We start from the raw sequence: 115,343 nt of genomic DNA on the forward strand, positions 1-115,343 counted from the left end.
GTTTTATCTATGTGGGCGACCTTGATGTAGGGGATAAGTTATACATTAACGGTCTTGTTGGAGATTCTTATGCTCGTGCATATACATATTATGACAAAGATAAAAATGTTATTGATGATAGCTATCAGTCTCTGCCAGCTAACGCCACTCAAGGGATGGTAAACGGAAGAAAAACACAAGAAACGGTTTACTTCAGAATCACCATTGTGACTACCAAAGAGTCCGATACAACGGATATGAACAATGTTGCGATAGCAGCGAAAGAATATTTAACGGAGTATGAATCATTTTTCCCTGTCATTCATGAGTTGTTTGGGGCTCGGATAAACGCATCATTTGTAAATGATGACCCGACAGAGGAAAAGGATGCTGTTAACTTCGGATTTTTGGATAAAAACTACTCTAGGCGGGATGCATTTATAGGTAGAAATGGTGATAAAAACCTGCTGTATCTTCCAGATGTGGTTAATGGGTATTTACCTGTGTTAGCACCATTTGATGGGGGACTCATTGAGTCTGAAACTTATACAGCTACTGGCTTTTTTAGTATTGATCATTTGTCTGTGGCCAGTGATAGCCTTTGGTTTCATAAATTTAAGGGTTCGTATTCACGATATATTTATTTTTATGATGAGAATTTCCAGCCAGTACTAGACCCAAATAACCCACCACACGCTTACTATAAAAAATTCAGTGTCAATGAGGATGGAACACCTGTTGAAGTCGCAAACTTAAGACCTAGTGAAGACGCGGTTTATGCAAGGGTTACGCTTAATACTGAATCACCAACTGATGATACAGACACTAACGAAGTTGTAATTAATGGCACCGGAAACTATGTCTACGTTAAAGGTGAAAAAACCATTTCCAAAATCATGGGGAGAGAAGTGGATGCGACCAAATGTACCCAAGAACCAACCAGTGATGATGGCGTTGTAAATAAAGGGTATGGCGATAGAAACTACGGGAAAGGCAGTTTTGGTAAAGTTATTTCACCAGAAAACATGCTTTATATCCCGGACGTCATTTCAGGATATTTATCTGTAGTATCGCCATATGATGGCGCCATTCAAACAGACCCTAACTACCAAACCAGTGGGTTCTTTTCCATCGAGCACTTTTCATTAAGTGATTCATTTTATGTGAAGGGTCTCAATGGTGGATATTCACGGTATATTTATTTTTATGATAAAGACTTTAACCCTGTTCTTAACCCAAGCGATCCACCTAATGCGTATCGCAAATCATTACCGCAAGACTTAGACAGAAATACATGGTCAGTGTTAGCCAATTTCCGACCATCCAATGATGCTGTGTATGCAAGGATGACATTAATAACAGGTAAGAGTAATGATGATACTGATTTAAACGATGTGATCATTTCACACGAGCAACAAAATCAGTATGTCGTTGGGTACCAGTTATTAAATAGAATTTCTGAATTTAACATCATTGCCGAAAAAGTGATGAAAGAACCGCAAGCTGACTTTGATATCGTCAATTTAAAGACACTAAAAGAGTGGCTTAATAGTAGTGGTTTTAATGGTAAGTACTTAGCCACTCTAGGAGATTCAATCACAGCGGGTGACAGTAACTGGCCAAAATTTGCCAGCAGTATTCTTGGCATGTCGCATGAAAACTTTGCTGTAGGCGGTGGGCATTGGGAAGACTTTGGGGCTATAGAAGATGATCCTCGGTGGTTTCGTATTCAGGTTGATAATCTCTTAGCGTCTAGTCAGAACCCTGATGTGATTGTAATTGCGATGGGTACAAACTCATTGTTTGCTCCTAAAGGGGATTTTCAAACACAAATGGACGCTGCCTTCGCTGATATTGATACGACGGTTGTTTATGGTGGCATGCGCAATGGATTAGAGCGAATACGAATTCAGTATCCAACAGTGCCTGTCTTTCTAACCACTCCCATTCAACGTGTTGCATCAGCTCCAAATTCAACCGAAATGATAAACATGGTTGAAGCCATTAAAAAGGTGGGTGAGTGGTATGGGTGTGAAGTATTTAACTGTCACTCTGATGTTCAAATACTCCATCAAATTGAAAAAACGACGCCTACTTTTTTACCTGACGGCCTTCATCCTAATGATGCAGGTTCAGAAATTCAGGGCTGCTATATTGCGAGCAAGATAAAGTCATCTACTGCATTTTATGGTGGTTAACATGAAAGCAATAGAAGCCGAAAGCGCCAGTGGTGAGCATTCCATTACCGCCTAACACTCGCCGCGCCATCGATGTCTGATGGCGCGTAGCGAATCGCCATGGCACTCATGATTTAGTCCATTCTTAAAACGAGATCTTTCCTATGTCTCAAGCCCTAAAGCAATACCACGCCAGTGCTGGACCTGATGACAAGCTGATCACCCTGCAATTATCCTCAACCGCTTTTGAAACTCGTTATCTGGTGGCGGCGTTTGAGGATGTTACTGCCGCCCTGGAAGATGCCACTTTGGTGACTTTCGAGGCGTATGGGTTGTCAGTGAGTCTGCCTAAGTCGGCCACGGGTGCCGAAATGGAATTGCAGTTCGGTCTCGATAACGTCACCGGTGAAGCGCGCCAGCTGATAGAGTCGGCGCGCCAATCCGGCGCGGATGTGTTTATTACCTTGCGCGAGTATATGGCCTCGGATCTGACGGCGCCCGCTTCCAAACCGATAAAATTCAAAGCCACCAAAGCGGCGACCACACGCACCAATTGCTCGGTTTCCGCTGGTATCGGCTATCTCAGCAACAGCGCCTGGCCCCGCCCCCGATTTACCGTCGAGTACGCCCCTGGTTTGGCGACCATCTCGTAATAATTGAAAAAGGTTCTCTATGAACGCAGAGGAAATTATCAGCACGGCGCTGCGCGTCTCTTATGTGCCAGGTGGTCGCGATCTGGATGGTTGGGATTGCTATGGTTCCGTGCGTTGGCTCTATCACCAACTCACAGGTGTTTTAATGCCTGAGTTTCCCGCGATCAGCCACAAAGAATCCATGAGTACCCAGCGCGCAGCGTGGGCGGTGCATGACCACGTCGAAGAGTGCGAGTTTCAGCCATTGGCCCTGGCGGCGCAATACAAAGGCCGCCGTTGGGTCCATATCGGTTTGGTTCTGCCCGATCGCCGCATTATTCACGCCTTTGACGACAGCAATAAAACCACTATCCACCGGCGCAGCATGTTTGAAATGCTCGCGCCGGTGACCAAGTATTACCAATGGAAAGACCAAGATGGCCAAATTGATTGTTTATCCTGACGCGGCCGATGTGACCGTTCGAGAAGAAAACCCTATCCATGAACCCACATTCAAAGCCTATCTTGATCGTCATGTCCCTGGTTGGGATAAAGGGCCGACGGGGCATAAGTTAAAAACGCCTCGCTTTGTGGCTACGATTAATGGTCAGGAATTTAACCCGAAAGACTGGGGCGACAGGGTGTTGATGGACAGTGACGCCATTGACGTTGTTATCCCACCTAAAGGAATTGATCCGGTCTCATGGGCGTTTATCGCCGTCGCGGCGCTTACCGCGGCGTATTCCGTTTACACCATGAACAACATGAACCAGATGGGCTCTAACTCCAGCACGGTACCCACCGGAAAAAACATCTATGACATTAACGTCCAGGTGAATAAGGCAGAACTAATGGGTGTCCGACCGGAGTGGTTTGGCCGTCATCAGTCCGTGCCGAGTTACCTTTGCAGTCCGTATAAGTATTACAACGAGAACAATGAGCAGGTTCTCGCTCTGATGCTGCATGTGGGCGAAGGGCATTACCAGATATCCTCAACCGGATTGACCATTGCTGGCACGCCCATCAGCCGCCTGAGTGATGATGCGAACTGGCAATTGTTTGGCCCTGGTGAGGATGTCACCACGCATGAGGCCCATAAGAACATCTACACCGCTGAAGAGGTCGGCGGGACGGACAGCGCCAGCGGTCTGGACTTTATCGGCCCTAGCACCTCGGTAAACGTGAGTGTTGAAGATGATAAGTCCGTCATTCTGAGTGAAAACACCGTACTGGTTCAGGATCGCTTTTCTCGTACCAGTTATTACGGCGACGGCGACCGAGAGACCACCTACTACTGGAAAAATAAAAATCTGAAATGGGACGATGGCACCACATTTACCATTACGGGCATTTCATCCACGTCAGTGCTGATTGATGACATTGTCGAGATTGTCGATAGCGGTAACGATGGCACGACCGGTGAACCCCTGCCGGATAAGATTATCGGTAAAGGGTTTAGCGTCCTTAGCGTCAATCAGGAAGTTCAGCTATCTGGCGCAGGTTCGAATGATTCCACCTATTTGGCGGTGCCTCTGTCAGACACGGAGCTGACTTTTAAAGACCTGGAAGGTAATGACGTTACTGACCTAACGCCAGCGCCAAGTGTAACGGTTAAGATCACGACAACCAGCACAGATGATGGTCTTTACCAGGTCGTTTCTACCGACGCTAATTATCAGATGACGGTGATCCGCGTCGGGGATGAAGGTTGGGCCGGCTTTGCTGGCGGAACGTATACCAGCGGGATCTCATTGGATGTAACCAGTGACACGTTGCCCGATTATCAGCTGGGTCCTTATGTGGGGTGCCCTGAAGGTTATACCACCGATTATATTGAAATCGATATGCTGCGCAGTTCTGGGTGGGGGCGATACGACAGCAAAGGCCGGTTGCAAAACCACACGGTGGACTGGGAGATCTGGGTCCGTGATGCCGATATCGGGGAGCTCGATGACTGGCAAGTGTTCCCAGTCACCTATACAGAAAAGAGTTTTGACCAGGTTGGTCAAACGCACTCGATCACGCTACCAAGCGCGATACGCCCCGAGGTAATGTTGGTCAGGAAAACCAAATCGTATGATGACTCAAAGTACCTGGATAAACTTCAGTGGATGCGTTTAAAGAGCAAGCTGCCCACGGCAAGCAGCTACGAGACCAGCACCACGCTGGCCATCTCGATTCGTTCTGATTCCAACCTTTCCTCATCGGCCACCAACAAGTTCAAGGTATTGCAAACCCGAAAACTGCCGGTACCCGATGGGGCGGGCGGTTGGACCGAAGAGCTTTACGCCACCCGAGACATTGCCCCTGCAGTGCGCTATATCGTGCATCAGTCTGGCGGATCGGATGATGACATCGATATTGATGAACTGCTGTGGATGCACGAAAACGTGTGGTCGCCAAACGAGGAATATTTCGACGGCGGCTTTGTCGATGACGGGACCGTTTACTCTGCACTGAAAACCGCTTTGCAGGCAGGCATGGCCGAGTTTTGTTTTGATATTGGCAAGATCCTGCCCAAGAGGCTATTTGAGAAAACCGACGCAGGTCATGTCTACACACCGGACATCATGAAAGGGGACGGGTTAACCATCACCACCACATTGTATGATCCCGACCAGAACGAGGGGTTAACGGTGTATTACATGGACCCGACAGACTGGACAACGAGCAGCGTTAAATGTTGGCTTGGCGATAAGAACGCGATCACCAAATGGGGAGAGCTGGAGCTAACCAAAGGCGTGACGTCAAGAACGCGCGCCTGGCGCATTGGCATGCGCATGCTGCGCCGTACTCAGGGTGAAAAAATCAATTACTCGTTCAGTACGGAAATGGACGCGCTCAATAGCACCTATTTGGACTATGCCGAGCTGTGTGATGATCTGCCAAACTTTGGCCAGTTCGGTGAAATGGTCGACTGGCAGGTGGTTCCCAAGGGCAACGATGAGTTTGTTACAAAAATCACAGTGGATCGGGACTTAGAATGGACGGTGGGGGAATCTCACTACATGACCGTTCGACGTCATGACGGCACAGGCAATGGCCCGTTTGTCGCGACAAAAGTGAGTGACAGGGTGGTGATGCTTGATGGCCTGCTGGACTTTATCCCCAACCTAACCGGACAGATTGAGCCGCCGCTTTGGTTGTTTGGGGATGCGACCCGCTATTCCGAACCCGCCGTGATCACTTCGATAACGCCCAGCGTCAAAAATGACACCACGACCTGCAGTGTTAAAGCCACCAATTACGTATCGGATATGTTTAAAGACGATAATAACCTCCCGCCCGCAGAAGGGGTTACATGGTGGGAGTAACAAATGGGGCAAATTTGGGGCATTAGTGGGGCAAATTAAGCATGCAATTTTGAAGATTTAAGGGTTTCTGTGATCATTTAAGAATTGAAGGTGAGTAATTAGATGTGATTCTATTCTATTTAAGTTCTTGATTTAAAGCAATTTATTTTGATTTCACCAATTGCGGTGCACTTTTGTGGTTGACATGATGAACTGCAGTATAGATTTGCGTGGTTTTTACATCTGAGTGCCCTAACTGCTCCTGAACTGTTCTAATATCGGCACCTGATTCGAGTAGATGAGTGGCAAAGCTATGTCTTAGCGTATGGCATGTTACTGATTTGTCAATATCAGCATCTTGAGCTGAACGCTTAACGGCTCTTTGAATTGCACTTTCATTGATATGGTGTCTGCGTAACTCTCCCGTTTCCCGATCAATACTTAGCTTTGCGGATGGAAAAAGAAAATGCCAGTTAAAGTCCAAATGCGCGTTTGGGTATTTACGTTGTAGACCCTCAGAAATATATACACCTGCGTAGCCAGGCATGTGACAATCTTTTTGATAATAACTTCTAGCGAGATCCACTTGTGCTTTTAGGGGAGAATGTAGCTCTTTTGCTAATGTCACCGTACGGTTCTTTCCGCCTTTACCTTGCCAGACACGGATTGCACCATAATCATAATCAATGTCCTGAATTCTTAATCTTAAGCACTCCATCAGTCGAAGCCCGGAACCATAGAGCAGAAGCGTATGAAGCTTGTATTTTGGGTCGATATGTTGAACAAACCGACGGATCTCATCTCGTGTTAATACGACTGGTAGTTTTCTCTCCGTAAGTGATTTTTGAAATCGCATATCTAGTGAAAGAGGTGTCTGGAAGAAATCTCGGTATAGAAATACAATGGCACTAAGAGCTAAAGCTTGGGTTTTTACAGCAACTTTATCTTTGACGGCAATGTGACTAAGAAACTCAGTTACGTGCTCTTCTGATAATTTAGATGGATGTACGAGCTGATGAAAAACAATATAGCGCTTAATCCAAAATAGATAGCTTTCGATCGTTTTATTCGAATAATGACGTAGTAGCATATATTCTTTTACACTAAGAAAAAATAGGGATTTCATAATGGCATTAGTACTGTTTACTTATACAGGATTGGTAATTTAGCACCCTACAGCTAATTAACGTGCTTTTCGCCGACTAATTGCGTGTTTACGCGCTCATATTCATACCTCATCTCTATATTTTTCATAAAGATAAGTGCTATTATGCATGAATATTCTTAACAGAAATAAGGCGTTGTTTAGTCTGAAAGGCTGCAAAAAGCCATATAGAAAGCGTTAAGTTTCTAATGGAGGTTACGTGTATAACAATATAGAAGAAGCAATGCTTGGGCTTTCTGTTTGGAAAAAGCACCTGCGAACTTCAGTTAATCCAATATCTAAAAATATTGCATATAAACCAACATTTGATGCTGATTACTATCGAGAATCCGTTCTATACAGATTCATTGAACTCACTGAATCTGCTTATCTACTCTACGAAAAAAATTTACTTGTAGGCTCAGTCGTTTCGGCTAGAGCCGCGCAAGAAACCTTAGCTGTCGCATGGTTTATAAATTCAAAGTTAGAGCATCTGACAAAAACAAAAGACCTTAATCATTTTAGTGAAATAATGAGGCGCTTAATTGTTGGGTGGTCAAATGATGAAGAGTTCCCAGAAAAAATTAATGTGTTTAAATGTATCGACTCAGTAGATAAAGTTTTGGAAGGAAAATTCCGCAGACATTACGAAATGCTATGTGAGTATGCACATCCAAATTACAGCGGCACGTTTGGCGCTTATGGTGCTCCCAATCATAAAACACTTGAAGTAACCTTTGGGGGTTACCCGAGGTCATGCGAAACACTAAAAAGTCATATTGAATCAACTCTTATTATTTGTATTTCTTTGTTGGATTCAATTCAAGAAAAGTATGAAGCTGTAATTAATTCAGCACTAGATGCCTGTCATGAACTCCACGAGAATGGAACACTCAAAGATCAGATGCAATGAAACTTAACAAACTGTTTAAGAGTGATTCGCAACGCGTGGCATTTTTACTATGCGTTGGTTTTAGTGTTTAAGGTGGTATGCAGCAGCACCGGTATTGCGTTGCTCACACCTTAACAGGGCGTTAGAAATTATCGGGTAACTATGGACGAATATCTAAAAATTGGGGCAACTATCATTGCTGCTCTTGGCGGAAGTGGTGCCATTATTCTTGGGTTGTCAAATTACTTAGGAAAAATTTGGGCAAACCGGTTAATGGTAAAAGAAAAAGCCGAACATGATCGAGAGCTGGAGAAACTAAGAACTGAGTTACATCAAGAGAGCCAGCAAAATTTAGCCAAACTCAACAGTGAGATCGAAATTTATAAGCAAACCCAACTCAGAGAGCACAATGATAAGTTGTTGATCTATCGAGCTACGATTGACTTGGTGGCTACAATGCTGGCAAAAGTAGAAATGATTGTTCTTAGAAATAAGCAGCAACTAACAGCACAAGAAGCAGAGCAATTCGAAACAGAGCGCCTAAAGATTTATGGGTATCTAGCAATGATAGCGCCGCAAGAAGTGATGGATGCCAATGATGTATTCATAGATCAGTTATTAGCTGTTGTATTTGACGGTAAGTCTGTTAGTTGGGAAGTTATTAGGTCTAAGGCTCTTAATTTGACCAACGCAATGCGCAAAGACATTGGGATCGACAAGTCTGAAGTGTCATATAACGGTGAAAGATAATTCTAACAAATTGTTCAAGAGTGATTCGGCACGCGTGGCATTTTTACTATGCGTTGGGTTTAGTGGTTAAGGTGGTATGCGGTGGCTTCAGTATTGCGTGCCTCACACCTTAACAAGGCGTTAGTACTGGATTGGCATCAACGGTAAAATTTTCGGAGTTTATCGTTTTTTTTCCTAACTTTACACCTGGTCAAATGTGCCTTTCACGTTCTTTCCGGTGGCACTATATGAGTGGTGTTCGCGTTGATTTCACCGTTTACGGTTTCTAACTTTCGGGTTATTTCTCTGGTGCGGCTTCTTTGGTGTTGAGGGATTTTCGTCAAAAAACGAGTTTCTTTGGCGCGGTTGTTTAGTTCTAAAGCTCGTCTTCTTTGCTAATTTGAACACGGAGAAAATAGGGCAGTAAAGCAAGTTTTTCTTCTATCCAACTTGCGTTTTGAGATTGAGTTCAAGTTTGGTAGTTGTCTGTTTGGCTTCAGCGTTTTAAGCCAAAGGTTTCATGCTATATTTCAATATCTTGGAGTGTGCCAAAGGATTTAGGGGCAGCGTACTAACAAACAATTCAAGAGGGATTCGTAACGCGTGGCATTTTTACTATGCGTTAATTTTAGTGATTAAGGTGGCTTGCGGTGGCATCGGTGTTGCGTTACTCACCCCTTAATTGGGCGTTATGTTTGATCGTGATTTTATGGAAAAGGAGTAATAATTGGAAAGCTTAGTGACGATAATGAATGAGGTTATAAACAAAATACCTGATAATTTTTTCCAAATCTTGGCGGGGATATTGGGAGTCTTAGCTTACCTAGCTATATTTGGCTTACTGTTGAGAAATTCCAGAACTAGAGATGCAATTCTGCAAGTTTCTAGTTTAGCCAGAGGTATTGTTTCTCTATTGTTTATCATTGACCCAATTGATAAGTCTAAGCATAAAGACTCTGATGTGGTAACTCCAAAAATGGAAAAGGAGGTTATTCGTGAGTTGTTGGATAAGGGGCTGACTAAAAAAATTATTCAGGCTGACCTAGAAAACTATTGTAATGAGAAGGTCGATGCAAAAGTTCGAGAAAGTTTATGGTCAAACAATGAGCTTTCTGAAAGCTTTAGAATGCGGCTTCAAAAACAAGAGCTTTCTTCAAACCATTTGCATAAAACGTTAATGTCGGAGCAACACAACTCAGCATCTATGAAGTCTAGGCTTACTAACCTGTTCATTTTGTTTACGTTGGTAATGTTGGGTGCTAATTTCGTTTATGGTAATGATGTATCAGATACTAATAAAATACTGGTTGGTATTACTTACATTACGTTGAGCTCTTTTCTAATATTTATTATCCGAACATCTCACCAAAGAAGCGCTATGTTGATAGCTATTCAAGAAGACCTAAAAAAACAAAGCGAATTAGTCGATTTCTTCTCTAATTATAAGAAAGGTAAAGATCTCACTGAGCATGACATTGAGTTTCTTAAAATGCTTATGGTTAGTCGTGCTGAGCGGGAAACTCGTGCCAATCACCCGTTCGAAGTCGTTTTGAAAAATGTAAGTGGCTCAAATATACAACTTGGTAAAAGCTCAATAAAGCTTGGGCAAGGTAAACCAAGTGGTAATCAAACATAACAAGCAATTTAAGAGGGATTCGCAACGCTCGGCATTTTTGCTTCTACTTCAAATTTAGTGTTTATGGCACAATGCTTTAGGTTTGGGTGGAGGCGTTGTTCACCCCTTAATTGGGCGTTAGCCGTCCCCACAACCATTAGCCAACGTTAAAGTTGCAAAATGAGTAAAAAGGGTATAGGTTTTACTCATGTTGAAATTTGAATTTGATGAAAATAAAAGCAGGTCAAACTTTGAAAAACATGGAATTGATTTCTATACAGCTCAAGGTTTGTGGAACGATTCTGATCTTATCGAGATCCCTGCAAATACGAGTGATGAACCTAGGTATTTAGTCATCGGTATGTTAAATGGCAAGCACTGGTCTGGCGTTATTACATATCGTGGGTTAAATATTAGGATCATTTCGGTCAGGCGTTCACGAAAAGCGGAGGTGAACTTATATGAAAGCGCATGAGTTTGATGCCAAGTTTGAAAGTGACGATGACATTTTAGGTGATCTAGACTTATCTAAAGTTAAGCGTCCTATGCAAAAACAGAAGCGGGTAAACGTTGATTTTCCAGCATGGATGTTAGAGTCACTAGACCGTGAAGCTAGCCGAGTAGGCGTTACACGACAGTCGATCATTAAGATTTGGCTAGCTGAAAGGCTTGAAAATGTAGCCCATCACCAAGCTTCAAACTAAACGGCTAACAAAGCATTTAAGAGTGATTCCCAACGCATGGCATTTTTCATTCCATCGTTGGGTTTCGTGTTTATGGCACAATGATGTAGTACCGTGGTAGCGTTGCTCACACCTTAATGCGGCGTTAGGTTAAAGAGAAACTTGATGGAAATAGTTAACATTTTATTAGGTGCAGGTATCGCTAGCATCGTACCAGTATTAACTCTGGTTCTAAGTAACTCAAGATGGAAAAAAGAGAAACGGATAGACCACTTGCGTCGAAAGTATGAGAAATTGGAGAAAGTTTATATAGCTGTTAATGAAGCTCTACCTAAAGCAGTTGTAGATAACAGCTATCCGAGTCATATAACTAGCCTGATCACGACACATGGTTCTGAAGAAGTTAAGAAAGTATTTTGGGATTTTATGTCGATCAAAGGTAAAACGGATGAACAGAGGAAAACTTTCATATTTTCAATGAGTTCTGCTACAAACAAACACCTTTTAGAAATAGATAAGAAAATTGAAGATATTTTAACCTAACAAAGCGTTTAAGACAGATTCGCAACGCTTGGCATTTTCGGTTTGCTTTGAATTTAGTGTTTACGGAACAATTCTTTAGGTAGGGTGGTGGCGTTGCTCACTACTTAACGCGGCGTTATAGCTCTGGTCAGCTTCTCACTCCCAAATTAAATTGCTACGTTATTCACGTATAGTTTGCTTTCCATACGTTACTTGCGTACACTTTGCTTATGAAAAGTGTATTTGTTGAATCAACCATATTTGAAAAGTACCGAAATGAATACCTCAGTGACGAGGAGTTTCGACTGTTCCAAGCTGAACTTATGTCGAACCCGAAGCAAGGTGACGTAATTCAAGGTACAGGTGGTTTGCGGAAGATTCGAGTTGCAAGCAAAGGTAAGGGCAAGCGTGGTGGTTCACGTGTTATCTATTACTTCCTCGATGAAAAGCGTCGTTTCTATTTGCTGACCATTTACGGCAAAAATGAAATGTCAGACTTAACCGCAGATCAAAAGAAACAGTTAAAGACTTTTATGGAGGCGTGGCGCAATGAGCAATCGTGACCTATTTGCAGAACTAAGTTCAGCACTTGTTGAAGCTAAGGAGCATTCAGAGGGTAAAGTAACTCTGAAAACGCACCAAATTAATGACATCAGCGAGTTAAACATCTCGCCTGATGAAATTGTTAGTATTCGTGAGCAATTTAATATGTCTCGTGGTGTATTTGCACGTTTGCTACATACATCATCACGTACATTAGAAAACTGGGAGCAGGGGCGTAGCGCACCAAATGGGCAAGCTGTTACTCTTCTAAAATTGGTACAGCGTCACCCAGAAACTCTGTCGCACATCGCAGAGCTATAACAAACAATTTAAGAGTGATTCCCCACGCTTGGCATTTTTGGTTTGGGTTCAGTCCAGTGTTTATGGCGTCCAAATTAAGTGTTGTGGTCGCGTGGCTCACACCTTAATTGGGCGTTAACTTACTGCATATAAATCAGCGTTTTAAAGCTGGTTTGAAATCTGATTTTTACATCAATCAACGTGCTTGTGTAAGTTGCTTGCGAAAGCGTCAAAAGTTGTCAAAGTTCTTCAGGGTTCAGGGTTCAGGGTTCAGGGTTCAGGGTTCAGGGTTCAGGGTTCAGGGTTTTTAGTTGGTGCTATTGGCAATGGTGAGCGGCGAAAATAGCAATTCCAATCCAAGCATCGGTGGGTGAATTTCCGTGAGACTCTCAGGACGGCATTAATGGCCTAAACTCAAGCCAGTTCAAAGTTCGGCGTGGTTCCAAGGAAAGTTTCACTTTTCAGTTGTAGAATTACTTAGTAAACAGGCTAAAGTATTGAAAGTAATAAGTTAACAAGGCGTTCAAGAGGGACAGTCAACGCGTGGCGAATTTGGTTCAAATGTTGGCATTTGTGTTTACGGTGGTAAATTGAAGTTTGGTGGTAGCGCGTTGCTGCCCCTTAACGCGGCGTTAGTACTGGATTGGCATCAACGGTAAATTTTCGGGGGTTATCGGTTTCTTTTCCTTGCTTTACACCTGAAGTAATGTGCCTTTCACGTTCTTTCCGGTGGCACTATATGAGTTGTGTTCGCGTTGATTTCACCGTTTACGGTTTCTAACTTTCGGGCTATTTCTCTGGTGTGGCTTCTTTGGAGTTGAGAGATTTTCGTCAAAAAACGAATTTCTTTGGTGAGGTTGTTTAGTTCTGAAGCCCGTCTTCTTTGCTAATTGGAAAATGGTGAAATAGGGCAATTAAGCAAGTTTTTCTTCTCGCCAACTTGCGTTTTGAGAGTGAGTTCTAGTTTGGCAGTTGTCCCTTTAGCTTCCGCGTTTTAAGCTTCAGTGTTCGTGCTATATTTCAATATCTTGGCGTGTGCCAAAGGCTTTAAGGGCAGCGTACTAACAAAGCGTTTAAGAGGGATTTGGCACGCGTGGCATTTTTGGTTTGCAGTGGGTTCAGTGTTAAAGGCACTGTGCGGTAGCTTTGGTGTTGCGTGCCGGCACCCCTTAACGCGGCGTTATATTCTCGAGAGGAATTTCATGATTAGGGAAATCACAAAGTCAGATTTTTAGTCGTTTTGGCCAACCTTTGCTGAGGTTATTCAGGCTCAAGAAACCTATGCGTTCGACCCTGATATGACGCAAGAACAGGCGTTTTCTTTATGGTGTCAGACGCCACTAAAAGCCTATGTATTCGTTGAAAATAATGAAGTTCTTGGTACTTATTACATTAAGCCGAATGCAATGGGGCCAAGCAGTCATATCTGTAATTGTGGTTATATGGTATCAAGTGAAGCGAGAGGTAAAGGTATTGCTCGCCGCTTGTGTGAACACTCGCAACAGAAAGCAATTGAGCTTGGCTTTGAAGCAATGCAATTTAACAGTGTTGTGTCCACGAATGTAGTGGCAGTTAAACTGTGGGAAAAGCTTGGATTCAGTATTGTAGGGACGATCCCCAAGGCATATAAACATACTCAATTGGGGCTCGTTGATAGCTACGTCATGTACAAATGGCTACGAATATAACAAAGCGTTTAAGGCAGATTCGCAACGCTTAGCATTTTCGGTTTGCTTTGAATTTAGTGGCTACGGCACAATGGTTTAGGTTAAGTGTTTATGTTGCTCACTACTTAACGCGGCGTTAGTTGCCAACGAGGTAAACGCAGCCAAAACAGAATGTTCAGGGTTAATGCCCGTGTGTTTTTGGTTAGGTTGACGTATTTCAATTTTAGTTCTTTGGGTTTGAAAAACTCGTAGTTCATTTTGTCGCGTTTTGGATTTACTGTTTTAAAAACCGGATTACTGGTTGAGAGTCAGCTCTGTAACATTGTTTGTCCAAAGGAGCTTTTTGGTGTTGTTAGACCGTTTTCTACGGCGTTGTAAATTCCAAGTGGTTTCAGTGACAGGCACTTTGAAACTACGCCTGATTTGAGTTTCTTAAAACACGTAAAGCTAGTGTTGGCAAAGCGGCAATCCACTTCATATCAAAGCTTTAAGTTTGGCAACTAACAAAGCATTCAAGAGGGATTCACAACGCTTGGCAGTTTTGGTTTGAATCAACTTTAGCGTTTACGGCACAATAGCTTAGGTTGGGTGGTGGCGTTGTTCACCCCTTAATGCGGCGTTATGCCGTTAGAGATATTGTGATAGAGGTAAGTGAATTGAGTTCGACAAAAGATTACTTATTCGAGATGCAAGAGCTACACGCTGATGAGTGGATCAGAGAAAGATTGAGCGATGACTCGCTTGATGAAGACTCAGAGGAATATCAGGAGTTAGCAGAAGAGTATTCGAATTACCAAGAACATTTACGTGAAGAAGCTGAATGGCAGGCGGAGTTGCGATGGTTGAAAGATAATGGGTCATCAAACATTCACAACATATTTGTTCGCGAACTTGATGCTTTGAGAATCATGTTTGATAGTAACGTCAATAACCCTCAAAAAATGGCTTTTATACTCCATACAAACATTGCTGTAAAAATGTCATATGCATATGCGGTTACACTGCTTGAGTCATACTTAGGTGACACCTTACGAGCTCTCATTTCTCAAGATGAACAGTTTTTAAAAAATGCCTTACGCAAATTCAAAGTGCTTAAAAGCGTTAAACTAACTGATGTAGTTGAAACAGATTTAGACGTTAAATCCCTAGTTTTAAGATATGTCAGTGACGTCCTATACCACAATATCCCAAATGTCGTAGAAATGTATGAGCAAGTCTTAGGTGTTAAACTTGAAATTGATATATCTAAAGTAGTTAAAATTACAAAGTTAAGACACGATATTGTTCATCGAAATGGCAGAAATGTTGATGGCAGTACGATTAGTGTAGGTGCCCAAGATTTTACCCAAGCAATTAGCGATATCAAAGAGTTTACAGGAGCACTGCAACGAGCCATCAATGACAATCAAACGGCATAACAAACTGTTTAAGAGTGATTCGCAACGCGTGGCATTTTTACTATGCGTTGGTTTAAGTGATTAAGGTGGTATGCGGTGGCGTCGGTATTGCGTTGCTCACACCTTAACAGGGCGCTGGCGGATCCCCTCATAATTCACCTAAGCCACAAGTGTGTGTGAGACGTTGATATTCCAACATAGCCCAATGATATTGGGATCCTTTTATTTGGTATCTCCGATGACAACGTACCTCTTTACCCAGTCTAGGGATGGATAGTACTCGGCGATGTTTGATGGTGTTGGCTTGGAAGTCATAATGCCATTGAGCTTGCATGGCGATTAAGCCATTCCACCACATGATGATTTCTGCCATTAGCGCCATGAGCAGCAGGATATCGATACGATTCGTACAGCGAGTTCGATTGTGGCGCAGTGCCAATCCGTAAGCGGGGCTTTTTAGATCTCGAAACGACTCTTCAATCTGCATTCTTTTGGCGTATAAGCGAGTGATTTTAACGCCATTCAATACCTGATTGGGGATGTTTGTTACTAGAAGCCAAGGCTCTTTTGCACCTTTGTGGAATACTTTTCCTGCTGAATGCTTTTGGCAGGTTCGGCTGTGTCGATGGGGTTTTCTGCCTTTAGGTTGACTCTTGTATAAGTAGGCAAAGCATGTGAGCGGCGAACGCCGTGCTAATTGGCTTTCCCCTAAAAACTGCGGCGTGTCAGTTGCCTGAGGATAGAAGGTCTTGTTCCATTGCCAAGGTGCATCACCACATTTGATCGAGACTTCGCCACGTACGCGTCCCAACCAGAACCAACCTTTATTGGCGACTTGCCGAAACCATGTATTTCTAAATCCAGCATCCGAGACAATGATAGGAGTGCAGCCTTCGGGCAGGAGCGTTTGAAGCTTATCGAGAAAGTATTGATGGCTCTTTGGAGAGTTGTAGTTTTTGTATTCAAACGCCTGCTCATAAAGCGTGACGGCTCGACCTTTAACGGCGACTGAAGCGCGCAATGTCATATAACGTAGCTGCTCACGAACATCTGACCAATCAACGAGCACCACAGGAAAAGGGTTGGCACGGGTAATAAAGGACGCATGCCACCTATAAATGGCGTCTTTTTCACGGTGTAGGTTGCGATTACCGAGCAATCGGTCGATACGTTTAATCGCATGCTTTACGGTGGTATCGGTGTCGAGTGCGCGCCCAATTTTGGTCAATGTGAGATCAGAGCCGTCGAGTACAGTTTTGGTTGCAAGCATCAGAGATCTCAGTCGTTTTTTGTGAATGTCAGGGCATTGATTCTCGAGAGTTTGCTGTAGAATTTGAATGTCGCGCATCGTTAGGGTTCCCTATTAAATCCATTTAATCAGGTGTGTTTTTGGCGAAATTCATTAGATCAGAATGAGCGATGCGCGTCTACTCATTGTTTTATATAGAAATTATGAGGGGATTCGTAAGAACAGGGCGTTATGTATTTGGAGTAAAAATGGAAGAATATAGTTCTCTTTATGAACAGTCGAAATTGAGGTCAAAAGAACTATTTGGTTCTGAGTTTCAGCCAAATGTCATGGCAATCGACAAAGAACAACCTGATTATGATTCTGAGTTAATCGTAAATTCAATAATTAGAGATTTTCAGGATTTTATACCAAGCACCAGAGCATTGGTTGGGAGTTGCTTTAAAGCAGTCAGAGAAGCATCATATGTCTTAAATGACCTCAGCATTCCACACTACTTGACCATTGGGAATGTTAAATATTGTGGTAAGAATTACTATTCAACTTCTGTAAGCAGTTTATTTCAAGAGATCAAACAAGGGTACATCCCACAATCTCCAGCAAATGCTCACGCATGGCTAACGCTAAATTCAGGTCAAGTAGTTGATTTAACGATTCTATCCTCACTGAATGCACGAGAAAACAACGATACAGAGTTAGACTGGGAGAAGGCTATCTATGTTTCTAGTTCCAATTCGAAGTCAGATTTAAAATATGCGCCAATGCTTGTTGGGTTTGGTTATCATCTGAAAGTAGCTAGTGCACCATTTGATCTTAACTTTGATAATTATTTTCAGTGGCTAAATGACTTTCCACACTTTGCACAACATACATAACAAGCAATTTAAGAGGGATTCCCAACGCTTGGCATTTTTGCTTCTATTTCAATTTCAGTGTTTATGGCACAATGCTTTAAGTTTGGTGGTAGCGTTGCTCACCCCTTAATTGGGCGTTAAGCAACAAAGGGTAAATATGAATATTCCAGGTGAAAATTTAATAATTAAGATGTGGGATTCTCTTGTTGACAAGGGTATTGGTAGTATTCTTCAACCGTGGCAAGAGCGACGAGTCGGTGAAAGCCGATTAGATCTTAAGCGACAAGAAATTCTAAAAATTGCTGAAGCAGAAAGGCTAGCGGAAGATATTAGAAACGGTAATATTCAATTTGAGAGTCCTCAGTTAGAAAATTTTCTTGAGAATAGGCAGGGAAGAATTGAGCCGACTCTTGGGGTTGAATATGCCGTGAGAAACTCTTTTGGAAAAAGTGTCAGTGAAAATATTCGTAAAGAAGCAAATGTTGCGAAATCAATACTGATCGCAGAGGATTTATTGGCTGATGACGCCACCCCCGTAAATGAATCTAAGATTGAAGATGACTGGTTGTTCAATTGGCAAGAATATGCTGGTCGTGTGTCCTCCGAGGACTTGCAGCAGCTTTGGGGCAAAATTCTAGCTGGCGAGATTAAAAGTCCAGGGTCATATTCATACAGAACATTAGATTTCTTAAAAACTCTGTCAAAGGCTGACGCTGAGGTTATTGCAATAGCTGCACAATTTGTTGTCGAAGGTGTTATTTTTCGAGAGCATGATGAAATTCTTGAAAAGGCAGGAATTAACTTTGGTATCTTGATGTATTTACAAGAGCTGGGGATATTATCAGGAGTAGAGGCTGTCGGGCTACAAACCAAATGGAAAAGTTCACAACAGACCCGTTTTATTAAAGGTTTAATTTCATATAATCATTGTCTAATTTTGGAGCACGAGAACGCTCAAAAAGTCGCTAGTAAGCCAGTTTACTTAGTTACCACAATAGGTAAAGAAGTGCTAAGTCTGGCTCAATTTGGCGCCAATAAAGACTATTTGAAAGCTGCTGGTACTCTATTTGCCAAACAAGGCTTTAAGGTAAAAGTTGCAGATTGGCTTCAACAAACGAAAGATTCTGGTAGATTTTATAATGCAGAGGAAATTGTTGCTTAACAAACGCTTCAAGACGGATTCGCAACGCTTGGCATTTTTACTATGCGGTTATTTTAGTGATTAAGGTGGCATGCGGAAGCGCTGTATTGCGTTGCTCACCACTTAAGCGGGCGTTATGTGTAATCGAGAGTTCAGGGAAAGAATGAAAGTACTTATATCAGGATCAAATGGGTATATTGGTAGCCACGTGACTAAGATGTTTGTCGAAAGTGGCTTTGAAGTTTCAACTTACAGCAGGTCTAGCGGTGTCTTACCTCTTGCTCGGAAGCTTACCAATGTGCAATCAGATTTCTCTGGTTACTTTGATATCGTTATAAATTGTGCTCGCCCACATTGGTCAGAATTTTCGCCGGAGGAAATAGCTGATATAGAGTCCAAGCTGCTAACGCAGCTGGATAGCCTAGCGGCTGTCGGTGCGACAAAAATCCACACATCGGGCGTTTGGCTATTTGGCAAGGCTTCTCACAATGACCTGAAAGAATTTAGGCTTAAGCCTCTAGAGGCGGTGAAACCGGACACAGTTACAATAGGTTGTGCTATCAAAGAGAAGTGGCATGTCGTTTACTGTCCTAGTTTGGTTTATGGTGGTGAAAACTGTCAGCTAAAGCGGATTGTAGATTCCTTATCTGACCAAACTCTCCAAGTAGCGATACCATCTCAAGGTTACAACCAATATATTCATGTTAATGACATCGCTCGATTTTATTTGGCACTGGTTCAAGGTAAACGTTCGGCTACACAACACTTTATTGCTGAGACTAAGGGGTATAGCCCCGAAGCATTCTCTCAATTGCTACTCGACTTTCAAGTCATAAAGCAGGTTCACGAGTGCAGTTGGAGTGACTTTGAGAAATGCCATGGCTCTTCGGCAGTTGAAATTGAAAAGCTAAATCTTAACCTTCCAATAAGTCCCTTGTTTGAATCGACTGAGTCATTAAGGAAGTACATAGAAAATTACACATAACAAGCAATTTAAGAGTGATTCAGCACGCTTGGCATTTTTGGTTTGGGTTAAGTTTAGTGTTTACGGTGTTCAAGCTAAGTGTCGTAGTAGCGTGCTTCACACCTTAATTGGGCGTTAGTTTGCAAGGGGAAAAACGCAGCTATATCGCAAGATCTAGTGGTAAAAGCTCAAAGTCTAAATTGTTGTATCGGCGTTCAATTTCAGTGTTAATTAGTGTGGTATAAATCCAAATTTGGCATCGTTTCAACGGTTGATTCGTTCTTTGGTGCGGCGACTTGTGGATTCACTGAGTCGAACTTTTTTGCTGAAACTCTGCTCGTTGAGTTTGTTGGTACAAAAGCCGATTTACTCGCTGAAATGGCGTTTTCTCTGGTGTGGAAAGTTCACGTGGTTTCAGTGACTTTGTTGAAAGTCCGCATTGTGAGATTGGTTTTCCAAAAGCGCTTTTTGGTGTTGTAAGTTCGTTTTCTGCGGCGTTGTTTGTTCCACGTGGTTTCATTGAGTAGCCGCTTTTAGACTACGCCTGACTTTATTGCATCAAAACACATAAAGTTTATTGTTTGCAAAGTTTAAAACAACGTAAAATCAAAGCTTTGGGTTTGCAAACTAACAAACTGTTCAAGAGGGATTCGCAACGCGTAGCATTTTCACTATGCGTTGGTTTTGGTGATTAAGGTGGTTTGCTGCGGTTTCGGTATTGCGTTGCTCACCCCTTAACAGGGCGTTATGAGTAATTTAGGGATAGTGACAGACCGATGAAACGAAAAAGGCGAGTTGAGTGGTTAAAGAATCGAAAGAAAGGCTTTTCCAGGCACTTTTTAGTATATGGTTTAGGATTTTGTATTCCATTCATTTTTGGTAGTGCATTTATTCGAAACGATTTTTATCTAGATTTATCTCCAATCGTATCGTATCGAGTTTATTTAATGACGTTATTTGGAGCTGTGTTTTATGCTGGTTGCGACTGGTGTATCAAAAGTAGAGAGTACAAAAAATACAAAGAAAAACTATCGCGTAAAAATTTCTCATAACAAATTGTTCAAGAGGGATTCGCAACGCGTGGCATTTTTACAATGCGTTTATTTTAGTGATTAAGGTGGCATGCGGCGGCATCGGTATTGCGTTGGCTCACCCCTTAACAAGGCGTTAGGTTTCTAAGAGGAAAATCATGTTTACAGTGGAAGTAGAAAAGGGACTAGAACTCGCTCTTGTTGAGCCTAAATTCGCGTCAAAATATCTCGAAATTGTCTCAAATCAGCGAGACTATTTGAGTGAATGGTTAGCTTGGCCTCCTCATGCGGAAAATGAAGACTTTTTCTTGAACTTTATCAAAAAATCATTACATGACTATGCAGACGGTAAATCATTAGTTTGTGCGATGATCTATCAAGATGAAGTGGCAGGAAATATCAGTTTCAATACGATCAACCATGACTTACAAAAAGTCGAAATTGGTTATTGGTTACGTCGTGACTTACAAGGCAAAGGTATCGTAAGCAAATCACTGACAAAGCTTATCGATTATGCTTTCACTGAATTGAATATGCAGAAAGTTCAAATATCAGCAGCGGTAAATAATCAAGCAAGCCGTAGTGTTTGTGAACGACTAGGGTTCAAATTAGAGGGCGTTATTACTCGTGCTGAAAATTTAAATGGTCGTGTGGTTGATCATGCAGTGTATGGGTTAAGTCGTTAATTTTAAAGACAAAACCTAACAAAGCATTTAAGAGTGATTCCCAACGCTTGGCATTTTTCATTCTATCGTTGGGTTTTGTGTTTACGGTGGTATGTTTAAGTTTTGTGGTAGCGTTGCTCACACCTTAATGCGGCGTTATGTTTACTTGTATTTCAATGGCTTAAAATTTCTTCGATCTGTGTTCTTTGTCCCTCTGGCAGTTCGTTCGAGTTGTCTCAGCAAATCCGCATTGTCGGCCCAAATTCGTGAATTTCTCAACCCGTAAAACATGTCAATGTTCGCGGGTTGCTTCATTTGCAGGTCGTGGCGGCTGGTTACAAATTTCACTGGCTCAAAGTCGCTTTTAGGTTTTTTGCCAAGCAGCATTTCGGCTTGGCAGTTGCCTCGGCAATTTGCCATTGTTCTACGCTTTAGTTGGAAAGAGAGGGCGTTTGTTGTACGTTTATCGGGTTGCCTCATTGGGAAGGAAAGTGGATTTACTCGCTTGGTGTTTCGTGCCTCTGGCGGCCAAGTGACAACGAGCTTGTGATTTACTTCTTGAAACGCGCTCAACAAAGCAGTTCTTTGCCAATTAAATCAGACGCTTGTGGTAAAACATAACAAACAATTTAAGAGGGATTCCCAACGCTTGGCATTTTTGGTTCTACTTCCAATTTAGTGGTTACGGTACAATGCTTTAGGTTGGGTGGTTGCGTTGCTCACCCCTTAATTGGGCGTTATGTGAATAGGAGGTTCCAGTGAACAAGGTAGTCAAAGAACGCTTCGATAAATATCCGGAAAATGCTCGTATTAGGCTAGAGGAACTACGAAATCTAGTCTTTCAAATCGCATCTGATTTGGAGCTGGGTGAAGTCGATGAAACTCTAAAGTGGGGTGAACCTAGCTATAGTGTAAAAACAGGCAGCCCGTTAAGAATGGACTGGAAGCTGAAATCTCCTAACAATTATTACCTGTTCTTTAATTGCCAAACTAAGTTAGTCGATACATTTCGAGAATTGTATGGTGAAGAACTGGTGTTTCAGGGAAACAGAGCAATAGTTCTGTCCTTATCGAAAGCGTTACCAGAAACAACAATCAAGTCCTGTTTAGAGTTAGCTTTAACCTATCAACAGCGTAAAAATTTGCCTCTTTTGGGCGCGTGAAAAAATTCACATAACAAAGCGTTTAAGAGGGATTCTCAACGCTTGGCATTTTCAGTTTGATTTAGCTTTAGTGGCTACGGCACAATGGCTTAGGTTTGGTGGTGGCGTTGCTCACCCCTTAACGCGGCGTTATGTGAATTCAGCACACTACAGATTAGTTTTTGTTTTCAACCAGATTACAGAGGTAAATATGAACCTAAGCCAAATTAAAACTTTGCTCTCAAAAGGAGAGATCAAATCTAATGAAGTGAATCCAATTATAGATTCGTTAGCTGTATCTGATTTAGATAAGTTGTCTGATGGAGAACTTATCACATTGAAAGAGCTCCTAAATAGTATGCTTCTACTCATAAACGACCCTAATTCTGGTGCATACTTGAATAATCAAAAAAAAGCAGAACTGTTGTTTTCGTCTATTAAATAGTTTGAAAGATAAATTCACATAACAAACTGTTTAAGAGTGATTCGCAACGCGTGGCATTTTTGCTATGCGTTGGTTTTAGTGTTTAAGGTGGTATGCGGGAACTTCGGTATTGCGTTGCTCACACCTTAACAGGGCGTTAGTTTGCAAGAGGAAAAACGCAGCTATATCGCAAGATTTAGTGGTAAAAGCTCAAAGTCGAAATTGTCATATCGGTGTCCAATTTCAGTGTTAACTAACGTGGTGAAAACCCAAACTTGGCATCGTTTCAACGGTTGACTTGTTCTTTGGTGCGGCGACTTTTGGGTTAATTGAGTTGAACTTTTTTCTGAAACTCTGCTCGTTGAGTTTGTTGGTATAAAAGCCTATCTACTCGCTGAAGTGACGCTTTCTTTGGTGTGGCAAGTTCCACGTGGTTTCAGTGACTTTGTTGAAAGTCCGCATTGTGAGATTAGCTTTCCTAAAGCGCTTTTTGGTGTTGTGAGTTCGTTTTCTGCGGCGTTGTTTGTTCCAAGTGGTTTCATTGAGTAGCCGCTTTGAGACTACGCCTGACTTAGGTGCATCAAAACACATAAAGTTTATTGTTTGCAAAGTTTAAAATGACGTAAAATCAACGCTTTGGGTTTGCAAACTAACAAACTGTTTAAGAGTGATTCGCAACGCGTGGCATTTTCACTATGCGTTAGGTTTTGTGGTTAAGGTGGTATGCGGCGGCATCGGTATTGCGTTGCTCACACCTTAACAGGGCGCTGGCGGATCCCCTCATAATTCACCTAAGCCACAAGTGTGTGTGAGACGTTGATATTCCAACATAGCCCAATGATATTGGGATCCTTTTATTTGGTATCTCCGATGACAACGTACCTCTTTACCCAGTCTAGGGATGGATAGTACTCGGCGATGTTTGATGGTGTTGGCTTGGAAGTCATAATGCCATTGAGCTTGCATGGCGATTAAGCCATTCCACCACATGATGATTTCTGCCATTAGCGCCATGAGCAGCAGGATATCGATACGATTCGTACAGCGAGTTCGATTGTGGCGCAGTGCCAATCCGTAAGCGGGGCTTTTTAGATCTCGAAACGACTCTTCAATCTGCATTCTTTTGGCGTATAAGCGAGTGATTTTAACGCCATTCAATACCTGATTGGGGATGTTTGTTACTAGAAGCCAAGGCTCTTTTGCACCTTTGTGGAATACTTTTCCTGCTGAATGCTTTTGGCAGGTTCGGCTGTGTCGATGGGGTTTTCTGCCTTTAGGTTGACTCTTGTATAAGTAGGCAAAGCATGTGAGCGGCGAACGCCGTGCTAATTGGCTTTCCCCTAAAAACTGCGGCGTGTCAGTTGCCTGAGGATAGAAGGTCTTGTTCCATTGCCAAGGTGCATCACCACATTTGATCGAGACTTCGCCACGTACGCGTCCCAACCAGAACCAACCTTTATTGGCGACTTGCCGAAACCATGTATTTCTAAATCCAGCATCCGAGACAATGATAGGAGTGCAGCCTTCGGGCAGGAGCGTTTGAAGCTTATCGAGAAAGTATTGATGGCTCTTTGGAGAGTTGTAGTTTTTGTATTCAAACGCCTGCTCATAAAGCGTGACGGCTCGACCTTTAACGGCGACTGAAGCGCGCAATGTCATATAACGTAGCTGCTCACGAACATCTGACCAATCAACGAGCACCACAGGAAAAGGGTTGGCACGGGTAATAAAGGACGCATGCCACCTATAAATGGCGTCTTTTTCACGGTGTAGGTTGCGATTACCGAGCAATCGGTCGATACGTTTAATCGCATGCTTTACGGTGGTATCGGTGTCGAGTGCGCGCCCAATTTTGGTCAATGTGAGATCAGAGCCGTCGAGTACAGTTTTGGTTGCAAGCATCAGAGATCTCAGTCGTTTTTTGTGAATGTCAGGGCATTGATTCTCGAGAGTTTGCTGTAGAATTTGAATGTCGCGCATCGTTAGGGTTCCCTATTAAATCCATTTAATCAGGTGTGTTTTTGGCGAAATTCATTAGATCAGAATGAGCGATGCGCGTCTACTCATTGTTTTATATAGAAATTATGAGGGGATTCGTAAGAATGCGGCGTTAGTTTGCAAGAGGAAAAACGCAGCTATATCGCAAGATCTAGTGGTAAAAGCTCAAAGTCGAAATTTTCGTATCGGCGTTCAATTTCAGTGTTAACTAGCGTGGTGAAAATCCAAAATTGGCATCGTTTCAACGGTTGATTTGTTCTTTGGTGCGGCGACTTTTGGGTTAACTGAGTTGAACTTTTTTGCTGAAACTCTGCTCGTTGAGTTTGTTGGTACAAAAGCCGATTTACTCGCTGAAATGACGTTTTCTCTGGTGTGGTGGGTTCCACGTGGTTTCAGTGACTTTGTTGAAAGTCCGCATTGTGAGATTGGTTTTCCAAAAGCGCTTTTTGGTGTTGTGAGTTCGTTTTCTGCGGCGTTGTTTGTTCCACGTGGTTTCATTGAGTAGCCGCTTTGAGACCACGCCTGACGTAAGTGCATCAAAGCACATAAAGTTTATTGTTTGCAAAGTTTAAAATAACGTAAAATCAACGCTTTGGGTCTGCAAACTAACAAACTGCTCAAGAGGGATTCGCAACGCGTGGCATTTTCACTATGCGTTGAATTTAGTGATTAAGGCGGTATGCGGCGGCTACAGTATTGCGTTGCTCACCCCTTAGCAGGGCGTTATGCGACAAGCGTACAAGGAAGTATGATGATTACATTTGAGAAACTGACTAAAGCTCATGAAACATCGATTCTAGATATTCAACTATCTGAAAATCATGTGAAATTTGCTTCCACTCCGCAAGCATTTTTGTCTGACTCAACTCCACATATTGATAAGGTGGTTGTTAGATACAAAGGTGACGTAATCGGCTTTTTTAAACTTGACCTAAATTATTCAGAATACTTCGACTTTTGTTCAAGTAATGCTCTTGGCTTTAGAACTCTTGCTTTAGATACTCGCATGCAAGGGAAAGGTTTGGGGACTGAGTGTATGAAACGATTAGCAACATATGTAGCATCAAACTACGCTATGCGTGATTACATCTATTTGACGGTAAATTGTAAAAATACTGGTGCTAAGGTTTGTTACGAAAAGGCAGGGTTTGAAGATACAGGCAAACTCTATCTCAATGGTCCAGCAGGTCCACAACACATAATGCGTAGAAAAGTCGCATAACAAAGCGTTTAAGGCAGATTCCCAACGCATGGCATTTTTCATTCTAACGTTGGGTTTTGTGTTTAAGGTGGTATGGTTAAGTTCGGTGGCGGCGTTGCTCACTACTTAACGCGGCGTTATGTTTACTTGTATTTCAGTGGCTTAAAGCTTCTTCGATCTATGTTCTTTGCCCCTTTGGCAGTTCGTCCGAGTTGCCTCAGCAAATCCGCATTGTCGGCCCAAATTGGTGAATTTCTCAACCCGTAAAATATACAATGCTCGCGGGTTGCTTCATTATCAGGTCGTGGCGGTTGGCTTCAAGTTCCACTGGCTCTAAGTCGCTTCGAGCGCATTTGCCCAGTAGCATGTCGGCTTGGTAGTTGCCTCGGCAATTTGCCATTGTTCTGCGCTTTGGTTGGAAAGAAAGGGCGTTTGTTGAACGTTTATCGGGTTGCCTCATTGGGCAGGGAACTGGATTTACTCGCTTGGTGTTTCGTGCCTCTGGCGGCCAAGGGGTTTGAGCGTGTGATTTACTTCTTGAAATGGGCTCAACAAAGCAGTTCTTTGCCAATTAAATCAGCCGTTTGTGGTAAAACATAACAAACAATTTAAGAGGGATTCCCAACGCTTGGCATTTTTGCTTCTACTTCAAATTTAGTGGTTACGGTACAATGCTTTAGGTTGGGTGGTAGCGTTGCTCACCCCTTAATTGGGCGTTAGCCGTCATGGAGCTTGCTATACTCAAAGTGATAGAATAGTATCACTTTAGTATTCCTTTGGAGCAGCTCTCATGAAAGTAGAACTAGTTACATCACTCAAACGTCAAGCAACTAAGATCCTCGCCGATCTCCACGACACCAAAGAACCAGTGTTAATTACTGAGCATGGTAAGCCATCCGCGTATTTAGTTGATGTTGATGACTACGAGTTTATGCAAAATCGTTTAGCTATTCTTGAGGGTATTGCACGAGGTGAGCGTGCACTAGCTGATGGTAAAGTGGCAAGTCATGATGAAGCCAAGGACAAAATGTCAAAATGGCTGAAGTAATCTGGACTGAGCCAGCGTTATCTGACCTCAACGATATCGCTGAATACATAGCACTGGAAAATATCGTAGCTGCAAAGCAGTTAGTGCAAACGATCTTCTCCAAAGTCGAACGCCTACAAACTTTCCCAGAGTCAGGTCGTATTCCACCTGAACTAGAACATTTAAGTTATCGTGAAGTTGTCGTTAATCCATGTCGTGTTTTCTATAAACAAGACGGTGACAAAGTGTTTATTCTGTTTGTTATGCGTGCGGAGAGAGATTTGCGTAAGTTCTTGTTGAGTAAGCAATAACCTTTGGGAATGAGCGGCTAACAAACTGTTCAAGAGGGATTCACAACGCGTGGCATTTTTACTATGCGTTGAATTTAGTGGTTAAGGTGGTATGCGGCGGCTTTGGTATTGCGTTGCTCACCCCTTAACAAGGCGTTAGTACTGGATTGGCATCAACGGTAAAATTTTCGGTGTTTATTGGTTTTTTCCTAGCTTTACACCTGGTCAAATGTGCCTTTCACGTTCTTTCCGGTGGCACTATATGAGTTGTGTTCGCGTTGATTTCACCGTTTACGGTTTCTAACTTTCGGGCTATTTCTTTGGTGTGGTTTCTTTGATGTTGGGAAATTTTCATCAAAAACTGAGTTTTTCTGGCGCTGTCGTTTAGTTCTGAAGCTCGTATCCTTTGTTAATTTGAAAACGGCGAAAATAGGGAAGTTAAGCAAGTTTTTCTTCTCGCCAACTTGCGTTTTGAGATTGAGTTCTAGTTTGGCTGTTGTCCCTTTAGCTTCTGCGTTTTAAGCCAAAAGTTTCGTGCTATATTTCAATATCTTGGCGTATGCCAAAGGTTAACGGACAGCGTACTAACAAACTGTTCAAGAGGGATTCACAACGCGTGGCATTTTTACTGTGCGTTGGTTTTAGTGATTAAGGTGTTATGCGGCGGCATCGGTATTGCGTTGCTCACCCCTTAACAGGGCGCTGGCGGATCCCCTCATAATTCACCTAAGCCACAAGTGTGTGTGAGACGTTGATATTCCAACATAGCCCAATGATATTGGGATCCTTTTATTTGGTATCTCCGATGACAACGTACCTCTTTACCCAGTCTAGGGATGGATAGTACTCGGCGATGTTTGATGGTGTTGGCTTGGAAGTCATAATGCCATTGAGCTTGCATGGCGATTAAGCCATTCCACCACATGATGATTTCTGCCATTAGCGCCATGAGCAGCAGGATATCGATACGATTCGTACAGCGAGTTCGATTGTGGCGCAGTGCCAATCCGTAAGCGGGGCTTTTTAGATCTCGAAACGACTCTTCAATCTGCATTCTTTTGGCGTATAAGCGAGTGATTTTAACGCCATTCAATACCTGATTGGGGATGTTTGTTACTAGAAGCCAAGGCTCTTTTGCACCTTTGTGGAATACTTTTCCTGCTGAATGCTTTTGGCAGGTTCGGCTGTGTCGATGGGGTTTTCTGCCTTTAGGTTGACTCTTGTATAAGTAGGCAAAGCATGTGAGCGGCGAACGCCGTGCTAATTGGCTTTCCCCTAAAAACTGCGGCGTGTCAGTTGCCTGAGGATAGAAGGTCTTGTTCCATTGCCAAGGTGCATCACCACATTTGATCGAGACTTCGCCACGTACGCGTCCCAACCAGAACCAACCTTTATTGGCGACTTGCCGAAACCATGTATTTCTAAATCCAGCATCCGAGACAATGATAGGAGTGCAGCCTTCGGGCAGGAGCGTTTGAAGCTTATCGAGAAAGTATTGATGGCTCTTTGGAGAGTTGTAGTTTTTGTATTCAAACGCCTGCTCATAAAGCGTGACGGCTCGACCTTTAACGGCGACTGAAGCGCGCAATGTCATATAACGTAGCTGCTCACGAACATCTGACCAATCAACGAGCACCACAGGAAAAGGGTTGGCACGGGTAATAAAGGACGCATGCCACCTATAAATGGCGTCTTTTTCACGGTGTAGGTTGCGATTACCGAGCAATCGGTCGATACGTTTAATCGCATGCTTTACGGTGGTATCGGTGTCGAGTGCGCGCCCAATTTTGGTCAATGTGAGATCAGAGCCGTCGAGTACAGTTTTGGTTGCAAGCATCAGAGATCTCAGTCGTTTTTTGTGAATGTCAGGGCATTGATTCTCGAGAGTTTGCTGTAGAATTTGAATGTCGCGCATCGTTAGGGTTCCCTATTAAATCCATTTAATCAGGTGTGTTTTTGGCGAAATTCATTAGATCAGAATGAGCGATGCGCGTCTACTCATTGTTTTATATAGAAATTATGAGGGGATTCGTAAGAACAGGGCGTTATGTGCCAGAAGGAGTACAAATGAAATTTGAGTTTTTCTCTGATACGGAGAACTTTGCATTCAGGATTGACGAGCCAACACAGTGCTCAGTTTGTTTTAAAGTAGGCATATGGTTTGACGCTGGAATGTACCCAGGGCAAACTGACATCGAGTGTATTTGTGATTCTTGTTTGTCTTCTGGCGCTTTGATAGAACTAGAAATTGAACCTAACGATTGCGCTGAGACTGATACAGAAGATTCAAAGACGATCACCTATAAAACTCCCTCCTTACCATGTTGGCAAGATCATGAGTGGCCATTTATTGGTGGCCAGTATCCAGTTTTTGAGCGAATAGCTTCAAAAGAGGACTTCACAGATAAACAAGAATTTATCGAAGTTTATATTCCGGAAGATACCGATGTAGACTTTGATTGGTTATGGGCAACGTTACCGAATAAAAGGCTTAAGAATTACACAGAGGCTGGTAATGTATCAGTATATTTGTTTAGTCTTGGTAAACGGAAATATTGGTTTTTCGATTGCAACTAGCACATAACAAAGCGTTTAAGACGGATTCCCAACGCTTGGCATTTTCGGTTTGATTCAGCTTTAGTGTTTACGGCACAATGGTTTAGGTGTGGTGGTCTGCGTTGCTCACCACTTAACGCGGCGTTATGTGCTACAACGTGGAGAGGTACATCAAGTGAAGGTATTTGAACGACCAATAGTCTATTTTATCCAAGGCGAGCTTACTAAAAGGATAAAAATAGGTTCAACTCAGTGGTTGATCGACGAACGTATGAGACATTTGCAGACTGGCTCTCCGGATGAGTTAGTGTTCATCGGAGCGTATTTTGGTACAGATTTTACCGAAACTGAATTGCATACACTGTTTGCCAGTACAAGAGTGCATGGAGAGTGGTTCGAACCTTCGCATGAAATTGAGCATTTTGTTTCTGAACATTGTGTTACCGATCTAGGCTCGCATTTTTATACTTTTCAGCAGATCCAAGATGGTACTTTATCTCTAGAGCAAGCTATACGTTTAGGGCCAAAGCAGTTGGCAAAAAGGTATGAGAAACATTTGGCTAATATTGCGGCGAGTATTAGTTTTTAAAATACAAAGTACGCACATAACAAGCAATTTAAGAGGGATTCACAACGCTTGGCACTTTTGCTTCTACTTCAGTTTTAGTGTTTATGGCACAATGCTTTAGGTTTGGGTGGAGGCGTTGTTCACCCCTTAATTGGGCGTTATGAAAAAGGAATTTTCAATGACATTTTCTGAGTTATTTAGCTGTAGGGAATCTGTAGAATCTAGAGTTAATCAATATTGGACTTTTTGGTCTGTGGCGGTTTTCGCAGTTTGTGGTTGGCTTTTTTCTGGAGAACAGCCCAAGTTTTCACCAGAGGAGGCTTGGTTAATTGTTCTCGGCCTTGCTGTATTTTTTGCCGCCAACCTGTCGGTAATATACAGCGCAACAAAAGTGTCCATATTGTTACATGATGAAATGTGCCGACAGGCTACTAGTGAAGACTTGTCCGACAGTTTCAAATCTCGCTTTCGTGATGGAAAGGTTAAGTTCAGATTAGAGTTCACTGTGGTAATGCATGTAATAGTGGATGTGGCCTTGTTCGCAATAATCTTGATTCAGGGAGTTAAATAGAATCTTTCATAACAAATTGTTCAAGAGTGATTCGGCACGCGTGGCACTTTTACTATGCGTTGGCATCAGTGGTTAAGGTGGTATGCAGAAGCATCGGTATTGCGTGCCTCACACCTTAACAAGGCGTTATACAGCAAACGTCACGCTGTTCATCTTGATGCATTTGGTTGCTTGTTGTAACATCTTGTTTTTATTAAATTAGTTGGTTATATAAATGACAAAGTTTACAGAATATAAAGTGGTTCATATTGTAGAGGGTGGCTGTGGCACAATCCTGCTAGGCGCAAGCGGTTTGCCTGTGCAAAAAATGGAAGCAGAGCTGAACAAATATGCACAAGATGGTTGGCAAGTTGTATTTCAAGTCGTTGAACAAAAACGCTTTATGCTGTTTTGGAATCGCGAGGCTGTGATTATTACCCTTGGCCGCTAAGTTTGCTTAAGTATATCTCTTTGAAATTGATCCATCGCTATCAAGCTAGCGGTGGTTCAAAGCAATTGTTGAATATTGAATGTAATTTTGAGCCTACTTGCTCTGAGTACACCAAGCAATGTATTGCAAAGTATGGGGTTGTAAAAGGTTGGAAACTTGGTTTGGCAAGAATTAAGCGGTGTAACCAACCTGACCTCATTGAAAAAATATATGATGAGGTGCCGTAATGCGCTTATTTGAACCGATTGAACAGTTAGAACAAAACGAAGAACTGCTGAGAAAGCAGGTAAATTCATTACCTGAAAGCCAAAAAAAAGAATTCTATGAACGTCAGTCTAAAAAGCTCAAGGACCCGGACACCTATGCAACGTTGAACTGGTTCTTCCTTGGTGGTTTTCACCACTGTTACCTAGGTAAATATGCGTTATTTGCATTGGAACTGACAATGTTAATAGTAAGTATCATTGGCCTTGTTCTAGGTCACCCTAGCGCATTTCTTATCCTCGCATTACTAGTAATCTATGAATTGCCACAACTGTTTTTTTCGCAGAAGATTGTAAGACAGTACAACTATAAGCTGTCTTGTGAAATCTTCAATGACGTACGAAGATACTAGGTGGAAATTGCTGTATAACAAAGCGTTTAAGAGGGATTTGGCACGCGTGGCATTTTTAGTATGCGTTGGGTTCAGTGTTTACGGCGCTTTGCGGTAGCTTTTGTATTGCGTGCCGGCACCCCTTAACGCGGCGTTAGCTTTCTTTTGAACTCAGTCGCAAACTACATGAAATCAGAAAACGTAGGTGTTGTTACATACGCATGTGCAACTCAATGCGTTAGTATCTAGAATCTATTAGTTTGCGGGAGATTAGGATGAATACTCGATTTTGTGACAAATGTGGCAAGGACACTGAGCATAAAGAGGTGATGAGGCAAAAGCCATCAAAATACGGAAAGTCGAAAAAAGAACAGTTCAAAGCATTTTTAGACGGTTTTTTTAGTGGTTCAGCTGCTTCTTTGCCAGCGGGTGCTTCCTTGGAGTTAACAGATAGATACGTAGTTTGTACTGTTTGTGGTAATGAAAGTTTAGAAAATCATGGTACAGAGTTTCAATAATCTGTTCATTAAGGCCTGAAAAGCTAACAAACAATTTAAGAGGGATTCCCAACGCTTGGCATTTTCGCTTCTACTTCAGTTTTAGTGGTTACGGTACAATGCTTTAGGTTGGGTGGTAGCGTTGCTCACCCCTTAATTGGGCGTTAGGCGACGGGCAGGGAAGTTCTTTGTTCTTATCTTCTTAGTTCTATTTGAGTATTCGTTTTTCTAAGTCGGCAATTCAAGATTGTCGGTTCAAATTCTTGAATCTCTCTGGCCGTAAAACATGCCAAGGTTTGCGGGTTGCCTCATTGGTTTTCATAGTCGGTTGGTTGTGAGTTTCACTGGCTCAAAGTGTGGAAAGGGCAAGTTAATCGAGGTTTTCGTTCTCGCTTTAAGTTCGTAGCTTTTCGTTTCGCCTCCTCAAAAGCAGCTTTGTTGCTGAAAGTCTGTATTTCGTGGTTGTCGAAACTTCGGCTGAAATATAGTGGCTTTTATGGTTCTTGAATCACAAAGAGTCAGTGGGTGTTTGGTTGCTTATTTTGTTTCGGGTAATCTGCTTTCAAACAACCTTAAACATTGGTGGGACACTTCGCCTAACAAGGCGTTTAAGACGGATTCACAACGCTTGGTGATTTTAGTTCAAGTCAGCTTAAGTGTTTAAGGTACAATGGTTTAAGTTTGGTGGTTGGCGTTGTTCACCACTTAACGCGGCGTTATGTTTACTTGTATTTCAATGGCTTAAAAATTCTTTGATCTCTGTTCTTTGTCCCTTTAGCAGTTCGTTCGAGTTGCCTCAGCAAATCCGCATTGTCGGTCCAAATTCTTGAATTTCTCAGCCTGTAAAACATGTCAATGTTCGTGAGTTGCTTCATTTTCAGGTCGTGGCGGTTGGTTTCAAATCTCGCTGGCTCTAAGTCGCTTTGGGCGTATTTGCCAAGTAGCATGTCGGCTTGGCAGTTGCCTCGGCAATTTGCCATTGTTCTGCGCTTTGGTTGGAAAGAGAGGGTGCTTGTTGAAGCTAAGTCGGGTTGCCTCATTGGGCAGGGAAATGGAATTACGCGCTTCGTGTTTCGTGCATCTGTCGGCCAAGTGAGTTTGGGTGTGTGACTTGCTTCTTGAAACGTGGTCAACAAAGTAGTTCTTTGCCAATTAAATCAGTTATTTGTGGTAAAACATAACAAAAAATTTAAGAGGGATTCCCAACGCTTGGCATTTTTGGTACTACTTCCAATTTAGTGGTTACGGAACAATGCGTTAGGTTGGGTGGTAGCGTTGCTCACCCCTTAATTGGGCGTTATATTCTCTCTTGCTCCGTAAACTATCCGTACAAATTGAATGTGCTTTAAGTTTGCACTATAATCTTTCAGGTTACGGAATAAATCCGTACATAGGAGGGGTTATGGCAACAGCACGTTTAGATATCCGCCTTGATGAAGAGATCAAGGCAAAAGCCGAAAAAGCATCGGCTTTACTTGGTTTAAAAAGTCTCACTGAATATGTAGTGAGGCTTATGGACGAAGATGCGACTCACGTTATTGAGGAGCATGAAAGTATTATGGTTAAAGACAGTGTCTTTGACGAGTTTATGGCTGCATGCAATAAAGCAAAAGCACCGAATCAAGCGTTGCTTGAAGCTGCCAAATTTGCAGATGAGAGTGGTATTAAGTGAGTTGGGGTAAAGAGTTCGTAGAACTTAGTAAATCAAAGCATGACCGCAACTCATTTGACTGTGGTGAGCAAGAGCTAAACACATTTATCAAAACTCAAGCTGCAAAGCACATGCAGGCAGGTATTAGTCGAACAATGGTTTTACCTAGTGCTCAACCACTGATAAATCAAAAATTCGCTATTTGTGCATTTTATAGTGTTGCCCCGAGTTCAATTAGCCGAGAAACATTACCGGCACAACTAGCAAAGAAACTTCCTAAATATCCAGTCCCTGTTTTTCTTTTGGCTCAATTAGCTGTGCACAAGGAGTTTCATGGCTCTGGCCTTGGAAAGGTTAGTCTAATTCGTGCGCTGAAGTACTTGTGGGAAGTGAATCATCACATGAGGGCATACGCAATTGTTGTGGACTGTCTGACAGATTCCGCTCAAGCGTTCTATACGAAGTTCGGCTTTGAAGTATTGTGCGAGCACAATGGGCGTATTCGTATGTTCTTGCCAATGAAAACGGTAGAACAGCTTTTTAATCAATAGGCTACGAATATAACAAAGCATTTAAGAGTGATTCCTTACGCTTGGCATTTTCGCTTCGCTCAAGTATAGCCAAGCGTGCGTCACACCTTAATGCGGCGCTGGCGGATCCCCTCATAATTCACCTAAGCCACAAGTGTGTGTGAGACGTTGATATTCCAACATAGCCCAATGATATTGGGATCCTTTTATTTGGTATCTCCGATGACAACGTACCTCTTTACCCAGTCTAGGGATGGATAGTACTCGGCGATGTTTGATGGTGTTGGCTTGGAAGTCATAATGCCATTGAGCTTGCATGGCGATTAAGCCATTCCACCACATGATGATTTCTGCCATTAGCGCCATGAGCAGCAGGATATCGATACGATTCGTACAGCGAGTTCGATTGTGGCGCAGTGCCAATCCGTAAGCGGGGCTTTTTAGATCTCGAAACGACTCTTCAATCTGCATTCTTTTGGCGTATAAGCGAGTGATTTTAACGCCATTCAATACCTGATTGGGGATGTTTGTTACTAGAAGCCAAGGCTCTTTTGCACCTTTGTGGAATACTTTTCCTGCTGAATGCTTTTGGCAGGTTCGGCTGTGTCGATGGGGTTTTCTGCCTTTAGGTTGACTCTTGTATAAGTAGGCAAAGCATGTGAGCGGCGAACGCCGTGCTAATTGGCTTTCCCCTAAAAACTGCGGCGTGTCAGTTGCCTGAGGATAGAAGGTCTTGTTCCATTGCCAAGGTGCATCACCACATTTGATCGAGACTTCGCCACGTACGCGTCCCAACCAGAACCAACCTTTATTGGCGACTTGCCGAAACCATGTATTTCTAAATCCAGCATCCGAGACAATGATAGGAGTGCAGCCTTCGGGCAGGAGCGTTTGAAGCTTATCGAGAAAGTATTGATGGCTCTTTGGAGAGTTGTAGTTTTTGTATTCAAACGCCTGCTCATAAAGCGTGACGGCTCGACCTTTAACGGCGACTGAAGCGCGCAATGTCATATAACGTAGCTGCTCACGAACATCTGACCAATCAACGAGCACCACAGGAAAAGGGTTGGCACGGGTAATAAAGGACGCATGCCACCTATAAATGGCGTCTTTTTCACGGTGTAGGTTGCGATTACCGAGCAATCGGTCGATACGTTTAATCGCATGCTTTACGGTGGTATCGGTGTCGAGTGCGCGCCCAATTTTGGTCAATGTGAGATCAGAGCCGTCGAGTACAGTTTTGGTTGCAAGCATCAGAGATCTCAGTCGTTTTTTGTGAATGTCAGGGCATTGATTCTCGAGAGTTTGCTGTAGAATTTGAATGTCGCGCATCGTTAGGGTTCCCTATTAAATCCATTTAATCAGGTGTGTTTTTGGCGAAATTCATTAGATCAGAATGAGCGATGCGCGTCTACTCATTGTTTTATATAGAAATTATGAGGGGATTCGTAAGAACAGGGCGTTATAGCTCTGGTCAGCTTCTCACTCCCAAATTAAATTGCTACGTTATTCACGTATAGTTTGCTTTCCATACGTTACTTGCGTACACTTTGCTTATGAAAAGTGTATTTGTTGAATCAACCATATTTGAAAAGTACCGAAATGAATACCTCAGTGACGAGGAGTTTCGACTGTTCCAAGCTGAACTTATGTCGAACCCGAAGCAAGGTGACGTAATTCAAGGTACAGGTGGTTTGCGGAAGATTCGAGTTGCAAGCAAAGGTAAGGGCAAGCGTGGTGGTTCACGTGTTATCTATTACTTCCTCGATGAAAAGCGTCGTTTCTATTTGCTGACCATTTACGGCAAAAATGAAATGTCAGACTTAACCGCAGATCAAAAGAAACAGTTAAAGACTTTTATGGAGGCGTGGCGCAATGAGCAATCGTGACCTATTTGCAGAACTAAGTTCAGCACTTGTTGAAGCTAAGGAGCATTCAGAGGGTAAAGTAACTCTGAAAACGCACCAAATTAATGACATCAGCGAGTTAAACATCTCGCCTGATGAAATTGTTAGTATTCGTGAGCAATTTAATATGTCTCGTGGTGTATTTGCACGTTTGCTACATACATCATCACGTACATTAGAAAACTGGGAGCAGGGGCGTAGCGCACCAAATGGGCAAGCTGTTACTCTTCTAAAATTGGTACAGCGTCACCCAGAAACTCTGTCGCACATCGCAGAGCTATAACAAACAATTTAAGAGTGATTCCCCACGCTTGGCATTTTTGGTTTGGGTTCAGTCCAGTGTTTATGGCGTCCAAATTAAGTGTTGTGGTCGCGTGGCTCACACCTTAATTGGGCGTTAGTTGCCATGAGGAAAACGCAGCCAAATTGCATAATCTAGCGGTAAAAGCTCAAAGTTAGAGTGAGTTTTTCTCGATCAAAATTAGTGTTGAATATTTCAGCTAAGATCCAAATTTGGCATTGCTGTACCGTAGATTTGTTCTTTGGTGTTGCAGGTTTTAGGTTAGACGGACGGCCATTATTTGTTGAAACACTGCTCGGTGAGTTTGCCGTCTCAAAAGCTAATCTGTTTGCTGAAAGATCGCTTTCTCTGGTGTGGTGAGTTCACGTGGTTTCAGCGATTTTGTTGAAAGTCCGCACTGTGAGATTGTCTTTCCAAAAGGTTTTATTGGTGTTGCTAGTCCGTTTTCTGCGATGTTGTAGGTTCCAAGTGGTTTCAGTGACTAGCCGCTTTGAGACTACGCCTGACTTAACGGCACTAAAGTACGTAAGTTTTTTGTTCGCAAAGTCTAAACTGTCTTAAAATCAGTAAATTGCGTTTGGCAACTAACAAACAATTTAAGAGTGATTCGGCACGCGTGGCATTTTTACTATGCGTTGGTTTTAGTGGTTAAGGTGGTATGCGGAAGCACCGTATTGCGTGCCTCACACCTTAATTGGGCGTTAAGAGTGATTCGGTACGTGTGACATTAGCGGTTTCATTGACACCGGAGTTGCGTACCTCACACCTTAACTGCGCGTTATAACGCAAATGGAGTTCGTACGTTGAAAATGGATATATTCATAGTTGATGCATTTACAGATCAACAATTTAAAGGTAACTCAGCTGCGGTCATTCCTGTGGAAAGGTGGCCTTCAGATGATCTAATGCAGAATATTGCAGCTGAAAATAACCTATCAGAAACAGCTTATATAAAAGCTGTAGGCCCTAATCAATACGAGATTCGTTGGTTCTCTCCAATGACTGAAATTGACTTCTGTGGTCATGCTACGTTGGCATCTGCTTTCGTGTTGTTTAATGAGCTTGGTGTTACACACCAAATCGAGTTTATAACTCGTGAAGTAGGTAACTTGACGGTCATTCTGAATCCAGATGGCGAAATCGAAATGACCTTTCCGAACCAAAAGCCAGAAGCTGTATCATGTGTTCCTGCACAATTATTAGGTGGTTTATCGAAACAGCCTGTTGAGGTTCTAAGAAATAGACAAGCATACTTTGCAGTCTTTGATAATGAGCATGATGTTCTTGAAGTATCTTATGTTTCAGAGCAGCTGAAACAGCTCGCACCATTGGATGTGGTTGTCACTTCTAAATCTAATGACTATGACTTTATATCTCGCTATTTTTGGCCTGCAAACGGTGGTGATGAAGATCCTGTAACAGGTTCTATCCATTCTGGGTTAGCACCTTACTGGGCTGATAAGTTAGGTAAATCAGATTTAGTTGCGTACCAAGCATCAAGAAGAGGTGGTGTTTTGAAGTGCAGTGTGTTGGATGAAACAATAGTCATTTCGGGAAAAGGTGTTTTGTATCTCAAAGGGCAAGTTTACGTGTAGTGGAAATCTGCGTTATAACAAACAATTTAAGAGTGATTCAGCACGCTTGGCATTTTTGGTTTGAGTCGAGTTCAGTGGTTACGGTGGTCAAATTGAGTGTTGTGGTTGCGTGCTTCACACCTTAATTGGGCGTTATGCATATGGAGTCTATATGGACATAGATATCGAAGTGATTGAATTAACAGACGTTGATGGATTTCGTATAGAAGCCTTACTTCCAAATGGTCATTCAGTCGGCTATATCAATATCCTTGTAAAAGGAACAGTGGCTGACCTTTGTGATCTATGCGTTAAAGATCCCTATCTGTATCTCTGGCCTAGTTTTATGCCTGTATTTCTAAGTATTCAGCGAAAGCGTAATTTCCAAAATATAGGTATCGGAAGTCGGTTGCTTACTAGTGCTATTGAACACTCAAAATCTAAAGGCTGTAGCCAAATGAAAGGTTGGATGCATGGTGACAAGCCTAGGTTAGAAAAATTTTATAGATCATTTGGCTTTCAAATCAGTGGAATTAACATCGAGCTAGACCTTGAAAATATGCATAACAAAGCGTTTAAGAGTGATTCTCAACGCTTGGCACTCTGAGTTCTAGGTTGAGTTTTGTGATTATGGCACAATGGTTTAGGTCTGGTGATTGCGTTGTTCACACCTTAACGCGGCGTTATGTTTATCTTCGGCACTTTCACCAAGTTATTGAGGTCTTTGTCCTGAGTTTGCTGTAAAGTATCAGTTAGTTAAAACGTGTAAGTGAAACTTTATGAATAAGAATGATTTCGAGAGTCTAGTTGAGATAAGACTCAAGGAAGCGAAGCTCTTATTGGATGGTGGCAGCCCACAAGGGGCGTACTATCTTTCAGGGTACGCTTTAGAAGCAGCATTGAAAGCTTCAATTTGCATGCAAGTGAAAGAAAATGACTTTCCTGATAAAAAGTTAGCGGTTGCGTGCCATACTCATAATTTAAAAGACTTGATTGGTGTCGCAGGCTTGAAGCAGAAGTTAACCGAAAAAGAAAACCAAGACGAGGAATTTAAAGTTAACTGGGCGGTGGCTAAAGACTGGTCAGAAACAACAAGGTATGAAACGGACATCGATGAGATTAAAGCAAAAGACCTCTACGATGCTATAACAGATGAAGATTCAGGTGTATTGGTATGGTTAAAGAATTATTGGTAAGCGAAACACTTTCTGACGCCATGATTAACTCTGGTGTTCAGCTAGTTAAGCAATTAGATCTTGCAGAGGCTGACGTTCAGTCAGCTTTCTGGTTTTTTATTCCTGAGGAGCATACTTGGAAATTAATTTTTGCTTCTCCAAGAGTGAGTAAAGAGGGACCTAGGAAATACTATAAGAGAATTATCGAAGCTAACAAGGCTATTTCAGATGAATCTCAGAAAATCTCTTTAAGTGACATCGGAGTTTCAACAACTGACAACTCTATGGTTCAGTTGTTGTCTACGATGATTAAGACGGACTCATCCATAAATCACATTAGATTTTCAAAAAACACAATAAATGGGCACTTCATTGATGATGTTTACATCTATAGGATGCAATAAACATAACAAAGCATTTAAGAGTGATTCCCAACGCTTGGCATTTTTCATTTAAGTTAGCTTAAGTGTTTACGTCGCAATAATTAAGGTGTGGTGGTAGCGTTGCTCACACCTTAATGCGGCGCTGGCGGATCCCCTCATAATTCACCTAAGCCACAAGTGTGTGTGAGACGTTGATATTCCAACATAGCCCAATGATATTGGGATCCTTTTATTTGGTATCTCCGATGACAACGTACCTCTTTACCCAGTCTAGGGATGGATAGTACTCGGCGATGTTTGATGGTGTTGGCTTGGAAGTCATAATGCCATTGAGCTTGCATGGCGATTAAGCCATTCCACCACATGATGATTTCTGCCATTAGCGCCATGAGCAGCAGGATATCGATACGATTCGTACAGCGAGTTCGATTGTGGCGCAGTGCCAATCCGTAAGCGGGGCTTTTTAGATCTCGAAACGACTCTTCAATCTGCATTCTTTTGGCGTATAAGCGAGTGATTTTAACGCCATTCAATACCTGATTGGGGATGTTTGTTACTAGAAGCCAAGGCTCTTTTGCACCTTTGTGGAATACTTTTCCTGCTGAATGCTTTTGGCAGGTTCGGCTGTGTCGATGGGGTTTTCTGCCTTTAGGTTGACTCTTGTATAAGTAGGCAAAGCATGTGAGCGGCGAACGCCGTGCTAATTGGCTTTCCCCTAAAAACTGCGGCGTGTCAGTTGCCTGAGGATAGAAGGTCTTGTTCCATTGCCAAGGTGCATCACCACATTTGATCGAGACTTCGCCACGTACGCGTCCCAACCAGAACCAACCTTTATTGGCGACTTGCCGAAACCATGTATTTCTAAATCCAGCATCCGAGACAATGATAGGAGTGCAGCCTTCGGGCAGGAGCGTTTGAAGCTTATCGAGAAAGTATTGATGGCTCTTTGGAGAGTTGTAGTTTTTGTATTCAAACGCCTGCTCATAAAGCGTGACGGCTCGACCTTTAACGGCGACTGAAGCGCGCAATGTCATATAACGTAGCTGCTCACGAACATCTGACCAATCAACGAGCACCACAGGAAAAGGGTTGGCACGGGTAATAAAGGACGCATGCCACCTATAAATGGCGTCTTTTTCACGGTGTAGGTTGCGATTACCGAGCAATCGGTCGATACGTTTAATCGCATGCTTTACGGTGGTATCGGTGTCGAGTGCGCGCCCAATTTTGGTCAATGTGAGATCAGAGCCGTCGAGTACAGTTTTGGTTGCAAGCATCAGAGATCTCAGTCGTTTTTTGTGAATGTCAGGGCATTGATTCTCGAGAGTTTGCTGTAGAATTTGAATGTCGCGCATCGTTAGGGTTCCCTATTAAATCCATTTAATCAGGTGTGTTTTTGGCGAAATTCATTAGATCAGAATGAGCGATGCGCGTCTACTCATTGTTTTATATAGAAATTATGAGGGGATTCGTAAGAATTGGGCGTTAGTTTGCTAAAGGCTAGCGGTTAACTAGCCTAAGCTTGCTCTCACATCTGCAATGGTGATGAAGAGTTTGTTTTCAGCGTCTTGAAAAGCTTGAAAACCATAGCGTTCATAGAAATGTTTTGCTCCGTCTTTGGCATCAACGATAACAACTGGAAATGCAACGCTATCACTAGCGGCTAATAGCTTTCTGAGTGCGTCGATAAGCAGCCACTCACCAAAGCCTTTCCCTTTGTATCGGTCATCGACAGCAAGACGGGCGATCAGACCACCAGAGGTGGATGATTGGTGCTTTTTTTGTAACTTATCAGGCAATGCCTTTAAGTCAATTGGTGTCATTGTTAGCGTGTAAAAGCCGATGACATGTGAGTTGTCGCTATCATCTTCCAAAACAAACGTTCTGGTGTTGTCCTTCTTTGCTTGCTGACTCGCCATTACTTTTAAGTAATTATTGAGAGCTTCGATGCCACAGTTGAATCGGTTTCTATCGTGTTTAGCTTTATCTAGAAGTACCGTATTCATCATTGAGTTTTGCTCTCGTATCGATCAGCAGCAGCTTTTAGTTTTGAGTTCTGTGTTGCAGGACGGTCTAAAGCTTCCATAAGCAACATCGCATCAGCTTGGCTCAGTTTTAAAGCCTGTTCACGTTCGATGACTTGTTTAGCTTTTTCGATTGCAGCGCTTAGAACAAACGAGTTGATGCTAGACATGCCAGCGATCGCGGCAGCTTTAGTAAGTAAGTCTTGTGTATCGACATCAACTCTAGCGGTGATGCGAGGCAAAGTAGTAGCCATAATGTTATCTCCTGTTGTGTCAAAATGTCACATGTGTATTATCGTCTTAAAGTGTGCAATAAGCAATCTCTGTGTCACTTTGGCATGCAAACTAACAAACAATTTAAGAGTGATTCGGCACGCTTGGCATTTTTACTATGCGTTAAGTTTAGTGAGTAAGGTGGTATGCGGGGGCATCGGTATTGCGTGCCTCACACCTTAATTGGGCGTTAGGTTTGACTCGTTGGAGGGTTTATGAGCAAGTTCATTGGAACTATTTCTTTCGCAATAATATGTACATTCTTTTTTCTCGTTAGTGTCGTTGGTGAAAATGGTCGTGCGGATACGATTATCAAGGAACTATTCTCCAAACTTAAGAATGAAGATTTTTCAAGCGAATGTATCGAGATTGTTCGTATTGATGGTCAAAGTGTGGGTTCAAACTGCGAACAAGATATGTTTGTCTTCACTATTAGCTTGCTGAAACGATTTGAACTTTTTGGTGCTAGCAACTACTTCGTGTACTTGGAAAGAGAAAATTACTGGATTCCTTTTATCAATAATCATGGAATCAGAGTCAGCTTAAGCCTCTCAGAAGCTGAGCAAAGTAGTTTTTCAATTTTATCTGATGATCTCGATTACGTGACAGATCTATTTTTTGTAAAACGAACAGGTTTTAGGTGGGATATAGATAAAATAGTTATAAGCGACCCTAAGCTGGTAGAAATTTTCAATGAAACTCGGAAGCAAATTGACTTCAATAAATATGTTGTTCAGTTAGACTCCGGCTATCGGCTAAAAGAAATAGCTATACAAAATGGAAAGTTTACCGATATTGATAGATTATTATTGAAGTTCAGCATGGAAAAGCTGCTAAATGATCTAAATCTACAAAAACCTAACAAAGCATTTAAGAGTGATTCCTAACGCTTGGCATATTTCATTCCATCTTTGAGTTTTGTGTTTATGGTGGTATGAGCAAGTTTTATGGTTGCGTTACTCACACCTTAATGCGGCGTTAGTTGGCAAGAGGGAAAACGGAGCTATATCGCAAAATTTAGGGGTAAAATCCCAAAGTTAAAATTGTGGTTTTGGCTTTCAAATTCAGTGCTAATTATTTCGGTTTAAATTAAAAATAGGCATAATTTCAATGACTTACTTGTTCTTTGGCGCTGTTGCTTTGCGGTTAGCCGAACGGGGGTTTTTGGCTGAAACTTTGCTCGGTGAGTTTGTCGCTTCAAAAGCTGGTTTACTCGCTGAAATGACGTTTTCTCTGGTGTGGTAAGTTCTACGTGGTTTCAGTGACTTCGTTGAAAGTCCGCACTGTGAAATTGGTTTTCCAAAAGCGCTTTTTGGTGTTGTGAGTCTGCTTTCTGCGGCGTTGTATGTTCTAAATGGTTTCATTAACAAGTCGCTTTGAAACTGCGCCTGACTCAAGTGTATAAAAGCACATGAATTTTGTTGTTTGCAAAGTTTAAAATAACTTAAAATCAAGCGCTTGGGTTTGCCAACTAACAAGCGCTTCAAGGCGGATTCGCAACGCGTGGCATTTTTGCTATGCGTTAATTTTAGTGATTTAGGTGGTATGCGGGAACATCGGTATTGCGTTGCTCACCACTTAAGCGGGCGTTAGTTTGCAAGAGGAAAAACGCGGCTATATCCCAAGATTTAGTGGTAAAAGCTCAAAGTCTAAATTGTCGTACCGGCTTTCAATTTCAGTGTTAATTTACGTGGTAAAAGTCAAAATTAGGCAACCCTTCAACGGTTGATATGTTCTTTGGTGCGGCGACGTTTGGGTTAACTGCGTTGAACTTTTTTGCTGAAACTCTGCCCGTTGAGTTTGTTGGTACAAAAGCCGATTTACTCGCTGAAATGGCGCTTTCTCTGGTGTGGAAAGTTCACTTGGTTTCAGTGACTTTGTTGAAAGTCCGCATTGTGAGATTGGTTTTCCAAAAGCACTTTTTGGTGTTGTTAGTTCGTTTTCTACGGCGTTGTTTGTTCCACGTGGTTTCATTGAGTAGCCGCTTTGAGACTACGCCTGACTTAAGTGCATCAAAACACATAAAGTTTATTGTTTTCAAAGTTTAAAATAACGTAAAATCAACGCTTTGCGTTTGCAAACTAACAAACTGCTCAAGAGGGATTCGCAACGCGTGGCATTTTTACTATGCGTTGGTTTAAGTGATTAAGGTGGTATGCGGCGGCTTTTGTATTGCGTTGCTCACCCCTTAGCAGGGCGTTAGCCGTTCTCACAAATATCAGTAGAGTTGTTAGTTGCAAAGTGAGTAAAAAAGGTATAAGTTTTACTCATGATTAAGTTTGAATTCGATGAAAACAAAAGCAGGTCAAATTTTGAGAAACATGGAATCGATTTCCATACGGCTCAAGGTTTGTGGAATGACTCTGATCTTATCGAGATCCCTGCAAATACAAGTGATGAACCTAGGTATTTAGTCATCGGTATGTTAAATGGCAAGCATTGGTCTGGTGTCATAACATATAGAGGGTTAAATATTAGGATCATTTCGGTCAGGCGTTCACGAAAAGCGGAGGTGAACTTATATGAAAGCGCATGAGTTTGATGCCAAGTTTGAAAGTGACGATGACATTTTAGGTGATTTAGATTTATCTAAAGTTAAGCGTCCAATGCAAAAGCAAAAGCGAGTAAACGTGGATTTCCCCGCATGGATGTTAGAGTCCTTAGACCGTGAGGCAAGTAGAGTTGGTGTTACACGTCAGTCAATTATTAAGATCTGGCTTGCTGAAAGGCTTGAGAATGTAGCTCATCATCACTCTTCAAACTAAACGGCTAACAAAGCGTTTAAGACAGATTCCCAACGCATGGCATTTTTCATTCCATCGTTGGGTTTTGTGTTTATGGTGGTACGGTTAGGTTTCGTGGTGGCGTTGCTCACTACTTAACGCGGCGTTAGTTCCCCGGAGGAAGCAATCAATCCATAGGAAATTTTTATTTCTGGTGGAGTACGCGCATGATTCGGATAATGTCGCCTTCGATCCAATAAGATACGATCATCGAAATCTCAGGAATTATAAGTAATCGCCCACGAATACCGTCTCGCTGTACACCCATAAGAGGCTGCTCTAGCAAATTTTCTACTTTTGCTTCAATGAGGTTGTCAGTTTTTTCTGCCGCATCAGGGTTAAAGTCATAGAGAAACTCAAAGATCTTTTCACGATCATTAAGTGACTCTTCTTCCCATAAAATCATTGCTTACCTCGATTACGGATTCTGGCTTTGCGTTCTTCCATTCGAGATTTAGCAGTTTGATGCTCAACGAAAACGGATTTTCCTGAGTCAAACTTCTCAAATGCTAGGTTTACTTGTTCAGTTAGCCATGCATCGTGAGATAATGTTTTTCTTTGTTGTTCAGCGAGTTGCTCAGTAAGTTCACGGCAAGCATCACTCAGTGTGCGACCTTGGCTCTCAGCCATCTGTTGAGCTAGGCGTTTTGTTTCTTCATCAACACGAAATTGAATTCTAGTGTCCATGATGTATTCCTTTGTTGGTGTGTGTACAAATGTTAGCACTAGCCTTTAAGATGGGCAACTAACAAACAATTTAAGAGTGATTCGGCACGCGTGGCATTTTTACTATGCGTCGGTTTTAGTGATTATGGTGGTATGCGGCAGCATTGGTATTGCGTGCCTCACACCTTAATTGGGCGTTAGTTTGCAAGAGGAAAAATGCGCCTATATCGCAAGATCTAGTGGTAAAAGCTTAAAGTCGAAATTGTCGTATCGGCACTCAATTTCAGGGTTAACTTGCGTGGTGTAAACTAAAAATTGGTATCGTTTCAACGGTTGATTTGTTCTTTGGTGCGGCGACTTTTGGGTTAACTGAGTTGAACTTTTTTGCTGCAACTCTGCTCGTTGAGTTTGTTGGTATAAAAGCCTATCTACTCGCTGAAGTGACGCTTTCTTTGGTGTGGCAAGTTCCACGTGGTTTCAGTGACTTTGTTGAAAGTCCGCATTGTGAGATTAGCTTTCCTAAAGCGCTTTTTGGTGTTGTGAGTTCGTTTTCTGCGGCGTTGTTTGTTCCAAGTGGTTTCATTGAGTAGCCGCTTTGAGACTACGCCTGACTTAGGTGCATCAAAACACATAAAGTTTATTGTTTGCAAAGTTTAAAATGACGTAAAATCAACGCTTTGGGTTTGCAAACTAACAAACTGCTCAAGAGGGATTTTTAATTTCCACCTAAGCTTTTGTTTCTTAACGCTTTATATTTATTTTGCTACTCGTTGGGGGACATTTAGGGGAACTGCAAAAAATAACTTTAAAATGAGATCTGAATCACGTGTTGTGTCAATAAGTTCGCTCTATTTGTTATCTGAATACAGATAAATTTTTCTTTATCATAGGTAATTTGTTAGCTCAGATAAATTACCTAATACAATTTGTTGGCCTTGAGGATTAGACTTCTGCGTGTGTATATCGATGCTATAAGCATCTAGAACATACCGTATTAATGATGCATTTGTAGCGATGCTAAGAACGCCGTCACTCATGGCATAGTCTTTTTCAATTACCTTTTTCTGTTGCTCGTTCAAACGCGGGTCAGGCACAATATCAACATTCACTTTAGTGCTCCAAAGCTTGTCAGCGTGTTTGTCGTAAGTGGCTTGATCGCTAATATCCGGTATCCCATGAATACGGCTCAGCACAAAGTCGCGAAAGCCACCAGCATGTTCACAATAAGCGCGAACATGCCAGCGTAGTGGGGTACAAACTAAGTTATGGGGGGAAATTATGCGCCCCGAGCACTCACCATCTTTTAACGATGTGTAGCAAATGTCGACACGTTGTTTCTCTCGTATCGCCTGTACCAAAGGACGTAATACTTGTGGTGAAATGTTGCGTGTGACTGGGCGTACCATGGTTGTGTTTTCAAAGCCCATATTGAGATCAGCAAATGTTACGGTCATGTCTTCATTACGAGAAAGAATGTGCAGATACTCATCCGCATGACCACTTGTTAACTTGGGAACAAAGCTATCGCTCGGCTTGTAGCCTTTAAGCTGTTTGTCGTAAATCAGGTTGCCAGGTGCTATATCAACTAAGTAAGTATTGATGTCTTTGGAGGCTTGCTGCCGACCAATGCCAAAGCTCTGTATTAAGTGGTTGGTATTTAATCTTCCTTCCCACAAAGCAACAATTTCAATCATTCGGTATCGAAACAGTAGATCCCATCGAATTGGCCATTTAGTCATTTTAGATTCCTGTCTAGTTATTCGACATGTTTATGTATTCAGTATTTACCTGTCGCTAATGACGTCATACTATGGTCTGGTTAATAAAACATCAAGGTCTGCGGGGGTAATGTTGTATGAACGTGTCGATAGAAGAGTTTACTCATTTTGATTTTCAGCTCGTTCCCGATCCATCGCCGCTTGATCTTGTCATTACTGAATCACTCGAAAATTACACTAAACTTAATGGCGCTAAATCTGGTGCTTTGCTTCCATTACCGCTTCAGACCGGAATCGGGAAAACATACACGGCATTAAACTTTTTGCTCCAGCAGATGCTCGTTCAAGTGCAAAATGAATTACAGGAAGAAAAGAGCGGTAGTAGATCCAAGCGTTTACTCTATTACGTTACAGATTCAGTAGATAACGTCGTAAGTGCGAAAGCAGAATTGTTGAAGTTAATTGAGGAACAAACAGTCAAGGGTGAGCCTCGCTTCACTTTAGAACAACAAGAGTACCTTAAAGCGCAAATAGTACACCTGCCCAACCAGTCAGAGCAGCTATTGCAATGTTCTGATGCGGTATTGAATGAAGTGTTAACCGGATTTAACTTGAACGCAGAGCGTGATGTTCAAGCAGAGTGGAGTGCCATATCAGGTCTAAGACGCCATGCGAGTAATCCTGAAGTTAAAGTCTCTTTAAATAGGCAAGCTGGTTACTTCTACCGTAATTTAGTCGACCGCTTGCAAAAGAAACAAAAAGGGACCGATAGAGTATTGTTGAGCGGTTCGTTGCTAACATCCGTTGAAACACTATTACCGGGTGAAAAAATTCGTAATGGAAGTGCGCATGTTGTTTTCTTAACGACTAGCAAGTTTCTGAAAGGCTTCCACAATACTCGTTCGCGTTATAGCCCATTGCGCGATCTAAGTGGCGCTGTACTTATCATTGATGAAATTGACAAGCAGAATCAGGTCATCCTTTCTGAGTTGTGTAAGCAACAAGCGCAGGACTTAATTTGGGCGATCAGAACTTTAAGAGCAAACTTTCGAGACCATCAACTTGAGATCTCGCCTCGCTACGACAAAATTGAAGATCTATTTGAACCGTTCCGTGAGCGACTTGAAGAGTTTGGCACAAAGTGGAATCTAGCGTTCGCATTTAATACGGAAGGAGCTAACTTGAATGAGCGGCCTGTTCGGTTGTTTTCGGATAGAAGCTTCACGCATGTAAGTAGTGCCACTCATAAGCTGTCATTAAAATCAGATTTATTAAGACAGAAAAATCTCATATTCAGCGATGAGAAAGTAGAATGGTCTCTCATTGAAAAAAATGGCCTTTTAACCCGCTTTGTCAATGAAGCCGATGTTATATATCAGTGGTTCCTTGGCACAATGCGTAAAGCCGTGTTTCAGTACTGGGAGAACGTTCGTGGCCTAGAAATCGAAGTACGCGAAAATAGAAGTCTAGAAGGAACGTTTCAAGAAGCTGTTCAATCCCTGCTTACTCACTTCAACTTACAAGAATTTGAGTCTGCAGTTTACGAGTCTTTCGATACCCGGGGGTTACGGCAATCTGCAGGTGGTAAAGCGAACAAGTTAAGTTCTAGCAAGAGTTACCATCATACCGGACTAAAACTTGTAGAGGTGGCTCATAACCAGGGGACTCGCGATACCGTAAATTGTAAAGCGTCATTCCTAAATACTTCATCATCGGGTGTCTTAGCGGATATGGTTGATGCAGGTGCCGTCATTGTCGGGATAAGTGCAACAGCGAGAGCAGACACCGTAATACATAACTTTGATTTTAAATACTTGAATGAGCGTTTGGGTAAAAAGCTTCTATCTTTGTCGAGAGAGCAAAAACAGCAGGTAAATGATTATTACCATAATAGACGCAACTATAAAGATAACGGCGTGGTTTTAAAGGTAAAATATCTCAATAGCCGAGATGCGTTTCTTGATGCTTTATTGGAGGAATATAAGCCGGAAGCTCGGTCAAGTCATTTTATCCTAAATCATTATCTCGGTATTGCGGAATCAGAGCAGGCATTTGTTCGTAGTTGGTTGTCTAAGCTCTTAGCTAGCATTAAAGCGTTTATCTCAGCCCCTGATAATCGTTATATGTTGTCGTTGTTAAACCGCACCCTAGATACAACACGTCAGAACATTAACGATTTTATTCAGTTCTGCTGTGATAAATGGGCAAAAGAATTTAATGTTCAAACCAAGACATTTTTTGGTGTGAATGCTGATTGGATGAGGTTGGTTGGCTACGATGAAATTTCCAATCACCTAAACACTGAGCCAGGGAAAGTCGTTGTATTTAGTACATATGCTTCAATGGGAGCAGGTAAAAACCCTGATTACGCAGTTAATTTAGCGTTGGAAGGTGGAAGCTTAATATCCGTTGCCGATGTCACTTATAGCACCCAGCAGCGAAGCGATATAGACAGTATTTATCTTGAAAAACCTACTCAGCTACTCCTGTCAGATGATTACTCACACACTGCTAACCAGCTTTGTCAGTTCCACCAAATTTTATCTTTGCAAGAGAACGGCGAGTTGTCACCGAAAAGCGCTGAAAGCTGGTGTCGCCAGCAACTTATGGGCATGAGCAGAGAGCGCTCTTTACAACAATATTACCAAACAAGTGATTACCAAAGCGCAGTAAGGAAATACATTGAGCAAGCGGTAGGAAGAGCAGGGAGAACATCTCTGAAACGAAAACAAATTCTCTTGTTTGCTGATTCTGGGTTGAAAGAAATTCTGGCGGAAGAGAGCAGAGACCCAAGCTTGTTTTCTCACGAATATGTTGCTTTGGTTGATAAAGCGAAATCAGCTGATAAATCTATTGTTGAAGACCGAGTTGTTCGCCGTTTATTCAATCTTGCTCAAAGAAACAATAAAGACGGAATGTTATCAATCAAAGCCCTAGTTCGTCGTCTACATAACCAACCTGCATCTGATACTGATATTCAAGAGTGGCAAGACATTAGAACTCAGTTACTTCGCTATCCTACGATCGTCTCTCAACCTGAACGATTCAATCGATTGTACTTACAGTCTATGACCAAAGGGTATTACCGTTACCAGGGTAACTTAGATGGTGATCCGAATGCCTTCGAGTTCTTTGATAGAGTGCCTACTGGCGATATGGTTTCAGAGGAAGCGTGCAGCCTCGCTACGTTAGTACAGAACCAATATGTGAGGCCGTGGTTTGAACACAGAGGCTTTGCTTGTTCGTGGCAAAAAGAAGCTTATGTGATGACGCCGGTTATGTTTACCAATATTTATAAGGGAGCGTTGGGCGAGCAAGCAGTAGAGGCAGTGCTAACAGCATTCGATTTTACCTTTGAAGAAGTTCCAAATTCTATTTACGAGCGATTTGACAACAGAGTCATATTTGCAGGGATTGAGCAACCAATCTGGCTAGACAGCAAATACTGGAAGCATGAAGATAATGAAAGCAGCGAAGACTACAGTTTGAAAATTTCATTGGTAGAAGAAGAGTTTGGGCCTTCGAAGTTTATTTATGTGAATGCGTTAGGAGATGTTTCAAAACCGATTAGATATTTGGACTCGTGCTTCGTAGAAACCTCACCACAGTTAGCTAAAGTTATTGAAATTCCAGCACTAATTGATGGTGGCAATGCTGACACTAACCTAACAGCAGTACAGGAGTTGATAAAATGGTTACACAACAGCTAGAACCTTTCTCATATGGCCCTTTATCAACCTTAATTGAACAAATATCAATTGATACTGATTGGGTTGATAGAAGCTTTTCGATTTACTGTGTCAGTTATAAAGGCATAGACTACTCAGAACGACTTAAGCGTTTAGTTACATTAGCGTCTGAAATCTATAAATCCGAATGTGTTTATTGCTTAGTGAAAGGTACCAATAAGGAAGCGTGTTATTGGGTGATGTTACCAAAGAACGCAAAATTAGACCTCAAAGACACGTCTTTGGCCATTAAACCAAGTAGCGCTGCCGAGCTACCTACATGGCAATTGGCTCGTTTACTGATCAAAGCGATACCAAAAGTTTTGACTGGTACTACACCAGAGATAAAGCGCTTTGAAAGTGAAGGTTTGTATTATCTAGTCAAAAGCAAAAAGTTACCGAAAGGTCACTCTGGCTATGAATTAACGACCGTGGAAATCGACTTAGCGCCATGTGCAGCACTTGGATTCAAACAAACACTTTCAATGGGTACTAAAACATTTTCTCCCTTGTCTTGGTTTACGCTAGAGAACGGAGAAGTACAAAAAAAGGCAAGGTTTGTTACACGTTATCAACTTGACGATGTTGGGATGCTGGTCAGCAAATCCATAAAGGGCGATTACATCAAGAAGCCTCTTTACTCTAATGCGAAGAATCGAATTCAGGCTATTGATATCACGAAAGAGTCTTATAGCGGCTTTCAACTATCTAAAGTCGGTATTCTTGAACAGTTTATGCAAGACCTTAAGCAAGCTTATGGCGATTCAGTATCCGTGAAGTTGCAGCGGATTCCTGGAGAAAAACACAGATTTGTTTCAGATACTATTGTCAAAAATCATTATGTAGGGCTATTTGATGCACTGAAAGAGCATCGTTTGGTGATCTGTGATTTAACCGACAACAAAGATACTGACGCTGCATTGACGTTGCTTCATGGTATCGAACATCTAGATATAAACGCAGAAGTTGCTGAAGTTCCTATTCGTGGTGCATTGAATATCCTAATTGTTGGCAATAAAGACACCTATAAGTCTGCTGAAGAAGACCCGTATCAGGTTTATCGTAAAAAGTACCAAAACACAGTTTTCCAGTCGTGTTACCCAGAGCGCTTATGGAACCGTCAAGGCCAGCCAAACCGACACGTGGTGGAAGTGCTGTTAAAAGAACTGCTTATCAAGCTAGAAGTCCATACAAGAAAGCATTTGATTGAGTACCCAAGCGGGCCTGAAGGATGTATATATTACATGCCTCAGCGACCGAAAAGCGAGTCTTCAGAGGTCCGAGATGGGCCGTGGCCAGTGTATGCGTCTAAGTTAGTTGGTGGTGAATGGCAATATACACAAGCGACTCAAGAGGAACTTGAAGATATTGAACTCGATTTAGGTAATGATAAATGGCAAGTATTTCAAGGATTTAAACGTCCCCCTTTTATTTATTGGCCGGAGACGGGGGACTATGCCATTTTTATTGATACTGGTATTCAAATGCTGCCGGAATTTGAAGCTGTTGCAGAGCGGTTACGTGAACTTAAAGAAGGGCGATCACAAGATGTCCCGGTTGCATTGTTGACTCAGTTCATTGAAGAAAACCCAGAGAGTAAAGTTGTAACCAAATTGGGAGCGATATTGTCAGAGTGGGATGACACAGCCCCTCTAACGTTTGATGAGTTTTCGACAATCGCATACAAAAGCAGTGATGAAAAACAATTTTATGATTGGTTGCGTGAACAAGGATTCTTTTTTAAAACATCGATGAGAGGGCAAAGTGAGGGATTCTTTAATGCATCTTTAGGTTTCTTCTATAATCGAGAGCAGGGGATGTACTTTGCTGGTGGTAAAGGCAGTCCACAGAGCAAGATCGAAACTTTTAGTCATTTATACCTGATAAAACATTCGTTTGATGTACTACCTGAAGAGGTAGAGAACTTGTTTGACGTTTATCATTTAAGACATCGTCTACCAACCGTAACGCCTTATCCATTTAAGCATTTACGTGAGCATATTGAGATGCAGTGTTTTAAATCTTGATATGTAGACCAAACCACGGAGCTAGTAGCGAGCAGAAACGCATGTTTTATTCGCTACTAGAGCCAAAAGTCAATAAAATCCTGTCCACTTATCCCTATTATTATTGTTTGAACTTCAAGCAACTATCGCTTTGGGACGAAAATTATGGACTACTCAGTACATAACAAACTCATTTCATTTATTTGGTCAATTACCGACGACTGTCTTCGTAATATTTATGTTCGTGTTTAATACTGCGGCGTTATCTTACCTATGGTGGTGCTGCGCCGTCTGGATACGCTTTTAGAGCCATCAAAAGAAGCGGTATTGGAAGAGGTTCGATTCCAAAAAGAAGAGATGAATGAAACTGAGCTTGATGATGCCCCATTGTGCGCTGCATCAGGTAATGTGTTCTACAACACTTCCAAGTGGACTCTGCAAACGCTATTCAGTACGGCGACTAACAACCAACAGATTTTGCTGGCTAACTTCGAAGATTACATCAACGGTTTAAGTGACAACGTAAAAGAGATTGTTGAGTGTTTAACCTGAAAGCTCAAATCCGTCACATGGCGGGTAAAGACGTCCTGCTAAATGTGTTTGAGAAGTTCGTTTCGCCATACATCAACTTAACGCCAACAGTGAAAGAAGATCCTGAGGGCAACAAACTACCTGCACTTGGCAATCTTAGTAAGGGCTATATATTTGAGGAATTGATCCTTGAGTTCAATGAAGAGGCGGGTGAGCACTTTACCCTACGTGAAGTTATTGAGCTAATGACACACCTTGTTTTCGATCCAATCTAAGATAACTTGCCACTTTCAATCACAGTGTATGACCCTGCATGTGGTAGTGGCGGTATGCTTTATCGGAGTCATTAATGTTCAATTGGCCATGTATTCTGAAATTGGATGCTGATGATGAACTCTTTTTGGTATCCGACATATTCTGACGCAGCTAGCGGTAAAATTTTCATAAACGATATGAGCATGATTTATATCAAAAATATCTGATATAAATCTGGCTTAAATCAGCAATGTATAGCGACTTTGTGATAGTTTTCGCTACTTGACGCACGAGATGCAGTATACAAATGAGCACAAAATGAAAAAAAAGTCATCTCTGAATGAATCTCTGAATCTGGCTCTTGAGATCCTCAAGCGCATTCCAAAGTCCAGATACATCACGGTTAAAGAGCTGCAGAGCCAGTTGGCTGAGGTGGGCATTGAGCGCGATATCCGCACCTTACAGAGGATCATGGAAACCTTATCAGAGCAGTTTAACCTTGACCGCAACGACAAAAGCAAACCTTACGGCTATAAGCTGACCCAAGTCAACGCGGTACTCAGTCTGCCGACCCTGTCGGCCCAGGAGTCTCTGCTGTTTCATCTGGCGCGGGAATACCTGGCGGGCCTTTTGCCGAGCCGGATGTTTGCTGCCATGGACGGGTTCTTTCATGAGGCGGACTACCAGCTTAATCCGACCTCACCTAACCAAAAAGAGCGCAGCTGGCTGAAGAAGGTCAGAGTCGTGAGTGAAACCCAGCCTCTGCTCGCCCCGCATCTGGACGAGGAAGTGCTCAGGACCATCAGCCAGGGTCTGTACGAAGACCGGTGGCTGAGTCTGGAATACACCAACAGCAAAGACGAACCGAAAAAAGCGACCGTCATGCCACTTGGCATCGCGCAGCAGGGCAAGCGACTTTACCTGGTCTGTCGTTTTGAAGGTTACACGAATGAGCGAACTTTAGCCATCCACCGGGTGACCAGCGCGCACTTGTCCACCTTCACCTTTGACCGGCCGGAGGATTTTGACCTGGCAAAATACGATGCGGACGGAAGGTTTGGTTTTGGCGAAGGTCAACAGTGCCGACTACAGTTCTGCATCACCAAGTCTGAAGGTTACTTTCTGCGCGAAACACCACTGTCACCGGACCAGCAAGTCGTTGAGCGTGATGATTCGCTGCATATCAGCGCGAGTGTGATTGATTCGCTCTACCTGAAAAAGTGGCTCAACAGCTTCGGCGACAATATTTGGGATATCGAGATCCAGCCGATGGCATCGGTCTCCTGATACTTAATAACAAACTAACAACCTGTTTAAGGGAACAATAATGGAAATTACGTTAGAGCTACTATTTTGGACATTGGTTGGCTGTGCTGGCTTGATCGTGCTACTGCAAGCTATCTCCATCAACAAAAAGCATCAGATGCAGCAATGGGCACTCGATGAAGCTAAGCGGGTCAATGCCCGGTTTGATCAGCACAGTACGCAAATGGACAGGCAGGCTGGTGAGCTCGGCCAACAACTCAGCGATAAAACGGACCAGTTGCTCAGAGTGATGAAAATCGCTGCGGGCGACATCATCCAGCACGTTACTGCTGAAGTTAACCAGCAGGGCGCACAAGTGGTCGCGCGCCTGTCTGCGGCGGAGAAAGAAGTGGTGAGCGAGCTGACTCAGCTCTCTTCACAGCTTGCCGCGACCGAGGCTGAGCTAAAAGGTGCAGCGCTGGCGCTGGAGCAAAAGTTGCTGGAGCAGCACACCAGCACCGGGGCCAGCTTGTCTGCGATGCAAAGCAAACAAGAGAGAACCGATGGCCTGATCGCGCAGCAGGCTGCAGAGCAGCAACGGCAGATCGAGGCTCTGCATGCATTGAGCCAGGAGCAGCATCAGGAAAGCCGTCACCTGCACTCTGAGTTGGCACGCACCCAGGCGGAAAGTGCTAGGTCACTGGCGAAAAAGCAGAGCGAAGAGTTAATCCACGTGCAGAAGCTGGTGGGCCAGTCCCACAGCAGCCTGAAAGCCTTGCTGCAAACGCTTCAGCAGTTGGACGAGAAGCGCGATTTTGCGGCCAAGCAGGCCGGTATTGCCCAGCTTGAACATTTAACCACCCAGATCCAGCAGTTACGCGCCGATAACCTGGTGAGCCTGACCAATGAACTGGCCAGGCATCAGGAGCTGACGATTGACACGGACGATTTCGTCAAGCGGCTAGGCGACTGCAAAGTGACCCAGATCGAGGACAAGCACTCCGGCCAGGTGACGCAGATTTACTATGAAAACGGCAAAAAGCGCAGCAGTGATACCTTTGCCGGTACCCAGCTCAAATACCAGATGACGTTTAATGAGGACGGAAAACCGGCACGGGGCTGTGAATTCGACCAGGCCGGAAACCTGGTGTTCGAATACCTGTATGACGATGCCGGCGAAATCAGCAAGCGTATCGAGACGGTCTATGACCCGAAAGGCAACGAAAAACAAAAACTAGAAACAGCGTATTAATTATTGGGGACAACACATGTACTTATCTGAACTGAATATTGGCGAGAAGAAGAACTTCCTGGAACTGGCGAAATACGCCATGGGGTTGAACGGTGAGCAGAAGACCGAAGAGCAGACGATTTTTCAGTCGTTTGTGCAGGAATGTGGTCTGACGGAGCATACCCTGACCAAGCAGGACAACATTGAGTCCGTGATCAAAGTGCTGGCAAAATCAAAAGGGAAAAGCAAACGCATCATACTGGTTGAACTGTTCGGGATCCTGTTGGCCGACGGTGAGGTGTGCATCGAGGAAGAGGCGTTTATGGACAAGCTCAGCGATGCACTGGCGATCGACAGCTTTGAAGTGAAGAAAATGCAGCGTTGGGTGAACGCCATGAACGATATGGTGGCGGAAGGCTATGCCATGATTGATAAGGAATAATGTATGGGCTTTGTTAGCAGATTAGGAAGTTGGTGTTCAAGCGCATATAGTGCGGCAAAAAATTTCACATCGAAAGCTACAGGTGCTGTAAAGCAGACGTGCTCTAAGGTATGGAGCGCCTTTACGGGTAAGCACTATGCCGATGAAGCGGAATCAATCATTGCCGAAACGGAAAAACGGTTTACCGATGCCAAGCAGATTTACGAGCAAGAGGTCAGGCAGATATCCGCCAGTATCGAGACTAAGATCAGCCGGATCAACCGCCAGAAGCAGGACATTTACGCGATTCACTTCGAGCGTTTTATCAAGGTATCAAAGCGGATGCACAACGTTACGGTAAAGGGTCAGCCTTTTGAAGAGCTGTTCGATGACCGCATCCTGGAGATCAAACCGCAACGTGGTGTCAGGGCGAAATCAGAGATCATGTTGATTGATTTTAATCAGATGGGCCTGTTGGATACACTGGGTATGGTGCTGACCTTGGGCTTCTTTTCGCGTAAGAAAGCCAAAGAGTCGCTCGAGCGTGCCAAGCAGGAGCGCGCGCGCGTGACTGAAGAGATCACCAAGCTGGAGGCACAGCAGAAGCAGCTTAAGGTGATCGAAGAGTCAATCGATAACGTGGTGGTGTATTTCGATGAACTGGTGGCCAACTACAGCAAGTTATTGGACCGGTTCGAATACGGAATCCAGACCCAGCGCATGCATCAGATGGCCGAAAACAGTGATGTGTTTGCCCACAAACTCGATTTTAAGCGTTTGCCGATTGTTCACCTGGAAGAGTTTCGTGCCCTGTTTAACTTGTCGATTGTCCTGAAACAGATGGCAAACCTGGGTTACTTGTCAGAATCGGGTGAGTTCATTGCCGCCGACAGCGAGAAAGCCAAAGCGGTGTACGAGATGTCTCAGTCACACTCTTTGTGCGCATGAGGAGGTAATGATGGCAAGCAAGCAAGATTTTGAAATCAAGTCATTGTCCAGTACCGAGCTAGTTGAGCGGCTTGAGGGCTGCTCGCCACTGCAGGCCAGCAAAGTGCTGCTGGATGTCGAACTGCACGATCAGCGAGACAGCCTGGAAGTGTTACAGACCATTGAGGAGCAAATGGCCGACAGTCAAGCGGGCATCGGCGAGTCACTGGTTAAGCCGATCCTGCTGAACGTGTGTGACGGGCTGGTCAGCCACCCGAAACTCAAGTTGTCAAAAAAGGGGCTTACAGCCTCCCGGTTGGTGAATGAGTTACAGAGTTTCAGTTATGATGCGTCGGCGAGTATGGTGGCCGATCATCGGCTCGATAAACAACGTCTGGACGAGCATACGCGAAAGCAGCGAGACGACAAGGGGCCATACAAAGGTAAGCGCAAGATAGTCGAAGATACCGATAAGCTCGATGACTACCTAGACAGTCGTATCAAAAACAACCGGCGCATCGAAAGTGAGCTTGAAGTCAATGAGCAGGGGCAGAAACGCTATTTATACCGGAGAAGCGATGCGATCAACCAGGCGAAAAAAGAGCAGGGGGTCAACTATTCCAAAAGTGAGATTAACGTTGATCACCAGGTTCCGCTGAAACATGCTTTTGAGGAGTATGGCCAGAGTAAAGCAATTTCGCTCGATGATCTGAAAACGGCGCTCAACCAGGACGCGAACTTTAAGAATATCTCCGGAAAGCTCAACACTTCAAAAGGAGAGAAATCCTGGAGTGAATACCAGCAGTGGGTCGAGAACAAGCGAGGCCGGCTTGAACGTAAGCAAAGAGCGGGGACCCTATCCAAGTCGGAACAGCAGGAGTTAAACGACCTGCCGACGAAAAAAACGCTGGATAATGCCCTGGAGGCCGAAAAAACATCAAAGGAGGCGATCGAAAGTGATCTGAACAAAGTGGTGGCTAACAAGCTAAAAACAGATCGTAACATGGGCAAAAAACTGGCGAAGGAAGCCTACGGCCAGGCGAAAGATGAGTTGGAAGAAAAGGGTATTGGTGAGCTCATCATCCTCATCATTAAACCCATTTTCTTTGAGCTGCGAGACACTTTCCAATATGGCGTACTCCATGGACTAGAGACCGATTCCAAGCTAGATGCGATAGGATTACGGTTCAAGAGAGCGTATCGTTACATCATGGCGAACCTGAAACATGTCGGGTTTGATGTTATCAAGGACGCACTGAAAAACTTCGTCAAGTACCTGATCAATGCGGTTATTAATCTGTTTGTTGGAATGTTAAAACGGGCGCTGAAGATCATTTCTGAAGGATTTAATGCCATAATCCAGGCGATCAAGATTCTGTTCAGTGACAGCACTCCGGCGCAGAAAGCCGATGCGATTACAAAGTTGCTTGCTACGACCGTGGTCACCTATGTGAGTTTCACCTTTGAGCAGGTGATATCACCCTATGTCGACATGATCCCTGTGGTGGGTGAGCATCTCAAAGAGGCTACCGGCATCATGGTGTCCGGGATTGGTTCAACCCTGGTGGTTTGGCTGCTTGATCAGGCCGATATTTTTTCAACCAAGGCCGAGCTGCGTACCAAGCGGGTTAAAGAAGTTTTTGAGATGAGAATTCAGCAAATCAAAGACAACACGGATGCGTTTGAACAGGCGTCGATAGCCAAACTGGCCCGGGATAAACTGCAGTTTCGCTCGCTGACTGAACATCTATCAAGAGCCATTGATGGTGACAGTAACGTCAACTCTGACGTTGAAGCGATAGCCGATTTCATGAAAGTCGATCTTAAAATCAGATCCAGCGATGATTTTATGGCCCTGCTGGAAAACAATAATACGCTGGAAATCGCATAACCCACTACGCCTCTGAATCAGAGGCGTTTTTTATTCAATCTTGTGCTTTATCTCGGTTAGTAGCTGTTTAATTTCACGATTTTCTCGCCTTAGCTCAAGCACCTCCCGCTTGAGGTCATCATTGTTGTCACTGACCAGTTCATCAACGAACACTGCATTCGCTAGAGAAACCGCAATAAAGCCGCCGCTGACCAGGACGATGATGGTAAAGGCATTGACGCTGGCGTGCAGCAGGGGATGGCTGGTTTTATCGATAGAGTCCGGCAATGCACCCCAGTTCTCAATGGTAAATATCTCAAAGACAGTGTTGAGTGATGTCAATGGAGTACTAAAATAGTCGGGAACGCTGGTGGAAAACAGGATAAATCCAATCAGTGAAAAGAAGCACAACAGGCAGAAAAGCAGGATCAACACCGCTTTGGAGCTTTTGATCGCCCGAGCTAATCCGCTCAGAACTTGTGAGCCGTTCGGGATGATCTTGAACACGCGGATAACCGAGATTAACCTGAACACGCGTAAATAGATAACACTATCGATATCGGCGATAGGCATGGCGACCAGGCTGGCAACCAGTAAAAAGAAGTCAAACTGACAGGACGGGGACTGAAAATATCTCCTCCACGACAGCACGTGTACTTTCAAGAAAAATTCCAGCGAAAAATAGATCAAAACATAAATATCGATGTACTGAAATACGTGGTTTTCGTACAGGTGCTGCGTAAAAAATATTAGCAGTGAACTGATCACGACATACGATGAGAGTCGATCTAAGCTTTTTAAAGATATCGATCCTTTTGATAATACAAACATAAAGTTGATTCCTGACTTAAGGCAGTTATTTTATCATGAATTAGCTCCAGCTAAATAGCTGTTCCTAAATGTAATCCACTGGTGTGTAGAAACAAAAAGGAACTCGGTAACGTTTGAGCAATCTGAACTGTCGCCAAACATACAAACTCGCAACCGTTACCGAGTACGCATGATTCTAACATTGCCTGACAGCGCCGAGCGACGTCATATGATCAAAAAGATGCATAAGGATGAAGATCATACAGACAGCCAATAGTTCCCCCTTGAGATTCAGATAGGTAGAGATCAAGCAGTTCCTTCTTTCCGTCGATTTTCAGTTCTAGGATGGCGTGAATAGTTTTGCTTATGTAGCGTCCGTCTTCCTTGATTTTATAGTGGATAGCGTCAAGCTAAACAAAGGGATAGAGCACGTTGAGCGGTCGCTGTTGCCACTCTTTAAGCGGACTTCGTAACAGTGACTCGGTTCCGCTTCCATAGAAGTTAATTCATATTTTACTAAATTAAAAAGATAACTCGAATTGCCCTTATTCCGTGCTGGCAACTAGGAAGGAATCCTTCGCAGTTGCTTAAATCACCTTCGGCCTTTGTTGAGTAGACGACATCTGTTACCAAGTGTCGTCCCTCTAAGATGTATGGACTCCCTCTCTTCAGGGAGCTACGGTTGAAGTTGATCAAAACCTAACCAAGAGTCCATACAATGCAGAAATATAACGTTATAGCGATTGATTTGGCAAAAAATGTCTTTCAGGCTTGTAAATTAAGCCCACAGGGAAAAGTTATATACAATCGAGAAATAAACAGAACGAAGCTCAAAGAACTTCTAATTAAACAGAAGCTTTCATTAGTGGCAATGAAATCGTGTTCTAGTGCTCATTATTGGGCGAGATATGCAAAAGCCGCTGGTCATCAAGTCAAAGTGATCAATACTCGTGCGGTTAAGGGATTTCAAACAAAAAACAGATAAGAACGATGCTCTTGCAATTGACACCGCAGCATCTCTTGAGCATATCCATAGCGTTCGAGTTCAATATGTGGATGAGCAAGCAACGCCATCAATGGAACGAGGCAGAAATTTAGCTCTCACTCACCAGATAGCTCAAAGTAATCATATTCGTGGATTACTGCCAGAATTGGGGGGTATTCTACCCCGAGGATTAACCTCGTTAAGAGAAGGGATTCCATTTATTCTTGAAGATGCGGAAAATGGATTACCCGATCAGTTCAGAGCCGTACTTCTTCGGTTGTGGGAGCATTTGCTTATTCAGACAGAACATCTGGATGATCTGACTAAACAGCTAGAGATGGCAATTAAAGATAATGATGTCTGTCAGAAGCTAATAAAATTTGAAGGAATTGGTCCTATAGGGACTTTAGGTCTTGCTCTGCGATTAGGGAAAGGCGAGAACTTCTCAGGTGGAAGAAGTGCATCAGCCAGCATAGGCTTAACACAAAAGCAGCATAGCTCTGGCGGTGAAGAACGTATTGGGCATATATCAAAGAAAAGTGCCGACATGCGAATCCGTTCAACACTTTTTCAAGGAGCGCTTTCGGTCGTTAGCCTGGTAGTGAATCGCCCAGCTAGAACAAATAAAGAACAATGGTTAAAAGCATTAATAGAGAGACGTGGGAAGAAAGTTGCTGCGATTGCGTTAGCAAATAAAACCGTACGAACAGCTTACGTTCTTTTAAAGAATGATTCAGTGTAACGGCTAGATAAATTAGCTTGATATACCGAGCATAATCAACACAGAGCTATGGTAAAACATGTAAGACCGACCAGTAGAAGCTAGTTGGATTCTAAGGCACAATAATTCCGTTCTTAAGACAACTTAGCCTATTGGTGCGACTACATTTTAGGATGAGGTAGCTCCTCAAGAAAGCCCGTATATAAGAGCGCATCTATACTTATTTTTATTTTGTTTTTTTGTTGATTTGCCGAAGGAGTCCATATAAAAACCAGCGTGAAACTTTCATCGCACTAGGCTTAATCCTTCACGAAGGCGCCGATTGGCACCCAGCAACTTATAAAGCAGCAGAATCAGGTTCATTCCAAGAGTAATGGCATTGCCCAGGGATATCGCATGAGTAGATTTTTTGTAAACGGTAAGTGTTATCTTTGTTGGATTTCCTGTCGTGGTGATATACAAGCCCTAATTCAAGCGTTCAACAAACAACTAAAGTTCAACGGAAACCGTCATCGAGAAAATATATCGTAGTTAAGGAAGTGTAAAAAGTAACATTAATTCAACTCATGCGTTCGCCCTGCACCGGTATGTGTTCCCATCCCACCTTTTTCTAGTGTTTTTAAGTTGTTCTAAAAAGTGTAAGTGTGGAAGTGCTCTCAGTCCTTGTGCTGTAAGGCTTCAGGTGCGAAAGGAAAAATATTATTTCATATAAGAAAAAGAGAAAAGGTTGTCTCACCCAAAAGAGGAGTGAATAGAAGTGTTAACTGTAAAGCAGTTAACTTTTCCTATTCTGTTTGTTCTCTTTGTCTTGAGTAACTAATCATAAATAGTTCATATTTATTTTTAATGAGTTTAGGAAATGGCTTTTATCCATTTTTAAGCACTAATTTGCCTTTAAGCCTTGTAATGTAATGATTGAGGGGCTTTGTTTGGCTTTGATGTGATGGACGCACCTCCCTTCTAGCGTCGTTGTACCAAACTTATGGTGCAACCAGTGAGAACAGTAGGGGTAAAGAGTATGTCCATTAGAGTTGTCGGCATCGATATTGCCAAAAACCTCTTCCAAATATGTATATTGGATACTAACGGCCGGATTTTGTCTAATCGTAAAGTTAAGCGAGATAAGCTTCTTGATACTATCCGCCAACTACCGGAGAAAACCGCTCTTGTTATGGAGTCATATGCGACTTCACATCATTGGGGACGAGTTTTCCAGGAGTTAGGATATACAGTGGCTCTTATCCCAGCCCAGCATGTGAAACCATTTGCTGGCAGGCAAAAGAACGATGCTAATGATGCGCGAGCTATTTGCGAAGCCTCTTCCAGACCGGACATTCATAAGGTGGTACGAGATATACTAGCCTTCGCTGCCAATTCCGAAATCAAATACATGTGAGATTTGACCCAAGTGTTATTAGTATTTGGATAGTATGAACTGTAGAGTTGTAGACTTGTTTGAATTTTTCATCAACAGTGGCAGAAATAAGGTGTGGTTAGGACTGTGGATGATTTTGAGTTACTAGTCGGTCGCTGGCAGCCAGTGTTCAATACCGGAACTTATTTATGAATAGCTAAATTAGCAAATCCCCTAAAACAGAATCGTCCAAAAGTTAGTTTCGTGCCTTGTTAATATCTGTGTGATCAGAGTTTATTGTCATTTCCACAGTGTTTTTGGTAGCAATGTACCTTAAAAATGATCAAGCTTTAGCTTTTTATAGACCACGAATCGCTTGAAAAGGCACGCTTCCGATCAAAGTTTATTTTCCTCCGACAAACGTTGTTGGTCTCTTCCTGAATGGAAGTGGTAGAAATTGCCTTGGATCACCAGAAACAATACGGATCTCGCAAGAAGTGGAAAGAGGCTGCCGATTATAGCGGCCTCATAGGCTACTGACTTCGTTGCCGAATTTAGTTTAAGAGTAATGGTATCTAAATAGCCTGTTTTTAAGCAATATACTGAGTTTCGAGCATACCTAGCCTTGTAAGCTTTTTAACACGTTAATCGTGACGTCCCCACAACTTGTGCGTTGTAACTACGAAGAGTCAGCGGTGCTTCGAGTAGTTGCTGCAAACGACACTTGGCAGTTTCAGACAGTTAATCTTAGTGGTAACGATTACAATATTCGTGGCGACTTTTGGATGCTATGTAAGTTATATTTTGTCATTTGCGTGTGATTACTGTTAAATTCTCGTGAATTAGCCAGGTTTCGCCCGATTTTTCTACAAAAAACTTAAAATGTTTCTTTTTATTTAGTGGTAACGTTTACACTAATTTGAGTTTGATCACGGAACTGAATCGGTGTTGGTTGATAGACTTTTAACCATTGAAGAATTGGGCGTATCGACTTGGTGTGAATAACGCTGGCTCAGTGAGCATCAGGTCCGGTAACGAGCAGGAAGCAGCAACAGCGGAGAAGTAAAAGTGAGAGTACTTGTCACAGGTGGTATGGGTTACATCGGCAGTCACACATGCGTTCAGATGATTGAGGCGGGCATGGAGCCCATCATTGTCGATAACTTGTGTAACGCCAAAACAGAAGTATTGAGCCGTATTGAAGCGCTAGCTGGCAAACTGCCAACGTTTTATCAAGGCGATATTCGTGATGAAGCGTTTTTGGATTCGGTATTCGCTGAGCATGATATCCAAGCGGTCATTCACTTTGCAGGTCTGAAAGCGGTAGGTGAGTCAGTCGTCAAGCCATTGGAATATTACGATAACAATGTCAATGGCTCATTGGTGTTGGCGCGTAGTATGCGTAAAGCGGGTGTGAAGAGCATCGTATTCAGTTCCTCAGCAACCGTCTACGGCGATCCAGAAATCGTTCCGATCACAGAAGACTCACCAACAGGTGCAACCACTAACCCATACGGTCGTAGTAAATACATGGTGGAAGCGTGTTTGAGTGATTTGTTCAATGCTGAAAGCGATTGGAGCATCACTTTGCTGCGCTACTTTAATCCTGTTGGTGCGCATCCATCAGGCACCATGGGCGAAGACCCGCAAGGCATTCCAAACAACTTGATGCCGTTTATTGCACAAGTCGCGGTTGGTCGTCGTGAAAAGCTCTCCGTATTTGGTAACGACTACCCAACGCCGGACGGTACAGGTGTGCGTGATTACGTCCATGTAATGGACCTGGCTGATGGCCACATTGCGGCACTGAAAGCTGTGGGGCAGAAAGCGGGCTTGCACACATACAACCTAGGGACAGGTAAAGGTTCTAGCGTACTTGAAATGGTGGAAGCTTTCGGTGCCGCCTGCGGTAAACCTGTGCCTTACGAATGGTGCCCGCGTCGTCCGGGTGATATCGCCGAATGTTGGGCGAGCACAGACAAGGCAGAGCGCGAGCTTGGTTGGAAAGCAACACGCAGCGTTGCTGAAATGACTGCCGATACTTGGAATTGGCAATCTAACAACCCACAAGGTTACTAATTTTCATCCGGTGCAGTGCGTCGGACTAGTAAGAAGAATGAGTTGAGTAAGTAAAATGTCGAACGTTGAATTTAACCCAGTGGATCACCCACACCGCCGTTACAACCCACTAACGGGTCAATGGATTTTAGTTTCACCACACCGTGCAAAACGTCCTTGGAGTGGGGCGGATGAGAAAGCTGCGATTGATGAGCTACCAAGCTACGATGAGAAGTGTTTCCTGTGTCCGACAAATGAGCGTATCTCTGGCGATGTTAACCCAGATTATCAGGGCACGTACGTGTTTAATAACGATTTCGCTGCGCTGATGGTGGATTCACCAGATGCGCCAGAATCAGACAACCCATTATTTAAAACCCAAGGTGTACGCGGTTTGAGCCGGGTGATTTGTTTCTCTCCTGACCACAGCAAAACCTTACCTGAACTACCGGTAGACAAAATTCGTGGCGTGATTGATACGTGGAACGAGCAAATTGAAGAGCTAGGTAAAGAGTATGTTTGGGTCCAAGCGTTTGAGAATAAGGGTGAAACCATGGGCTGTTCTCAGCCTCACCCACATGGTCAAATCTGGGCGAACAGTTTCTTACCAAATGAGATTGAACGCAAAGAGCAAAACCTAAAAGCGTACTACCAGAAACACGGTAGCAATCTACTGGTGGATTACGTGCAGGCAGAGCTAAAAGATGGCTCCCGTATCGTCGTTGAAACCGAGCATTGGTTGGCGGTTGTCCCATACTGGGCAGCGTGGCCATTCGAAACCATGCTACTACCCAAAACACACATCCGCCGTATGAGCGAGTTAAGTGATGAGCAGCGTGATGACTTGGCGGTAGCGATCAAAAAGCTAACCAGCCGTTATGACAATTTATTCCAATGTTCTTTCCCTTACTCAATGGGTTGGCACTACGCCCCTTTCTTTGAACAAGGCACAGATATCGACCATTGGCAGCTTCACGCATTGTTCTACCCGCCACTTTTACGTAGCGCGACGGTTCGTAAGTTTATGGTGGGTTACGAAATGCTGGCCGAAAGCCAACGCGACTTAACCGCAGAGCAAGCTGCGCAGCGTCTGCGTGATGTCAGTGACTTGCACTACAAAGAACAATAAGCCCTCAAATTTAGGCTGATAACGAACAACGGGATAGCGCGACGATATAGATAAAAAGTTAGGTTCAGCGCGTTATCCCAACATTAACTTTAAGTTTTAAGAGTACGTCCCTATGTCTGATTTAATCCAAAATGTGAAAGCGTCTTTTGAGAAAGTGCTAGGCTATGCGCCAAGCCACATTATCCAAGCGCCTGGTCGTGTAAACCTGATTGGTGAACACACCGACTACAACGATGGTTTTGTACTGCCATGTGCAATTAACTATCAGACGGTTGTTGCGGCAGCAAAGCGTGAAGACAACCTAGTACGCGTGGTATCGGTTGATTACGATAACGCGGTTGATGAATTCGATATCACTCAAGAAATCACATTCCAAGAAGACAAAATGTGGGCAAACTACATTCGCGGTGTCGTGAAGTGTCTGTTGGCTCGTGGCTACCAGTTTACCGGTGCTGATATCTCTGTCAGCGGCAATGTCCCTCAAGGTGCGGGGTTGAGCTCATCAGCGGCACTGGAAGTCGTGATTGGTCAGACGTTCAAAGTGCTCTTCAACCTGGAAATAAGCCAGGCGGAAATCGCATTAAATGGTCAGCAAGCCGAGAACGAATTTGTTGGTTGTAACTGCGGCATCATGGATCAAATGATTTCGGCAGAAGGCCGTGAAAACCACGCCATGTTATTGGACTGCCGCAGCCTGGAAACACAAGCGGTTTCTATGCCTGAGGACATGGCAGTCGTGATCATCAACTCGAATAAAAAACGTGGCTTGGTAGACAGCGAATACAACACTCGCCGTCAGCAGTGTGAAGAAGCGGCGCGAATCTTTGGCGTTAAAGCTCTGCGTGATGTCACCATTGAGCAGTTCAACGAGAAAGTCTCTGAGTTGGATGAAATGGTGGCAAAACGTGCGCGTCATGTGATCACCGAAAACGACCGCACAGTCGAAGCGGCAAAAGCGCTCCGTTCGCATGATATTAAACGCATGGGTGAACTGATGGCTCAGTCGCATACATCAATGCGTGATGATTTCGAAATTACCGTCAAAGAAATCGACACCTTAGTTGAGATGGTGAAAGAGGTGATTGGCGAAGAAGGAGGTGTGCGCATGACCGGCGGTGGCTTCGGTGGTTGTATTGTGGCGTTGGTTCCACCTGCATTAGTGGATGAAGTGAAATCGACGGTAGAAGCTAAATATGAAGCTGCGACAGGTTTAACAGCGTCGATTTATGTTTGTAAAGCCCAGGATGGCGCAGGTCTGATCGAAGCGTTGTAAGGGCAGGCGATGAAAGAATATTTTGAACAATTAGAACAAGCGATGATTCAAACGCCATCGTTTGACGGTCAAGCGGCGAATCTGCTCCAGCTTACTAATGCAAATGGTATGACGGCATCGTTTATGGATATTGGTGCGACTTGGTTGAGTTGCACGCTGCCGTTAGATGGTGAACACCGTGAAGTGCTATTGCGCTCGCCAAATATGGCAGAACACATGAAGCAAGACGCCTATTTTGGTGCCATCGTCGGTCGTTTTGCCAACCGTATTGCAAATGGTCGATTTGAGATCGATGGAGAGCATTATCAACTTGGTATTAATAACGGTGAAAACTCGCTCCACGGAGGCTTGGATGGGTTCGATAAACGCCGTTGGAAGATTGCCGAACAAAGTGATCGACAAGTTGTTTTTACGCTTCGATCGCCTGATGGTGACCAAGGTTATCCTGGCAATCTCGATGTCAAAGTCACATACACGTTAACCGATGAGAATGAACTCGTTATTGCCTATGAAGCGAATACCGATAAAACCTCTCCGGTGAATTTAACTAACCACGCTTACTTTAACTTGGCGGGCGAGGCGAGCAACGCGAAAAGTTTGGACCATACGTTGCAGCTTAGTGCAGAGCATTACTTGCCAACGGATGCGGGTTTAATTCCTACGGGTGAACAAAAACCTGTCTCTGGTACCAGTTTTGATTTCACCGAGCCAAAACTTATTGGCCAGGCATTTCTTAGCGAGCAGGATCAGAAAAACGCGGGTGGCTACGATCACGCCTTTGTGTTCAAGCCTAAAGTGACCGATTGTGTGTCTGTTGCCGCGGTTCTTATTGCACCCAAAGAAGATGTGGTGATGAAGGTCAAAACCACTAAACCAGCCATACAGTTCTATTCTGGAAACTTTTTAGCAGGTGTGCCGGGCGCAAGCAAAACTTACGCGCTTTATGACGGCCTTGCCTTGGAAACGCAATACTTTCCTGATGGACCAAATAAACCAGAATGGGGACTCAACAGTGGGGTGTTGAGCTCAGGGGATTGCTATCAGCATCGAACCGTGTATCAGTTTGAATTTTAGATAGCATTTTTGGTGGGCTCTATGCCCACCTTTTTTTGATTCCTAGTCAATCGGATACAGATAATCAACAACGCTCAACAGAATTTCTGCGCACTAATGTTGGGCTGAAAATAATAGTTTCATCTTCAACCTGTTCATCACGTGACAGTGCTAAAGCTAAGCGGGCAGCACGTTCAGCCATCATCTCGATTGGATAGCGAACTGTGGTGAGGCGAGGATGAACAAAGCGTGCAATTAAGCCATCATCAAACCCCACCATCGATATCTTACTGGGTACTTCAATGCCGTTTTGATCTAATGCTGACAACGCACCCGCTGCCATATAGTCGTTGTAGGCGACAACGCCAGTCATCTCCAAAGATTTGGTTAACAGATTCGTCATCGCAACTTCACCGCCATCACTGTTTGGCTCACCGTACTCGATATAATTTTTTGATAGCTCAATGCCATGTTCTTTTAGTGCATCCAGATAACCTTGCAGGCGTTCATCTGTATCTTCAATATCCTGAGCAGAGGTGATACAAGCTATTTTTCGATGCCCGTGACGAATCAAATATTCCGTTGCTAAGAATGCGCCTTTGCGGTTATCAAGGGAAATACAACGACTGGCTAACTCGGGAATATGCCGATTGATCAGCACCATGCCTTTTACCTCTTTGGCGTAACCAATCAGTTCTTTATCAGACAGTCCTTTGGAGTGGATGACGATTGCATCACAACGACTATTGATTAGCAATTCCAGGGCTTGGCGCTCATCTTCAGGATTGTGGTAACCGTTACCAATAAGGATATGTTTGCCATTTTCACGCGCGACGTTATCGACTGATTTGACCAGTGTGCCGAAGAATGGGTCGGACACATCACTGACTAAAACACCCATCGTCTCAGTGCTTTGGCTTACCAGTGCACGGGCTGCTGCATTGGGTCGGTAGCCTAACTTGCCCATCGCTTTGGTCACTGCATCGATTGATGATTGACTTGCTTTAGGTGACTTGTTTAACACACGTGAAACGGTTGCGACCGAAACTCGTGCTTCTTTCGCCACATCCTTAATCGTTGCCATATAGAACCTTTAGTGGTTAAAAATTTTAACTGGAAGTATGAAACCCCGTTATGTAACAACTTAAATTAACCAGTAGGTTTGGGTTGTAAGCTTTGGATTTTATCACTTATATTTTAAATAGCTAATATTGTGGTAGCGTTTACATTATAGTGTCGGTGAAAAATAAATCTTGATCACTTTTCAGGTATATGAGGTCATGTTAGGTAGAGATAAGTACGAAAAACAGTGATCAACATTGATGAAATTGCTCGGTGATATTAGCTCTCTATACAGCTTACAGAAGAGCGCTTCACTAATATTGGTATAAACAGTTTAAATTCTGTACTTTCTATGGATTCCTTGTTGATTAACTTCAGCGAAAGCTTTACAGCTTCGTTTGCCATAACCTGAATCGGGTAACGGATAGTCGTAAGGCGAGGGTATATGTAACGCGCGATGTGACCATCATCGAAACCAATTACAGACATATCTTCGGGGATGCAAATGCCATTCTCTTGTAGCAGAGTCATACAGCCTGCAGCCATGTAATCGTTGTAGGTAGCGACGGCAGTGATTGGAAGGTTCTTCGCTACTAGATTCACCATGGCTTGCTCACCACCGGTTTCATCGGGTTCGCCATATTCAATATATTCTTCACGGATTTCGAGGCCATTGTCACGCAGAGCGTCCAGATAACCTTCTCGTCTGTCGCGAGCATCTTCAATATCGTGACTGGAGCAAATGTAGCCGATATGCCTGTGACCATTACGAATCAAATGCTCGGTAGCGATGTAAGAGCCTTTACGGTTATCTAATGCAATACAGCGAGAGGCAATCTCCGGAACAATACGGTTGATTAACACCATACCCGGAATTTCCTTTGCTAACTTGCAGAGCTCTGAGTCGCTCATCCCTTTACTGTGAACGACTAAAGACTCACATTGGCTGTTAATCAGCAAGTTTATTGCGTTCCGCTCTTTGGTCGCATCGTGATAGCCACTGCCGATGAGAAGTTGTTTTTCTTGTTCACTAGCGATGGTATCGATGGCTTTAACCATCGTGCCAAAGAAAGGGGCGGAAACGTCGTTGACTAACACACCAATCGCATTCGAAGATTTACTGACCAAAGCTCGAGCATTGGCATTCGGACGATAACCCAGTTTTTCCATTGCTTCTTTCACTGCAACAATGGCAGCTTCACTGGTGTGAGGGGCGTTATTTATAACGCGTGATGCGGTAGCAATCGAAACACCGGCTTCTTTTGCGACGTCTTTAATGGTAGCCATAGGGAACTCAGAATCTTTAATTTCAGCTATTTAACTATGAAGGCAGTAGGAACTCAATTAGTGAGATAAGAATAGTGACGGTGTTTCAAGGTTTTGTACTCATTATGGGTTTATTTGAATAAAAAATCCCCAAACCGGAGTTTGGGGATTGAAATGATAAAGGGTCTAGCTCGCCTTACTAAGCGGGCTGAAACGATACTCGGTATGCATAGTGATTGTCAGTAAGCTGGAATTCCTTATGTACGCTCGGACTCCAAGAGTCATCACCACCTACACCCATATGCTGATGATCCAGACGCAGATAAACCTTTTCTTCTTTGTCTATCTCATTGGTGTGCTTCGCTTCTGCCAAAGCGTGCTGTGCATATTGGCTAACGCTAAATTGGAAATCACCAGAAATGCTCAGCTCGTTAATTTCTAAATTCCGGGTACCACAGCGCAAGCCACTGTCGGTAGGGAAGATGTAAGGTGTGTGCATTTGGTCCAATGTTTGAGTGTGCAGACCGAATCGCGCAGCAGATAAACGATCCGGATAGTTCTCAAACGGACCTAAACCCTGCCACGTTACCGTGGTATTTTGCTCTTGTAGTGGTAATTGCATTTCCAAACCAATACGTGGCATAGGCGGTAAGTTATCCGCTAGTTTAACCTCAACGTCGAGTTGCATTTTGCCATCATTGTTTAGGGTATGAACCCAGGTTGTGATAGCCTGCACGTCTCCATTGAAGTGGTAGGCATAGATAGAGGTCACTTGTACGGCCTGCTCAAGTGTCTCGCTTTGGCAGGAGACACATTCACGTTCCCACTGACCAATACCAGCCATGTCCCATCGGCATATCCAAGCGTTAGGATCGACGTTGTCAACTTCACTGACGCCAATGTCGTTATCCAGCGGAGCACGGAAGAAGTTGTCTTGCGGCGCTGCCAGCATCTGCGCTTTGCCTTCTACTTGCCAATCAACCAGTAAGCCAGTGTGGCGATCCCAGCGCCATTGATACTTCTCGTCTAAGCTAACCACCAAAATTGCGTTATCTTGTTGAATCAAAGACGGAATTAGTTTGGGTTCCAGTTTAGGTATCACCAGACCCGCGTAGTTACGCACAGAAAATTGTTCTGTCGCGCAAACATGACCCGCAGGAGCCCATGGTGTCTCTTTGATTAAGGTAATGTCCGTGTTTAAGTGATACACAGCGCCTGCTTTTGGTTTGAAGCTTAGTTCGATTTCCAACAGGGCTTGGCTATTGGCTTCGATATCAAGCTGTGCTGAGCCAGACTGAATCACTTTGCCGTCTTCCAATAGTGACCAGTTCAGCTGTTCATTATCTGTGGAGCGGAAAAGGTTTTCATTGTTGACTAGCAGATTACAACGCTCTTTTGTTTGCTCTTGGAGAGACACTGTGATCATGCGCTGGCAATATTTTGCTTCTTCTAATGTTGGATGCACGGTGCGATCAGGGAATATCAGCCCGTTAATACAAAACTGGCGGTCATTAATTTCATCGCCGAAGTCACCGCCGTATGCCCAGAAGTGCTTGCCATTTTCATCCCATTGACTCAAACCCTGGTCTACCCAATCCCAGATGAAGCCGCCTTGTAGGCGAGGAAACTCGCGGAAAGCATCCCAGTATTCGTTAAAGCTACCTAAACTGTTGCCCATCGCATGAGCGTATTCACACAAGATAAGAGGACGTGTTTCATTTGGTAATGAAATCCATTTTTTGATCGGCCACTTAGGTACCGCTTCGTCTTCGATTACCGTATTAACACGTGCATACATTGGCGCAATGATGTCGGTAGCCGTAGTATTTGAGCCGCCACCTTCGTACTGGATAGGACGTGATGGGTCGTAGTTTTTAGACCAGGCGTACATGGCGTTATGGTTGCTGCCATGACCAGATTCATTACCCAAAGACCAGATAATGATAGATGCGTGGTTCTTATCGCGCATGACCATTTGCGTGTAGCGGCTCATATAGGCGTTTGCCCACTGAGGATCGCTCGACAGGCGGTTCATCGGCTGCATGCCATGAGTCTCAATGTTTGCTTCATCACACACATATAAGCCGTATTGGTCACACAACTCGTACCAACGAGGGTGGTTCGGGTAGTGGGAAGTACGCACCGCATTAAAGTTATGCTGTTTCATTAAACAGATGTCGCGAACCATGTCTTCCTCGGTCATCACATGTCCGAGCTCTGGGTGATGTTCATGGCGGTTCACGCCGCGAATCAACAGTGGTTGACCATTTAACTTCAGTTGCCCATCGGTGATCTCAACTTTACGGAAACCAACCTGGTAGGCTTCGCTTTCCAGATGTGTGCCGTTTTCGTCCAGTAGAGAGACAACAAGGCGATATAGGTTTGGTGTTTCTGCTGTCCACTTTTGCGGATCATTAACGTGCAGGGTTTGAAACACAACGTCATTCCATGAACCGCGCTCGTCAATCCGGCGATTATTTGGCGTGTCGATACGAGGTTTCGTGACGGCTTGCTCGCCATCAAATAACTGAACCTGAACTTGGTATGTGTCTGGCGCTGAAATATGGGTCACGACAGACAAAGAACCATCGCGATAGCAGGCGTCCAGATCCGGAGTGATGAACACATCTTCAATACAGTGTTGTGGTTTAGCTAATAAAGTCACATCGCGGAAAATACCGCTTAACCACCACATATCCTGATCTTCTAAGTAACTGCCATCACTCCAGCGGATCACCATGACTGCGAGACTATTCTCTCCTGAGACCAAATGAGGTGTGAGGTCGAATTCAGCTGGAAGGCGGCTATCTTGGCTGTAGCCAACCCATTTACCGTTACACCATAAATGGAAAGCTGAGTTAACGCCGTCAAAAATGATGCGTTGTGTATTTGTCAGTTCTTCGTCAGTAAGAGAAATCGTTGTGCGGTAACATCCGGTTGGGTTGTCTGCTGGTACAAACGGAGGTTTCACCTCAAATGGATATTTGACGTTGGCGTAAATAGGCTTGTCGTAACCTTGCATCTGCCAGTTTGAAGGAACAGTAATGTCATCCCAATGGGTATCATTGAAGTGTGTTTCGATGAACTCACCGTCGACCTGCTCTGGCGCTTCGAACAGCTTAAACTTCCACTGACCATTGAGAGATTGTCGCTGAGCTTGAATATCGTCACGGGCATGGTCAATATTGCGATAGCTAGAAAGCGGACTATGTGCTTTCATGCAGTGAATGTTCACTGATTGTGGGTTTTCCCAATCGCGTCGTTGAATAATATCTGAAAATGCCATCATGTTTCCTACTTAATTTTTTATAACTAATCTTGTTTCACTACGTCCATCACGCGCGTAATGATAAATCTCTGTATTTGTCTCGCTATTTAGCTAACTGCTGCACGAGATAGTCTTTTGCTTGGGTAATGCCTTGCTCTTCGGCTTTATTTGCGATTTCTGCTGCTTGTTTTACGTTGTTCTCTTCCAGAGCTGCATCAATTTGTTCACGGTAGTGCGACCAAGCTTGTGGTGATTCTGATACTGACCCGTGTGCAACTTCCACTTGTTGTTGAGCATCAGGATTCTTGCCGAGCTCTGCCAAAAGTGTCAGTACCGCATTATTGTCCGACGCACTGGTGGTAACGTCAATTACGCCAAATGGTTGGTATTCCGCTGTGAGAGGTAATTGCTTGTTGCCAATAATATTTTGTGAATCTGCGTAGACTTGTTCGGGATGAGTGCGGGTTAACTCTTTACCAAGCAGGGCATTATTTGACGCGATAACAATGTATTTCGCGCCATTCAGTTGTGGATTGATAGTGACGACGCTTTCAATGCGTTCTAATCCGCGCATTCCGGTCGTTTGGTAGTCAAACGTTTCAGCTGAGTAGTCAGAAATTAGCTGCCAATTGCCGTCATAAACGCGAATGTTCGCAGCAAATAGTGAATTGTTATCGATATAAGAGCGAACTAACAGTGAGAAAGGCGTATCTACGGTGATTCGGTAGCCCGTTACAGGAAGTGCTTGTGATGAAGCGGTTTCTGAACCCGATAAAGCCGCGGCACTCAATGTGGGCAAATTGGCGTCCATAACGACTTGCTGGTGGAAAGGCGTCGACAATGCCGTTAGGGGCAGAGCGTTGATTGATGAGCAGCAAGCCTGAGTGTTGAAGTCAGTATTGAAAGTTTGTTCTGGTAAGCTACTACACGCACCAAGAGACAGTGCCATAAGTAGAGTTGCCAACGGTTTTAATTTCATCGGTTTTGTCCTTTTACGGGGTGAGCAAACCTCTCACCCCATTGCGTTCAAAAATAGTAGCTTTGGTGCATTACCACCATGTTTCGACGTTAAAGCCGAATGTCACTTCATCTACGTCGCTCTTGCTTATGCTTTGAGAGTCGCCATAAACGTCACCGCCTCGGTTCCATTCATCGGTTTTTTCTGAGTATGTTGCGAATAAACGCAGAGATGGACGAGCCCAAACCCCTTTGCCAGCCTGGAACATCTGCGCCAGCGTGACTTTGTACATATCGTTGGTGCCTGCGCCGTTTTGTGCTTCTACTGACTCGTAACCCACTTCTAGTGCGGTCGCCATGTATTTTGTCCAGCTGTATTGAGTTCGGGCACCCACGCTAAACCACTTTTCGCCCTCGTTGTTATCCAGGTTTTTATCTTGGTAGGCGATGGAGTACATCACTTGGAAATCTTCGTTGACGTTAAAATCACCCGAGTTAAAAATTCGCCAGCTGTAACCATCGTGTTCTACTCCGGTGCTGTATTTACGATTAGAACCGCCTTCTGCACTCATTAAACCACCGGCAAGTGCGTCAGTGCCGTATTGGAATACAAATGTGTTTGAACCATAGTTCCAGGCTTGACGATAAAGTGCAGAAAACATTGCGCCAGAAGTGGTGATGTCACTCTCGTCGTAGCTTGAATTTTGGGTGAAAACATAGTTTAGACCGACGGTAAGATCCGCGCTGTCGCTTAATTCGATGCCACTCAAGCGTGCATCCAGATTGTGTAAGCTACGTCCATCTGCACTTGAATTTGGCGCCATCCATGCAAAATGGCCTTTAGCAAAACCGAGATCCCAGTTTTCAATACCGATACCAGTACTTGAGGTATCCCAGTATTTAATGTCGATCATATGTACTTCATGACGGCGGTAGAAACGTTCACCCGCCCAGATGGAAGCATTTTCTTGGCCGTCAAACAGTCCGTAACCGGCTGACCACATTTGGATCACACTCACGTCACCCCAGCTTTCACCACTGCCAAGGTAAAGAGTGGTATCAAAGTACGCATCGCCTTGTTGCCATACGTCGGCTTTTACCCCCGCTTCCCACCAGTTCAGCTCATTACCCAAACGGTAATTACCATAACCTTGGCCTGCACGAATCACGTCGTTCCGTTCGCCTTTACCATCGTTGTGTTCGTCATTATCGGTGTAGATATTGCCCCATTTGGCGTAGCCAAAGTAGGTCACGTTTTCCACTGCAGCCATACTAGCAAGCGGTGCTAGGGCAAGGGTAATCCCAAGCGCTCTTACAAGCGTCTTTTGTTTCATGAAGTGTCTCCATTCTATTTTTATTTATGGATTTATTTTTTTATTTGAGTCCTAACTCGGCGAGCAGTGTAAATAAACTATGGAAACGTTTTCATGATCGGATTGGCATTTTTGTCTAAATGGTGATGTTATTGCTATTTAGTGTGATTTAGATCGCTTTATTGGCTTATTTTAATGGGGTTTTGACGTGTTTTATGTGGAAGCGTTTACGGGTTGATGGCGTATGTTGCTTGGGTTGTTAGGAAGGCAAGTTTTCAGGGAGGGTTTTGGTGAGTGCAATAGGATGAAAGAGAGCCCAACTGAACTCAATTGGGCATATGAGACAAGGAAGTATAAACAACAAGTCGTTCGCGGCGTAATGCACACGGCGGCGCGCTGAATTGTCAAGCTGGGATATAAAGTTAGGACCCAAGAGAGACACTTCATTATGAATCTCGAAGCATTAAGAATACGAGTGTCGCTTGATCACTGCAAGAGTTTGAAGGTTTAACTGCGTGGTCTTTAGGCTTATTTGCATATTTGTCTGTAAGTTATATAGATTTTTTTGCTTTAATTACAATTGGTTATTGTGTTTTTCTGTCAAATTTTACAACAATAAAATCTTACATTCTCTTTCTGATTTGAGTTAAATATAAGAGGGTATTAGGCCAAATGACGCTCGCCTCAGTATGAAAAACTTATTTGTAAACGTTTCCATGATTTGGGGCTGGCTCACAGATTATTTTGTTCTTTTCATTATGATGCGACGTAAATTTCAGTTTCAAGGTAAGACAAGATGACGGAAAAAACGCTGATTGAGCTAGCAGGTAAACAGACTCAACTGATCGTAGAGTTGGGTGAGTATGCGGAGATCCTACATTGGGGACAGAAGGTAAGCGGTGATCTGGAAGGTTATCGTGTCACTCTGCAACGTCCGGTACCTTATGGACGTTTAGATAAAGACGTATCCATGACTCTGAATCCTGAGCTTGGTCGCGGAGTGTTCAGTAGCCCAGGGGTGGAAGGTCATCGCGATGGGCAGGATTGGGCGCCCGTATTTGTCATTACCCGAATCGAACCGAGTACAAACTGCATTGCTATCGAGAGTGAAGACGCTATTGCTGGCCTGCGCTTAAAGACCATTTTGCAGATGGATGAGCATGATGTGGTCAAGACCCGTCACACGCTAACCAACATCAAAGCGGGGACGTATCATGTCAATCGTCTTGCTAATACACTTCCGTTGCCAGCGAGAGCAAATGAGTTGATGACGTATTACGGACGCTGGGTACATGAGTTCCAGACTGTCCGTCAACCTTTAACTCAGGGGGGTACCAACAAGAAAACCGCCGCGGTCGTACCTCTCATGAGCATTACCCTGCACTTGTTGCTGGTACGGCTCACTTTGATGAAATGAATGGTGACGTATGGGGATTCCACTTTGCCTGGAGTGGAAACCACAGATTGCGCGCGGATGTGAAAGCTGATGGACGCCGCTACATGCAGGCAGAGGTGATTTATCTACCGGGTGAAGTAGCGCTGGAAGAAGGTGAAAGCGTGACTACGCCTTGGCTGTACGCAAGCCACAGCAGTGCAGGTTTGAATGGCATGAGCCATCACTTCCATTCTCACGTTCGCGATGCGATTTTGCCAAGCAACTTTAGCGACAAGCCTCGTCCGATTCACTTGAATACATGGGAAGGTATTTACTTCGACCATGATCCGCAATACATCATGTCGATGGCCACTCAATCGGCAGAAATGGGGGTAGAGCGATTCATTATTGATGACGGCTGGTTCAAAGGTCGCAATGGCGACAAAGCAGGGTTAGGGGATTGGTTCTTATGTGAATCCAAGTACCCAAATGGTTTGCAACCGATTGTTGACCACGTAAATGTACTAGGTATGGAGTTTGGTTTGTGGTTCGAACCAGAAATGATCAACAAAGATTCTGACTTGTACCGCATGCATCCAGATTGGTTACTTGCAGTCGATGGATACGATCAGCCGACAGGTCGCAACCAGTATGTGATTAACCTGCAAAATGATGATGCCTTTAACTTCTTGTTCGAAAGATTGGATCATTTCCTGTCAACTTACAACATTGCTTATATCAAGTGGGATATGAACCGTGAAGTTGTTCAGCCTGGTCACCTTGGTCGAGCGGCAGCGCACAATCAAACTCGACGCTACTATGAGTTAGTGGATAAAGTACGTGAAAAACATCCACAAGTTGAGATCGAATCTTGTGCGGCTGGTGGCGGCCGTATTGATTATGAAGTACTAAAGCGTACCCATCGTTTCTGGGCTTCAGACAACAATGACGCGCTTGAACGTCAAAGCATTCAACGCGGTATGAGCTACTTCTTCCCACCTGAAGTGATGGGAAGCCATATCGGAGCCAGTCATTGTCACAGTACGCGTCGTCGTCACTGTATTGAATTTCGCGGGCTAACCGCTCTGTTTGGTCACATGGGTATCGAGCTCGATCCAGTGAAAGAAGAACAACAAGAAAAGCAGGGGTTTGAGCGTTACATCAGGCTACACAAAGTATTGCGTCCGTTGCTACACAGTGGCAGAACATGGCGAGTACCAACGGATGATAAAGCACATCAAATCCATGCGGTTGTTGCCGAGGATCAATCCGAGGCCGTGGTAATGATCGCTCAGCTTGCTATGCTGACCAATTCACTCAGTGGACATTTACGAGTTCCTGGGTTGGATCCTGAGGGGATATATCGCGTTTCTGTGTTAGATAAGCCTTCGAATTACGATGATATCGTTAATTATCAGCCCCTATGGACAGAGTCCGATTGCGAACTCTCCGGTGCTTGGTGTGCAGAAGTGGGATTAACCATGCCTATTTTAGATGCTGAAACGGCGATGTTGGTGAAGTTTGAACGCGTAAACGCATAACACCGCATCGCCAGATCTTAATTTATTTTATCATGCCGTACAGACGTAAAGTTTGTGCGGCTTTTTGCGTGCACTTAAAAACGTATCCATAAAATCCTTTTATTGGCTTTAATTATAAGATGTTGATAAATAACAGACAATATGATCATTCATCCAAATAAAAAGACAAAACTATTGCTCTATGTCTCATTTTGAAAACTTGTTTGTAAACGTTTCCATGAAGTGGTTATGGATCACAGTAAGGCATTATCTGTGTGAGTAACATTATCATCGAAATATAAATACAATACGTCGACGTTATGGATTCTAGTTAGGGGAATACATGGCAGTACGGCACTAAGGAACGATTATGTCTGATAAAATAACGCTACAGACCAAGGCTTCATACGGTCTTGGTGCACTTGGTAAAGACTTTGCCTGTGCTCCTATCTATATCTTCTTAATGTTTTACTTTACTGATGTGGCAGGTTTGTCTGCAGCATTTGTTGGTACCATCTTCTTGGCGGCTCGTATAGTAGATGCAGTCACCGACCCGATGATGGGCGTGATCGTTGATAACACGCGCTCTCGATTCGGTAAATTCCGCCCATGGATTGTGATCGGCACGTTATTAAACGCGGTTGTGTTGGTTGGTCTTTTCAGCACTCACATGTTTGAAGGTACGGCACTGTACATCTATGCTGCGGCGGCTTACATCTTGTGGGGTCTAACCTACACCATCATGGACATCCCTTATTGGTCAATGATTCCAGCGCTATCTAGCTCTCGCGAGGAACGCGAAAAGTTAGTCGTTTGGCCGCGTTTATTCGCTAGTCTTGCTTGGTTCATCACTGGTACTTATGGCTTACATATTGTGGGTAAGTTAGGTAACGGCAACCAAGGTGATGGTTTCTTTAACGTGGCAATGCTGATTGCGGTACTGTTTGTTATGAGTGCATTCCTGATTGCGCGTAACGTAAAAGAAAAGGCTGCACCTACAAACGCAAAAACTGCAGAAAAATTTAACTTCAAAGATGTGCTGGCCATTATTGGTAAAAACGACCAGTTAAAAGCTTTGATCGGTACGGTTCTTTCATTCCAAATCGCAAACCTTTTGGTTGGTGGCTTTGCAATTTACTACTTCTCTTACGCGTTGGGTGATGCTGAATTGTTCCCCGTGTACATGATGGTAGCAGGTGTGGCTGAAGTTGCTGGTGTATTCTTATTTCCTCGTATCGCAGCGGCTCTTCCACGTAAAAACTTATGGCTCATCGCATGTGGTTTTCCTGTTGTTTCTTGTGTACTACTGCTCGTTATGGGGTTTGTTGCTCCAGCGAATGCGCTCATGATTGGTATGGCTGGTGCTGCGATTAAGTTTGGTGTGGGCATTGCAAACGCACTGCAAACGGTAATGCTGGCTGACGTCGTTGACTATGGTGAGCACAAAACAGGCCGTCGTAGTGAAAGTGTTATTTTCTCAGTACAAACCATGCTGGTGAAATTCGCGGGTGCAGCTGGTGGTTTCATTGTTGGTGTCGGTCTATCGATTGTTGGCTATGTACCAAACGTTGAACAATCAGAAAGCACGATTATGGGGCTTGAATTTATGATGATTGGTTTGCCTGCAATCATGATGATCATCAGCGGTATTATTTATCGACGTTACTACCGCTTACACGAAGGCTTTATTAAAGAAGAGCCTCACTCAAATGGACGCGTTGAAAGTGTTTCAGTAGAAGCTTAGTCTTTTCAAAGTACTGTTGGCGAAAAGTTTATAGTTATAACGGGAGGCTATTTAGCCTTCCGTTTCTTTAGATGCGTTATGCCTTTGTTGTAATGACCCATTTTTTAAAATGGAATGAATTAGCAAATATCAAGGCCTGTAGTGGTACGGAGTAGCAATTTCATTTATATGGCCTCCATTTCTGTTGTTTAGTTTATCCTTGTCGATTAATTAAACTGATTCTAATTAACTGAACGGCAGTCTGCATATCAACCTACGAAGTCTTGGAGTTTTCCGCTAAAGAGGATTGCTGGTAATTACGGTGCAGTCTAATCGTGCTCGAACGTAATTTGACTTACATTTTCCGATGTCTGCAAAGTCATCTTAGTATTGTAAGGACTCACTAGCCTTTTGTTGGATGTGAAAGTTGGGAGCTGGTCAAGTTGATTATTTGAATTGATAATAGCTATAACAATCATGACTGACGTGGTTTGGCCCACATTCTAAAATCGCATTTTATTAAAGTCGCCAGCTTTGATTGAACTAAACTCAGGTTATCCGAAGCAGGCAAGGCGAAGACATTTTACAGAAGACATTCCACAGAAGACATTCCAACGAGCTAGCTCATTTATGCCCCAAACCGTTTCAGAACGCGTTGTTTTGGCGATAGAACTATCTAATGTGCAAAATATGCACATTGCTTGTAAATCAACTATCGAGTATTCCTCGGCAGTTGAACTGTCGCAATATTTGCAACAGTTGCCTGAGCGAAGGGATAGTTCAGTTGTTGCATTATCAGCAACAACTGCCATCGCGTCTAATTGTCCAACAGCCTGTTGGACAAACTCTAATAACTAATTGTTCAAGAGGTTCTTGCACAAACGGTACGACAGAATCGCTTGGTGATCACCGTTCTTGCACAAACGGGCTGGCGTATTTATGCCCCAAGACGTGCTACGCTCCCTTGTAATAGCTTCCCAGGGCTCGCACTAATTGGGCTAAGAGCGACTTATTGCGATTATTCTAATGTACCCTGCACAAAGTTGCTTACGCATTTACTCAAAAGTCTATTGATCTTCCATTTATGATGTGGCTCACGGGCAGAATCTGCGACCATTGAGGGGGAAAGCGCTTTAACCCCCTAATTATCAAGATCTTTTATTATCCTTCTCTGTTACTTCCTTTCGATGTCTCTTCTTTGTTTTTACTTCATTTTTGTTTCAAACATAAATCCCCGAGCAAAACAAAAAAGGTAGTGCTCAAAGTCACATTAATTCTTTGGTTCTGCGTAGGGTTATGCGTCCAATCACGTTCAATATTGACGTCGATTTATTTTATTTTGGTGTTGGATTTTAATTGAACACAACCAAAGACAAATAACCGAAAGGAAAGAAAAATGAATCGTGTATGTCGCAATATGGCGAGACTCATTGACTTGAGTGCTGTCCAAGCTCAAAACACAGAACAAGATATTCTGGCGTGTGCCGAGCTTGCAAAGCAGTACAACATTATCTCTATCCATGTGCTTCCAAACTGGACCTCTTTTCTATGTGAAGAGCTAAAGGGCTACCCAGAAGTGATGATTGGTGGCCCTGTTGGCTTCCCTTCAGGTGGTGTAGCAACGTCGACAAAAGTGGCTGAAATTCATCAGTTAATTGCTGACGGTGCGCGTGAAGTGGATATGGTTGTTAACGTTGGTCGTGTACTTTCTGGTGATTATGATTACATTGAGCAAGAGCTAAAGGCTGCGGTAAAAGCGGCGCACCCTGTGCCAATCAAAACCATCTTAGAAACTCATTATCTAAATGAAGAGCAGATTCGCAAAGTAACAGATATCGCAATTGATGCCGGCATGGCGTGGATGAAAACCGCAACAGGTTGGACACCGACAGGTGCAACCGTTGAAAACTGCGCAATGATTGCCGATCAAGCAAAAGGCCGCATCGCGCTCAAAGCATCGGGTGGCATTCGCTCACTAGAATTGGTCAAACAATTATATTCAGTGGGTGTGCGCCGTTTTGGTCTGAGCATCAAAACGACAAAAGAAGTATTAGAGCAATTAGAAGCTAACCCACAATTATTCCCTGAATTAGATCACGACTAATCACAATGCCATGAATCGTATTTTCGATACGATTCATGGCATTTGTAATAAGTGACTCTATCGCCTCCTAAATAACAAAACAATTACCCTACAGGTGCGATAAATGAAAGATTTAGTATTAGCTATAGATATTGGTACCGGTAGTGCCAGAGCAGCTCTGGTTGAAAAATCCGGTCGTATCATTGAAATAATCCAACAAGAGCACGATCAGATCACTCCCAAAACCGGTTGGTCTGAGCAAAAGCCATTATCGTGGTGGCAAGGTGCCCAAACTTGCGTGAAACAACTGCTGACTCTTCACAAAGAGAAGGTGAGCAACATTGCCGTCGTCTCCGTTTGTGGGCAAATGCATGGCACCGTTTTGCTCGATAAAAACGGTGAGCTCGCGGATGACCGTGCCATTTTGTGGAACGATAAACGCCCAGAAAGCTTGGTAGAAGATTTTACAAACCAGTTTGACGTTGCGGCGCTCGTAAGCGTTGTAAACAATCCACCAACAACGGCATGGCCAGCGTTCAAGCTGAGTTGGGTTCAGCACAATCAACCTGATGTTTGGAGCCGAGTGCACACAGTGCTGATGCCAAAGGACTTCATCAACTTCAAACTAACTGGAAATGTTGCCACGGATTACAGTGAAGCCTCATGTTTCTATCTGATGGATCAAGCAAGTCGTCAGTATGATGCGGATATGTTGAAACGATTCAACATCCCAGCATCGATTCTTCCTCCTATTTTCCTAGCTACCAATGTGATTGGTCAAGTAAGTGAGCAAGCCTCTCAAGACACCTTAATTCCGCAAGGCGTACCTGTTATCGCTGGTACATCCGATATGGCTGCGACCTTGTTAGGCTCTGGTGTGTATCGGTCTGGTCAAGCATCGGATAGTACCGGTACATCCACTCTGATTACGGTGGTGTCTGAAAAGCCAACCGCAGACCTACTACTAAACAACCTGCACTTAGCGAACCCTACTTGGGGCACGTTTAGCATTCTTGATGCAGGCGGTGACGCTATGCGCTGGGCTCGCCTTGCTTTGCAAGAGAACAACATTGGTTATGCAGACTTGGTGGCAAAAGCTAAAGCGTCACCTGTTGGTTCGAATAGCTTACTGTTCTTGCCATACCTCACTGGTGAGCGGAACTCTGAAACCAACAATTCTCGAGCGCAGTTCTTTGGCTTATCTCGTAAGCATCGACTTGGCGATATGTTCCGTTCCGTCATGGAAGGTGTGGCATTTGCTGCGAAGAAGAACCTTGATTCGATGGTGAAGCAGATTGGAAATGTTGAGCAAATGATTGCTTCTGGTGGCGGTGCCAAAGATGAATTTTGGCTACAGATCAAGGCGTCGGCCTACAACGTTCCCATCGTGAAAACTGATGTTGAAGAGAATGGTGTACTTGGCTGCGCAATGCTCGGCGGTGTTGGTGTGGGCTTGTTTGACTCGGTTGAGCAAGCGGCGAAACGCGTCGTCACTTTCGATAAAGAAATCCTGCCGATCCCAGAATGGGTCGACCATTATCAAGCCATGTTTGAGGTATATGACGATCTTTATACCTCCTCACAGCGCTTTTATAACCGCTTAGACCAGCTTGATTCGTTAGCAGAAAAATTGAATAAGGATGTACAACATGGCTAATACAGCAATTAATGATGCACCAAAAACCAATGAAGACGTTGAAGCAGTAGAACTGGATACCAGTTGCTACCTACCGGCGATTCCTTGGGGTAAATTCCTAATGGTTTGTTTGGTGTTTGTTCTGTGGGGTATCGCGGGCAGTTTGAATGATGTTTTGATTCCTCAATTCCGTAAAGGCTTTGAATTATCAGATACTCAATCCGCCCTGGTTCAGTCGGTATTCTTCTTTGGCTATTTTGCGTTTGCGATTCCTGCCGCAACGGTCGTGAAGAAATACTCGTACAAAACGGCCATCGTTGTGGGCTTGGCGCTTTACGCTTTGGGTTGTTTCTTATTCATTCCTGCTGCGAATGTGATGACTTACGGCGCGTTCCTTGGCTGTCTACTGATTGTATCCTCGGGCTTAGCGTTCCTAGAGACGTCATGTAACACCTACTCAACACTACTTGGTCCAATTGATTCATCGACACAACGCATCAACTTCTCTCAAGTGTTTAACTCTGTTGGCGTATTCGGTGGTATCTTCATTGGTCAGCAGCTGGTGTTTAGTGAGTCAGACGTATCACACGAAGAACTGCTTGCGATGGCACCTGAAGCTGCAAACGTTATTCGTCATGAAATGGTAGAGCAGGTGGTAACACCGTACCTATTTATGGGCGTGCTCCTTCTAGTGATTGCGGCTATCTTCGTCTTTACTCAGTTCCCAGCATGCCGCCCGGAAACCGTGCAAGATGAACCAAAGGTTGATATTAAAGAGTCTTTTGGTCGCCTGATGCAAATCCCACACTTCCGCAAAGGTTTGATGTCTCAGTTCTTATACGTTGGTGCTCAGGTAGGTATCTGGTCATTCACCATTCGCTTTGCTCAGATGATTTATCAGGGCATGACAGAGCATAGTGCGGCAAATTACCTAATGGGGGGCCTGGTGCTTTACGCTCTTGGTAAAGCAGTTGCGACAGCGATGATGAAGCGTCTTGAGCCTTCAAAGCTGCTTGGTATCTACGGTATCATCAACTTTGTACTGATTACGTTCGCAGCGATTAACCCATCAGAACTGTCTCTGTTTGCTCTAATCGCATGTAACTTGTTTATGTCGCCATGTTTCCCAACAAACTACGGCCTATGTGTTAAAGGCTTGGGTAAAGATACGCAGTTTGGCGGCTCACTCGTGGTAATGACCATCGGCGGCGGCGCAGTTATCCCACCTCTAATGGGTATGATCTCTGACGCGCTAAGCGGCAACATGCAGATTGCTTTCCTTCTACCTGCAGTGTGTTTTGCTTACATCGGTTACTTTGGTTTCTACTGTAACAAGCGAGGTCTGTAATGGATAATATTCAAAGTTACACCGGCCATATTGGTATCCCAGTGCAGGATGTTGAAACAAGCGTGAACTTCTATCAAAAGCTGGGTTTCGATATCTTAGAACGCCATCAACTTGATAGTGGAAATGGTGGTAAGAACCATATCGCGTTTGCCACAAAAAATGGCGTGTTATTGGAGTTTTATCAGCTGCATGGTGAAACAACGAGCAAGCGAGAAGGTGCCATCAACCATGTGGCAATCAAAGTGGAAAACTTAGGAGAGGTTCAAAATCTGTTAGGAGAACTTGATATACCATTGGTCGATGGTCCAACGTCTCTGCCTTTTGGTCAAAATGGGATGACCTATATGATGATTGAAGGCCCAGATAGAGAGCGTATCGAGTTCGATGAGTTTCACTAAGCGATAAAGATGTTGTGGCGGGGTAACCCGCCACATTTTTTGAGGAAGAGTATGTTTGCAGAAGAGCGCCAAGGGTTAATTGTTAAGCAGCTAAACCAAGTGGGAAAGGTTTCGGTCAAAGAGCTGTCTGAGCTTTACTCCGTTACCCAAGCAACAATACGTAACGACCTGAAAGCTTTGGAAGATAAAGATCTTCTTATCAAAACCTATGGCGGAGCACTAGCCAAAACCGACGCCCATCATGAGCTCGACTCAGACACTCGCCAAAGCATCAATGAACTAGCGAAACTAGCGATAGGCAAAAAGGCGACGGAGTTAATTAAAGACTATCAAACAGTGCTGTTAGATACGGGGACGACAACCTATCACATCGCCAAACACATCCAAGATCATCGTGGTCTTACCGTGGTAACCAACGATTTTGACATCGCAAAGCTGCTAGAGCTCTCCCCTCACATTCAAGTGTTTCTCTTAGGTGGCTTTGTGAAAACAGGCTATCACTGTACTTACCATAATCACTATTCCGCCATGCTTCGTGAACTCAATATTGATATTGCCTTTATGGGCACCAATAGTCTCAATGGTGAGGGAGCATTCGCTGCAGATATCCAACTTGCTCAAACTAAGCGCTTGATGGTGCAGCGCTCAAACAAAGTCGTGATGTGCTGTGATAACGATAAGTTTGAACGCAAAGCTTTTTCTCGATTCGCGACACTTGATGACATCGATATTGTGATTGCAGACAGGTTGCCTGAAAATACAGAGCACTTTGAAGATAACAGCATCGAGCTGCTTCTTGTTGATGATTTCTAAGTGCATTTCATAGGTTGGCACATCCCTGTTCATCGTGGAGCTAGCTAACCACTGGCTCACCTTTGCCCCAATCGGTGGCTGTCCAAGAATAGGCGAAATTTGTCTAGGAGATCGGTGGCGGTCCATGTCTAGCTAAAAGGTGTCTATCAAGTCGGTGGCTATTAAGTTGGTTAACATGTTGAAATCCTTAGTTTTTATCTCATCCCGCTAAGTTTGGGTTGACTGGGGAAGAGTGGATTCCATACATCATGATAGCATTACTCAATCTTCAGTTAAAAAAACAAAAAATGCAGCAAGCGTATAATTAATCTTTATTATCGCGTTGCTGCATTAAATATGTGCTTTATAGTCTAATTCCGAGTGTTGCTTTTAGCTTTGAACAAGCTGAACAGCCTCACGTGTTAAACGAGCAAGCTCTTGCCATTCACCCGCTTCAACAAGCTTCTTATCAACCATCCAAGTACCACCGCAAGCCAGCACACGAGGAACAGCAAGGTAGTCATTGATATTGCCAGGATTAATGCCACCTGTCGGCATGACATGGACGTCGCCGTAAGGAGCTAGTAGAGCTTTCACCATAATGACGCCACCTGATGCTTCCGCAGGGAAGAACTTGAGTGTCGTAATTCCCATTTCTAGTGCAGCCTCAATCGTACTCGGATTATTTACCCCCGGTACGATTTCGATGCCAATCTCTTGGCATACTTTAACGGTATTTGGGTTAAAGCCCGGAGAAACAATAAAAGTTGCGCCCGCTTCTTTTGCAGCAATCGCTTGTTCTTTGTTAAGTACAGTACCCGCACCGATGAGCATGTCTGGTTGAGACTTACGCAAAAGGCGAATCGCTTCGACGGCTGCATCCGATCGGAAGGTAATCTCAGCTGCCGGCAGACCATTTTCTGCTAGTACTTTACCGAGAGGAATGATGTCTTCTGCTTGATCGATAGCGATAACAGGAATGACTTTCAGTGCTTTTAGTTGTTCATTGATAGTAGACATGAGTAATCCTTTGTCATTAATTCTTTTGTTTGGTCACAACATCTGTGGCGGATTTAGGGATGATTGCGCCACGGTGTTGAATGACAACGCCAGCAAGAGCATTCCCGCGTTGGCATGATTGTATTAGGGTTCCGTCAGCTAGGTAACATGAGAGGAAGCCGCCGTTAAATGAGTCCCCAGCAGATGTGGTATCTACTACGTTATCAACCGGTATGGTGGGTATTGAGTAGCTGCAGTTTTTAGTATTATCACCAACCAAACAACCTTCTTCACCGAGCTTTACCACCACTTTAGTTATCCCAAGATTATGTAGTCGAGAAAGTGTATCTTGGGGTTTTTTATCGCCCCAAATGAGTTGCTCATCATCAAACGTGACTAAGGCCAAGTCAGTCGCTTGATACATGGCTTGATAGTTTGCCTTTATGCTTTGTAGTTCATCATTGGGCCATAAGGCTGGGCGGTAGTTGCTATCAAATGAGATTTCGACGCCTTGGTTGCGAAGATTTGATAACAACGCCAATAGCTTGCTTCGATCTTCTTCCGGCAAAATGGCCAGACTAATACCACTAACGAACACCATATCCATCTTAGCCAGAGATTGCTCAATTGATTACTACTTGTTCAGGTTAACGCTCGCTAGGGTGCGTCCACGCAAACTTTTGGAACGGCGCATCTGGTTCAGTGTGTGCCAATGCGTTGGTGAAGTTTGAAATAAGCTTTGCAGACAACCCAGTCAGAACTTCCAGAGCTTGGCGTTTGGTAAAGCCAGCGCCCAGAAATGCTTGCAGTTTTTCATCACCGATATGACCACGGTTATCAAGCAGCGCTTTGGTAAAGTCGTGCAGTGCTTGCAGCTTCGCATCAGGAATAGCAGTGCCTTCACGCAACGCTTCAATCACTTCATCTGGCATTTTGCCCGCTTTCATCATCCAGGTATGGCCTGGAACGCAGTAGTGGCAGTTATTTTCAAAGTTTGCTGTCATAAAGACGACTTGCTGCTCTAGTGGGCTAAACGTCGTGTTCTTCATAAATAGGTCGAAGACGGTGTTGTATGCTTCGTAGGTAGCCGGTGCTTCAGCGAGAACGGCGTGCAGGTTTGGCAGCATACCGAAGCCTTTTAAAGACTGTTCTACCAGAGCTTTAGACTCTTCCGGGGCCGTTTCTGCATTGTAGTAAGTAAATTCAGTGCTCATAATAATCTCCTTAGAAGTTGGCGTCTAGGTGGGCTTCAAAGCGAGCAAAGTCGCTCTCAATGTCCGCGTTTTTCATGACGTCATAGCAAGCAAAAGTAGGCAATGCAGACATACCAAAGAAACGGAAGTTAGCATGCATGTGGAACATCAAGTCATCAACACTACGACCTTGGAATAGGTACTCACTATCGTCATTAAAGGACTCTGCAGGTGCGTTGAATGTAAACGAGAGCATGTATTTAGTTTGAGTGCGGGTGCCGCCAGTACCGTAATTTTTCTTGGGTTCCTCTGGTGTTCTGCCATCAAATGCACACAGGGCACCGCCCATACCAGCCGTGAATACATCATCCATGTATTTCTTGAAAGACCATGGGATCGTCATCCAGTTAACAGGCGACTGAAGAATGACTCGGTCCGCCCACTCAAAATGTGCCAATTGTTCATCAACTACGATGTTATCTTGCATAGCCACCACTCGAACTTCGTGACCCTTTGACTCTAACTGGGCGCGAGCTTTCTCGACCAAAGCCGCATTGAGCTTGCCTTCAGAAAATGGAGATGGCTCGTGCGCGTTAATGATTAGAACGTTACTCATGATAATTAACCCTTCAATGATTAGACTGTTTTACAGAGCGACGAATGATTTCGTTCTCTTGCGGTTTATTATGGTTACCTACATTTCTAGTTCAATTAGTTAACTTTTGGTAACCACCGAAAATGCTAATTAAATGACATTTAAGTGATTGTTTTATAATGATTATATTTTTAGTTTGGATCGGATGAATGGGCTGGTAGATTGATTAATTAAGGTTACCAAAGTATGCCAATTAAAATTATATGGAAGGCAAGCTTCCGCATTCATAGGCCTCACTCCTAAACAGCACTGGTAGGAAAGTTGTCATGATGGGAATAGACAAATATGGTGGTGCAAAAGATTTACGCTTACTATTATACCTTTGCGCTATGGCTTACATCAGTCGGCTGTCAGAGGTGCCAGTTACGAAAAAAGATGTGTGGTTGCTCAAAGTGTTGAAAAGACTAGGCCTTAAAAAAGCCTGAATAGCACTAGCGAACCAAACCCTCAGAACTGCATGGGCGATGCTCCGTCATCAAAACAAAATATGCGCCAGTACTGATCGCAAACTAATTAACTGCAACAATTTTATACAATGATGATGCATAAAAGGGCAAGACCAACCTGCTGAGAACTTGGCCCTGTGGAAAATACTTCTTTAAGAAAGCTGTTATCCTGAGAAGGAAAGTAGGTGCGCAACCATCATAGGTTAGAGGGTTGCTCCCTCAATGAGAGACCGAATATATGCCCGCATCTTAACTCTTAGAATTTTTCCTTGTGTCAAACGTGAATTCCATATACAACACAGGGGGCTAGTCCGATTTGCTGTGGTTATAGTTTTTATCCAACATCATAGTTCAATTCTACTTGTGCTGATCCCTTCTGGTGTCTTTTGTGTTTTTAAGCTGTTCTAAAAAGTGTAAGTGTGGAAGTGCTCTCAGTCCTTGTGCTGTAAGGCTTCAGGTGCGACAGGAAAAATATTATTTCATATAGAAAAAAGAGAAAAAGTTGTCGCACCCAAAAGAGGAGTGAATAGAAGTGTTAACTGTAAAGCAGTTAACTTTTCCTATTCTGTTTGCTCTCTTTGTCTTGAGTAACTAGTCATAAATAGTTCATATTTATTTTTAATGAGTTTAGGAAATGGCTTTTATCCATTTTTAAGTTCTAATTTGCCTTTAAGCCTTGTAGTGGCTGAGGGGCTTTGATGCGTAAATCGATGGAACTAAACCAACAGCTTACGACCTGATCGGCTACATTCATTCAAGTCTGTAGTTTCATGCCAAAACCACGTTACAAAATAAGCAACTGGAAACAATACAACCAATCTCTGATCAACCGTGACCTTCTGACGTTGTGGATTGACGAAGAAGCGATAACTTCGAGGAAGCAAGAGAAACAGAACAAGTCAGTGATTTAGCCATCGCAACCGCTTTCATGGTAAAGCGTATTTTTTCAATGCCACTTCACGCTTCACAAGGATTTATTGATTCCGTTTTTCGACTTGCTCTGGTTCCACTGTGTTCCCCATACTACAGCTGTATCAGCCGCCGAGCCAAAGAGGTTGATGTGAGTTTTAAAACGAAAACCAAAGGACCGCAGCACCTCGCTATCGATGCTAAAGGTCTCAAGGTTTATGGTGAGGGCGAGTAGGAGGTCAAAAAACATGGCACCGATGGCAAACGCAGAGTGTGGCGCAAGTTACATATTGTAGTGGATACAAGTAGTCACGAAATTATTGCCGCCGAACTGAGTTTGTCAACGGTCACTGATGCAGAAGTATTGCCACGCGGCAATCCGTATTAAGCGAGTCGTTGCTCTTATCCCTCCAAGAGAGGAAGCGGCATTCTGGGAACGAGGCCATCCAAGAAACTTAGCGGTTGGTTGTCAAAAGTTATACGGTTCGAACAAGCATTGGAAAGAGCGATGGCTATCACAAACGCTCGCTCTCTGAAACAGCGATGTATCGTGTGAAGCAGTTACTTGGAGGACGATTAAGCCTACGAAATTACAACGCAAAAGTTGGTGAAACCTACTCAATGGTCAAAGTGTTGAATAAGCTTACTGGGCTTGGTATGCCTAAAACTTGTCGTGTTGGTTGATGCTCACCTGAAATAGGACGATTCAGCTTCAAAAGTGAATTACGCAACATAGCTCATTTCTTTACGTGAATAAAAACAAAAGAAAAAACACAGATAATGGCAAGCAAACATGCAAAGCATTTTGCACTTAATATAAAAAACTAATGCGAGATATAAATATATTAAAAGCTTTGAGGAAAATAATATTACCCACATGGTTTTCACTAAATATAAAAAATCAAATAGTATTATAACCTTGTTGTAATGCGAACTTTGTTCGTGCTAAATTATAAAAATAAAGATAATTATAAATATACAAAGGCTTAATATGTACATTCCATTAAAAAATAATGATGATACTATCGTTACTATTATAGTGACAGATAATGCAAATCAAGATGCTGTAGACAGCATTATAAAAAACACAAATCACAAGCTGGTCAGTACAAGCTCAGAGTGCTTATCATCAACAGTAGCTACGATGAAATCAGCCAAGTTAAAGGTTGCTTTAGTTGCTTTTGATTTTTCAATGATGAATGTGCATAGTGTTGTTGAAACATGTATGTATAATAAAGTTGAGATCAAAGATGTAAACAGCAACAGGATTATAAAAAGAAAAGAAGATGGTATTTTATCTGATGTTCATCTTCTTGCAGATTTCTACGATGAATTCTCAACTGACAAAAACCTTAGCATTCTTGCTAATGCTGTTCGTTCTCTAGTTCCTGTTCATGCTTCAGTTGATGAAGCAATATCTATGCTTTCTTCCATTGCTGATGTTCCATTACAAATCGCAGAAAAAAAACTTAATGCATCAATTTCTACGATTCGCAATGTGGTTAACTCAACAACAAATCTTAACTACTCAACCAAGCTTTCTTCAAAAGAAGAGATGTACGTGAAGGTGTTCAATCGTGCGAATGAACGCGTTGATACTATCGAGTTAATCAAAGCCCAGACTGGTGCTAACAAAACCACTTACGCACAAAAGCTGTGTCGGCTCGCGTACAACAAACAAGTGAAGAGCTGTTCTATAACAACACTAAGAAGTGTTGCTGAACAGTACGCACCTAAAAAAGCTAAGACAGTTGTCGCTCACAGCGAAAAGAGCATCTCTGCATTCGAACAAGCTGATCACTTTAGCTGCACTATGCACTCTCTTCTAAAAGATCATGTTTTCGAATTCGTTAAAAATTGCGGCTACTTCATCTTTGACGAGTGTGAGAAAAACATTCAAGCGCTATTTGAAGAAAGTAATAGTGCTGAAGTTGAGTTTTTGAACCAGAAGCAAAAAGAAACTATTCGTGCGCGCTTAACTGAACTTTTCGAAAAGAAGCAAGCCAGAGTCGTTGCGATGGACGCAGATGCTAGCGATGCCATTTCACTGCGTTTTCTCAGATCATTTGGTAAAAAGGTCAACGCTTACGATTTAAACTACAGTGAGCCGACTCCTCCTTCGCATGCAAAAACAAGCAAAGGTTCTGAATCTGCATTACAACTTGTAGAACTGGCAAGACCGTTCATTAAGTCAGCAGGCACTTGTCAGCAAAATCCATATTCATCAATCACAACACAAATCGATGACATCGACATGATGGAAGCACGTCTAATTGAGAAAAAGCTAATTGATGATAACGAAAACATGTTTATTGCTTCAGATAATAAAAGGGAAGCCATCAACATGTTGAAAGATTCTGGGTACGTAAAGAAATCTGGTTTCGTTGATGAAAAGGCGGCGCTAAAAGCGAGAATTCTTTTAGTTCATGCTGACAACAAGGGGCAGCCTGAGCAGAAGGCATTTCTTAAAAATCCAAGCGCTGAAATTGTGAAATACAAAACAGTGATCGTAACCCCGTGTGTGCGCGAAGGATTCAACATAACTGCTAACTACTGCAACACTGTTATTGTTCTATGTCATGGCATCTTGCTTCCGATGCCCCTAGTACAAATAAGCAGAAGACTACGCACAGCAACCAACATCATTTTTGCTCTTGATACAGGCAGAAAACCGTCGTTCGGATTTTCGAATTATTTAGAAGATGCAGTAACACTTGAAGAAAGGCTAGAGGCTGAGTTTGCGAAAAGAAGAGATGTATTGCTAAGTGATTTAGCTTTATCTCTAACGCTGACTCTAGAAAACCTTGGTTTTAATCATCAAGATCCTGTTCGTTACAGTGAGGATAAAAAGGCATCGATCAAGAAAGAGCAGGACTCTGTCAAAAAAGGCAGAAAGAAATTTCGTCAAGAAGCAATTGCTAGTGCTGATTGCATTGACAGTGAAGCTGCTAAGAGATTAGAACAAAGCACCTGCAAATCTGAAGAAACTACAATGTCAGTAGAAAAGAAGAAGGTTGCTGATAAGTTAGCTATTGATGTTAAAAATGTAGATATCAAAGCAGTTAAGTTCGCTGAGAAATTCAAGAAAGACCATGCAGTTAAAGTTGCCGAAATCATTGCTGACAAGGTTACTGTCAAAGCGAAGCATGATGTTAAACAAACTATAAAGCAAAAGAATATCGCAGAAGCAATGCAAATCTTTATAGATGCATTGAAGGGCAATATCATTGATGTTGAAGGTAATGAAATCGAACTAGATTTAACGACAGAGTTTGTAATCGCTGATGCAGTTGAAGTGTACAGCTATCTTCATGCTAACAAAGCTAAGTTCAATAAAGCATTTTCTCAGAAAGACAAGATGCGAATCACTGAATCAAAAGTAAAAGCTAATGATAAAGCCACTGCTGAAAAGCGCTTGAGAGCTTTGCTTAAAGCGCTCGGTATAGACAGCCCTCGCTTTGGAAGTACTAACAATAAGCGTTACAAGCACTGTTTACATCCACTTGCAGTACCTTCTCTGAAAGCGCTGGGTTTGCTTGAGAAAGAACAGTCAAGCGAGTTCAAAAGTCTTGAGCAATACGAAGAAGTACTAGTAGATCTATATAAATAAAATAATAATAAAAATAGGAATTAATAAAATGAGAAAAGTAAACGAACTAATGAAAACTCCCCTGTTGACGGGGGAGGACGTATCAAAAATAATGATCGATGAGGGCATGGTTTATCGTGACAGAGCATCTACAACAATGCTCAGCAAGTTGCTCTATTGTACTCCGCGCAACGCGCAGAAAATAATTAGACATGGTTTTAAAGACAGCGGAACTCAAGCTTTATTCTATCTGCAAATGAAAATAGCATGTTCGGATAAATAATTCTCAAAATAACCTTACAATGTCTTGGTTTTACTATATAATCATAGACAAGCAATTAAGTTTTCTTGTTTATAGTTATCTTATCAACCCCAGTAACAACTGGGGTCTTTTTCTGACCTGACCTTATCACTACTCGTCGGGGAATTTTTTATCTTAAATAAATTATCTATTTTAGTTGCATGAGTTTAAGTGAATTAAAAAATGATGATTGACATCAAATCGCCACTTCCCCTTTTTGTCTTCTTAGTGCATTATTTTAAGTAAAATAAAAACAATCATTAAAAATGCGATATATTATAATTTTCTATTTGAAATTATAATATAATCATATAGTGAGGGAGAATGCTTAAACACCAAAAATTAATAACGAAAATGGGAAATAAAAATGAAAAATTTCAAAGAAACAGAAATCAAAGTTGAAAGCGAAAAAGAACTACTTCTATCTCTTATGTCTAAAGCTGTTGCTGCTCAAAGAGAAAAGCTTCTGCCAAGCGAGTGGGATGTCGATTTCATGGAAGGAGAAAGCGGTTCCGTCAGAAAATTCTTCGAACTGTTAGTGTTTGGTGACGAAGATGTATGTGAGCTAGTTCTAAACGAGTTCATCGATATTCACGAGTTGGACGAGAAGTTTGAACTAACTGATTGCAGCTTCATCGACAAAGCAAGAGACATGCAGCATGATTTGATTAATGAACGGGTCGGGTGCTACTGTTCATAACCCTCCAAGAAGCCCCTCACAGGGGCTTTAATAAAAGAATAATAATAAGGCACAACATGCAACACACTCACGAAGCAATTGAATTTTCAGACAAGTGTCTGTTCAAAGAAAGACATGGATACAACAACTCAGTCATCAACCCTGTCAGCAGTATGATGAAACTGACTGGACTGTCTAGGAACACTGTTCAGCAAGCATTTGCGGGTAAGAAATGCAGTAAACTACAAGTTAAAGTTCTCGAACTTCTTGAAATCATCGTTACTGATGATCAGAAAAAAATTAGAGAGCTTCGAGATATAGCAAGAAAAAACCAGTAACACAAAACTTAAGCCAAAATCCCCATCGGGGCTTTTTCGTTTTCTCGAATTTTATAATCATCAAAGCAGGCAATCTGACAAAATCTTTATTTTATGTATAAGTTAAAATAAAAGCACAAATTAAATTAAAATAATATATTTTATTTGGTTGCTTATATTTAAGATTACAAAATAAACTCTTATAATATAAAATGAATAAATAAAATAATAACAAAAAGGTTTAGGTTATGGTTTACGAAGCAATAGATTTACTTTACAAACAACAAGTTGAATTACAAGCGCAACAGCAAGCTCAGCTAGATAGAATTGAAGTATTAACTAATACTTTTGACGACAAGTTTAAAGTAGAGATGGACGTTGGAAAAGTTCATGTATGGGGCGGTTCGAACAGAAATATAGATATAAAAGTGAGGTCATTAAAGACGGGTGAAATATTAGCTGTTGCTTCTGTGAATGCAGTGAGAGATGACTATAGAGAGCCATTTAGCTGTCCTAAAAATACTGACAGATTACTGATGGGTGGTTTAAGCAGACACGCACCAAAAATCATGCATGATTTTAATGAGTACATGAAAGAGAAAAATATGAACATAGCTTTTAAAAAGTACCTGCTCAACAAAACTGATGAGTACTTGGCAAAGAAGCACAATGAAAAATTCATGCGCTAATAAAAATAAGAAGTGAGAAAGCACTCAAACTTAAAGCTATAATAAAAAGAGAATTAAAAACATGGAAAAACTAATTGAATTTTTAATAGACAGAAAACTAGTAATTCATGAGTTACTAAATTAGAAAAATGGCTAAACTCAGGTTTGTCTAGAGGCTTTCTGATGGGGCATGAAACACGAAAATGCCCCAGTTTCAGTTAGAGTAGGAATTCATTCAACTCCTGCTCATCTGGCTTTTCCATACAAATATTAATAGAAAGCCTAGAAGCATGTTGGCACATGAAGTCAGGATGATTGACTCACATTTTCCGCACACAAATATTTCTATTGTGACATTTGCTTGGTTACACGAGAGTAGATATTAGTTATCTTATCAGTTTCATATTTAATGAGACGGTAGGGGCGGTAAATGGAACAAATTTCACTAACTTACATGCTAATAGGAGCTATAGTAATCTTGCTTGTTGTCGGGCTTTTTTGGGTAAGAAAGTCTTCAAAGCTGAGTCAGAAACTGGCAGTTACAGAAACTCAATTATCAGAGGCAGCAACAACAATCGAAGAGTATAAAGAAAAATACTCTCAGATATTTGATATTGAAGCTGAGTGCGAACAAATCAAGGATCAGCTGAAAATTGACAAGAATGAGATAGAAGAAAAAGCGCGTCAAGCCTTACGCGAAATCGAATCCAAGAGAGACGAGGCAATTACGAAACGTCAATCTGTTGAAGAGCAGATCAGTGAACTTCAGGTCGACTACAAAAGTAAGAAAATAACTTATGACTCTTTAACTAAGCAAATCGCCATATTCAGCGAAGATATTGAGCTTATCGAACTCGGATTCTATGAGCCAAAATTCGATTTTGATGCATCTGAAACATTCAAAGAAGAGATCAAGAAATGCAAAGAGTGCCAGAAAACCTTGTTGAGAGAGAAGTCTTCCAGTGGAGCGATACACTGCTACCGTGAATGGACTGTCGACGGTTCTCGAAGCGAAGGCAAGAGAATGACCAACAAGAGTATTCGTCTCACCGCAAGAGCCTTCAATAACGAATGTGAGGCCGCTATTGCCAACTGTACGTGGAAAAACGTTACAAAGATGGAAGAACGTATAAAGAAAGCGTTCGCCGCAATCAATCAGCTAAATGAACCGAATGCTATATCTATTACAGAGCGTTATCTCAAAGAAAAGTTAAAAGAACTCCAATTGACTTACGAATATCGTGAAAAGAAACAACGCGAGAAAGAAGAACAGGCGGAAATCAAAGCACAAATGCGTGAAGAAGCAAGAATAGAGGCAGAGATAAAAAAAGCAGAAGCGGAGGCTATAAAAGAAGAAAAACGTTATCACAAAGCTTTGGATGCTGCGAGAAAAGAGCTTGAAAAAGCTAGCGACGAAATGAAATCAGAACTAGAAAAACAGATTGCACAGTTACAGGCAAACTTAGAGGAAGCAGAGCGCAAGCACCAACGCGCTCAATCAATGGCGGAGCAAACTAAGCAAGGTCATGTTTATGTTATTTCTAACATTGGATCGTTTGGGGAAAATGTCTACAAGATAGGCATGACCCGTCGATTAGAACCAATGGATAGAGTGAAAGAGCTTGGAGATGCTTCAGTACCGTTTACCTTTGATGTACATGCAATGATTCATACTGATGATGCTCCAACTCTAGAGAAGAAGCTTCACGATAAGTTTGATACTCACCGATTGAATATGATTAATCGCCGTAAAGAGTTTTTCAGTGTCTCGCTGGAAGAGATCAAACATGCGGTAAGTGACTTTACCGATCAGTCTGTGGAGTTCATTGAAACAGCGATTGCACAGGACTATTACGAAACACAAGCGATGAACAAACAGCGCCTAGCAAGAGAAGGAAAGTTAGAAGGAGAAGAGTTATCGTCTTCCAGTGTTCTCCCCAAATTTGCTGATGTCTTGTAGAGCGCCTTATAGATTTTACTGAAAGGGGCATACAGTAATTTGAAATGTCCCACTTGGTGACAGCATCTTCAATCTGGCACGATTATGCCCCAAAACGTTCTAGCCTATGACTCAGGACTAATTTTTTTGTCATTAATTGACCTACTTTTTCTAATGATTCAATATGGTTATGATTGAATAATAATGTAAGCCTGCATCTGTCTAGATGGTAGGTTGCGATTCACAGGAGTTAATCTGTCAGGGTGTCATTGAAGTTAACGCTTCATCGATAAGAACTGCGTTAGAGCCGAACACGGTAAGCATTCCTTTGCGCCATTCCTTCTTACCTTGTTGCTCACTCTCATTTGGCTAACCCGCTATTTGACCAACTTTTACTGACGCATCTAATGTAACCGCTGCATTGAGAGAACATAACCAAACAGGAGCAACTTCGCTTGGACGAAATAGAAAAAATCATCAGTCGATACGACGAAGTGTATGTTGGAGAAAGTTTTAGAACATTAGAAGACATAAATAGATTTACGGGTACTTTCGTAAAGGATGTGGCCGAGATTTATGATTGCATTACTAGGGTTCGAAACATTGAACGTAATCCTACTGGCTTCAACTTAGAAGATGCTCCTATTTTGGGATTACTAACGAGGATCTGGAAGCTACTCAAGGAAGTTGTATTCTACTACGAACAGGATAATGCAGAAATTATAAGTATTTTAGAAAGGCCGTTAATCGAAGCAGCAGTAACTGCCGAATACTTATTATTAAGTGAACCGGAAGTAATTGAGGACTACAGAAAGTGCTCTTACAAAGACAGGTTGAGAATACTTCGTGAGTTAAAAGAAGGCTCTCGATTTTTTGAGACCAAGGCGGGAAAACGCCTTCTTAAGTCAGTTCAAGAAAAAATGGACTTGGAAGGTTTCACGGAAGAGGACTTCAAGGTACAGAAGACAAATCGATGGAAGCTTCAAGGTAAGAACTTTTTCGACATATTTAAGGAAATTTCATACGAGGATCTTTATAAATACACTTACGGGATGATGTCTGAGTCTATTCACGGTTCTTGGAACGAGTCTATGGACTGGTGTCTTCAAAAGAATGAGGACAAAACATTCTCTGTATACCCTTTTTATCATCCTGCCGATATAAGATATATCTGTCCCACACTCAAGTTTTGCAATGAGTCATACAGGCTATGGTTGAGACGGATCGATTGTGAAGACGAGAATATGACTAATATTCTCGACTGGATTGAAAGAGTTAACAATAGAGTATTTATGATATTTGATCAGAAGTATGACGGCTCAAATTGCTAGCCTCTAAGCTAAAGAGTTCTACCCCTCAGGCTGCTTAAGGCGTTTCTCTCAATGTGTAACACTGTTTTTAAGGAATCATTTTTATCGTGTCTAGTATTAATTCAGGTGATGGTGAACGTACTGCAATGCTGGGGTATGTTCCGCAGTATGAAATAGCAGCAGGCTTAATATATGAAGCTTTGCTTGATGGAAGTCTTGAATGGTTTCGAGTCGCCGATCCTGATGCTGGAAGCTTAGATGATATACTGATTGCGACTACTGGTAAGCTTGATGCGTATCAGGTGAAGTGGGCGGAATACACTGGAACAATTAGCTATGCAGATTTTGTAAGGGATAGTTCGACAAAGCAGGGAGATGAGAAGCTGAGCCTTTTCAGGCAACTTTCAGAGGGGTGGAAGCACTTAAGTACAAATAATAAAGATAGAATTGTAAAAGTTCATTTGCTTCATAAATCAGTACCTAGTTCAAGCTCTAAAGCTCAAATTCCTTTAGGCGACACGGCTCCTCGACATGCTCACTTTCAATCTTTCTTAAAAGAATGCTGGTTCGATAGACGATGGTGTGAAACAGGCTTAGATACAGTATCCGTGTGCTGGCAAAAGGCACTGTTGGATCTACAGAAACGGTCAAAATTTAATGATGACCAATTTTTGAATTTCATTCGCAACTGTGAGCTTAAATTCAACTATAAGCGACCAGCAGATATCCCTATAACTAATCAAGGACAAGCAAGAAAGCAAAAAGATATTGAAAAGATATATAACCTTTTGACGAAAATGGCGGGAGGTGAACGTCGAATTATTGAGCTGTCCAAAGATGATATGTTAGATAGGTTGGCGTGGAGTCATAGGTTTAAGCATAAGTTTGTTCATGAATTTCCTATCGATCGAACTTATCAAGAAATTGAAGAAACTGTTGGTTCTATATCTGATGTGTTATCACAAACCAAGCAGGGCTATGTCGCATTGCTTGGAAGCCCTGGCTCAGGAAAGTCAACAACGCTTACTCATACTTTAAAGTATAAAGCAGGATATAAACTAGTTAGATATTACGCATATGTACCCGATAGCACCTACCAAGGGCGTGGTGAAGCGACTACTTTTCTTCATGACATCACATTATCGCTAAGAAATCACGGCTTTCGTGGTGAAAGTTCCGGGCAGCCAGGCTCAAGAGAAGAGTACCTATCATTGTTAGGAGAGCAGCTTCAACAAGCCCATGACAAATGGAAAAATGATGGCGTAACCACCATCATAATGGTTGATGGGTTAGATCATATTCAGCGAGAACAAAACCCATTACAGAGTTTGTTGTCAGATTTGCCTCTCCCGAACACCGTGCCTGATGGAGTGATATTTGTTCTAGGTAGTCAAACGCTAGAGTTGAACGATCTTTCTGATACGATAAAGGAGCATGTCAGCCATGGAAGTCGAACCATTGTTATCTCTCCTCTTACTCGGACAAATGTCTATGCAGCCATAAACGAATGGCCAGGCTGTTCCGACCTAACAGATGATAATAAGAAGAAAATTTTTGAAAAGTCATTAGGGCACCCACTATCTTTGGTTTATTTGCTGCAGTTTATTACTGGCGGATCGGGTAGGAGTTATGATGAAGCTATTGATGAATTTCCTCTTTACCAAGGGCATATTGAGCAAAGCTATTCAGTTTATTGGCGACAAATAGAGAGTAATCAGAAGCTTGTTGACTTGCTTGCGTTATTGTCAAGATTGAGAGTGCCAATAAATACTCACGTGCTTGAGAAATGGTCTGATCATTCAACTATTCGCGCTTTTATTTCAAGTGCAGCCCACTATTTCAAGAAGGATAGTGATGTAAGTTGGCGCTTTTTTCATAACAGTTTTCGACAGTTTATTTTAGATAAAACGTGCCGAAACCTATTTGGTAATTTTGATGATTCAAAAAATATTGAATATCACAAGGTATTAGCTAAACACTGTATTCAATCGTCTGAGGATAATGATCCAATGCGATGGGAGGCGGTTTACCACCTTTTTAATGCTCGGCAGATGCAAGCTGTAATTGATACAGGGACTCAAAGTTACTTTAGAGACCAGTTCTTTAATCTTCGGAATACTTCGAGTTTAACAGATGATATTGACGCTGTTCTATTGTCGGCTAAGGAGCTGAATGATCCGCTTGCCGTAGTTAGATGTCTCTTAATTGAAAGTGAGCTTAGAGAGCGAAGAGACGCCCTTAATGAGGTTGATATACTTGCTCTCTTATTTTCATCGGAGGGAGTAAGTTCAGCGCTTAGTTACATATTCGATGGTGAGCTGCTAAGGGTAAGTGATTCAGAAGCACTCAAATTTTCTAAAGTTCTAGCGGAGAACAAATTCTTTAATGAAGCTAAAAGGGTCTTTGAATCTGCTGAGCCGCTAAGTTACTTGTCAGGTGGAGACGCTATTGATCCGCATCATGGGGGAGCTGAAGATTTGAAACGATGGGCTGATGTAGCTCATTATTTCATGCCGCTAGGCGACCTTGTCTCAACTATACACCAAACGAAGTGTGAAGTTGATGGTGTGGGATCATGGAGTGGAAATGATGAAGACCTACATGCTCGCTTAATGAGACGGTTGGTCAATGGTATCTATGAAACAAAAGACGAAGAAAAAATAACTGAGATTTTCTATTTCTTGTCAGAAAAAAGGAAGCACTTTGATAGTCTTATAGATTTATGTGTCTCCATATGCATTAACCAATATCCATTGGCTTTGATAGACACCGCATTCGAGGCTGTCATTGATTGGTCTGAAAATAATGACTTGGATTTTTCAGAAAAGTTGTTGGTTGCTGAACTGGATTACAGATCCAATGGAAATATAGAAAAAGCTAAAGAATGGTTTGAAAATTTTGAACAGCCAAAACTTTATAAATATGGTGTTCATGGCCAATGGAAGAACCTAAGTCCATTCGCAGATAGAATTCGTCTTAACAGACTACGAGCAGCCCTAGGGCAAGATATTGATCCTGTTAAGGTGGTTCCAAATGAAAGCGAAAAAAAGTATACAGGAAACGTCTTATTTGAACGTGCTTTAGTGAGGTTTTCAAGCATTTGGGGACGGGGTTGGGCTGGAGAGAAGCTGCTACCAAGTTTTATTGTTCAGGAGATAAAGCCATCATTTGAATTGTTACGAAAGCCTTATGATCAAACAAGGGATTGGATTGGGTGGTATGAGTTCGAATCAGCCGCTGTTGATTACTTTAACTTCGCAATAAGGGCTGCTGCTCAGCATGGACATGATTGTATTTTGGCTTTAGCCGATGCGTATAGAAAAGATTGGGATAAACGGTATTGGCCGACTGGCTGGCGCAGAGAGATTGCTTTCACTTTGTATAAGGAAGGATATAGCAGGGATGGTTTAGTTGACGTACTGGATCAAATCGAAAAAGAGATCCCCGATTTTGACGACATTCACTCTAAAATGTCTGAGTACTACGAACTTTCTATAATGTGGTCAAAGATTGGTAAACCAGATCGAGCGGCTAGCCTGTTACCAAAAATCTTCAAGGGTTCTTTTGGAATATATCATAGAAAAGACAGGCAATTTTCCCACTGGGTATTGTGGTTAGGTAAGTTGATCAGTCAATACCCTGATTTAGCCTACGGTGAAATATGTCGATTTTCTTTGGCGTTAGTAGATTTGGAACAGTCGGGAAATGGTCGTGGTACGCAGGAAGCAGGACTTGATCTCATCACTATGACCACACGTTGGAATCCGGGATATGGTTTAAAGCTCTTGAGGTGGTTATTCGATCATAAAGGGCTTGATTATGCTCCGGGCCTAACAGGGTTGATGTCTGGAATGCTTGATGGCTCTAGTCCGCCATTGAAAGAAATATCAGTGATGACGAGAAAGCTGCTTCTCCCTTTCGAAGAGTACAATCCTTCTGATCTGCCTAAAAAATTAGTGTCTCGGACCTGTCAATCCTCTGATGATAGGGTGACGGATGAGATAGAAAAGCTTATTGCATCTATCAATATACACTTATTGCCTTCAAATCGTTACTCGTGGTTAGAAGGGGTAGCGCTTGGCGTCAGGGAAGCGGGGTTGGACAATAGTTTTTATGCCTCAATGGCGATTTCTACTCCCCAGGAAAAGCATGTTACTCATGAACCTTCTCTGACACTAAATACAGGGGAAAAACTTACAGAAGAAGAGACTCAACTGAAAATAAATTCTCCTGAAAACCTTTTTCAGCTTCTTCGAACTGTGAAATCCGTTGAATATTTCCGCTGGATGAACTTAATTCAACCTTTTTTAAAAGGTATGAATGCCCCTCAATTAGAGGAACTCTATAAGCTCTTAAAGCCATTTAAGCCTGATAATAATGTTGTTTCTTGTATTGCTGGCGCATTGTCTTCACATGGTGAAGTGGATAAAGCGAACAGTTTATTAGAAGGTTTATTCGATAACTCAGATGCTAAAGGTTGGGATTTACATTGGGATGGGGGTTCTAGACAGTCGATATTTAGAACCCTTGTTGAAATTGATGCTAAACAGTGGCGCCCTAAAGCGCTCGCTTGTTTAGTTGATGATTACATTGGTGAATATAGGTATCCAAGCAGTTTAATTTGGAACTTACCAGAAATTGTCGATATCCTCTTTGAGGATAAAGATATCCTGCCCATTTGGAAGGAAATCAAAGAACATGCATACCAGCTAGACGCTTTTGAACAAGGGGCTGAGAAACCACCGGCACTGTTAGATGACATTGGCGAGAAGAAGGATGCTAGTTTACTCATTGAGTTTGCATTCGATATGCTTGATGTGGCTATTCCTGAATTAGGGGTTATGGCTCATCAGGCAATCGTTGACTTGGCTAAAATTGAAGCAAATTGGCCAGAAATTCTTAGGCAAGTAGCTCATAGAATAGACAAAATTGGGTTGGCACAGGTAAAAGTAGTATCTTTGTTAAGTAGCTTAGCAAAGGATTTCAAAGGGTTTGTTCTTCAATTTGAGCAGGAAATATCTTCACTCTGTGCGTCGGAAGACTTTAGTGTGAGGATGATTGCCTTGGATTTGTCTAGTAGGCTAGAAATAAAAGGTCGGCTACCTCCATATGAACGCTCAAAGTTACCTTTGATATACGGATTGGAGTTACCAGAAATAAGTAATAAAAAGGAAGCTATTCCTTTTTCAGCTATCCGTCCTGGAGAAACACTTCCTGATGTTGATGACCCGATTGAGTTGCTTAGGCCTTTGATGACTGAAGCGAGGCTTGTGGCTGATATGTCAAACGTACCGTTTGAGAATTTAGCCTACAAAGTTTGTGAATTTATGAAAACTTTGATTCCAGAGAGTGAATGGAATAAGCAGGCTGAGGAAATTTATAGAAACTGGTTGGAAGGCGTTGGACTAAAGCTGACCTATCATCGACTGAGACCAAAAGTGGCTAAGCTAGCTCTCTCATATGCGGTATGCGAGTTATTGGATGCAGGGCGAATACCTCCTCAAGGAGTTGATCTTCTGCGAGCTATTTTCAAACGTAGTGATGAATTGTTATTGGGGCTTGAGCCCGCTATTAGACCAGAGTGCATTGTTGTTCCGAAAGCAAAAGATCGAGATGTATCTCATAATCACGATGAATGGTTGGGAAGTATTGAACAAGGTATTACACAATTTGTTGATCGTATAGACACTGGAAAACAAATTATTGGTGAGCTTACAACCTGGAGCTGGTTAGATTGGGATTTGCCGACGGAGGTTCGTATGTCTACAGTCTGTCATCCTGAATGGAATGACGATGTAGAAGTTACCTCACCTTATGCTTTCTTCCCAAGTATGAAGCATTGGTCTGCAAGCGATTACCCCAAAATAACTTTTGCTGATGAACCATCGTTGGTGATTTATGGTACAGGTGCTTACATTGATCATGGTGGCCTTGAATGGTTAGCGTTAAATCCAGCTATTGGCTTTTATCTAGGTTGGTCTGTTTCTGATGAAGGATTGTTTCGCTGGATTAATGAGAAAGGCGATGTAATGGTTGAAAGCATCTATTGGAAAGATGGTCCTATTTCTAGACAACCACCTAAAATGGATGATATCTGTTCAAATGGATGGCTTGTCATCGCCTCACACTCGGCAACTGAAAAAATTCGGGAAGTTATTGGCGAAGCGACAAAAGTAAACACAGTTATACGTAGTTATGGTCGAGGTACATATGACCCTATAACTAGCGCCATCCAACAGAGGGTTAATTGGTAGTTACATTGGCATTTTGTTCATTGTTGCATATATGTGCTAGGGGTAGCTATTACCCCTAACTAAATTATATAGACAGAAGTGATTTTGTTATATCAAACGATGAAACCTTTAGCTTTAGCATACTTTTCCTAATCTGATCGAAATATTTTAGAGCAATAATACTAACCTGCTTTTGTCCAGAGGTGTGCCAGCGCCGATCTCGGCAAACCAGCAGCACTCGATTTCGTTAAGCATGTGACTTCGGTGGATTCCCATGCGTGGGAATGACTTGACTCACCATTTCTCTTCGCCATCATCAACTTTCGAGTAGATGCTTTCGCCTTTCTGAACAATATGCATTTCAAGGTTTAGCGAAGATAAGATGCGAAATAGCGTCTGAATCCTTGTAGTTTCAGGATTAACCTCAAACTTAGAAATGGTGTCCTGTTTAAGACCAACGGGGTCGGCAACTTTTGCTTGCGACAGATTCTTGTGTTTTCTTTCGTCACGCAGATGTATTGCTAACTGCCTTGGTGATGTTATCAACATAACAATTCCTCGTATTTACCCTTTATGGAGGGTAAATACGGTTTTACCCTCGGTCAAGGGTAAAAGGCAACTTTAGCGTGTGAGAATAAGAAAACAGCCCCGATTGGGCTGTTGGTTCTAGTTTATGTTTGCTTCTGCTTTCGCTAAGTATGCAATTAGCTTTTGGGCATCTTCTCCTGCTTTTTTCGGTTTGGGCTTGTAATCGAAAGGCGTTAAAGTACTTGCGTGTGGTGTAAATCTTTTTATGCTCGATGCATCAGAGACTGATGAAATTGCTTTTCTTTTTCCTTTTATAGCTTGTAATTTGTTGCTATCGTCAGGGCTGAACACATAGTCATTGAACAAGACCGCTGGGAACTTGGCGGCATCTAGTCTCGTCTTTATTCTGTATAGCACTTGATGTAGCTCTTGCGCTTCTTCAGTGCCATATTTGGCAATGAGGTGTTTTATAGATCGCGGAGAGGGCAGTGCTCGGTAGCTTTATTAATGTTACATGTGTCGCGTTGTTGCTATCATTTATTAACTCAGGGCCTCGGACAATAATGTAAAGCATCTTGTCACTTTTGTTTTTTGAAATCGCGGTAGAGGGGATTTTTTCTGCTTTTGTAGGAACTGTAACGTTATCAGTTAATTAATATGTATTTTCAGCGATATCTTTTGATTTCTTCTTGATGTTACGTCTTCTATTCCGCTTTTTGTTGTCAGTAAAAATACCTTCGTTTTCATAAGCTTTTTCTATTTGTTCAATGGCTTGGTTAATTACTAGCTCCTGATCTTCATGTGTCGCAACAGGGGTTGCTTTCAATTCCCAGTGGTTCTGCTTGCTTAGTTCAAACAAGATTAGAAGCAGATGATAGAAGAATTTACTTAGCGTTTTAGATGCTGAGTATATGCCTTTCTCTTGTTCGTAAATTGCGTAAACGAAAGCTTTGTCGCGTTTGTTGATGCGTTTTCCATGATAAAGCCAAAAGTCGATAGCATCCTCTACCTCTTTTTGATATTGCTTTCTACATGAGATAATGAAGCAGTTAAGCATGTGCTTATCCCATTCCTCGGCTTGCTTCTTTACTTTGTCAGCATGTGTTTCAGCATCTCTTCTTACTGTTTCAAATCTTTGCTCTGCAAAATCTTTCTGCGATTCAAACATTTCTCTAAGGTCATAATTTTCGACTTGTGATTCGTCATAGCTACTTATAATGTTTGCATCACTTTTCAGAACACCAGATTTTATCAAGCCGCCGAGGGTGAACTTGTTACCGCTTCTGAGCTTAGAAGCGGGTATGATGAAGTCATTGTATCTGTACACAATCCCAACGAACTTTTCGTTGCTTCTGTCTTCTTTAAGTATTATTTCGACGCCATTTCTTAGTAGCGCAATTTGATAAAGAGCTAAGCTCGCTTGAGTGGTGTGCTCATCGTTTACGTCCAGTTTCTTTAGCATGTTTGCCCTAGCTTGCACTAGCGCTGGTAGCTCTTTGATGCTTGATTCAACTAAGCGTCTTACCATCAGCTTGACTGAGTGAGAGTACTTGTCAGAAACGACCGCTTCGCCCCTTGCTAGTATCTCTGATGAGTTTTCTAGTTGTCTTAAACCGAATTCCTTTTCTTGTTCACGCATGATTTCTTGTGCAGCTTCAACAGCCATCCAATTGCTGATGACTTTGTTTGTTTCTAGGTCTTGTGTTGATGCTGTTATGTGTACGTGCTGTGAATCAGTATCTGCGTGTCTAAACGCGATGTAGCGTGCGTTTTCGTAACCTAGGTGATTCATAGTCTTTCTTACTGTTTTACGCCACTGCTTGTCTGTGAGGTACTCTCCTTCGTCTATAGAGATGACAAAGTGGCGGAAAGGGTGCTTGACTGTCGGGTTGTGCTTATAGCTGCTTTGCAGTTCAGTGATAGCATCGTGCCAGTCCGCACCTGTAGCCAGCTCACCCATACTAACTGGAATGGATTCGATTTCGTTAGCACAGATGAAGAATGAGTGACCCTCCGATGCAGGAGCATGTTTTGTTTTACCTGCACCGTATTTAATCAGGTTATCTGCGTCTTTTTGTTTAGCGCCGTACTCGATGAGGTTCTGTGCGTCTTTGGCTGTCTGTTGACTTCTTGTGCATTCTAATTCTGTAAATATCATTTTATTGTCTCTTTATTATTATTGTGAGTGAGAAAGTAATAAGTAATGTAGATAAGCCCTCCTTATATTTAAGGAGGGAATTCAGGCTTTATAATTCAGCTTCTTCTAGTATCTTTTGTTTGCATAGCTCATCCAATTGACGCGAAGATAAGTATTTTAAAGCTAGTACTTTAGCTGTTGCTGATGAATGAGAGTCTATTGCTAGCTTGCGCGTAGTATCAATGCTTTCCTTAAGTTCTTTAATGCATTTGCTTAGTTTAACTATCTTAGCGCTGCCAGCATCTTCAATGTCTTCTGCAAGCACCTGAAGTGATTTTGATAGCTCTTTGGTTTCTTTAAAGTACTTCAAATAATCTTCGTCATTGTTCGGACGTGGTTCTACTTGGTTCAAGGCTACATCTCTAAGAAAAGCAGCGTTAGAGCGATAGTTGTGACTTTTCTTGCTGGTTATGAAACATTTGTACTGCTCTACAGTTATGTGTGTTTTTAATGCAATATTGTATAAGTCTTTAGTTTTTTTACGCTCTTCTTTGAAGCCGTTTTCTACAGCGTCCAGGATGCGAAGTGATTCAGTAACAACATCATCGTTAAAGCTATCTGCATTATTTTTAGCGTAAATACTTTTTACAATGCAATTACAAAAACGCGCATGAGAACTTAGCGTAATTTTAGATGTGCTTGAAAATTGCGGAAGTAGGGAAGGTACAACAACTTGTAATTCTTCTAAGCTGTAATCTGTTTTCTCAATAAGCGCTCTTAGTTTATCTTTATTTTCTCTTTTAGTTTCGATTACTATTTCTCTTATTGTGTTATTTAATTCTTCTTTTAATGATAAGTTCATTTTATTATTTCTCTTTTTATTATTATTATTTTATTTTTATTATCTTATTTATCTAGTAAGCAACAGCGTGCGACTTAGCGATAACTGCGAAGCATGTTAGCGCAACCGACTGAAGGGGAGGCTAAAGCTACAAACGAACCATTTGGAACAAATGGGGAAGAGCAGTATCCGCTTGTTACTGTTTTTGTTCTATTTGTTTTGATTATAACAATATAATTTATGATATTAAATGTGTTTATTTAAAATAAGCGAAATATATTATTGTATAATACAGAGTTCAACAGAGGAATATGATAAGGAATTTGTCGCATGCGACAGGGAAAGTGCGCGTTACAACATCGAAAATGCCGTTTGCGACAAGGAATTTGCGCCGCACTCTCACTACGTCTCAGCCGCTTTCATCCGCTTTCACTTCGTATCACTGATAGTTAGTAAGTAGTTTTTGGGACAAATGTTATATGGATTAAGTTAAGAAACAATAGCAGAATAAAGTGTGTTCGTGATGGTGGAGTCAAATATAAATAAAGGGTGTACTTATCATGTCTTTATTTTTATCACTTCGACTGATTATATTGTGTGATATTTAATATATGGTATATGTATATTTTGTTCGTTGTTAAATATATAGAGTTTGTATATTTCCATTTCGTAAAATAAATTCGAAAAAGTGATTGCTTTTGACTTCTAAATACGAATATTATATTTGCAACGGCTCTTGTAGTCATAAGAATAAGAATAAACGGAGGCGTCCAATGGCGCTTATACACTCAATTAATCAACTGAAAATAGAAAAGAAAGTCGATGTATTAAAACGCGTTGGTTTATCCCAAGCCACGCTTCACAGACGTATAAACGATGGCACATTTCCGCCCGCAGTACAACTGGGTCCCAAGGCTGTGGGATTCATGTCGCATGAAGTCGATGCGTTTCTTATTGCATGCGCTTTGGGAGAAGATAAAAAGCGTGTGGTCGCTGAGCTTCTCGCGCAGCGACAAGCGCTAAAGCAAGCGAATCCTTTATTGGAGTACATGAACTTTAACTAATTTATCTGTTAGTTCTGTGCATACGTTGCACAGAGCTTGCTCAACTTCAGTGGTAATTGCAAGATTCGCAACGACTTTTGCGCTCAAGCCGAGGAGGATAAAAAAACTCTTGACATTAAAGTACAGGCTAAGCTAGCTTGATAAGGCTTCCAAATCGCTCTGCTCTTTGAAAGCTCTGAATAATAATATAACAGCAAAAATAATAACGATAAAAACAAGATAAGTGGCTGAAAGCCATCAATAAAAGTTATTACGTTGTCACTCATTATTACTTCGGAGGAAACATGAAAGAGTTTAACGTCTTAAAGAAAAATCGAAAGTATTTTGCTGCATCGCTTGACGGCTACAAGTGCAGAATCTTAATCGATGAACTATCTCAGAATCTCTCAATCGGTACGCAACTGCTGGATGTCGAAGACATCTCCGTTCGTTCAAAGTATGGAACCGACCTAATATTCAAACTTAAATCCTCGGTTGAGGAACAAAATGAGTCTGGTTTTATTACTTTAACCAGTACTTACAATACCTATCTCATTGATAAATGCCGCGCTCTTGGTGGGCAATGGGATAAGTCCAGTGAGTGTTGGGTGTTTAGTGGCCTTATCGAAGAAAAGGTTGATGAGCTGGCTTGTGTTTTCAATTCTCATCTAGTGCCTGTCGAAGTTACGATTAATGATGACTACGATGTGTACGAAGAAAAGGGGACACTTTGTTGCCTTGGCTACCCAATCGCACGCGCATTTGGGCGTGATTCAGGAGCAAGAGTCGAAGAGGGGGTAGGTGTCGTAGCGGGCGGCTTCAAAAGCTGTGGTAGTAAGAAAAATTGGGTGACTCAAGCCAAATCTGGGACAGTGTTTCGCATTGAGGTGGCGGAGAAAGTGCTCACCCATTTTGCTGAGAAAGAGCCTCATTACCACTTTAAAGCTATCTGAAGGTAAGTGATATGAAATGGTTTCTACCGCATCTTGATGACACTGAAGCCATACTCAACAATGCTATTCTTTATAATAACGTTGTTTTGTTGCCAAACACCCCATGGAATGCCGCAACCGCATTTGTCTTGTATGACATATCACAATATGCGGCAACGTTAGGGGTTACCCTTGTTCGTTTACCCTCGATTGACGAGGGGGACGTACCAAGTTTTTGTGATGTAGTTTGGCAAAGGTTTGAGAGAAACAAGTGTATCGTAGAGCAGTTTTTGGCAGCGCAGTCCACGTATCGACGAGAGAGTTTAAAAGCAATATTAATTGACAGAAAATTGAATGACGCTTTAGGCCTGGGGCTATTTGACGCCTTTCAATTAATCTCTCTATCAAAACAAACCTTACTATTCCTATCGGAAAGTATTGATGCATGTTTCACCCTTCAGAACGTCACGTTGTTATCAGGGTTTGAATACTTTTTAACGAAGTCATCCAATACTCGATTGATAGGTGCATGCCATGAGAACTTGTTAACCTCATCTCAGTTCACACATCATCAAGATGGTGTTTATCGACTGAATAACTTCAATAATAAAGATCTGGTTAGGCATGCATTAAAGTTTGTCTGTCGTGTCAGTCCACATTTCGAAGTAGTAGAAAGCACGTTAAAAGCACCTCTCAAACAATATCCTAGTTTTGAGGCATTTGTTTCAGCTGTCCAGAAAATGGTTTTGCACCAAATGTAAGACGATTGAATAAAGAAGTCCGCGTTGTGTATTTATATCTTAAAAGGGTTTTGTCGATTAAATAATCTGAAAAGCAAAATGTCAGTTAAATTAATGTAAACGAATATTTGTTATTTTTTAAAGAAAACAGGAGTAAGATCATGCCTAACCATATTTATAATATCATCGAGTTTCATACTAAAGATAAATGCTATGCTAGTTCTATTCACGATTCGATCAGGAATGAAAGTAGTGATATGGATTTTAATAAGCTACTTTCCAACTATTTGAAATCAAATTCTTTTGAAGGAGAGAGCAGTATTATTCATGGTAATGTGGATTGGAATCTTCAAAATTGGGGAACAAAGTGGAATGCATGGGATAGCCAATGTTGCCTCGAAGACAGAGGTGAATATGTTTACGGAAGAATTACATTTTTTACTGCGAATACTACTCCGTACCCAATATTTATTGCATTATCAAAGATGTACCATAAAATCAGATTTAAGGTAAGGTTTGCTGACCAGCATGCTTTTGGCTGCGATTGTGGTTTCCTAGTTTTCCAGAATGGACAGGAGATTGACCGTCATATCTCCCCAAATGAATTTGGTTCAGATGAGCAATACTCGTACTGGGTAGATATAGCAATGAGTGTTTATTAATTTTCCAGCTCAACAGTTGGAAAGCAACCCCCATAATATTTAGAGGTTGCTTACCTCTGTAATTAGATCAAATTGCCAAGCAATACGCAACCCGCCTAGCTCGCTAATGGTAAGTGGCCGATGGTGATGTCGATGAAGTGATCAATATTTCAATGGTGGGGCCGCACACTGGATAATGTTGTAACGGGATCCTCTCGTCTGAGTGCAATATAATATGATAAAATTGACTGCCCCTTCCTAAGTGGATGAAAGTCGAACCTAATTCTGTATCAAATTGTGTCCCCAAATGTGTTTGAAGGATGTCTAATGCTCTCTTTACTCATATGATCGCGATAAGGGCGTTGGTTGGGCATCGCATTAAGCGCGTCACAAAGAGAAACCAGTTTGACCTGTTTGGAGGCTGCGCTGTTGTCTAACCCTTCAGGGTAGCCCTGACCATCGACACGTTCATGATGGAGCAAAATGGAGTCAGCCACAAAATGTGAAAAAGGGTTCTCTTTAATGAGTTCGTAGTCCTGTTTGGGATGGCGTTGAATTGATCTGAACTAATAGCTTTGGACACCTTACTAAGTGAATTATAATCAACTAGTGAGGTAAACATGAGTAACAAGAAAAAGAGTATCGTTCATACGGCAGAATTCAAAACAGAAGCATTAAAGTTAACAGAACGTGTTGGAGTATCGACCGCAGGAAAGTAACTAAACCTCTCACCCTCCCAAATCTATACATGGCGTTGGAAGGTCAATAATACATCTTACAATAGCAAGCGTGAAGCATAAATGGCTGCTGAGATTGCTAAGTTGAAAAGACAACTCGCAGAGCAAGCCGAAGAGCTAGGAATAGTAAAAAAATGTATGGTCTGCTCAGTTTTGCAAGTTAAAGATCATTGTAAGAAGGCGTTTGCATCAATGTATCCGGCCTGTTTGTGAACTGTCTTGTGCTCTAGCCTTGATGGGATCCGCACGGTGTTGTCCTAATAAAGCGCACAGTCATAACAAACTGCTTTTTAGCCAGGCTTCAACATCGTGGGTTTAACGTTTCTGTCATCAGCTCGTTTCTCGCAAAATCTATGGAAAAAGTCGTTATGTTAACGCGGTTATGACGAACCTAAGGCGGGATAAGG

The 115,343-nt window shown here is 42.7% G+C and carries 102 protein-coding genes and 6 pseudogenes (1 of these 108 only partly in view); 82 read left to right on the top strand and 26 right to left on the bottom strand.

Annotated elements, in window-relative coordinates:
- The 4 genes from OO774_RS06255 to OO774_RS06270 form a co-directional block, all read left to right on the top strand.
- Nucleotides 1-2,177 carry the 3' portion of an SGNH/GDSL hydrolase family protein gene (locus tag OO774_RS06255; protein WP_264905598.1) on the top strand. It extends 511 nt beyond the left edge of the window, so 2,177 of the gene's 2,688 nt are visible here — the last part of the coding sequence; its start codon lies off the left edge, out of view; the stop codon is at nucleotides 2,175-2,177.
- Between the two features lie 143 nt (nucleotides 2,178-2,320).
- Nucleotides 2,321-2,809: a DUF1833 domain-containing protein gene (locus OO774_RS06260; protein WP_264905600.1), complete on the top strand. Its 489-nt coding sequence runs from the start codon at nucleotides 2,321-2,323 to the stop codon at nucleotides 2,807-2,809.
- A 19-nt stretch (nucleotides 2,810-2,828) separates the two neighbouring features.
- Nucleotides 2,829-3,251 carry an NlpC/P60 family protein gene (locus OO774_RS06265; protein WP_264905602.1) on the top strand — a complete coding sequence of 141 codons (423 nt, stop codon included), beginning with the start codon at nucleotides 2,829-2,831 and terminating at the stop codon, nucleotides 3,249-3,251.
- Nucleotides 3,226-6,102, top strand: coding sequence for a host specificity factor TipJ family phage tail protein (locus OO774_RS06270; RefSeq protein WP_264905604.1), 2,877 nt, complete (start codon nucleotides 3,226-3,228; stop codon nucleotides 6,100-6,102). Before OO774_RS06265 ends, OO774_RS06270 begins: the two co-directional genes overlap by 26 nt.
- 142 nt (nucleotides 6,103-6,244) lie before the next feature.
- Here OO774_RS06270 and OO774_RS06275 read toward each other — a convergent pair whose 3' ends face one another.
- Complete coding sequence (locus OO774_RS06275) at nucleotides 6,245-7,207, bottom strand: integron integrase (RefSeq protein WP_264905606.1); 963 nt, start codon at nucleotides 7,205-7,207, stop codon at nucleotides 6,245-6,247.
- A 238-nt stretch (nucleotides 7,208-7,445) separates the two neighbouring features.
- Between OO774_RS06275 and OO774_RS06280 the strand changes: the two genes are divergently transcribed.
- The 10 genes from OO774_RS06280 to OO774_RS06345 all read left to right on the top strand — a co-directional run bounded on the left by OO774_RS06280 (nucleotide 7,446) and on the right by OO774_RS06345 (nucleotide 15,594).
- Nucleotides 7,446-8,138 carry a hypothetical protein gene (locus OO774_RS06280; protein WP_264905608.1) on the top strand — a complete coding sequence of 231 codons (693 nt, stop codon included), beginning with the start codon at nucleotides 7,446-7,448 and terminating at the stop codon, nucleotides 8,136-8,138.
- Between the two features lie 141 nt (nucleotides 8,139-8,279).
- Nucleotides 8,280-8,867, top strand: a complete 588-nt coding sequence (locus tag OO774_RS06290) for a hypothetical protein (RefSeq protein WP_162048022.1) — start codon at nucleotides 8,280-8,282, stop codon at nucleotides 8,865-8,867.
- 706 nt (nucleotides 8,868-9,573) lie between these two features.
- Nucleotides 9,574-10,482, top strand: a complete 909-nt coding sequence (locus OO774_RS06305) for a hypothetical protein (protein ID WP_264905614.1) — start codon at nucleotides 9,574-9,576, stop codon at nucleotides 10,480-10,482.
- A 187-nt stretch (nucleotides 10,483-10,669) separates the two neighbouring features.
- Nucleotides 10,670-10,936, top strand: coding sequence for a BrnT family toxin (locus OO774_RS06310; protein WP_264905616.1), 267 nt, complete (start codon nucleotides 10,670-10,672; stop codon nucleotides 10,934-10,936).
- On the top strand, nucleotides 10,923-11,165 hold the full coding sequence (locus tag OO774_RS06315) for a BrnA antitoxin family protein (RefSeq protein ID WP_264905618.1): 243 nt from the start codon (nucleotides 10,923-10,925) through the stop codon (nucleotides 11,163-11,165). Before OO774_RS06310 ends, OO774_RS06315 begins: the two co-directional genes overlap by 14 nt.
- Nucleotides 11,166-11,309: 144 nt before the next feature.
- On the top strand, nucleotides 11,310-11,687 hold the full coding sequence (locus OO774_RS06320; RefSeq protein WP_264905620.1) for a hypothetical protein: 378 nt from the start codon (nucleotides 11,310-11,312) through the stop codon (nucleotides 11,685-11,687).
- A gap of 209 nt (nucleotides 11,688-11,896) precedes the next feature.
- Entirely contained in the window at nucleotides 11,897-12,229 is a 333-nt protein-coding gene (locus tag OO774_RS06330; RefSeq protein WP_264905622.1) for a type II toxin-antitoxin system RelE/ParE family toxin, read from the top strand.
- Nucleotides 12,216-12,530: a DNA-binding transcriptional regulator gene (locus OO774_RS06335; RefSeq protein WP_089202944.1), complete on the top strand. Its 315-nt coding sequence runs from the start codon at nucleotides 12,216-12,218 to the stop codon at nucleotides 12,528-12,530. Before OO774_RS06330 ends, OO774_RS06335 begins: the two co-directional genes overlap by 14 nt.
- 1,241 nt (nucleotides 12,531-13,771) lie before the next feature.
- Nucleotides 13,772-14,197 carry a GNAT family N-acetyltransferase gene (locus tag OO774_RS06340; RefSeq protein WP_264906077.1) on the top strand — a complete coding sequence of 142 codons (426 nt, stop codon included), beginning with the start codon at nucleotides 13,772-13,774 and terminating at the stop codon, nucleotides 14,195-14,197.
- A gap of 617 nt (nucleotides 14,198-14,814) precedes the next feature.
- Nucleotides 14,815-15,594 carry a hypothetical protein gene (locus OO774_RS06345; RefSeq protein ID WP_264905625.1) on the top strand — a complete coding sequence of 260 codons (780 nt, stop codon included), beginning with the start codon at nucleotides 14,815-14,817 and terminating at the stop codon, nucleotides 15,592-15,594.
- A gap of 127 nt (nucleotides 15,595-15,721) precedes the next feature.
- On the opposite strand, the gene OO774_RS06350 is transcribed toward OO774_RS06345, so the two are convergent.
- Complete coding sequence (locus tag OO774_RS06350; RefSeq protein WP_263837029.1) at nucleotides 15,722-16,921, bottom strand: IS4 family transposase; 1,200 nt, start codon at nucleotides 16,919-16,921, stop codon at nucleotides 15,722-15,724.
- Nucleotides 16,922-17,070: 149 nt separating this feature from the next.
- Between OO774_RS06350 and OO774_RS06355 the strand changes: the two genes are divergently transcribed.
- From OO774_RS06355 to OO774_RS06395, 7 genes are all read left to right on the top strand, one after another.
- A complete protein-coding gene (locus OO774_RS06355; RefSeq protein ID WP_264905627.1) occupies nucleotides 17,071-17,697 on the top strand; it encodes a hypothetical protein in 627 nt (208 codons plus the stop codon).
- Nucleotides 17,698-17,833: 136 nt separating this feature from the next.
- Nucleotides 17,834-18,838, top strand: a complete 1,005-nt coding sequence (locus OO774_RS06360) for a DUF2806 domain-containing protein (RefSeq protein ID WP_039033178.1) — start codon at nucleotides 17,834-17,836, stop codon at nucleotides 18,836-18,838.
- A gap of 142 nt (nucleotides 18,839-18,980) precedes the next feature.
- Nucleotides 18,981-19,802, top strand: a complete 822-nt coding sequence (locus OO774_RS06365; RefSeq protein WP_264905628.1) for an NAD-dependent epimerase/dehydratase family protein — start codon at nucleotides 18,981-18,983, stop codon at nucleotides 19,800-19,802.
- Nucleotides 19,803-20,015: 213 nt separating this feature from the next.
- A complete protein-coding gene (locus tag OO774_RS06375; RefSeq protein ID WP_264905630.1) occupies nucleotides 20,016-20,261 on the top strand; it encodes a hypothetical protein in 246 nt (81 codons plus the stop codon).
- Between the two features lie 709 nt (nucleotides 20,262-20,970).
- On the top strand, nucleotides 20,971-21,498 hold the full coding sequence (locus OO774_RS06385; RefSeq protein ID WP_264905632.1) for a GNAT family protein: 528 nt from the start codon (nucleotides 20,971-20,973) through the stop codon (nucleotides 21,496-21,498).
- Between the two features lie 737 nt (nucleotides 21,499-22,235).
- On the top strand, nucleotides 22,236-22,640 hold the full coding sequence (locus tag OO774_RS06390; RefSeq protein WP_264905634.1) for a DUF1801 domain-containing protein: 405 nt from the start codon (nucleotides 22,236-22,238) through the stop codon (nucleotides 22,638-22,640).
- A 70-nt stretch (nucleotides 22,641-22,710) separates the two neighbouring features.
- Nucleotides 22,711-23,064, top strand: coding sequence for a hypothetical protein (locus OO774_RS06395; protein ID WP_264905636.1), 354 nt, complete (start codon nucleotides 22,711-22,713; stop codon nucleotides 23,062-23,064).
- Between the two features lie 759 nt (nucleotides 23,065-23,823).
- Here the strand turns inward: OO774_RS06395 and OO774_RS06410 are convergent.
- On the bottom strand, nucleotides 23,824-25,023 hold the full coding sequence (locus OO774_RS06410; RefSeq protein ID WP_263837029.1) for an IS4 family transposase: 1,200 nt from the start codon (nucleotides 25,021-25,023) through the stop codon (nucleotides 23,824-23,826).
- Between the two features lie 307 nt (nucleotides 25,024-25,330).
- Here OO774_RS06410 and OO774_RS06415 point away from each other — a divergent pair, with 307 nt between their 5' ends.
- The 4 genes from OO774_RS06415 to OO774_RS06435 all read left to right on the top strand — a co-directional run bounded on the left by OO774_RS06415 (nucleotide 25,331) and on the right by OO774_RS06435 (nucleotide 27,580).
- Nucleotides 25,331-25,546 (top strand): hypothetical protein, encoded by a 216-nt coding sequence (locus OO774_RS06415; protein ID WP_228841545.1) that lies wholly within the window; start codon nucleotides 25,331-25,333, stop codon nucleotides 25,544-25,546.
- Between the two features lie 243 nt (nucleotides 25,547-25,789).
- Entirely contained in the window at nucleotides 25,790-26,263 is a 474-nt protein-coding gene (locus OO774_RS06425) for a GNAT family N-acetyltransferase (RefSeq protein WP_264905642.1), read from the top strand.
- Between the two features lie 769 nt (nucleotides 26,264-27,032).
- Entirely contained in the window at nucleotides 27,033-27,290 is a 258-nt protein-coding gene (locus OO774_RS06430) for a type II toxin-antitoxin system Phd/YefM family antitoxin (protein ID WP_005398415.1), read from the top strand.
- Nucleotides 27,278-27,580 (top strand): type II toxin-antitoxin system RelE/ParE family toxin, encoded by a 303-nt coding sequence (locus OO774_RS06435; RefSeq protein ID WP_025796191.1) that lies wholly within the window; start codon nucleotides 27,278-27,280, stop codon nucleotides 27,578-27,580. The genes OO774_RS06430 and OO774_RS06435 overlap by 13 nt, the downstream gene beginning before the upstream one ends.
- Before the next feature lie 694 nt (nucleotides 27,581-28,274).
- Here OO774_RS06435 and OO774_RS06450 read toward each other — a convergent pair.
- The gene (locus OO774_RS06450; protein ID WP_263837029.1) at nucleotides 28,275-29,474 is read right to left on the bottom strand and encodes an IS4 family transposase; all 1,200 of its coding nucleotides are present in this window, start codon (nucleotides 29,472-29,474) and stop codon (nucleotides 28,275-28,277) included.
- A 152-nt stretch (nucleotides 29,475-29,626) separates the two neighbouring features.
- On the opposite strand from OO774_RS06450, the gene OO774_RS06455 reads away from it, so the two are divergent.
- The 9 genes from OO774_RS06455 (at nucleotide 29,627) to OO774_RS06500 (ending at nucleotide 34,978) form a co-directional block, all read left to right on the top strand.
- On the top strand, nucleotides 29,627-30,136 hold the full coding sequence (locus tag OO774_RS06455) for a CbrC family protein (RefSeq protein ID WP_264905646.1): 510 nt from the start codon (nucleotides 29,627-29,629) through the stop codon (nucleotides 30,134-30,136).
- A gap of 154 nt (nucleotides 30,137-30,290) precedes the next feature.
- Nucleotides 30,291-30,704 carry a GIY-YIG nuclease family protein gene (locus tag OO774_RS06460; protein WP_264905647.1) on the top strand — a complete coding sequence of 138 codons (414 nt, stop codon included), beginning with the start codon at nucleotides 30,291-30,293 and terminating at the stop codon, nucleotides 30,702-30,704.
- 157 nt (nucleotides 30,705-30,861) lie between these two features.
- Nucleotides 30,862-31,254: a hypothetical protein gene (locus tag OO774_RS06465; RefSeq protein WP_264905649.1), complete on the top strand. Its 393-nt coding sequence runs from the start codon at nucleotides 30,862-30,864 to the stop codon at nucleotides 31,252-31,254.
- 214 nt (nucleotides 31,255-31,468) lie between these two features.
- Nucleotides 31,469-31,684, top strand: coding sequence for a DUF4177 domain-containing protein (locus OO774_RS06475; protein ID WP_264905652.1), 216 nt, complete (start codon nucleotides 31,469-31,471; stop codon nucleotides 31,682-31,684).
- 20 nt (nucleotides 31,685-31,704) lie between these two features.
- Nucleotides 31,705-31,911: a membrane protein insertion efficiency factor YidD gene (yidD, locus tag OO774_RS06480; RefSeq protein ID WP_264905653.1), complete on the top strand. Its 207-nt coding sequence runs from the start codon at nucleotides 31,705-31,707 to the stop codon at nucleotides 31,909-31,911.
- Nucleotides 31,911-32,300, top strand: a complete 390-nt coding sequence (locus OO774_RS06485; protein WP_264905654.1) for a hypothetical protein — start codon at nucleotides 31,911-31,913, stop codon at nucleotides 32,298-32,300. The genes yidD and OO774_RS06485 overlap by 1 nt, the downstream gene beginning before the upstream one ends.
- Before the next feature lie 254 nt (nucleotides 32,301-32,554).
- Nucleotides 32,555-32,797 carry a hypothetical protein gene (locus OO774_RS06490; RefSeq protein WP_264905656.1) on the top strand — a complete coding sequence of 81 codons (243 nt, stop codon included), beginning with the start codon at nucleotides 32,555-32,557 and terminating at the stop codon, nucleotides 32,795-32,797.
- A 1,381-nt stretch (nucleotides 32,798-34,178) separates the two neighbouring features.
- Entirely contained in the window at nucleotides 34,179-34,448 is a 270-nt protein-coding gene (locus tag OO774_RS06495) for a DUF1778 domain-containing protein (protein WP_049538644.1), read from the top strand.
- Nucleotides 34,445-34,978 carry a GNAT family N-acetyltransferase gene (locus OO774_RS06500; RefSeq protein WP_264905660.1) on the top strand — a complete coding sequence of 178 codons (534 nt, stop codon included), beginning with the start codon at nucleotides 34,445-34,447 and terminating at the stop codon, nucleotides 34,976-34,978. Before OO774_RS06495 ends, OO774_RS06500 begins: the two co-directional genes overlap by 4 nt.
- A gap of 111 nt (nucleotides 34,979-35,089) precedes the next feature.
- Here OO774_RS06500 and OO774_RS06505 read toward each other — a convergent pair whose 3' ends face one another.
- Nucleotides 35,090-36,289: an IS4 family transposase gene (locus tag OO774_RS06505; RefSeq protein ID WP_263837029.1), complete on the bottom strand. Its 1,200-nt coding sequence runs from the start codon at nucleotides 36,287-36,289 to the stop codon at nucleotides 35,090-35,092.
- A gap of 224 nt (nucleotides 36,290-36,513) precedes the next feature.
- Between OO774_RS06505 and OO774_RS06510 the strand changes: the two genes are divergently transcribed.
- The 6 genes from OO774_RS06510 to OO774_RS06545 all read left to right on the top strand — a co-directional run bounded on the left by OO774_RS06510 (nucleotide 36,514) and on the right by OO774_RS06545 (nucleotide 40,318).
- Nucleotides 36,514-36,846 (top strand): type II toxin-antitoxin system RelE/ParE family toxin, encoded by a 333-nt coding sequence (locus OO774_RS06510; protein WP_264905622.1) that lies wholly within the window; start codon nucleotides 36,514-36,516, stop codon nucleotides 36,844-36,846.
- Nucleotides 36,833-37,147, top strand: coding sequence for a DNA-binding transcriptional regulator (locus OO774_RS06515; RefSeq protein ID WP_089202944.1), 315 nt, complete (start codon nucleotides 36,833-36,835; stop codon nucleotides 37,145-37,147). The genes OO774_RS06510 and OO774_RS06515 overlap by 14 nt, the downstream gene beginning before the upstream one ends.
- 821 nt (nucleotides 37,148-37,968) lie before the next feature.
- The gene (locus OO774_RS06525; protein ID WP_264905662.1) at nucleotides 37,969-38,760 is read left to right on the top strand and encodes a PhzF family phenazine biosynthesis protein; all 792 of its coding nucleotides are present in this window, start codon (nucleotides 37,969-37,971) and stop codon (nucleotides 38,758-38,760) included.
- A 151-nt stretch (nucleotides 38,761-38,911) separates the two neighbouring features.
- Nucleotides 38,912-39,346, top strand: a complete 435-nt coding sequence (locus tag OO774_RS06535) for a GNAT family N-acetyltransferase (protein WP_264905666.1) — start codon at nucleotides 38,912-38,914, stop codon at nucleotides 39,344-39,346.
- A gap of 172 nt (nucleotides 39,347-39,518) precedes the next feature.
- Entirely contained in the window at nucleotides 39,519-39,935 is a 417-nt protein-coding gene (locus tag OO774_RS06540; RefSeq protein ID WP_264905668.1) for a hypothetical protein, read from the top strand.
- Nucleotides 39,914-40,318: a hypothetical protein gene (locus OO774_RS06545; protein WP_264905670.1), complete on the top strand. Its 405-nt coding sequence runs from the start codon at nucleotides 39,914-39,916 to the stop codon at nucleotides 40,316-40,318. Before OO774_RS06540 ends, OO774_RS06545 begins: the two co-directional genes overlap by 22 nt.
- A gap of 134 nt (nucleotides 40,319-40,452) precedes the next feature.
- Here the strand turns inward: OO774_RS06545 and OO774_RS06550 are convergent, their stop codons facing one another.
- From OO774_RS06550 to OO774_RS06560, 3 genes are all read right to left on the bottom strand, one after another.
- Entirely contained in the window at nucleotides 40,453-41,652 is a 1,200-nt protein-coding gene (locus tag OO774_RS06550; RefSeq protein ID WP_263837029.1) for an IS4 family transposase, read from the bottom strand.
- A gap of 156 nt (nucleotides 41,653-41,808) precedes the next feature.
- Nucleotides 41,809-42,306 (bottom strand): GNAT family N-acetyltransferase, encoded by a 498-nt coding sequence (locus OO774_RS06555; protein WP_017053840.1) that lies wholly within the window; start codon nucleotides 42,304-42,306, stop codon nucleotides 41,809-41,811.
- Entirely contained in the window at nucleotides 42,303-42,575 is a 273-nt protein-coding gene (locus tag OO774_RS06560; RefSeq protein ID WP_017420534.1) for a DUF1778 domain-containing protein, read from the bottom strand. The genes OO774_RS06555 and OO774_RS06560 overlap by 4 nt, the downstream gene beginning before the upstream one ends.
- A 234-nt stretch (nucleotides 42,576-42,809) precedes the next feature.
- Here OO774_RS06560 and OO774_RS06570 point away from each other — a divergent pair, with 234 nt between their 5' ends.
- From OO774_RS06570 to OO774_RS06590, 5 genes are all read left to right on the top strand, one after another.
- On the top strand, nucleotides 42,810-43,481 hold the full coding sequence (locus tag OO774_RS06570; protein WP_264905682.1) for a hypothetical protein: 672 nt from the start codon (nucleotides 42,810-42,812) through the stop codon (nucleotides 43,479-43,481).
- A gap of 223 nt (nucleotides 43,482-43,704) precedes the next feature.
- The gene (locus OO774_RS06575) at nucleotides 43,705-43,839 is read left to right on the top strand and encodes a hypothetical protein (RefSeq protein WP_264905683.1); all 135 of its coding nucleotides are present in this window, start codon (nucleotides 43,705-43,707) and stop codon (nucleotides 43,837-43,839) included.
- Nucleotides 43,840-44,324: 485 nt separating this feature from the next.
- Nucleotides 44,325-44,642, top strand: coding sequence for a hypothetical protein (locus tag OO774_RS06580; protein WP_264905684.1), 318 nt, complete (start codon nucleotides 44,325-44,327; stop codon nucleotides 44,640-44,642).
- 221 nt (nucleotides 44,643-44,863) lie between these two features.
- The gene (locus OO774_RS06585; protein WP_264905685.1) at nucleotides 44,864-45,130 is read left to right on the top strand and encodes a BrnT family toxin; all 267 of its coding nucleotides are present in this window, start codon (nucleotides 44,864-44,866) and stop codon (nucleotides 45,128-45,130) included.
- A complete protein-coding gene (locus tag OO774_RS06590) occupies nucleotides 45,117-45,359 on the top strand; it encodes a BrnA antitoxin family protein (RefSeq protein WP_264905687.1) in 243 nt (80 codons plus the stop codon). Before OO774_RS06585 ends, OO774_RS06590 begins: the two co-directional genes overlap by 14 nt.
- A gap of 163 nt (nucleotides 45,360-45,522) precedes the next feature.
- Here the strand turns inward: OO774_RS06590 and OO774_RS06595 are convergent, their stop codons facing one another.
- Together OO774_RS06595 and OO774_RS06600 are read right to left on the bottom strand one after the other, a co-directional pair.
- A complete protein-coding gene (locus OO774_RS06595; RefSeq protein ID WP_264905689.1) occupies nucleotides 45,523-45,783 on the bottom strand; it encodes a type II toxin-antitoxin system RelE/ParE family toxin in 261 nt (86 codons plus the stop codon).
- Nucleotides 45,780-46,064: a type II toxin-antitoxin system RelB/DinJ family antitoxin gene (locus tag OO774_RS06600; protein WP_005398409.1), complete on the bottom strand. Its 285-nt coding sequence runs from the start codon at nucleotides 46,062-46,064 to the stop codon at nucleotides 45,780-45,782. Before OO774_RS06600 ends, OO774_RS06595 begins: the two co-directional genes overlap by 4 nt.
- Nucleotides 46,065-46,417: 353 nt before the next feature.
- Between OO774_RS06600 and OO774_RS06610 the strand changes: the two genes are divergently transcribed.
- Entirely contained in the window at nucleotides 46,418-46,633 is a 216-nt protein-coding gene (locus OO774_RS06610; RefSeq protein WP_264905693.1) for a hypothetical protein, read from the top strand.
- Between the two features lie 294 nt (nucleotides 46,634-46,927).
- Here the strand turns inward: OO774_RS06610 and OO774_RS06615 are convergent, their stop codons facing one another.
- Entirely contained in the window at nucleotides 46,928-47,782 is an 855-nt protein-coding gene (locus OO774_RS06615; RefSeq protein WP_264905695.1) for a WYL domain-containing protein, read from the bottom strand.
- Nucleotides 47,783-47,898: 116 nt separating this feature from the next.
- Between OO774_RS06615 and OO774_RS06620 the strand changes: the two genes are divergently transcribed.
- The 8 genes and pseudogenes from OO774_RS06620 (at nucleotide 47,899) to OO774_RS06655 (ending at nucleotide 59,996) form a co-directional block, all read left to right on the top strand.
- Entirely contained in the window at nucleotides 47,899-51,471 is a 3,573-nt protein-coding gene (locus OO774_RS06620; RefSeq protein WP_264905696.1) for a hypothetical protein, read from the top strand.
- Nucleotides 51,453-53,516 (top strand): hypothetical protein, encoded by a 2,064-nt coding sequence (locus OO774_RS06625; protein ID WP_264905698.1) that lies wholly within the window; start codon nucleotides 51,453-51,455, stop codon nucleotides 53,514-53,516. Before OO774_RS06620 ends, OO774_RS06625 begins: the two co-directional genes overlap by 19 nt.
- A 144-nt stretch (nucleotides 53,517-53,660) precedes the next feature.
- Nucleotides 53,661-54,361, top strand: a pseudogene (locus OO774_RS06630) (type I restriction-modification system subunit M N-terminal domain-containing protein); the annotation flags it as partial.
- Nucleotides 54,362-54,599: 238 nt separating this feature from the next.
- Nucleotides 54,600-55,568 carry a WYL domain-containing protein gene (locus tag OO774_RS06635; protein WP_264905700.1) on the top strand — a complete coding sequence of 323 codons (969 nt, stop codon included), beginning with the start codon at nucleotides 54,600-54,602 and terminating at the stop codon, nucleotides 55,566-55,568.
- 40 nt (nucleotides 55,569-55,608) lie between these two features.
- The gene (locus OO774_RS06640; RefSeq protein ID WP_264905702.1) at nucleotides 55,609-56,778 is read left to right on the top strand and encodes a chemotaxis protein; all 1,170 of its coding nucleotides are present in this window, start codon (nucleotides 55,609-55,611) and stop codon (nucleotides 56,776-56,778) included.
- A 16-nt stretch (nucleotides 56,779-56,794) separates the two neighbouring features.
- A complete protein-coding gene (locus OO774_RS06645) occupies nucleotides 56,795-57,199 on the top strand; it encodes a TerB family tellurite resistance protein (protein WP_023584734.1) in 405 nt (134 codons plus the stop codon).
- 3 nt (nucleotides 57,200-57,202) lie between these two features.
- Complete coding sequence (locus OO774_RS06650) at nucleotides 57,203-58,126, top strand: hypothetical protein (protein WP_023584735.1); 924 nt, start codon at nucleotides 57,203-57,205, stop codon at nucleotides 58,124-58,126.
- Between the two features lie 7 nt (nucleotides 58,127-58,133).
- Complete coding sequence (locus OO774_RS06655) at nucleotides 58,134-59,996, top strand: DNA repair protein (RefSeq protein ID WP_264905704.1); 1,863 nt, start codon at nucleotides 58,134-58,136, stop codon at nucleotides 59,994-59,996.
- 30 nt (nucleotides 59,997-60,026) lie between these two features.
- On the opposite strand, the gene OO774_RS06660 is transcribed toward OO774_RS06655, so the two are convergent.
- Nucleotides 60,027-60,806, bottom strand: coding sequence for an ion transporter (locus OO774_RS06660; RefSeq protein WP_264905706.1), 780 nt, complete (start codon nucleotides 60,804-60,806; stop codon nucleotides 60,027-60,029).
- 260 nt (nucleotides 60,807-61,066) lie between these two features.
- Nucleotides 61,067-61,246, bottom strand: a pseudogene (locus tag OO774_RS06665) (transposase); the annotation flags it as partial.
- A 257-nt stretch (nucleotides 61,247-61,503) separates the two neighbouring features.
- Between OO774_RS06665 and OO774_RS06670 the strand changes: the two are divergent.
- The 7 genes and pseudogenes from OO774_RS06670 (at nucleotide 61,504) to galM (ending at nucleotide 69,379) form a co-directional block, all read left to right on the top strand.
- Nucleotides 61,504-61,770, top strand: coding sequence for a transposase (locus OO774_RS06670; RefSeq protein WP_264905708.1), 267 nt, complete (start codon nucleotides 61,504-61,506; stop codon nucleotides 61,768-61,770).
- Nucleotides 61,736-62,512, top strand: coding sequence for an IS110 family transposase (locus OO774_RS06675; protein ID WP_264905710.1), 777 nt, complete (start codon nucleotides 61,736-61,738; stop codon nucleotides 62,510-62,512). Before OO774_RS06670 ends, OO774_RS06675 begins: the two co-directional genes overlap by 35 nt.
- A gap of 997 nt (nucleotides 62,513-63,509) precedes the next feature.
- Nucleotides 63,510-63,836 (top strand): annotated as a pseudogene (locus OO774_RS06680) (transposase); the annotation flags it as partial.
- 1,077 nt (nucleotides 63,837-64,913) lie between these two features.
- A complete protein-coding gene (galE, locus tag OO774_RS06685; RefSeq protein WP_264905711.1) occupies nucleotides 64,914-65,924 on the top strand; it encodes a UDP-glucose 4-epimerase GalE in 1,011 nt (336 codons plus the stop codon).
- A gap of 55 nt (nucleotides 65,925-65,979) precedes the next feature.
- Nucleotides 65,980-67,032 carry a UDP-glucose--hexose-1-phosphate uridylyltransferase gene (locus OO774_RS06690; RefSeq protein WP_264905712.1) on the top strand — a complete coding sequence of 351 codons (1,053 nt, stop codon included), beginning with the start codon at nucleotides 65,980-65,982 and terminating at the stop codon, nucleotides 67,030-67,032.
- A 112-nt stretch (nucleotides 67,033-67,144) separates the two neighbouring features.
- The gene (gene galK, locus OO774_RS06695) at nucleotides 67,145-68,305 is read left to right on the top strand and encodes a galactokinase (RefSeq protein ID WP_264905713.1); all 1,161 of its coding nucleotides are present in this window, start codon (nucleotides 67,145-67,147) and stop codon (nucleotides 68,303-68,305) included.
- Between the two features lie 9 nt (nucleotides 68,306-68,314).
- The gene (galM, locus tag OO774_RS06700) at nucleotides 68,315-69,379 is read left to right on the top strand and encodes a galactose-1-epimerase (RefSeq protein WP_264905715.1); all 1,065 of its coding nucleotides are present in this window, start codon (nucleotides 68,315-68,317) and stop codon (nucleotides 69,377-69,379) included.
- 64 nt (nucleotides 69,380-69,443) lie between these two features.
- On the opposite strand, the gene OO774_RS06705 is transcribed toward galM, so the two are convergent.
- The 5 genes from OO774_RS06705 to OO774_RS06725 all read right to left on the bottom strand — a co-directional run bounded on the left by OO774_RS06705 (nucleotide 69,444) and on the right by OO774_RS06725 (nucleotide 77,245).
- Complete coding sequence (locus OO774_RS06705; RefSeq protein WP_264905717.1) at nucleotides 69,444-70,442, bottom strand: substrate-binding domain-containing protein; 999 nt, start codon at nucleotides 70,440-70,442, stop codon at nucleotides 69,444-69,446.
- A gap of 257 nt (nucleotides 70,443-70,699) precedes the next feature.
- Complete coding sequence (locus tag OO774_RS06710; protein ID WP_264905719.1) at nucleotides 70,700-71,707, bottom strand: substrate-binding domain-containing protein; 1,008 nt, start codon at nucleotides 71,705-71,707, stop codon at nucleotides 70,700-70,702.
- A 178-nt stretch (nucleotides 71,708-71,885) separates the two neighbouring features.
- A complete protein-coding gene (locus OO774_RS06715; RefSeq protein ID WP_264905721.1) occupies nucleotides 71,886-74,975 on the bottom strand; it encodes a beta-galactosidase in 3,090 nt (1,029 codons plus the stop codon).
- Between the two features lie 82 nt (nucleotides 74,976-75,057).
- A complete protein-coding gene (locus tag OO774_RS06720; RefSeq protein ID WP_264905723.1) occupies nucleotides 75,058-75,933 on the bottom strand; it encodes a MalM family protein in 876 nt (291 codons plus the stop codon).
- A gap of 70 nt (nucleotides 75,934-76,003) precedes the next feature.
- The gene (locus OO774_RS06725) at nucleotides 76,004-77,245 is read right to left on the bottom strand and encodes a carbohydrate porin (RefSeq protein WP_264905725.1); all 1,242 of its coding nucleotides are present in this window, start codon (nucleotides 77,243-77,245) and stop codon (nucleotides 76,004-76,006) included.
- A gap of 775 nt (nucleotides 77,246-78,020) precedes the next feature.
- Between OO774_RS06725 and OO774_RS06730 the strand changes: the two are divergent.
- The 7 genes and pseudogenes from OO774_RS06730 to OO774_RS06760 all read left to right on the top strand — a co-directional run bounded on the left by OO774_RS06730 (nucleotide 78,021) and on the right by OO774_RS06760 (nucleotide 88,120).
- Nucleotides 78,021-80,140, top strand: a pseudogene (locus OO774_RS06730) (alpha-galactosidase).
- Between the two features lie 349 nt (nucleotides 80,141-80,489).
- A complete protein-coding gene (melB, locus tag OO774_RS06735) occupies nucleotides 80,490-81,863 on the top strand; it encodes a melibiose:sodium transporter MelB (protein ID WP_264905727.1) in 1,374 nt (457 codons plus the stop codon).
- Nucleotides 81,864-83,238: 1,375 nt separating this feature from the next.
- Complete coding sequence (gene deoC / locus OO774_RS06740; RefSeq protein WP_264905728.1) at nucleotides 83,239-83,946, top strand: deoxyribose-phosphate aldolase; 708 nt, start codon at nucleotides 83,239-83,241, stop codon at nucleotides 83,944-83,946.
- 103 nt (nucleotides 83,947-84,049) lie between these two features.
- Nucleotides 84,050-85,582, top strand: a complete 1,533-nt coding sequence (locus OO774_RS06745) for an FGGY family carbohydrate kinase (protein WP_264905730.1) — start codon at nucleotides 84,050-84,052, stop codon at nucleotides 85,580-85,582.
- Nucleotides 85,575-86,909 (top strand): L-fucose:H+ symporter permease, encoded by a 1,335-nt coding sequence (gene fucP, locus OO774_RS06750; RefSeq protein WP_264905732.1) that lies wholly within the window; start codon nucleotides 85,575-85,577, stop codon nucleotides 86,907-86,909. Before OO774_RS06745 ends, fucP begins: the two co-directional genes overlap by 8 nt.
- Nucleotides 86,909-87,307, top strand: coding sequence for a VOC family protein (locus OO774_RS06755; RefSeq protein WP_264905734.1), 399 nt, complete (start codon nucleotides 86,909-86,911; stop codon nucleotides 87,305-87,307). The genes fucP and OO774_RS06755 overlap by 1 nt, the downstream gene beginning before the upstream one ends.
- 51 nt (nucleotides 87,308-87,358) lie before the next feature.
- On the top strand, nucleotides 87,359-88,120 hold the full coding sequence (locus OO774_RS06760) for a DeoR/GlpR family DNA-binding transcription regulator (protein WP_264905736.1): 762 nt from the start codon (nucleotides 87,359-87,361) through the stop codon (nucleotides 88,118-88,120).
- A 369-nt stretch (nucleotides 88,121-88,489) separates the two neighbouring features.
- Here OO774_RS06760 and OO774_RS06765 read toward each other — a convergent pair whose 3' ends face one another.
- The 4 genes and pseudogenes from OO774_RS06765 to OO774_RS06780 all read right to left on the bottom strand — a co-directional run bounded on the left by OO774_RS06765 (nucleotide 88,490) and on the right by OO774_RS06780 (nucleotide 90,907).
- Complete coding sequence (locus OO774_RS06765; RefSeq protein ID WP_264905737.1) at nucleotides 88,490-89,119, bottom strand: bifunctional 4-hydroxy-2-oxoglutarate aldolase/2-dehydro-3-deoxy-phosphogluconate aldolase; 630 nt, start codon at nucleotides 89,117-89,119, stop codon at nucleotides 88,490-88,492.
- A gap of 16 nt (nucleotides 89,120-89,135) precedes the next feature.
- Nucleotides 89,136-89,726 (bottom strand): annotated as a pseudogene (locus OO774_RS06770) (sugar kinase); the annotation flags it as partial.
- 19 nt (nucleotides 89,727-89,745) lie between these two features.
- Entirely contained in the window at nucleotides 89,746-90,312 is a 567-nt protein-coding gene (locus tag OO774_RS06775; RefSeq protein WP_264905739.1) for a carboxymuconolactone decarboxylase family protein, read from the bottom strand.
- A 10-nt stretch (nucleotides 90,313-90,322) separates the two neighbouring features.
- Nucleotides 90,323-90,907 (bottom strand): NAD(P)H-dependent oxidoreductase, encoded by a 585-nt coding sequence (locus OO774_RS06780; RefSeq protein WP_264905741.1) that lies wholly within the window; start codon nucleotides 90,905-90,907, stop codon nucleotides 90,323-90,325.
- Nucleotides 90,908-91,212: 305 nt separating this feature from the next.
- Between OO774_RS06780 and OO774_RS06785 the strand changes: the two genes are divergently transcribed.
- The 10 genes and pseudogenes from OO774_RS06785 (at nucleotide 91,213) to OO774_RS06830 (ending at nucleotide 107,358) form a co-directional block, all read left to right on the top strand.
- Nucleotides 91,213-91,371: a hypothetical protein gene (locus tag OO774_RS06785; protein ID WP_258489189.1), complete on the top strand. Its 159-nt coding sequence runs from the start codon at nucleotides 91,213-91,215 to the stop codon at nucleotides 91,369-91,371.
- A gap of 791 nt (nucleotides 91,372-92,162) precedes the next feature.
- A pseudogene (locus OO774_RS06790) lies at nucleotides 92,163-92,985 on the top strand (IS5 family transposase).
- Between the two features lie 307 nt (nucleotides 92,986-93,292).
- Complete coding sequence (locus OO774_RS06795) at nucleotides 93,293-95,911, top strand: hypothetical protein (RefSeq protein ID WP_264905745.1); 2,619 nt, start codon at nucleotides 93,293-93,295, stop codon at nucleotides 95,909-95,911.
- A 28-nt stretch (nucleotides 95,912-95,939) separates the two neighbouring features.
- Nucleotides 95,940-96,173 (top strand): hypothetical protein, encoded by a 234-nt coding sequence (locus OO774_RS06800; protein WP_014232268.1) that lies wholly within the window; start codon nucleotides 95,940-95,942, stop codon nucleotides 96,171-96,173.
- Nucleotides 96,174-96,558: 385 nt separating this feature from the next.
- A complete protein-coding gene (locus OO774_RS06805) occupies nucleotides 96,559-96,891 on the top strand; it encodes a hypothetical protein (protein WP_264905749.1) in 333 nt (110 codons plus the stop codon).
- A 56-nt stretch (nucleotides 96,892-96,947) separates the two neighbouring features.
- The gene (locus tag OO774_RS06810) at nucleotides 96,948-97,208 is read left to right on the top strand and encodes a hypothetical protein (RefSeq protein WP_041170353.1); all 261 of its coding nucleotides are present in this window, start codon (nucleotides 96,948-96,950) and stop codon (nucleotides 97,206-97,208) included.
- A gap of 227 nt (nucleotides 97,209-97,435) precedes the next feature.
- A complete protein-coding gene (locus OO774_RS06815; RefSeq protein ID WP_014232265.1) occupies nucleotides 97,436-97,876 on the top strand; it encodes a hypothetical protein in 441 nt (146 codons plus the stop codon).
- Nucleotides 97,877-98,285: 409 nt separating this feature from the next.
- Entirely contained in the window at nucleotides 98,286-99,815 is a 1,530-nt protein-coding gene (locus OO774_RS06820) for a DUF4041 domain-containing protein (RefSeq protein ID WP_170827226.1), read from the top strand.
- Between the two features lie 434 nt (nucleotides 99,816-100,249).
- Entirely contained in the window at nucleotides 100,250-101,125 is an 876-nt protein-coding gene (locus OO774_RS06825) for a DUF5677 domain-containing protein (protein WP_031852475.1), read from the top strand.
- An 86-nt stretch (nucleotides 101,126-101,211) separates the two neighbouring features.
- Nucleotides 101,212-107,358, top strand: a complete 6,147-nt coding sequence (locus tag OO774_RS06830) for an ATP-binding protein (protein ID WP_264905754.1) — start codon at nucleotides 101,212-101,214, stop codon at nucleotides 107,356-107,358.
- 273 nt (nucleotides 107,359-107,631) lie between these two features.
- Here the strand turns inward: OO774_RS06830 and OO774_RS06835 are convergent, their stop codons facing one another.
- From OO774_RS06835 to OO774_RS06850, 4 genes are all read right to left on the bottom strand, one after another.
- Nucleotides 107,632-107,886, bottom strand: coding sequence for a helix-turn-helix domain-containing protein (locus tag OO774_RS06835; RefSeq protein WP_014232260.1), 255 nt, complete (start codon nucleotides 107,884-107,886; stop codon nucleotides 107,632-107,634).
- Between the two features lie 117 nt (nucleotides 107,887-108,003).
- Nucleotides 108,004-108,282 (bottom strand): hypothetical protein, encoded by a 279-nt coding sequence (locus tag OO774_RS06840; protein ID WP_014232259.1) that lies wholly within the window; start codon nucleotides 108,280-108,282, stop codon nucleotides 108,004-108,006.
- Between the two features lie 235 nt (nucleotides 108,283-108,517).
- Complete coding sequence (locus tag OO774_RS06845; protein ID WP_264905756.1) at nucleotides 108,518-110,023, bottom strand: relaxase/mobilization nuclease domain-containing protein; 1,506 nt, start codon at nucleotides 110,021-110,023, stop codon at nucleotides 108,518-108,520.
- Between the two features lie 88 nt (nucleotides 110,024-110,111).
- Nucleotides 110,112-110,864, bottom strand: coding sequence for a chromosome partitioning protein ParA (locus OO774_RS06850; protein ID WP_264905758.1), 753 nt, complete (start codon nucleotides 110,862-110,864; stop codon nucleotides 110,112-110,114).
- Between the two features lie 752 nt (nucleotides 110,865-111,616).
- On the opposite strand from OO774_RS06850, the gene OO774_RS06855 reads away from it, so the two are divergent.
- From OO774_RS06855 to OO774_RS06870, 4 genes are all read left to right on the top strand, one after another.
- A complete protein-coding gene (locus OO774_RS06855) occupies nucleotides 111,617-111,907 on the top strand; it encodes an AlpA family phage regulatory protein (RefSeq protein ID WP_264905760.1) in 291 nt (96 codons plus the stop codon).
- A 284-nt stretch (nucleotides 111,908-112,191) separates the two neighbouring features.
- Nucleotides 112,192-112,839 (top strand): hypothetical protein, encoded by a 648-nt coding sequence (locus OO774_RS06860; RefSeq protein WP_264905762.1) that lies wholly within the window; start codon nucleotides 112,192-112,194, stop codon nucleotides 112,837-112,839.
- Nucleotides 112,840-112,850: 11 nt separating this feature from the next.
- The gene (locus OO774_RS06865) at nucleotides 112,851-113,579 is read left to right on the top strand and encodes a hypothetical protein (RefSeq protein ID WP_264905763.1); all 729 of its coding nucleotides are present in this window, start codon (nucleotides 112,851-112,853) and stop codon (nucleotides 113,577-113,579) included.
- A gap of 140 nt (nucleotides 113,580-113,719) precedes the next feature.
- Entirely contained in the window at nucleotides 113,720-114,220 is a 501-nt protein-coding gene (locus tag OO774_RS06870) for a hypothetical protein (RefSeq protein ID WP_264905765.1), read from the top strand.
- Nucleotides 114,221-115,343: the final 1,123 nt, after the last annotated feature.

Origin of the sequence: Vibrio sp. STUT-A11, from assembly GCF_026000435.1 — a bacterium.
In the GTDB taxonomy this organism is placed as follows: domain Bacteria; phylum Pseudomonadota; class Gammaproteobacteria; order Enterobacterales; family Vibrionaceae; genus Vibrio.

Excerpts from the sequence above, each read along its gene's own strand:
- OO774_RS06260 (WP_264905600.1), top strand. The coding sequence starts at position 2,321 with ATGTCTCAAGCCCTAAAGCAATACCACGCCAGTGCTGGACCTGATGAC.
- OO774_RS06265 (WP_264905602.1), top strand. The coding sequence starts at position 2,829 with ATGAACGCAGAGGAAATTATCAGCACGGCGCTGCGCGTCTCTTATGTG.
- OO774_RS06270 (WP_264905604.1), top strand. The coding sequence starts at position 3,226 with ATGGCCAAATTGATTGTTTATCCTGACGCGGCCGATGTGACCGTTCGA.
- OO774_RS06275 (WP_264905606.1), bottom strand. The coding sequence starts at position 7,207 with ATGAAATCCCTATTTTTTCTTAGTGTAAAAGAATATATGCTACTACGT.
- OO774_RS06290 (WP_162048022.1), top strand. The coding sequence starts at position 8,280 with ATGGACGAATATCTAAAAATTGGGGCAACTATCATTGCTGCTCTTGGC.
- OO774_RS06310 (WP_264905616.1), top strand. The coding sequence starts at position 10,670 with ATGTTGAAATTTGAATTTGATGAAAATAAAAGCAGGTCAAACTTTGAA.
- OO774_RS06315 (WP_264905618.1), top strand. The coding sequence starts at position 10,923 with ATGAAAGCGCATGAGTTTGATGCCAAGTTTGAAAGTGACGATGACATT.
- OO774_RS06320 (WP_264905620.1), top strand. The coding sequence starts at position 11,310 with ATGGAAATAGTTAACATTTTATTAGGTGCAGGTATCGCTAGCATCGTA.
- OO774_RS06330 (WP_264905622.1), top strand. The coding sequence starts at position 11,897 with ATGAAAAGTGTATTTGTTGAATCAACCATATTTGAAAAGTACCGAAAT.
- OO774_RS06335 (WP_089202944.1), top strand. The coding sequence starts at position 12,216 with ATGAGCAATCGTGACCTATTTGCAGAACTAAGTTCAGCACTTGTTGAA.
- OO774_RS06350 (WP_263837029.1), bottom strand. The coding sequence starts at position 16,921 with ATGCGCGACATTCAAATTCTACAGCAAACTCTCGAGAATCAATGCCCT.
- OO774_RS06355 (WP_264905627.1), top strand. The coding sequence starts at position 17,071 with ATGGAAGAATATAGTTCTCTTTATGAACAGTCGAAATTGAGGTCAAAA.
- OO774_RS06360 (WP_039033178.1), top strand. The coding sequence starts at position 17,834 with ATGAATATTCCAGGTGAAAATTTAATAATTAAGATGTGGGATTCTCTT.
- OO774_RS06365 (WP_264905628.1), top strand. The coding sequence starts at position 18,981 with ATGAAAGTACTTATATCAGGATCAAATGGGTATATTGGTAGCCACGTG.
- OO774_RS06385 (WP_264905632.1), top strand. The coding sequence starts at position 20,971 with ATGTTTACAGTGGAAGTAGAAAAGGGACTAGAACTCGCTCTTGTTGAG.
- OO774_RS06410 (WP_263837029.1), bottom strand. The coding sequence starts at position 25,023 with ATGCGCGACATTCAAATTCTACAGCAAACTCTCGAGAATCAATGCCCT.
- OO774_RS06425 (WP_264905642.1), top strand. The coding sequence starts at position 25,790 with ATGATGATTACATTTGAGAAACTGACTAAAGCTCATGAAACATCGATT.
- OO774_RS06430 (WP_005398415.1), top strand. The coding sequence starts at position 27,033 with ATGAAAGTAGAACTAGTTACATCACTCAAACGTCAAGCAACTAAGATC.
- OO774_RS06435 (WP_025796191.1), top strand. The coding sequence starts at position 27,278 with ATGGCTGAAGTAATCTGGACTGAGCCAGCGTTATCTGACCTCAACGAT.
- OO774_RS06450 (WP_263837029.1), bottom strand. The coding sequence starts at position 29,474 with ATGCGCGACATTCAAATTCTACAGCAAACTCTCGAGAATCAATGCCCT.
- OO774_RS06455 (WP_264905646.1), top strand. The coding sequence starts at position 29,627 with ATGAAATTTGAGTTTTTCTCTGATACGGAGAACTTTGCATTCAGGATT.
- OO774_RS06465 (WP_264905649.1), top strand. The coding sequence starts at position 30,862 with ATGACATTTTCTGAGTTATTTAGCTGTAGGGAATCTGTAGAATCTAGA.
- OO774_RS06475 (WP_264905652.1), top strand. The coding sequence starts at position 31,469 with ATGACAAAGTTTACAGAATATAAAGTGGTTCATATTGTAGAGGGTGGC.
- OO774_RS06485 (WP_264905654.1), top strand. The coding sequence starts at position 31,911 with ATGCGCTTATTTGAACCGATTGAACAGTTAGAACAAAACGAAGAACTG.
- OO774_RS06490 (WP_264905656.1), top strand. The coding sequence starts at position 32,555 with ATGAATACTCGATTTTGTGACAAATGTGGCAAGGACACTGAGCATAAA.
- OO774_RS06495 (WP_049538644.1), top strand. The coding sequence starts at position 34,179 with ATGGCAACAGCACGTTTAGATATCCGCCTTGATGAAGAGATCAAGGCA.
- OO774_RS06505 (WP_263837029.1), bottom strand. The coding sequence starts at position 36,289 with ATGCGCGACATTCAAATTCTACAGCAAACTCTCGAGAATCAATGCCCT.
- OO774_RS06510 (WP_264905622.1), top strand. The coding sequence starts at position 36,514 with ATGAAAAGTGTATTTGTTGAATCAACCATATTTGAAAAGTACCGAAAT.
- OO774_RS06515 (WP_089202944.1), top strand. The coding sequence starts at position 36,833 with ATGAGCAATCGTGACCTATTTGCAGAACTAAGTTCAGCACTTGTTGAA.
- OO774_RS06535 (WP_264905666.1), top strand. The coding sequence starts at position 38,912 with ATGGACATAGATATCGAAGTGATTGAATTAACAGACGTTGATGGATTT.
- OO774_RS06540 (WP_264905668.1), top strand. The coding sequence starts at position 39,519 with ATGAATAAGAATGATTTCGAGAGTCTAGTTGAGATAAGACTCAAGGAA.
- OO774_RS06545 (WP_264905670.1), top strand. The coding sequence starts at position 39,914 with ATGGTTAAAGAATTATTGGTAAGCGAAACACTTTCTGACGCCATGATT.
- OO774_RS06550 (WP_263837029.1), bottom strand. The coding sequence starts at position 41,652 with ATGCGCGACATTCAAATTCTACAGCAAACTCTCGAGAATCAATGCCCT.
- OO774_RS06555 (WP_017053840.1), bottom strand. The coding sequence starts at position 42,306 with ATGATGAATACGGTACTTCTAGATAAAGCTAAACACGATAGAAACCGA.
- OO774_RS06560 (WP_017420534.1), bottom strand. The coding sequence starts at position 42,575 with ATGGCTACTACTTTGCCTCGCATCACCGCTAGAGTTGATGTCGATACA.
- OO774_RS06570 (WP_264905682.1), top strand. The coding sequence starts at position 42,810 with ATGAGCAAGTTCATTGGAACTATTTCTTTCGCAATAATATGTACATTC.
- OO774_RS06575 (WP_264905683.1), top strand. The coding sequence starts at position 43,705 with ATGACTTACTTGTTCTTTGGCGCTGTTGCTTTGCGGTTAGCCGAACGG.
- OO774_RS06580 (WP_264905684.1), top strand. The coding sequence starts at position 44,325 with ATGTTCTTTGGTGCGGCGACGTTTGGGTTAACTGCGTTGAACTTTTTT.
- OO774_RS06585 (WP_264905685.1), top strand. The coding sequence starts at position 44,864 with ATGATTAAGTTTGAATTCGATGAAAACAAAAGCAGGTCAAATTTTGAG.
- OO774_RS06590 (WP_264905687.1), top strand. The coding sequence starts at position 45,117 with ATGAAAGCGCATGAGTTTGATGCCAAGTTTGAAAGTGACGATGACATT.
- OO774_RS06595 (WP_264905689.1), bottom strand. The coding sequence starts at position 45,783 with ATGATTTTATGGGAAGAAGAGTCACTTAATGATCGTGAAAAGATCTTT.
- OO774_RS06600 (WP_005398409.1), bottom strand. The coding sequence starts at position 46,064 with ATGGACACTAGAATTCAATTTCGTGTTGATGAAGAAACAAAACGCCTA.
- OO774_RS06615 (WP_264905695.1), bottom strand. The coding sequence starts at position 47,782 with ATGACTAAATGGCCAATTCGATGGGATCTACTGTTTCGATACCGAATG.
- OO774_RS06620 (WP_264905696.1), top strand. The coding sequence starts at position 47,899 with ATGAACGTGTCGATAGAAGAGTTTACTCATTTTGATTTTCAGCTCGTT.
- OO774_RS06625 (WP_264905698.1), top strand. The coding sequence starts at position 51,453 with ATGGTTACACAACAGCTAGAACCTTTCTCATATGGCCCTTTATCAACC.
- OO774_RS06635 (WP_264905700.1), top strand. The coding sequence starts at position 54,600 with ATGAAAAAAAAGTCATCTCTGAATGAATCTCTGAATCTGGCTCTTGAG.
- OO774_RS06640 (WP_264905702.1), top strand. The coding sequence starts at position 55,609 with ATGGAAATTACGTTAGAGCTACTATTTTGGACATTGGTTGGCTGTGCT.
- OO774_RS06645 (WP_023584734.1), top strand. The coding sequence starts at position 56,795 with ATGTACTTATCTGAACTGAATATTGGCGAGAAGAAGAACTTCCTGGAA.
- OO774_RS06650 (WP_023584735.1), top strand. The coding sequence starts at position 57,203 with ATGGGCTTTGTTAGCAGATTAGGAAGTTGGTGTTCAAGCGCATATAGT.
- OO774_RS06655 (WP_264905704.1), top strand. The coding sequence starts at position 58,134 with ATGATGGCAAGCAAGCAAGATTTTGAAATCAAGTCATTGTCCAGTACC.
- OO774_RS06660 (WP_264905706.1), bottom strand. The coding sequence starts at position 60,806 with ATGTTTGTATTATCAAAAGGATCGATATCTTTAAAAAGCTTAGATCGA.
- OO774_RS06670 (WP_264905708.1), top strand. The coding sequence starts at position 61,504 with ATGCAGAAATATAACGTTATAGCGATTGATTTGGCAAAAAATGTCTTT.
- OO774_RS06690 (WP_264905712.1), top strand. The coding sequence starts at position 65,980 with ATGTCGAACGTTGAATTTAACCCAGTGGATCACCCACACCGCCGTTAC.
- galK (WP_264905713.1), top strand. The coding sequence starts at position 67,145 with ATGTCTGATTTAATCCAAAATGTGAAAGCGTCTTTTGAGAAAGTGCTA.
- galM (WP_264905715.1), top strand. The coding sequence starts at position 68,315 with ATGAAAGAATATTTTGAACAATTAGAACAAGCGATGATTCAAACGCCA.
- OO774_RS06705 (WP_264905717.1), bottom strand. The coding sequence starts at position 70,442 with ATGGCAACGATTAAGGATGTGGCGAAAGAAGCACGAGTTTCGGTCGCA.
- OO774_RS06710 (WP_264905719.1), bottom strand. The coding sequence starts at position 71,707 with ATGGCTACCATTAAAGACGTCGCAAAAGAAGCCGGTGTTTCGATTGCT.
- OO774_RS06715 (WP_264905721.1), bottom strand. The coding sequence starts at position 74,975 with ATGATGGCATTTTCAGATATTATTCAACGACGCGATTGGGAAAACCCA.
- OO774_RS06720 (WP_264905723.1), bottom strand. The coding sequence starts at position 75,933 with ATGAAATTAAAACCGTTGGCAACTCTACTTATGGCACTGTCTCTTGGT.
- OO774_RS06725 (WP_264905725.1), bottom strand. The coding sequence starts at position 77,245 with ATGAAACAAAAGACGCTTGTAAGAGCGCTTGGGATTACCCTTGCCCTA.
- melB (WP_264905727.1), top strand. The coding sequence starts at position 80,490 with ATGTCTGATAAAATAACGCTACAGACCAAGGCTTCATACGGTCTTGGT.
- deoC (WP_264905728.1), top strand. The coding sequence starts at position 83,239 with ATGAATCGTGTATGTCGCAATATGGCGAGACTCATTGACTTGAGTGCT.
- OO774_RS06745 (WP_264905730.1), top strand. The coding sequence starts at position 84,050 with ATGAAAGATTTAGTATTAGCTATAGATATTGGTACCGGTAGTGCCAGA.
- fucP (WP_264905732.1), top strand. The coding sequence starts at position 85,575 with ATGGCTAATACAGCAATTAATGATGCACCAAAAACCAATGAAGACGTT.
- OO774_RS06755 (WP_264905734.1), top strand. The coding sequence starts at position 86,909 with ATGGATAATATTCAAAGTTACACCGGCCATATTGGTATCCCAGTGCAG.
- OO774_RS06760 (WP_264905736.1), top strand. The coding sequence starts at position 87,359 with ATGTTTGCAGAAGAGCGCCAAGGGTTAATTGTTAAGCAGCTAAACCAA.
- OO774_RS06765 (WP_264905737.1), bottom strand. The coding sequence starts at position 89,119 with ATGTCTACTATCAATGAACAACTAAAAGCACTGAAAGTCATTCCTGTT.
- OO774_RS06775 (WP_264905739.1), bottom strand. The coding sequence starts at position 90,312 with ATGAGCACTGAATTTACTTACTACAATGCAGAAACGGCCCCGGAAGAG.
- OO774_RS06780 (WP_264905741.1), bottom strand. The coding sequence starts at position 90,907 with ATGAGTAACGTTCTAATCATTAACGCGCACGAGCCATCTCCATTTTCT.
- OO774_RS06785 (WP_258489189.1), top strand. The coding sequence starts at position 91,213 with ATGATGGGAATAGACAAATATGGTGGTGCAAAAGATTTACGCTTACTA.
- OO774_RS06795 (WP_264905745.1), top strand. The coding sequence starts at position 93,293 with ATGTACATTCCATTAAAAAATAATGATGATACTATCGTTACTATTATA.
- OO774_RS06800 (WP_014232268.1), top strand. The coding sequence starts at position 95,940 with ATGAGAAAAGTAAACGAACTAATGAAAACTCCCCTGTTGACGGGGGAG.
- OO774_RS06805 (WP_264905749.1), top strand. The coding sequence starts at position 96,559 with ATGAAAAATTTCAAAGAAACAGAAATCAAAGTTGAAAGCGAAAAAGAA.
- OO774_RS06810 (WP_041170353.1), top strand. The coding sequence starts at position 96,948 with ATGCAACACACTCACGAAGCAATTGAATTTTCAGACAAGTGTCTGTTC.
- OO774_RS06815 (WP_014232265.1), top strand. The coding sequence starts at position 97,436 with ATGGTTTACGAAGCAATAGATTTACTTTACAAACAACAAGTTGAATTA.
- OO774_RS06820 (WP_170827226.1), top strand. The coding sequence starts at position 98,286 with ATGGAACAAATTTCACTAACTTACATGCTAATAGGAGCTATAGTAATC.
- OO774_RS06835 (WP_014232260.1), bottom strand. The coding sequence starts at position 107,886 with ATGTTGATAACATCACCAAGGCAGTTAGCAATACATCTGCGTGACGAA.
- OO774_RS06845 (WP_264905756.1), bottom strand. The coding sequence starts at position 110,023 with ATGATATTTACAGAATTAGAATGCACAAGAAGTCAACAGACAGCCAAA.
- OO774_RS06850 (WP_264905758.1), bottom strand. The coding sequence starts at position 110,864 with ATGAACTTATCATTAAAAGAAGAATTAAATAACACAATAAGAGAAATA.
- OO774_RS06855 (WP_264905760.1), top strand. The coding sequence starts at position 111,617 with ATGGCGCTTATACACTCAATTAATCAACTGAAAATAGAAAAGAAAGTC.
- OO774_RS06860 (WP_264905762.1), top strand. The coding sequence starts at position 112,192 with ATGAAAGAGTTTAACGTCTTAAAGAAAAATCGAAAGTATTTTGCTGCA.
- OO774_RS06865 (WP_264905763.1), top strand. The coding sequence starts at position 112,851 with ATGAAATGGTTTCTACCGCATCTTGATGACACTGAAGCCATACTCAAC.
- OO774_RS06870 (WP_264905765.1), top strand. The coding sequence starts at position 113,720 with ATGCCTAACCATATTTATAATATCATCGAGTTTCATACTAAAGATAAA.